General features: G+C 70.7%; 77 protein-coding genes and 1 pseudogene (1 of these 78 running past the window's edge). 43 read left to right on the top strand and 35 right to left on the bottom strand.

Annotated elements, in window-relative coordinates; all coding sequences use genetic code 11:
• Positions 1-288 precede the first annotated feature (288 nt).
• Both EIZ45_RS33540 and bla read right to left on the bottom strand, forming a co-directional pair.
• Positions 289-810, bottom strand: coding sequence for a D-alanyl-D-alanine carboxypeptidase family protein (locus EIZ45_RS33540; protein ID WP_037819499.1), 522 nt, complete (start codon positions 808-810; stop codon positions 289-291).
• Positions 807-1703, bottom strand: a complete 897-nt coding sequence (gene bla / locus EIZ45_RS33535) for a class A beta-lactamase (RefSeq protein WP_134666528.1) — start codon at positions 1701-1703, stop codon at positions 807-809. The genes EIZ45_RS33540 and bla overlap by 4 nt, the downstream gene beginning before the upstream one ends.
• Before the next feature lie 111 nt (positions 1704-1814).
• Between bla and EIZ45_RS33530 the strand changes: the two genes are divergently transcribed.
• Both EIZ45_RS33530 and EIZ45_RS33525 read left to right on the top strand, forming a co-directional pair.
• Positions 1815-2747, top strand: coding sequence for a LysR family transcriptional regulator (locus EIZ45_RS33530; RefSeq protein WP_240690775.1), 933 nt, complete (start codon positions 1815-1817; stop codon positions 2745-2747).
• Entirely contained in the window at positions 2737-3642 is a 906-nt protein-coding gene (locus tag EIZ45_RS33525; protein ID WP_037819503.1) for a serine hydrolase, read from the top strand. Before EIZ45_RS33530 ends, EIZ45_RS33525 begins: the two co-directional genes overlap by 11 nt.
• A 278-nt stretch (positions 3643-3920) precedes the next feature.
• On the opposite strand, the gene EIZ45_RS33520 is transcribed toward EIZ45_RS33525, so the two are convergent.
• Positions 3921-4874 (bottom strand): SEFIR domain-containing protein, encoded by a 954-nt coding sequence (locus EIZ45_RS33520; RefSeq protein ID WP_167756625.1) that lies wholly within the window; start codon positions 4872-4874, stop codon positions 3921-3923.
• A 180-nt stretch (positions 4875-5054) separates the two neighbouring features.
• On the opposite strand from EIZ45_RS33520, the gene EIZ45_RS33515 reads away from it, so the two are divergent.
• Genes EIZ45_RS33515 through EIZ45_RS33500 form a run of 4 tightly spaced genes read left to right on the top strand, consistent with a single transcriptional unit; the run spans position 5055 to position 11125 of the window.
• Entirely contained in the window at positions 5055-5630 is a 576-nt protein-coding gene (locus EIZ45_RS33515) for a TIR domain-containing protein (RefSeq protein ID WP_134666534.1), read from the top strand.
• A 3-nt stretch (positions 5631-5633) separates the two neighbouring features.
• Positions 5634-7238 (top strand): KGGVGR-motif variant AAA ATPase, encoded by a 1605-nt coding sequence (locus EIZ45_RS33510; RefSeq protein WP_134666536.1) that lies wholly within the window; start codon positions 5634-5636, stop codon positions 7236-7238.
• 60 nt (positions 7239-7298) lie between these two features.
• Positions 7299-7931 carry a hypothetical protein gene (locus EIZ45_RS33505; protein WP_205670119.1) on the top strand — a complete coding sequence of 211 codons (633 nt, stop codon included), beginning with the start codon at positions 7299-7301 and terminating at the stop codon, positions 7929-7931.
• Entirely contained in the window at positions 7928-11125 is a 3198-nt protein-coding gene (locus EIZ45_RS33500; RefSeq protein WP_134666538.1) for an ATP-binding protein, read from the top strand. The genes EIZ45_RS33505 and EIZ45_RS33500 overlap by 4 nt, the downstream gene beginning before the upstream one ends.
• A gap of 49 nt (positions 11126-11174) precedes the next feature.
• Here EIZ45_RS33500 and EIZ45_RS33495 read toward each other — a convergent pair whose 3' ends face one another.
• Positions 11175-11882, bottom strand: coding sequence for a trypsin-like serine protease (locus EIZ45_RS33495; RefSeq protein WP_037819510.1), 708 nt, complete (start codon positions 11880-11882; stop codon positions 11175-11177).
• 258 nt (positions 11883-12140) lie between these two features.
• Between EIZ45_RS33495 and EIZ45_RS33490 the strand changes: the two genes are divergently transcribed.
• Positions 12141-12557, top strand: coding sequence for an STAS domain-containing protein (locus EIZ45_RS33490; protein WP_009076775.1), 417 nt, complete (start codon positions 12141-12143; stop codon positions 12555-12557).
• 115 nt (positions 12558-12672) lie between these two features.
• Here EIZ45_RS33490 and shbA read toward each other — a convergent pair whose 3' ends face one another.
• Together shbA and EIZ45_RS33480 are read right to left on the bottom strand one after the other, a co-directional pair.
• Positions 12673-13323 carry an RNA polymerase sigma factor ShbA gene (shbA, locus tag EIZ45_RS33485; RefSeq protein ID WP_167756624.1) on the bottom strand — a complete coding sequence of 217 codons (651 nt, stop codon included), beginning with the start codon at positions 13321-13323 and terminating at the stop codon, positions 12673-12675.
• A gap of 282 nt (positions 13324-13605) precedes the next feature.
• On the bottom strand, positions 13606-14565 hold the full coding sequence (locus tag EIZ45_RS33480) for a hypothetical protein (RefSeq protein WP_134666540.1): 960 nt from the start codon (positions 14563-14565) through the stop codon (positions 13606-13608).
• Between the two features lie 420 nt (positions 14566-14985).
• Here EIZ45_RS33480 and EIZ45_RS46570 point away from each other — a divergent pair, with 420 nt between their 5' ends.
• The 3 genes from EIZ45_RS46570 (at position 14986) to EIZ45_RS33470 (ending at position 19785) form a co-directional block, all read left to right on the top strand.
• Positions 14986-15129, top strand: coding sequence for a hypothetical protein (locus EIZ45_RS46570; RefSeq protein WP_205670120.1), 144 nt, complete (start codon positions 14986-14988; stop codon positions 15127-15129).
• 62 nt (positions 15130-15191) lie between these two features.
• On the top strand, positions 15192-17354 hold the full coding sequence (locus EIZ45_RS33475; RefSeq protein WP_205670121.1) for a tetratricopeptide repeat protein: 2163 nt from the start codon (positions 15192-15194) through the stop codon (positions 17352-17354).
• A gap of 838 nt (positions 17355-18192) precedes the next feature.
• Entirely contained in the window at positions 18193-19785 is a 1593-nt protein-coding gene (locus EIZ45_RS33470) for an FUSC family protein (protein ID WP_134666544.1), read from the top strand.
• 146 nt (positions 19786-19931) lie between these two features.
• Here EIZ45_RS33470 and EIZ45_RS33465 read toward each other — a convergent pair whose 3' ends face one another.
• The 4 genes from EIZ45_RS33465 to EIZ45_RS33455 all read right to left on the bottom strand — a co-directional run bounded on the left by EIZ45_RS33465 (position 19932) and on the right by EIZ45_RS33455 (position 23365).
• A complete protein-coding gene (locus tag EIZ45_RS33465) occupies positions 19932-20336 on the bottom strand; it encodes a hypothetical protein (RefSeq protein ID WP_134666546.1) in 405 nt (134 codons plus the stop codon).
• Positions 20337-20340: 4 nt separating this feature from the next.
• Positions 20341-21780 (bottom strand): MDR family MFS transporter, encoded by a 1440-nt coding sequence (locus EIZ45_RS33460; RefSeq protein WP_134666548.1) that lies wholly within the window; start codon positions 21778-21780, stop codon positions 20341-20343.
• Complete coding sequence (locus EIZ45_RS46270; RefSeq protein WP_134666550.1) at positions 21777-22067, bottom strand: hypothetical protein; 291 nt, start codon at positions 22065-22067, stop codon at positions 21777-21779. Before EIZ45_RS46270 ends, EIZ45_RS33460 begins: the two co-directional genes overlap by 4 nt.
• A gap of 203 nt (positions 22068-22270) precedes the next feature.
• On the bottom strand, positions 22271-23365 hold the full coding sequence (locus EIZ45_RS33455) for a calcium:proton antiporter (protein ID WP_037819523.1): 1095 nt from the start codon (positions 23363-23365) through the stop codon (positions 22271-22273).
• Between the two features lie 199 nt (positions 23366-23564).
• Here EIZ45_RS33455 and EIZ45_RS33450 point away from each other — a divergent pair, with 199 nt between their 5' ends.
• The 4 genes from EIZ45_RS33450 (at position 23565) to ctaD (ending at position 26846) form a co-directional block, all read left to right on the top strand.
• Positions 23565-24329: an acetate uptake transporter family protein gene (locus EIZ45_RS33450; protein ID WP_205670122.1), complete on the top strand. Its 765-nt coding sequence runs from the start codon at positions 23565-23567 to the stop codon at positions 24327-24329.
• A gap of 24 nt (positions 24330-24353) precedes the next feature.
• Positions 24354-24779: an SPW repeat protein gene (locus EIZ45_RS33445; protein ID WP_051172342.1), complete on the top strand. Its 426-nt coding sequence runs from the start codon at positions 24354-24356 to the stop codon at positions 24777-24779.
• 5 nt (positions 24780-24784) lie between these two features.
• Entirely contained in the window at positions 24785-25036 is a 252-nt protein-coding gene (locus EIZ45_RS33440; protein ID WP_037819525.1) for a hypothetical protein, read from the top strand.
• A 103-nt stretch (positions 25037-25139) separates the two neighbouring features.
• Positions 25140-26846, top strand: coding sequence for a cytochrome c oxidase subunit I (ctaD, locus tag EIZ45_RS33435; protein ID WP_043833386.1), 1707 nt, complete (start codon positions 25140-25142; stop codon positions 26844-26846).
• A gap of 83 nt (positions 26847-26929) precedes the next feature.
• Here ctaD and EIZ45_RS33430 read toward each other — a convergent pair whose 3' ends face one another.
• The 3 genes from EIZ45_RS33430 to EIZ45_RS33420 all read right to left on the bottom strand — a co-directional run bounded on the left by EIZ45_RS33430 (position 26930) and on the right by EIZ45_RS33420 (position 29143).
• On the bottom strand, positions 26930-27295 hold the full coding sequence (locus EIZ45_RS33430; RefSeq protein ID WP_199818137.1) for an RNA-binding S4 domain-containing protein: 366 nt from the start codon (positions 27293-27295) through the stop codon (positions 26930-26932).
• A gap of 7 nt (positions 27296-27302) precedes the next feature.
• Positions 27303-28232 (bottom strand): hypothetical protein, encoded by a 930-nt coding sequence (locus EIZ45_RS33425; protein WP_037819528.1) that lies wholly within the window; start codon positions 28230-28232, stop codon positions 27303-27305.
• 83 nt (positions 28233-28315) lie between these two features.
• Positions 28316-29143 carry a MerR family transcriptional regulator gene (locus EIZ45_RS33420; protein WP_037819529.1) on the bottom strand — a complete coding sequence of 276 codons (828 nt, stop codon included), beginning with the start codon at positions 29141-29143 and terminating at the stop codon, positions 28316-28318.
• Positions 29144-29412: 269 nt separating this feature from the next.
• Here EIZ45_RS33420 and EIZ45_RS33415 point away from each other — a divergent pair, with 269 nt between their 5' ends.
• The 3 genes from EIZ45_RS33415 (at position 29413) to EIZ45_RS33405 (ending at position 31575) form a co-directional block, all read left to right on the top strand.
• Entirely contained in the window at positions 29413-30105 is a 693-nt protein-coding gene (locus tag EIZ45_RS33415; protein WP_134666552.1) for a YafY family protein, read from the top strand.
• A gap of 63 nt (positions 30106-30168) precedes the next feature.
• Positions 30169-30753, top strand: coding sequence for a nuclear transport factor 2 family protein (locus tag EIZ45_RS33410; RefSeq protein ID WP_134666554.1), 585 nt, complete (start codon positions 30169-30171; stop codon positions 30751-30753).
• A 66-nt stretch (positions 30754-30819) separates the two neighbouring features.
• The gene (locus EIZ45_RS33405; protein WP_240690776.1) at positions 30820-31575 is read left to right on the top strand and encodes an alpha/beta fold hydrolase; all 756 of its coding nucleotides are present in this window, start codon (positions 30820-30822) and stop codon (positions 31573-31575) included.
• An 8-nt stretch (positions 31576-31583) separates the two neighbouring features.
• On the opposite strand, the gene mftD is transcribed toward EIZ45_RS33405, so the two are convergent.
• From mftD to mftA, 7 genes are read right to left on the bottom strand one after another with little or no spacing between them, the layout of a single operon-like run.
• On the bottom strand, positions 31584-32756 hold the full coding sequence (mftD, locus tag EIZ45_RS33400) for a pre-mycofactocin synthase MftD (protein ID WP_134666558.1): 1173 nt from the start codon (positions 32754-32756) through the stop codon (positions 31584-31586).
• Positions 32753-34180 carry a mycofactocin biosynthesis glycosyltransferase MftF gene (mftF, locus tag EIZ45_RS33395; RefSeq protein WP_134666560.1) on the bottom strand — a complete coding sequence of 476 codons (1428 nt, stop codon included), beginning with the start codon at positions 34178-34180 and terminating at the stop codon, positions 32753-32755. The genes mftD and mftF overlap by 4 nt, the downstream gene beginning before the upstream one ends.
• Positions 34177-34965 carry a mycofactocin-coupled SDR family oxidoreductase gene (locus tag EIZ45_RS33390; protein ID WP_037819535.1) on the bottom strand — a complete coding sequence of 263 codons (789 nt, stop codon included), beginning with the start codon at positions 34963-34965 and terminating at the stop codon, positions 34177-34179. The genes mftF and EIZ45_RS33390 overlap by 4 nt, the downstream gene beginning before the upstream one ends.
• Positions 34962-35651: a mycofactocin biosynthesis peptidyl-dipeptidase MftE gene (gene mftE / locus EIZ45_RS33385; RefSeq protein ID WP_037819536.1), complete on the bottom strand. Its 690-nt coding sequence runs from the start codon at positions 35649-35651 to the stop codon at positions 34962-34964. The genes EIZ45_RS33390 and mftE overlap by 4 nt, the downstream gene beginning before the upstream one ends.
• A gap of 1 nt (position 35652) precedes the next feature.
• Positions 35653-36846: a mycofactocin radical SAM maturase gene (gene mftC, locus EIZ45_RS33380; RefSeq protein WP_037819538.1), complete on the bottom strand. Its 1194-nt coding sequence runs from the start codon at positions 36844-36846 to the stop codon at positions 35653-35655.
• Positions 36846-37139, bottom strand: a complete 294-nt coding sequence (gene mftB / locus EIZ45_RS33375) for a mycofactocin biosynthesis chaperone MftB (protein WP_043833371.1) — start codon at positions 37137-37139, stop codon at positions 36846-36848. The genes mftC and mftB overlap by 1 nt, the downstream gene beginning before the upstream one ends.
• On the bottom strand, positions 37129-37233 hold the full coding sequence (mftA, locus tag EIZ45_RS33370; RefSeq protein WP_037819541.1) for a mycofactocin precursor MftA: 105 nt from the start codon (positions 37231-37233) through the stop codon (positions 37129-37131). The genes mftB and mftA overlap by 11 nt, the downstream gene beginning before the upstream one ends.
• A gap of 191 nt (positions 37234-37424) precedes the next feature.
• Here mftA and EIZ45_RS47055 point away from each other — a divergent pair, with 191 nt between their 5' ends.
• On the top strand, positions 37425-39143 hold the full coding sequence (locus EIZ45_RS47055; RefSeq protein ID WP_240690777.1) for a PepSY domain-containing protein: 1719 nt from the start codon (positions 37425-37427) through the stop codon (positions 39141-39143).
• Complete coding sequence (locus EIZ45_RS33360; protein WP_134666562.1) at positions 39140-39748, top strand: DUF5134 domain-containing protein; 609 nt, start codon at positions 39140-39142, stop codon at positions 39746-39748. The genes EIZ45_RS47055 and EIZ45_RS33360 overlap by 4 nt, the downstream gene beginning before the upstream one ends.
• 509 nt (positions 39749-40257) lie before the next feature.
• On the opposite strand, the gene EIZ45_RS33355 is transcribed toward EIZ45_RS33360, so the two are convergent.
• Complete coding sequence (locus tag EIZ45_RS33355) at positions 40258-40998, bottom strand: zf-HC2 domain-containing protein (protein ID WP_134666564.1); 741 nt, start codon at positions 40996-40998, stop codon at positions 40258-40260.
• A gap of 100 nt (positions 40999-41098) precedes the next feature.
• On the opposite strand from EIZ45_RS33355, the gene EIZ45_RS33350 reads away from it, so the two are divergent.
• Complete coding sequence (locus EIZ45_RS33350) at positions 41099-41668, top strand: sigma-70 family RNA polymerase sigma factor (RefSeq protein ID WP_134666566.1); 570 nt, start codon at positions 41099-41101, stop codon at positions 41666-41668.
• Between the two features lie 366 nt (positions 41669-42034).
• Entirely contained in the window at positions 42035-43972 is a 1938-nt protein-coding gene (locus EIZ45_RS33345; protein ID WP_134666568.1) for a cytochrome c oxidase assembly protein, read from the top strand.
• A gap of 158 nt (positions 43973-44130) precedes the next feature.
• On the opposite strand, the gene EIZ45_RS33340 is transcribed toward EIZ45_RS33345, so the two are convergent.
• The gene (locus EIZ45_RS33340) at positions 44131-44364 is read right to left on the bottom strand and encodes a hypothetical protein (RefSeq protein WP_134666569.1); all 234 of its coding nucleotides are present in this window, start codon (positions 44362-44364) and stop codon (positions 44131-44133) included.
• A gap of 189 nt (positions 44365-44553) precedes the next feature.
• On the opposite strand from EIZ45_RS33340, the gene EIZ45_RS33335 reads away from it, so the two are divergent.
• From EIZ45_RS33335 to EIZ45_RS33265, 15 genes and pseudogenes are all read left to right on the top strand, one after another.
• Positions 44554-46788 carry a cation-translocating P-type ATPase gene (locus tag EIZ45_RS33335; RefSeq protein ID WP_134666570.1) on the top strand — a complete coding sequence of 745 codons (2235 nt, stop codon included), beginning with the start codon at positions 44554-44556 and terminating at the stop codon, positions 46786-46788.
• A gap of 77 nt (positions 46789-46865) precedes the next feature.
• Positions 46866-47024: pseudogene (locus EIZ45_RS47725) on the top strand (SDR family NAD(P)-dependent oxidoreductase); the annotation flags it as partial.
• 246 nt (positions 47025-47270) lie between these two features.
• Positions 47271-48029: a 2,3-dihydro-2,3-dihydroxybenzoate dehydrogenase gene (locus EIZ45_RS33325; RefSeq protein WP_370318214.1), complete on the top strand. Its 759-nt coding sequence runs from the start codon at positions 47271-47273 to the stop codon at positions 48027-48029.
• A gap of 330 nt (positions 48030-48359) precedes the next feature.
• Positions 48360-49658 (top strand): isochorismate synthase, encoded by a 1299-nt coding sequence (locus EIZ45_RS33320; RefSeq protein ID WP_370318213.1) that lies wholly within the window; start codon positions 48360-48362, stop codon positions 49656-49658.
• Positions 49659-49865: 207 nt separating this feature from the next.
• Positions 49866-51467, top strand: a complete 1602-nt coding sequence (locus tag EIZ45_RS33315) for a (2,3-dihydroxybenzoyl)adenylate synthase (RefSeq protein WP_134666571.1) — start codon at positions 49866-49868, stop codon at positions 51465-51467.
• Between the two features lie 3 nt (positions 51468-51470).
• Entirely contained in the window at positions 51471-52133 is a 663-nt protein-coding gene (locus EIZ45_RS33310) for an isochorismatase family protein (RefSeq protein ID WP_134666572.1), read from the top strand.
• On the top strand, positions 52130-52372 hold the full coding sequence (locus EIZ45_RS33305; protein ID WP_134666574.1) for a phosphopantetheine-binding protein: 243 nt from the start codon (positions 52130-52132) through the stop codon (positions 52370-52372). The genes EIZ45_RS33310 and EIZ45_RS33305 overlap by 4 nt, the downstream gene beginning before the upstream one ends.
• Positions 52369-53223, top strand: coding sequence for a siderophore-interacting protein (locus EIZ45_RS33300; RefSeq protein ID WP_134666576.1), 855 nt, complete (start codon positions 52369-52371; stop codon positions 53221-53223). Before EIZ45_RS33305 ends, EIZ45_RS33300 begins: the two co-directional genes overlap by 4 nt.
• Before the next feature lie 27 nt (positions 53224-53250).
• Positions 53251-54252 carry an ABC transporter substrate-binding protein gene (locus tag EIZ45_RS33295; RefSeq protein WP_037819826.1) on the top strand — a complete coding sequence of 334 codons (1002 nt, stop codon included), beginning with the start codon at positions 53251-53253 and terminating at the stop codon, positions 54250-54252.
• The gene (locus tag EIZ45_RS33290; protein ID WP_134666578.1) at positions 54249-55232 is read left to right on the top strand and encodes an iron ABC transporter permease; all 984 of its coding nucleotides are present in this window, start codon (positions 54249-54251) and stop codon (positions 55230-55232) included. Before EIZ45_RS33295 ends, EIZ45_RS33290 begins: the two co-directional genes overlap by 4 nt.
• Positions 55229-56251, top strand: coding sequence for an iron chelate uptake ABC transporter family permease subunit (locus tag EIZ45_RS33285; RefSeq protein WP_051729771.1), 1023 nt, complete (start codon positions 55229-55231; stop codon positions 56249-56251). The genes EIZ45_RS33290 and EIZ45_RS33285 overlap by 4 nt, the downstream gene beginning before the upstream one ends.
• Positions 56248-57024 (top strand): ABC transporter ATP-binding protein, encoded by a 777-nt coding sequence (locus EIZ45_RS33280; protein WP_134666580.1) that lies wholly within the window; start codon positions 56248-56250, stop codon positions 57022-57024. Before EIZ45_RS33285 ends, EIZ45_RS33280 begins: the two co-directional genes overlap by 4 nt.
• A gap of 16 nt (positions 57025-57040) precedes the next feature.
• Positions 57041-66874 (top strand): non-ribosomal peptide synthetase, encoded by a 9834-nt coding sequence (locus tag EIZ45_RS33275; protein ID WP_134666582.1) that lies wholly within the window; start codon positions 57041-57043, stop codon positions 66872-66874.
• Positions 66875-66915: 41 nt separating this feature from the next.
• Positions 66916-68226 (top strand): DHA2 family efflux MFS transporter permease subunit, encoded by a 1311-nt coding sequence (locus tag EIZ45_RS33270; RefSeq protein WP_134666687.1) that lies wholly within the window; start codon positions 66916-66918, stop codon positions 68224-68226.
• Positions 68227-69228, top strand: a complete 1002-nt coding sequence (locus tag EIZ45_RS33265) for a 3-deoxy-7-phosphoheptulonate synthase (protein ID WP_134666584.1) — start codon at positions 68227-68229, stop codon at positions 69226-69228. It abuts the gene before it with no gap.
• 299 nt (positions 69229-69527) lie between these two features.
• On the opposite strand, the gene EIZ45_RS33260 is transcribed toward EIZ45_RS33265, so the two are convergent.
• The 3 genes from EIZ45_RS33260 to EIZ45_RS33250 form a co-directional block, all read right to left on the bottom strand.
• Positions 69528-70316, bottom strand: a complete 789-nt coding sequence (locus tag EIZ45_RS33260) for a phosphotransferase (protein ID WP_167756621.1) — start codon at positions 70314-70316, stop codon at positions 69528-69530.
• A gap of 85 nt (positions 70317-70401) precedes the next feature.
• Positions 70402-70872 (bottom strand): hypothetical protein, encoded by a 471-nt coding sequence (locus EIZ45_RS33255; protein WP_134666588.1) that lies wholly within the window; start codon positions 70870-70872, stop codon positions 70402-70404.
• A gap of 162 nt (positions 70873-71034) precedes the next feature.
• Positions 71035-71286, bottom strand: coding sequence for a hypothetical protein (locus EIZ45_RS33250; protein ID WP_240690780.1), 252 nt, complete (start codon positions 71284-71286; stop codon positions 71035-71037).
• 90 nt (positions 71287-71376) lie between these two features.
• On the opposite strand from EIZ45_RS33250, the gene EIZ45_RS33245 reads away from it, so the two are divergent.
• Positions 71377-72498, top strand: a complete 1122-nt coding sequence (locus tag EIZ45_RS33245) for a helix-turn-helix domain-containing protein (RefSeq protein ID WP_134666590.1) — start codon at positions 71377-71379, stop codon at positions 72496-72498.
• Positions 72499-72613: 115 nt separating this feature from the next.
• On the opposite strand, the gene EIZ45_RS33240 is transcribed toward EIZ45_RS33245, so the two are convergent.
• Positions 72614-73444 (bottom strand): LuxR C-terminal-related transcriptional regulator, encoded by an 831-nt coding sequence (locus EIZ45_RS33240; RefSeq protein WP_037819805.1) that lies wholly within the window; start codon positions 73442-73444, stop codon positions 72614-72616.
• A 214-nt stretch (positions 73445-73658) separates the two neighbouring features.
• On the opposite strand from EIZ45_RS33240, the gene EIZ45_RS33235 reads away from it, so the two are divergent.
• Positions 73659-75287 (top strand): AMP-binding protein, encoded by a 1629-nt coding sequence (locus EIZ45_RS33235; protein WP_134666592.1) that lies wholly within the window; start codon positions 73659-73661, stop codon positions 75285-75287.
• 31 nt (positions 75288-75318) lie between these two features.
• The gene (locus EIZ45_RS33230; protein WP_134666594.1) at positions 75319-76200 is read left to right on the top strand and encodes an SDR family oxidoreductase; all 882 of its coding nucleotides are present in this window, start codon (positions 75319-75321) and stop codon (positions 76198-76200) included.
• A 29-nt stretch (positions 76201-76229) separates the two neighbouring features.
• Here the strand turns inward: EIZ45_RS33230 and EIZ45_RS33225 are convergent, their stop codons facing one another.
• The 7 genes from EIZ45_RS33225 to EIZ45_RS33195 form a co-directional block, all read right to left on the bottom strand.
• On the bottom strand, positions 76230-77195 hold the full coding sequence (locus EIZ45_RS33225; RefSeq protein WP_134666596.1) for a nitronate monooxygenase family protein: 966 nt from the start codon (positions 77193-77195) through the stop codon (positions 76230-76232).
• Positions 77192-78763 (bottom strand): AMP-binding protein, encoded by a 1572-nt coding sequence (locus EIZ45_RS33220; protein ID WP_134666598.1) that lies wholly within the window; start codon positions 78761-78763, stop codon positions 77192-77194. The genes EIZ45_RS33225 and EIZ45_RS33220 overlap by 4 nt, the downstream gene beginning before the upstream one ends.
• Positions 78760-79500, bottom strand: coding sequence for an enoyl-CoA hydratase/isomerase family protein (locus EIZ45_RS33215; protein WP_134666600.1), 741 nt, complete (start codon positions 79498-79500; stop codon positions 78760-78762). The genes EIZ45_RS33220 and EIZ45_RS33215 overlap by 4 nt, the downstream gene beginning before the upstream one ends.
• A complete protein-coding gene (locus tag EIZ45_RS33210; protein ID WP_134736093.1) occupies positions 79500-80690 on the bottom strand; it encodes a CaiB/BaiF CoA-transferase family protein in 1191 nt (396 codons plus the stop codon). Before EIZ45_RS33210 ends, EIZ45_RS33215 begins: the two co-directional genes overlap by 1 nt.
• Entirely contained in the window at positions 80687-81403 is a 717-nt protein-coding gene (locus tag EIZ45_RS33205; protein WP_235146769.1) for an enoyl-CoA hydratase/isomerase family protein, read from the bottom strand. Before EIZ45_RS33205 ends, EIZ45_RS33210 begins: the two co-directional genes overlap by 4 nt.
• Before the next feature lie 20 nt (positions 81404-81423).
• A complete protein-coding gene (locus EIZ45_RS33200; protein ID WP_043833336.1) occupies positions 81424-82344 on the bottom strand; it encodes a hydroxymethylglutaryl-CoA lyase in 921 nt (306 codons plus the stop codon).
• 61 nt (positions 82345-82405) lie between these two features.
• Complete coding sequence (locus EIZ45_RS33195; protein ID WP_037819777.1) at positions 82406-82891, bottom strand: MarR family winged helix-turn-helix transcriptional regulator; 486 nt, start codon at positions 82889-82891, stop codon at positions 82406-82408.
• Positions 82892-82988: 97 nt separating this feature from the next.
• Here EIZ45_RS33195 and EIZ45_RS33190 point away from each other — a divergent pair, with 97 nt between their 5' ends.
• From EIZ45_RS33190 to EIZ45_RS33175, 4 genes are all read left to right on the top strand, one after another.
• Complete coding sequence (locus tag EIZ45_RS33190; RefSeq protein WP_043833334.1) at positions 82989-84326, top strand: MFS transporter; 1338 nt, start codon at positions 82989-82991, stop codon at positions 84324-84326.
• Between the two features lie 233 nt (positions 84327-84559).
• Positions 84560-85993, top strand: coding sequence for an LCP family protein (locus tag EIZ45_RS33185; RefSeq protein ID WP_134666604.1), 1434 nt, complete (start codon positions 84560-84562; stop codon positions 85991-85993).
• 271 nt (positions 85994-86264) lie between these two features.
• Positions 86265-90149: a Pls/PosA family non-ribosomal peptide synthetase gene (locus EIZ45_RS33180; protein WP_205670123.1), complete on the top strand. Its 3885-nt coding sequence runs from the start codon at positions 86265-86267 to the stop codon at positions 90147-90149.
• Between the two features lie 24 nt (positions 90150-90173).
• Complete coding sequence (locus tag EIZ45_RS33175; protein ID WP_134666608.1) at positions 90174-90563, top strand: hypothetical protein; 390 nt, start codon at positions 90174-90176, stop codon at positions 90561-90563.
• 17 nt (positions 90564-90580) lie between these two features.
• Here EIZ45_RS33175 and EIZ45_RS33170 read toward each other — a convergent pair whose 3' ends face one another.
• Complete coding sequence (locus EIZ45_RS33170; protein ID WP_134666610.1) at positions 90581-91780, bottom strand: CaiB/BaiF CoA-transferase family protein; 1200 nt, start codon at positions 91778-91780, stop codon at positions 90581-90583.
• A protein-coding gene (locus EIZ45_RS33165; RefSeq protein WP_235146768.1) for an acyl-CoA dehydrogenase family protein crosses the window boundary here: on the bottom strand, positions 91780-92452 show its 3' portion. 509 nt of this gene lie beyond the right edge of the window; 673 of the gene's 1182 nt are visible here — the last part of the coding sequence; the start codon falls outside the window, past its right edge — the gene reads right to left on this strand; it ends in the stop codon at positions 91780-91782. The genes EIZ45_RS33170 and EIZ45_RS33165 overlap by 1 nt, the downstream gene beginning before the upstream one ends.

Below are 92452 nucleotides of genomic sequence, written 5' to 3'. Positions count from 1 at the left end.
GGCGGGCGAACTCGCGGCAGCGCCGGCGGCGGGCGGCGGGGCGGCGTTCCCGCCGGAGCCGGAGCCGGAGCAGGCGGTGCACGCGAGCGCGGCGGCGGCCGCTACGGCGCCCCAGCGCAGGAGGAGACGGTTCGAGACCGGGCGAATCATGCGGTTTCCGTTCGGGACAGGCCCAGGACGCCCCCGGGCACATCCGGTTATTCGCCCGGCTCAGGCTTTCGTTACCGCTTGTCCGGTTTCGTCACGTATCTGTGACTCACGGCCTGGTCCACAGTGGACGAACCAGGCTCAGCTGGCGGCGCGAGTGGCGGCGAAACCGGGATGCGGCAGCCGCTGCGGGCGGCCGTCCGGGTGGTACTCGAAATGCCACCATTCGTTGTCGTACACGCGATACAGGCCGAACCGTCCGCCGTGGGCTTCGAGCCACTGCGCGCCTTCGTAGGGCCGCACGTCGAGCGCGACGCCCCGCACGTGCTGCGATTGCGCGGGCGGGAGCGTGAGGTGCAGGGCGAGTTCGTGCGAACCGGCGCGCTGGACTTCGGCATGGAACAGGTCGGCCTGCGTCGCGGCGTCCCGGTGACCGGAAGTCAGGCCGAGCAGGATTCCGTGCCGCCACAACGCTTCGGTGCGCGCCGCGGTGAATGCGGCGTGCGTGCCGGGGGTGAGCCCGGCGAGGTTTTCGGCCGGATAGCGGGCCCCCAGCGCCCACTGGCACGCGACGTGCCGTGCCCGGCCCCGCGCGACCACCCACGCGACCGGCACGAAAAGCACCGCGAGCACGTGGGTGACCACCCGGTAGATTCCGGTCACTGCAACGCCTTCACGACCGCGGCGGCGGCCTGCGCGATCAGCTTGTCGTCGGTCTTCGCGTCCTTCTGCGGGCGATCGGACAGCACAGTGAGCACGATCGGCGCGCGGTGCGGCGGCCAGAGCACGGCGATGTCGTTGCGCGTGCCGTAATCGGCGGACCCGGTCTTGTCCGCGACCTGCCAGTCCGCGGGCACGCCGGCGCGGATCACGTGCGCGCCGGTGGTGTTGGCGCGCATGATCTTGGTCAGCACGGCCTGTTTGTCCGCCGGGAGTCCCGAGTCGAGCGCGACGGCGCGCAGGTCCTTGGCCCAGACTCGCGGGGTGGTCGTGTCCCGGACGTCACCAGGGCTCGTCTCGTTGAGAGCGGGCTCGATGCGGTCCACGTGGGTGACCGTATCCTCCAGCCGGCGCAGCTCCGCAGCCAGCCCGGCGGGACCCCCGATTTCGCGGAACATGAGGTTATCCGCCGTGTTGTCGCTGTAACGCAGCGCAGCGTCGAGGACGCTCTGTAACGACATTTGCTCCCCGATGTGCTTCTCCGTAATCGGGGAATTGGGCACGAGATCGCTTTGCCGAATCGTGACCGTGCGGGTCAGATCATCCCCGCGGTGCAGGATCGCTGCCGCGTTGAACACCTTGTGCGTGGAAGCGTAGGCAAACCGGTCGTCCGCGTGATAGGCGACCTCGCGGCCGTCGCCGGTGTCGATCGCGTAGACGCCGAGCCGGGCGCCGAAAGCCTTCTCCAGCGCGGCGAAATCCGGCTGCGCGACTGTCTTGGCCGCCGCCGGCGCGGCGGACTGCGCGGAACTCGCCGGGGCGACCGGTGTTGCTGGTGTGGCACATGAGGCTAGCGCGACCAATGCGAACGCGGCCAGGGTCAGCCTGCGGAACACGGGGTTCTCCCTCCGAAGTCGATCAACTCCCCAGCAGCGTGCCCGCGTCCGGTTCATGCGGTCCAAGACACTTCCGTGCGACATCATGCGAATCTGGCATAAGCTCTGTTCGTGGACTTGGTCGGCTGCTGCAAAGCGTTCGTGAGCGTGACCGAAGCGGGGAGCTTCACCGGCGGCGCGGTGGTCGCGCGGATCCCGCAGCCGGTGGCGAGCCGCCGGATCGCCGCGCTCGAGAAGCACCTGGGGGAGCGGCTGTTCGACCGGTCGACCCGGCGGGCGCGGCTCACGCCGTTCGGCCGGGACCTGCTGCCGTCCGCGCAACGCCTGGTCCGGCTCGCCGAGGCGATGGAATCGGACGCGCAGCGCGCGCGTCGGCGGCCGTTGCGGCTGGCGGTCCCGGACACGTCGACCACCCGCGACCTCGCCGAACTCGAAGCGCAGGCGCGGACGGTGGAGGTCTTTCTGGAGTTCCGCGTCGCCGGGCCTGCCGAGCGGGCCGAACTGGTGCGGACGCAGGAGGTGCGGGCCGCGCTGGTCGCGGTGCCGCCGGAGGACGGGGTGTGGACGGTGCCGCTCGGGCTCGCGAGCGAGGCCGAGCCGGACGAAGCCGTGGTGCACCTGGAAACCCTGCGCGCGGGCCGGTCGCCCGGAGCGCGCCGCCGGGTGTGGGTGCAGCCGGAGGACGACGTGCCGCATGTCCGCGACCGCGTGTTCCGCGCCCGCGACGCGGCCGGGCTGCTGCCCGCGCAGGTCGAGGTCGCCGGGACGCTGACGACGGCCGCGGCGAGCGTGATCGGGTCGGCGGATCTGCTGTTGTGCTCAGCGGATCAGGCGCGGGAACTGGGGCTGGCGTGGCGTCCGGTGGGCGGCGTCCGGCTCGCGCGGGGATACGACGTGGCGGCGGGGCTGGGCGACGACGTCGACCGGGTGCGGACGCCGTTGCGTGCCGCGATCGCGCGGTGCCTGGGGGCGGAGGTCGCGACGGGGGAGCGCGCGCGCCGTCCGGACCCGGGCGGTGCGGCAGACTGGCGCCGTGAACACTGAGGCGCTGCTGGCACGGCTGCGGGACGAACTCGACGAGGGCGGGCTGCGAGGCTCGTTCCTCGTCCGCGATCTCGGGTCCGGCCGCGAGATCGGGATCGAACCCGACCTGGAGTTCGCGACCGCGTCGCTGGTCAAGGTCCCGCTCGTCGCGGTGACGCAGGACCGGATCCGGCGCGGCGAACTGGACGGCGCGCGGCAGGTGGAGGTCGAACCCGGCCGCGCCGAGAGCGCGGGGCCGACCGGGCTGGCGCGGTTCCGGCATCCGGCGCGGGTTTCGGTCGAGGACCTGATGTACCTGGCCTCCGCGATCAGCGACAGCGCGGCGGCCGACGAACTGTTCGCGCTCACCTCGCCCGCGGAGGTCACCCGGACGGTGCGGGACTGGGGCATCACCGGCATCTCGGTGCGGCATTCGCTGAGCGAGCTGAGCGACACGCCGGTGGAACGGTTCGACGCGGCCGAGGTGCACCTCGCGCATTCGCTGGCGATCGGCGCGGTGACCGAGGGGCAGGGACATCCGGTGCGGCAGCTGGACGTTTCGCGCGCGAGTTCCGGTTCGGCGCGCGCGTTCACCGATTTGCTGACCGCGCTGTGGACGCCGTCGAAAATCGACCCGGACGTGTCCGCGCGGGTGCGGCAGCTGATGGGCGAAAACCTGCTGCGCCAACGGCTGGCCCCGGATTTCGCGTCCGATTCCGCGAAGTGGTCCTCGAAAACCGGGACGCTGGTGAACCTGCGGCACGAGATCGGGGTGGTGGAGCACTCGGACGGCCAGGCGTTCGCGGTCGCCGCGCTCACCGAATCCCGGGTGCCCGCGGCGATCCAGCCGGAAGCGGAGATCTTGATGGCGCGGGTCGCGCGGGCGTTGCGGGACCACCTGCGGGCCCGCGGATAGGCCGGATCCGCCCTCGCGGCGAATCCGGCCGTTCCGCGTCAGGCCAGGCCCAGCAGCGTGAGGATGAGAACGATTCCGTGCGTCTGCATTTTCCCGCACCTCCCTCCCGGATCCAGGCACGGAAAACCCCCGCCGTGAAATAGTGCTCTTTCGCGGCTGACCGGGTTTCCGTGATTCTCGGCGAACCGCCCGGAACGAGCGGCGTGCACCCAGAATGCGATCCGGGAACGGGTGCGGACAAGGCGTTTCCTGTTTCCTCGAAAGCAGGAAACGCGCGCCTAGCGCAGCGTCGGGTTTCCCCAGGCCAGCGCGGCCGGCCGGGTCGTGCGGGCAGCCGGGCCCGCCGCGGGACGGCGGATCTCGAGCCGCAGCCGCCGGACGCCGGTGACGTCGAGTTCGGTGTGCCGCGGGCTGCCGGAGGCGGAATGGTCGAGGTGCCGGATTTCGCCGTCGAGCCGGACGCAGAACTGCCCGATCTGGAAATCCGCGTCCTCGACGTCGTCGAGCACTCCGGCGACCGCGGTGAAATGCGCGTAGGAGCCGCCGAGGTCGATTTCCGCGAACGCCCACGCTCCGAAGGTCGGCCCGGCGGTGCGGAAAACGACGCTGTGCTCGTAGCTGATCCCGTCGATCCGCGCTGAGCCGGCGGTGATGTCCGCGCTCTTGTCGCGCCACGGCAGTTCGGTCGCCAGTACCGGCCCAGGCGCGGAATCCGTTGCCCCGCGCCAGATCCCGCGCACCGGCCGCTCGTTCTGGCTGCGCCCGGTGATCGCGGAGATCAGCCCGGCGACGCCGTCGTCGGTGAATTCGGGAATCCGGAAATGCGTGGTCGAATACGGGGTGAGAAACGCCGGGATGTCTTCGACCGAAGCGCCGGGCAGCACCACCGGCAGGATGCGGCTGGTCTCGCGCTCCAGGTCGCGGGTGAGCGCGTCGCGCATGATCCGCGCCTCGAACTGGGAGCCGCGGCCCTCGTCGAAGGGCGCCTCGCCGTCCGCGCGCCGCCGGTAGTTCGGCGAGGCGATCACCAGCACGAAATCGGCGGCGTGGATGTTCCGGATCGCCCAGGCCGACCAGTCGATCCGGGACGCGTCGTCCCATTGGTCCAGCCGGACGTCGAGGCCGATCTTGGCGCGGAGGAAGGTGGCGAAGGTCCCGACCTGCCGGTAGTGCTCGGCGGCGGTGTCGTGGGCGTAGCTGATGAAGATCCGGGGTGCGGCGGGGGCGGACATCGGGCTCCTCGAATTCCGGCGGCGGCGACCGGTCCAGTCTCGGGTCCGGCCGGCGGCAGCGGGTTTTCGGCCACAAAGTGTCCAGAATCTGTCCCTTGCCGGGGTCTTCGCCAAAGGTATCGTCGTGGTCCGAGGACGGGATCGCCAGGACGCGGAAATCGACGGGGGAGCGCTGCCCAGGTGTACCACTACGACGTTTTCATCAGTTACGAACGGTGCGCCGAGGCCATCTCCAAATGGGTCCGCAACCATTTCCACCCGCGGCTGTGCGAACTGCTCGACGGCAACCTCGACCGGGACGTCCAGGTGTTCTTCGACGGGTCGGTGCGGGTCGGCGGCAAGTGGCCGGACGAACTGCGCTCCGCGTTGCGGCACACCAGGATCCTGGTCCCGGTGTGCTCGCCGAAGTACTTCTACAACGAGTGGTGCCTCGCCGAATGGGCCTCGATGGAACGCCGCGAAGAACTCGCCGGACGGGACCGTCCGGCGACCCTGATCTACCCGGTCATCTACTGCGATTCGAAAAACTTCCCGCCGTACGCGCACCAGCGCCGGATGAAGAACCTGACCGAGTGGAATCATCCGTACGAGCAATTCCAGGTCTCGGCCAAATACATCGGTTTCCACGACGAGATGAACCGCATCGCGACCGAGGTCGAAGAACTGCTCAGCGCGGCCCCGGCGTGGCGGCCGGACTGGCCGGTGCTGACTCCGCGGCCGGACGTCCCGCCCGCTTCCCGGTTCCCGAGGCTCTGAGCGATGACGGGCGTCGTGATCACTTTCTATTCCTACAAGGGCGGCGTCGGCCGCAGCTTCACGCTGGCCAACATCGCGGTGCTGCTGGCCCGCTGGGGACACCGCGTGCTGTGCATCGACTGGGACCTCGAAGCACCGGGTCTGCACGAGTACTTCCGGCCGAAGCTGGACCACGATCCGCAAGGCGGCGTAGTCGATCTCGTCGCCGATTTCCGGGCGGGCACCGTCCGGCCGAACCGGCACGTCCTTCCGGTCCGCCTGGACAACGTGGCCGGCGCGCTGGACTTCCTCGCCGCGGGCGGCGACGGCCCCGAGTATCCGGCACAGGTGCAGGGAATCGACTGGGAAGGCCTGTACGACGAGGAATTCGGCGAGTATCTCGAACGCTGCCGGGAAGCCTGGACCTCGGAGTACGACTACGTCCTGCTCGACAGCCGCACGGGAATCTCCGACGTCGGCAGCATCTGCACCGCGCACCTGCCGGACCGGCTGGTCGTCCTCTACACCGCGAACATGCAGAGTGTGCGCGGCGCGGTCGACGTCGCGCGCCGGGCGAATGTCGCGCGGAACGCCCTGCCGTACGACCGTCCGCAGCTTCCCGTGCTGCCGGTGCTCTCGCGGTTCGACACGCGCGAGGAGTACGACCGGTCGGAAAGCTGGCGGGAGATCTGCCTCAAGGAGACGCGGAGCCTGTTCGACAGCTGGCTGGACCAGGACGTTCCGCCCGCGGTGATCGCGCGCCACCTCACCTTGCCTTACGTCTCGTACTGGACCTTCGGCGAGCAACTGCCGGTGCTGCTGGAGAAAAGCCCGGGTGCGGACCAGATCGGGTTCGCGCTCGAGACCGTCGCCGCGGTGATCGCGCATTCCTTCGACCGGACCGAGCTGCTGGCCGAAAACCGCGACGCGTACGTGGCGGCGGTGCGCACCCGGACGCAGAGTTTCGCCTACGACATCCAGGTCAGCATGCCGCGGTCGAACCTCGACGTCTCCCGGGAGCTGGTGGCGGAACTGGAGACTCTCGGCATCCGGGTGGGCCGTTCGCTGTCGGGCGACCGTTCTTGGCTCGGCCGCGCGGAAACCGACGCCCGGCACCTGTGCCTGGTGATCGACGGCAAGGCGAGCCGGTGGCAGCTGGCGGAGGTCGAGTTGTTCCTGCACCGCACGCTCGGCCAGGACCGCAGGCTGATCCCGGTGCTCACCGAGGGAACCGACTCGCGCGAGCTGTCCGGCTACCTCGGCAACCTGCGGCATCTGCGCCTCAGCGCGCTGAACGGCCCGGCGAAGGTCGCGCGGACCCTCGCCGACGAGATCGGCGCCGGACGGGCACTGGTCGACACCGGTCAAGCGGACCTGGTTTCCCTGCTGCGGCAAGCCGAACACGTCCGGCTGCGTCCGGAACTGTGGGACCTCGTGGGCGAGTTCGCCAGCGAACTGCCCGCTGTCGTCGGGGCCGGGGACAGCGTGCGCGCGCAGGAGCTCGGCGCGGACCTGGCCGTGGTGCTGCGCCCGCGTCACGACAACGGCGCGATACCGCCGCCGCTGCCGGTCCAGAAGGCCCTGGCGTGGGCCCAGCAAGTGCTCGACGTGCGGGTGAACGGCAACTAGCCGCACCTGCCAGACACCCGCCCGCGCCCGCGGCCGGGATGCCCCGAGGAAGGACGGCGGATGCACGAACGACTGAGCCACAAGCAGTCCGCGGCGATGATCGCGCTGATGGTGCACGGCAAGGAGATGACGAATCCGGAACTGCGCGAAGCCGCGGGCTTCGCGCTCGACGGGAAGGACCGGGTCAAGCTCAACCAGCGCTACGTCAGCAGCAGGAAATCCGGCCGCGCGTTCGCGCATCAGCTCACCGACGCCGGCTGGGACTGGTGCGCGGAGGAACTGGCCGCGCTGTCCCCGCCGCAACCGGTGCGGAGCACGCTGACCGTGGTGGCTTACCTGGCGCTGAACAAGTTCTTCGAGTACCTGCGGCTGCACAACGTTTCGCTCAAGGAGGTTTTCGGCGGCGCGGAGGGCAACGCGCCGCAGGCGGTCAACCTCAAGGAAATGATCGTCAAGGCCTATCGCGAACTCGCTCGCGAGCCCCGGGGGTGGGTGGGGCTGGCCGATCTGCGGTCGTCGCTCGGCCACGCCGAGACCGCCGAGGTCGACGCGGTGCTCAAGGAGCTGAGCCGTACCGGGCAAGCGAAACTGGTGCCGGAATCCAACCGCAAGGTGCTGACCGCGGCGGACCGGGCGGCGGCTGTGCGCATCGGCGGTGAAGAGAACCACATGCTGTCCATCGAGGCGTCATGATCGAACATCTGGCCGTGCTGGCGACTTTGCGGTTCGACTGGGCCGACACGCCCGACCACGTATGGCGCGATTCGCCGTACCACGTCGACGGGCTGCATGCGGACGTGATCGCCGCGATCGACGTCGGCATCCGCGACGCGGCGGCGAGCGAGGGGCCGAGCCCGATCGGCCTGGTCATGCAGGGGATGAAGGGCGTCGGCAAGACCCATCTCCTCGGAATGGTCCGGCGGGCGGCGCACCGCGCGGGCGGGTACTTCTTCCTCGACGACCTCACCGCGGGCGACGCTTTCTGGGAGAACACGGCCGACGCGCTGCGCCGCGGTCTGCTGCGCACCGACGACTCCGGCGAGACGCAGCTGCGCAGTTTCGTGCGCCGGGTCTGCGAACGCGGCGACGTGTCCTGGGAAGCGACTTCGGCGTTGCTGGGCACGGGCGCGCTGACTCGCGCGCACCTCGACGCGTTCGTGCTGGGGCTGCGCAAGCTCGACCGCCAGGTCGCCGTGGAATGCGCGGACACGGCCCGCGCGCTGGTGCTGTACGCCGCGGAAGACCTGACCCAGAACGAGATCGGCGACGAGTACCTCGGCAGTTCCGAGGAGTCGAAATCCGGCGTCCGCCGGAAGTGGGGCATCCGGGCGAAGGCGAAGTCCGCGCTGGGGCAGGTGCACGACATCACGCGGCTGCTCGCGCTCACCGGTCCGCTCGTGATCGGGGTCGACCAGCTCGACACGCTCATCGCCCGGTCTTCGTTGCAGGCTCGCGAAATCGGGCATCGCGGCGAGGAAGACTTCCTCGTCGCCCAGATCGCCGACGGCCTGATGGAACTGCGCGAGGTCACCCGGCGGACGTTGACCGTGCTCGCCTGCCTCCCGACGACGTGGATGCTGATCAAGGACAAGGCCTCGGACACCGTGCCGGACCGCTTCCGCGAAACGCTGACGCTCGGCCGGGTGCTCGACGCCGAGGTCGGACGGCGGCTGGTGGAGCGGCGGCTCGGAGTGGCTTACGCCGCGATGGACTTCACCCCGCCGCATTCGACCTGGCCGGTCGCGCCTTCCGCGTTCGACGGGCCGTGGGAGGAGTACACCCCGCGCGAACTGCTGAAGCGGATCGGCGCGCACATCGACGCCTGCGTCCGCGCGGAGCGGGTGCAGGAGCTGACCAGCTTCGACACCGACGCCCCACCGGTGCTTTCGGCCCGCGCGGAACCGAAGCCGGACCGCTTCGCCGAACTCGACGCCTGGTTCGAGCAGTTGCGCGCGGCCGCGGATCCGTCGGCGCTGCTCGACCACAAAGTGGAAGACGAGGTGATGCCCCGGCTGCTGTCGGCCGCGCTGCGCGGCTGGATCACCGAGGTCGGCGACGACGAAATGGAGTGGGACGCCCGCGGCAGCGAGGACGAACTGCACGCGTGGCTCACCCACACCCTCGACGAGGACTCCGATCTGGAGGAGCACTGGGCGTTCCGGGCGATCTCCGTGCGGCATCCGCTCGCGGTGCTCAACCGGTTCCGCAAGGCGCGCTCGGCCGCGGGACTGCGGCCCGGGGCGGACAACCGCCACCTCGTCCTGATCCGGAACTCCTCGTGGTCCAAAGGGGAAAAGACGCAGGCCGAGATCCGGGCGTTCGAAGCCGCCGGAGGGAAGCGGCTCAAGATGTCCGAAGCGGACGTCCGCACGTTCTGGGCGCTGGACGAGATGTTCGCCAAGGGCGGCCCGGACGTCCACGAATGGCTCATCGACCGCAGGCCCGCGCGGCGCTCCCAGCTGCTGTCCGGAGTCCTGCCTGACGCGGCGGTGCGCTCCGGCGGCCCCGCGAACCCAGCCCCGCTGCCAGTAGAGAAGCGACCCGTGCACCCGGCACCCGCCGCTCAGCCCTCCCTCTTCACCCAGACCGCGCGCTCAAGCCGCAACGGAACCGCCCAAGCCCCGCGTTCGGACGGGACCCACCCGCCGCCCGACGGCGCCCTCACCCTCGGCACCGAAACCGGTTCCGGCAAACCCATCCGCATCGAACTCTCCGCCCTGCGCAAGCACGCCGCCGTCTTCGCCGGTTCCGGGTCGGGGAAAACGGTGCTCCTGCGCCGGATCATCGAGGAATGCGCGCTGCTCGGCGTGTCGTCCATCGTGCTGGACCCGAACAACGACCTCGCCCGCCTCGGCGACGCGTGGCCGAGTCCGCCGAGCGGCTGGGGTCCGGAAGACGCCCAGCTCGCCGAGCGCTACTTCGAGGAAACCGACGTAGTCGTCTGGACGCCGGGCCGCGCCACCGGGCGGCCGCTCGGGTTCGAGCCGTTGCCGGACTTCGCCGGGGTGCTCGACGACGAGGACGAGTTCTCCGCGGCAGTCGAGGTGGCGGTCGCGGCACTCGCGCCGCAGGCTCGGCTCACCGGCAGCACCGCGAAGGCGGACATCGGACTGGCCGTGCTGCGGCAGACGATCGTGCACCACGCCCGCGCCGGGTCGCGGAGCCTGCCGGAGCTGATCGAGGTCCTCGAGGACCTCCCCGAAGGCGTCACGAATCTCAACGGCGGCCGGAAAATCGCCGCTGAGGTCGCGGAGCTGCTCAAGGCCGCGATGGTGAACGACCCGCTGTTCGCCGGAGCAGGCACCCCAGCCGACCCGGCGGTGCTGCTCACCCCGGCGGACGGCAAGCGGGCGCGGATCTCGGTGATCAGCTTCGCCGGGCTGCCCGCCGAGGCGCAGCGGCAGAGCTTCGTGAACCAGCTGCAGATGGAGCTGTTCGCGTGGATCAAGCGGAATCCGGCGGGGGACCGGCCGCTGGGCGCGCTGTTCGTGATGGACGAGGCGCAGACGCTCGCGGCGTCCGGGTCGCTCACCGCGAGCACGCGCAGCACGATCGTGCTCGCCGCGCAGGCCCGGAAGTACGGGCTGGGGCTGCTGTTCGCGACGCAAGCGCCGAAGGGCCTGCACAACCAGATCGCCGGCAACGCGATGACGCAGTTCTTCGGGCGGCTCAACAGCCCAGCGCAGATCGCCGCGGCGAACGAGATGGCGCGGGCGAAGGGGAGTCCGGTGGCGGACATCTCGCGGCTGGAGCGGGCCCAGTTCTACGTGTCCGGCGAGGCGTTCGGGTTCCGGCGGGTGTCGACGCCGCTGTGCCTGAGCCACCACCCGGCGAGCCCGCTGCGGCCGGAGGAGGTGCTCGCGCGGGCCAGGGACGGGGAGGGGTGAAACAAGCGGCCCGGACCCGGGGATCCGTCCGGGTCCGGGCCGCCCGCGATCACACGCCCGCGACCGACTGGATCCAGTCGCGGTACTGGGTGACGTTGATGTAGGCGGTGTAGGACTGGCGGTCGCTGGTGGAGGCGACGCCGACCTGCTTGCCGTTCGCGTACATCGGGCCGCCGGAGTCGCCGCCTGCGGTGATGCCGTCGCCGCGGTTGGCGCACACCGAGACGCCGGCCGCGCCGTCCGGGCAGTCGACCGAGGTGACCTGGACGTTCGCCACCTTCAGCACCTGCGACTGGCAGTTGATCTCCGGCTGGTCGGTGCAGGTCGCGCCCCAGCCGTAGACCTGCGCGGTGTCGCCGACGTTGACGTCGCTCGCGGTGCCGAGCGGCGCGTACTCGGTCTGGACCTTCTGGTCGATCTGGACCAGCGAGATGTCGGCGTCGGGGGAGTCGTGCACGGACGTCGCGGAGACCTCGGTGCCCTGGGTCTGGTCGAGGCTGCCGACGTGGAAGGTGATCTGCTTGCCGCCCGCGCCCTGCGTGCAGTGCCGGGCGGTGAGGATCCAGTCGGGAGCGATGATCGTGGCCGAGCAGAGCTCCTGGCCGCCGGCGAACATCCGGGCGGCGGCGTGCAGGGAGTCGGCCGTGCTGCCGTCGATGATGGCGGGCTGGGCGGGGGCGGCGGTGGCCGGGGCCGCCGCGGCGACGGCGGCGAAGGCCAGGCCGGACAGGACTGCGGCGGTACGCGCGATTCGCACTGGTGATCATCTCCGGTGGGTACGGGGAGTGTGGTCAGGTACTGACCCACCGTCGTGAATGTCGGTAAATGACGGAACCCGCCGAAGGTCGGGCCGGTTCAGTTCCCGACTTTCGTCGTGGGACAAGCGGAGCAGCGCGCGTTGACGAGCCGCCGACAAGGACTGTGAGCGCGGTCACCGTGCCCGGAGGTCCAGAATGGTGTCGGGTGGACGAGCGGGCGCGACGGGCCCCGCCTGGACAGGGAGTGCTGCACGCGGATGGAAGCCGGCTCACAGGGATCGGCACGGCTGAAGTCGTCGTACCGCTACGACGACCTCGACGTGCTCACGCTGCTGCTGGCGGGGGAACTCGACGCCGGCACCGCGCTGGTGGTGGTGCGGGCGGTGACGTTCGCGCTGGCCAAGCGCCCGATGGCGCTGGTGCTGGACCTGACCGGGCTGACCGAATTGAGCGACGCGGGCGTGCACGTCCTGCGGGCCGCGCAGGACCGCGCGGCCGCCGAGGGCGTGGTGCTGCGGCTGCTCGCGCATCCCTCGGGCGCGGCGGGCCGCAGGCTGGCCGAAACCGGGATGACCGGCGTGTTCGACATCTACCCGGACCGCACGGCGGTCCGCGTGGAGACCGACCGGATCGCGTTCCTGCGCCGGATGAAACGGCGGCTCGACGCGGGCTGAGCCGGTCCGGACCCGGGCGTTCCGGGCCCGCCCGCGCCGCCGAAGTGGCCCGAGCGGGTGAACTTCGGGGATTTTTTCTCCAGTGGTCCGGACCAGTTCCGGCGATGTTGCGAGTTCACGCCAGCAGCGCTTCGGCGAGTCCCTGCTCCTGGATCGAGTCCCGCAGTTTCGCCAGCGCGCGGCATTGCGTCACCCGGACGTTGCCCGGTGACATCCCCAGCGCCTTCGCCGTCTCGGCCGAGGTGAGGCCGACGACGACGCGCAGCGTCAGGATTTCCTGCTGCAGCTTCGGCATCCCGGCCATCAGCCTGCCCAGCGAAGCGCCGAGGTCGGCCGTCATCGTGTGCGATTCGGGACCGTCGCCCAGATCGGGGTTCTCCGGGACGTCGGACACCGGCCGCGAGCGGTCGCGCGACACCGCGCGGAACGCGTCGGCCACCTTGTTCGCCGCGATCGCGCGCACCAGGTGCAGGAACGATCCGCCGCGGTCCTCGTAGCCCGGGACGGCCTGCAGGACCGCGATGCACACCTCCTGCGCGACGTCGTCGGCCGACAGGTACGACAGGTCGCGTCCGCCGATGCGGGCGCGGCAGTAGCGCGCGATCACCGGTTTCAGCAGCGCCAGCAGTTCCGGAGCCGCGCCGGGGACCTTGTCGCGGGCCGCGCGGACCACGGTTTCGAGCCGCTGCGCCAGCTCGGACGGACGCGGCAGCGCGGACAGCGGGACGTAGCCTTCGACCGGTTCGGGCACGGTGGCGGTGGGCATAGGGGTCGTTCCTTTCGTACGGGCGGCCGCGGTGGTCTCGCCCGCTCGATCCGGGAATCGGCCGCCCGGGCGCCGGTGTTGCGCCCGCGCAGGTGTTGTCCAGCTTCTGTCCGTTGCGCGGCAACGGAATCCGCACGGACCTGGACAGATCTTGGACAGGTTCCGCCGGCGGGTAGCGCGGCGCGGCGCGGCGGCGATCCCGGTGCGGTCGGAGAAATCCCGATCGGGAAGGGGAATCGCGATGATCACGCACTGACCGGCGCCGGGCCCGGCCGGGGAGGTTCAGCCGGCCGGGCTCCACCGGATGCCGTAGGCGAACCCGGGCGCGAGCCGGTCGAACCGCAGGTGCACCTCGCCCGAGCCGTCCGGGCTCACCACGTCGCCGCGCGCGCCCAGATCGCGTGCGTCGTCCTGGAACACGCGGTCCAGCCGCACGATTTCGGTCGGCGGCGCGGCCGGGAAGCGCACGTGCAGGTCGAACCGGTCGACCGGATGCCGCGGCACGCACACGTAGTGCGGATGCCGGAACTCCGCGCGGAACCGCAGCGCGAGGTCGTGCGTTTTCCCGCGCGGCAACGGGTCGGCCAGCTGCAGCGCCAGCCCGACCCGGTCGTTCGACTCCATCGCGCGGCGGACCAGCGTGCCGCCGTGGAAGACGTCGACGTCCAGATCGCTTTCCCGCACCGGCCCGGACGCCGTGGACGTGGTGGTGAGGGTGAGCGCGAGGTCCAGCTCGGCGAGGTCGTCGGCGTCGGCGACGATCCGCCGGAACTCGAACACCTCGGGCCGCTCCTGGTCCAGGGCAAGGGACACGCGCAGCAGTTCGGTGTGCCAGCTGCCCTCGGGTGCGGGCCGCCCGCCGCCCTCGCGCGGGCCGGCGAGCGCGAGGTGCGCGACGTGCTCGATGCCCTCGTCGATGCGCCGCCGGATCGTGCGGTCGTCGCGGTCGAGCTCGCGCGCGGCCCAGTGCACCCGCTCCTGGTAGAACGGCTTGCGCGCCGGTTCGTGCATCGCGAACGCCGCGAGCACGGCGATCCGGAGGTCGTCCGGGAGCGTCTTGGCCAGCGGTTCCAGCACGTGCGCGAGCCGGTCGCGGATCTCGACGTTTTCCGCGTTGTCGGGAATCCCGCACACCTCGCGCAGGACCGGGCCGACCCGAATCCCGAGCGGAGTGGTGAAAACGCCGCGCCCCTTCCGGAGCACTTTCAATTCCGCGACCAAGTCCGCCGCGTTCGGTTCCACCCGTTCCTCCCTCGCGTCTCCCCGCCCGCAGCCACTGTTCCGCAATGCGGGCGCGGATGTCCAGCCTCGCCCGGGCCCGGCGCACGGACTGTGACCGGAATGATTTCCCATTCCCGCGTCCGGCTGGTGCGACCGGGTTTATCCGGGCGGAAATTCGCTCGGATGGCTCCTTCCCGAAACGGCGGGTGACTGTTCCAGTCAGGGACGGCTGCGCCGCTTTCGATCCCGCGACCGGGCTGGCGTGCGGGCTGGCGCCCTGCTCATCAGAGCGGAATGCCTTTCGCCGCGGCGTTGCCTCCGGTTCCCCGTTCACGCGATTAAGGTGGAAACGGGAAACTCCTTCCCCGATTGCCGCGCGCTCCCGCATTCTCGGGACAAGCCGCTGATCAGGCAGGCGGAAATCCTCGGAAGGAGCTTGTCGTGAAGGTCGTCTGTTCGTTTTCTCTGCTGGTGCGCGCCGCGTTGTGGCTCGCCGCGGCCGCGCTCGTGTCCGGAGTCGCGCTCGGCCATCCGGGCGGACCGGCTCCGGTCGCGCCGCCGGTGTCGGTGCGGACCGCGCCGTGACGAAACCCCGTCCCGGCGTCTGCCGGACAGTCATACTGGGAGCGAGAAGAAGGTGGGGGCGGATGACAGCGCGCGCGACGTTCGGGGCGGAACTGCGGCGGCTGCGCACCTCGGCCGGGCTGTCGCTCGCCGAACTGGCCGGACGGGTGCATTACAGCAAGGGGTACCTGAGCAAGGTCGAAACCGGCCTCGCTGCCCCGAATTCCACACTCGCGGCATTGTGCGAATCCGAATTCGGCACTCCAGGAGCCCTTACCGCACTGGTTCCCGCGGAAACCGGAAAACGCCGGACTCGTCCGGACGTCCGCCCGTCCGGCCTCCCTCCGGTAACCGCCGACTTCACCGGCCGCGATGCCGAATCCCAGACCGTGCGCGAGATCCTGGAGTCCGACGGCGGAGTCTGCGTCATTTCCGGCATGGGAGGAGCCGGCAAGACGGCACTGGCGGTGCGGTGCGCGTACCGGCTGGAGGCGTCCTTCGCCGACGGCAGCCTCTTTCTCGATCTCCGCGGCACCTCCGACGAACCGGTCACGCCCGCCGACGCGCACGACCGTCTGCTGCGGATCCTCGAGGTGCCCGCCGACCGGATCCCGGCCGATCCCGACGACCGCGCGGCGCTCTTCCGGACTTGCCTGCGCGGCCGGAGTTTCCTGCTGGTGCTGGACAACGCGGGCAGCACCGGGCAAGTGCGCCCACTGCTGCCCGCGGAACCGAAATGCCGGGTCGTGATCACCAGCCGCAGCCGCCTGCCCGCATTGGACGAAGCCGAGCACGTCTCGCTGGGCGTCCTCCCGTCCGCTTCCGCCGCCGCCCTGGTCGCCACTCTGACCGGGGCGCCCCCGGATGCTGCCCTGCGCATCGCAGACCGCTGCGGCCGCCTTCCGCTGGCGATCCGGATCGCCGCCGCCCGCCTGCGCGCCCACCCAGCATGGGATGTCGCGGAGTTGGAACGCCGCCTGGCCGACGAAACCCGCCGCCTGGGCGAGCTCGACGACGGCGAACGAAGCCTCGCCGCCGCCTTCCGGTTGTCAGTCCGCCAATTGGAGCAGCCGGAAGCGCGGCTGTTCGGGTTGCTGGCCCTGCACCCCGGCGTCGACTTCGACGTCACCGCGGCGCAAGCGCTCGGTTCCCTGGACGCGGTGGCGGCTGAGCGTCTGCTGGACCGCCTGCACCAGGCGTACCTGCTCACCCAGCCGGAACTGGGCCGGTACGGTTTCCACGACCTGGTAAGGGTTTTCGCCGCCTCCGACGTGCCCGGCGAGGATGCGCTCCGCCGCTTGGCCGATTTCTCGGTCGCGACCGCGGAACGCGCCGACCGAGCGCTGAGCGGCCCACGGTACCGCCCGGAGGTGACCTACCCGCCCGGGCTGCCCGAGGTGGAATTCCCGGATCAGGACAGCGCGATCGCGTGGTTCCGCGCCGAATGGCCGAACCTGGTCGCACTCTGCCGCCGGACCGGGGAGTCCGAGCGATGCTGGCAGCTGGCGTTCTTCCTGCGGGGCTTCTTCTACCTGACCAAACTGTGGGACCCGTGGATCGCGACGCACCGCTGGGCCCGCGCCGCCGCCGAAGCTGTCGGCAACCGTTGGGCCGCCGCGACGACCACCGCGAACCTGGGAATCGCGTACGTCGACCGCGGCGATCTGGACGAGGCGTCCCGGTGCTACCGCCAGGCCCTGCGGGAGTACCGGGAAATCGGCGACCGCCACGGCGAAGCGACCGCCCTGGCGCATGCCGCGTGGGCCGAGCACTATCGGGGCAACCACGAACAAGCCCTGCGGGACCTGCGCTCCGCAGCCGATTTCTACGCCCTGACCGGCAACCGACGCAGCGGCGCCATTACGACGCGAGGTGTCGCCCTGGTCCTGACCGCGCTGGGACGGCCTGCCGAAGCTGCCCGCCTGGTCGAGGAAACGCTGACGGTTTTTGAGGAACTGGGGCTGGAACTGGACATCGTGATGGGACTGAACTGCCTAGGCTGGGCACGATTCCGCGCCGGTGATCATCCGGGTGCTGAGTCGGCGTACCGGGAAGCGGCCACCCGCGCGGAGACCTGCGGCAGCACCCACGAGGCGGCGCGGGCTTGCCTGGGATTGGGAAATGTCGCTGCGGCGCAGGGAATTGCGGATGAGGCTGCGACGCAGTGGGAACGGGCCGAGGCGACCCACCCGGATCTCGACCAAGTGACGGTGGGGGAGGCGGCTGCGCGGGCAGAGTTCCGGTGAACGGCGGAGGCGGCTGGCTTCTCCGGGGCGGCTGGGCTGAGGTCGGTGCGGCGGGTTTGTCGAGTTCAGGCCGGGGCGGTTGAGTAAACGCCGGTCGCTGATCTTGCTCGGGAGGTTCGCGGACCTGGGTGTGCCGGTCGAAGCGGTGAGAAGCGATCGCTGTTCTGCGAGCGTTGGCCGTCGCCTGACCGGGCCTGACAATCCGTGTGCGATAGCGGAGTCTCTGCTGGCTCCGGATTCGCCTGGGATGAGGGCGGTGCGGCGGGTCTGTCGAGTTCAGGTCTGGCTCATGAGGGATGCGGGCCGGAGCATCGGTCGAAGAGAGCGAGAAGTGACCGCCGCTCGGCGGGCAGCGGACGAGTACGGCGGCTCGATCGTCGCGAAACGAGAGCGCGCTGCTGCGATGCACGAGGGCTGGCGTGGTGCACGAGCGACGGGCCGCATTCGGCGGGGTTGGCCGTGGTTTCTGTCCGCCGGAATTAGTTGGGGGGCGGCGGGCTGGCGTGACGGCTGTGTTCGCGGGGCTGGTGGTTGTCTTCTGCTCGCAGGGGTTAGCCAGCGGAGCTTGAGGGCTGGGTGTCGCGGTTGGTTGGCGTGACGGCTGTGTTCGCCGGGCTGGCGGTCGTCCTCTGCCCGCGGGGTTCGTGAGCAGAGCCCGAGGGCTGGGGGTGAGCGGCGAGGCGGGGGACAGCCGCGTTGGGTGGGCCGGGCAGTGTCTCTCCGTCCGCAGGCCAGGCGTTTCGGTTGCGGAGCAAACCCGGCATCGGGAGTGTGCCCGCGGTCTCTGCCAGCCGTGGCCGGGCTTTCCGGGTGGGTGGCGTCGTGTTGGGATGGGCGGATGGAGTCGCCCGAGCCGGTTGAGCAGTTGCCTCGCGTGGCGGGTTTTCGGGCGCTGATGTTCGCCTTGCCGCCGGTCGGGCGGAGGTGGTCGGCGGGGTTGCGGGCAGCGGCGGCGGTGGCCGTTCCGGGGATCGCGCTGGTGTTGGCGGGGGCCTCGGCCTCGGCGTTGTTTGTCACGCTGGGGACGTTCGCGGTCTTGTACGGCGAAGGACGGCCGTACCGGGTTCGGGCGGGTGTCGTGGCTACTGCTGGCGCCGGGTTGCTCGCGGCGGCTGCGCTGGGGGCTTCGGTGGGGACCGTGGTGCCGCCGGGGCCGGTGTCGGTGCTGGTGGTCTCTGTGGTGGCGGTGCTGGCGACCTACGTCGTCGACGCGTTGCGGCTCGGACCGCCGGGGCCGTTGTTCTTCGCGCTCGTGTGCGCGGGTGCGCAGGCGGCGGTCGAGGCTGGTGCCCGGCCGTGGGTGGTGCTGGGGTGCGCTGCGGCGGGGGTCGGATCGTCGGTTGTGGTGTCGATGGCCGGGGTGCTGGTTGACCGGACCAAGCCGGAGCGGACGGCTGTCGAGCGTGCGGTGCGGGCTGTCGACGCGTTCATCTCGGCCGAGCGGAAGACGGCGGAGGCTCGGCACGCGGCCGGTGCCGCGGTGTCTGCGGCGTGGACTTCCCTGCATGACGCGGGACATCCGCGCCGGGGCACGCAACCGGACCTGGTGGCGGCGTTGCTTGCTGCCCATCGGCGGTTCGCGGACGCTTCGCCGGGCGAGTCCGTCGAGCTGCCGCCGGGGAAGCTGCCGTTGCCGCGACCGAACCTCGGGTACCGGCTGCGGCGGGCGGTTCCGTTGCGGTCGCATGCCGCTTTGACGGCGTTGCGCGTCGGTGCCGGTTGCGTGGTCGCCGGGGAACTGGCGGTGGCGGTCGGGTTTGGACGGCCGCACTGGGCGGTGCTGAGTGCGTTGGTGGTGCTGCAGCAGGGGTTGGACCGGCGGCGGGCGAATGTCCGTGCGCTGCACCGGTTTGTCGGGACCGCGGCCGGGCTTGTGCTGTTCGGGCTGGTGATGATGGTCGCGCCGTCCGGGGTGGTGCTGATTTTGATTCTGGCGGTGTTGCAGTTCTGCGTGGAGCTGGTGGTGCCGCGGAATTACGCGGTGGCGACAGTCGTCATCACGCCGCTCGCCCTGCTGGCTGCCGGGGTGGCGAGCCAGCCGGGGCCGGTGTGGCCCGCGGTGGCGGACCGTTTCGCGCAGACGGCGATCGGGGTCGTGGTGGCGGTGGCTGTGCAGTATGCGGTGGCGCCGCGTGCGCACCGGAAGACGTTGGACTGGACCGGGTCTCGAGTGCGCGCCGCCGCGCGGGCGGTGCTGGCCGGTGCGCCGGTTCCGCGTGCGGCTGCGCGCCGGGACCTCCAGTTCGAGCTGGAAGGCGCGACCCGGGCCGGGGTGGATTCGGTGCACAACGAGCCCGGATGGGCTGCCGAGCGCTGGCCCGCCCACGCCGCCCTGGTCCACGACGGCTACGACCTGCTCCAAGCCTGCTGGTCCGCGCCGGACGGCAGGGTGCGGGACGTCGAACGGTGGGAGCGCGCTTTCCGCCGCTGAGACCGAAACGCCCGCCCCGGGACTGGGGCCAGGGCCAGGGCCGTGAGGGGAACCCTGAGGGAATCAGATTCCCTCAGGGTTCCCCTCACGGCACCTATGCCGTAAACCGGACAGGATCATGCATCAGCAGGTCGGCCCGCAGCCGGTCATCGAGGACGCAGGGCTGCCTCGACCTCCTCCTGCTCCGCCGCGCCGGGGACGATCGTCAGCGGGCCCGCGACGTCCAGCAGGCCTGGATGCCGGACGGTCCAGTTCAGCACCGGCAGCGAGTCCTTCGTGAGGTCGTGTGCGGACGTCACGGTGACCCCGGGCGTCGGGCCGCAGGTGACGACGTCTGCGGACGGGCCGCGGCCGTCGCTGTGGCAGAAGGCGGCTCGGCCGTCGGCGGATAGGGCCAGCAGCGCCGGGGTGCCGTCGGCGGTGGTGGCTGGCAGGACGTGGTCGTAGCCTGCCAACCGGCGCGTGATCAGGCGGTGGACGCGTCGGCCGCGGATGCTGGTCATCGGCGCGGTGTAGGTGCGGGCTACGGCGTCGAGCCGCTCTGAGTCCACGGGATCAGGCCTCCTCCGGTTGTTCCGGGCGGGGCGACCGGACGAACCAGGCTCCGATCACCGCGGCCACACCGATGCAGCCAGCGACGAGGAACGCCATGTGCAGGCCGTCGGCATCGGGGCTTACTGCCGCGTGTTCGGCGCTGCTCAGGGTCGCGACGCTGATGAACACGGCGGTGCCCAGGGCACCGGCGACCTGTTGGAGCGTCGAGAGGATCGCGCTGCCGTGCGAGTAGAGGTGGTCGGGCAGCGCTGCCAGCGATTCGGTCATCAGCGGCGTCATCATCAGGCCGAGACCGGCCATCAGGACGATGTGGATGCCGATCACCGCGATCAGCGGCGAACCCGGGCCCAGCAACGAGAACAGCCACAGCGAGACCGCCATCGCGAGCGCGCCGGGCAGGACCAGCGGGCGCGCGCCGACCCGGTCGAACAGGGCGCCGACCGGACGGCCGAGCAGGCCCAGCACCAGACCTCCGGGCAGGACGGCCAGGCCGCTGACGAAGGTGGACTTGTGCAGGACGGTCTGCAGGTACAGCGGCAGCAGGATCGCGCCCGCGCCGATCAGGCACATGAACAGCAACGCGCTGAGCCCCAGCGCGACGACGAAACTGCGGTGGGTGAACGGTCGCAGGTCGAGCAGGGCGCGGTCGCGTTGCTGCAGGCGAAGCTGCCGCCAGCCGAACACCGCCAGCGAAACCACGCCGACGACGATCGGCAGCCACGGCGGCACCAGCGCGGTCTCGGCGGATTCGCCCGCGGACGACAGGCCGTACAGGACTCCACCGAAACCGATCGCCGACAGGACGACCGAGAGCACGTCGAGCGGGACCGCGCGGGTTTCGCTGTCGATCCGCAGCTGCAGCATCCCCGTGACCAGCGCGGCCAGCGACAGCGGCAGCACGATGAAGAACATCCACCGCCAGCCGAGCGACGACAGCACCGCGCCGCCGATCGTGGGGCCGATCGCGGGCGCGACCGCGATGACGATGCTGATCGTGCCCATCGTCGCGCCGCGGCGCTGTGCGGGCACGAGCCGCATGACGGTGGTCATCAGCAGCGGGATCATCACCGCGGTGCCGCACGCCTGCACGACGCGGCCCGCCATCAGCAGGCCGAAACCGGGCGCGACGCCGCACAGCAGCGTGCCGAGGCTGAACGAGGCGAGCGAGAAGACGAACACCTGCCGCGGCGTGAACCGTTCGAGCAGGAACCCCGTCGTCGGGATCACCACCGCCATGGTGAGCAGGAAACCGCTGGTGAGCCACTGGATCGTGGTGGTCGGGACGGCCAGGTCGACGGTGAGGTCGCGCAGCGCGACGCTCAGGATGGTCTCGTTGAGGATCATCACGAACGCCGACAGCACGAGCACGCTGATCAGCAGGCCGGGCTTGGCGGCCGGGCGCTCCAGTGCTTCCGTGGCGGGGGAGGAGACGCCGCTCATCGGCGCACCTCGCTGACCGAGGCGAGGGCGCTCGCGAAGGCGGCGGGCACGAGGTCGGCGGCGCGAACGAAGCGGGCGCCGGCCGACGGAAGGCTGCCGGGGAAAGCTCTGCGCGCGGCTTCACCGGCCGCTGCGGACGGGGTTGGGGACTGCTGGATCTTCACCTGGCCAGGATACGGAGAAGCACCGACAAAACCGGCGGCCTTTTCCTCCCGCGGACCGCGGCGGCGGCCCGCGAAGAGCCTCGGGAAGCGGCGGAAAAAGCGGCTCGACCAGCGGTCGGTCACCAGCCGCGGCAACGATAAGCGAATCGGGAATCTCGTCTGCGGGCTCGGCGTGACAGGATCGCCGGGCGGCTCTTCTCCCGCCGAGGTCCGTGAGGGGCTCCTTCACGGACTTGGATTCCCGCAAGGCGTCCTTCACGGCCCTCGCCACCGCGCGCGAAGCGGTCAGCAGAAGCTCCATTGTGGAGCGTTCCGCCAGCACACCGTCACGGATTCATCGCCAGCACCAGGAATCCCGCCAGCAACACCAGATGCACCCCGCCCTGAAGCCGCGTAGCCCGCCCCGGCACCACCGTCAGCACACTGACCACCACTGTGAGCGCCAGCAGCACGATGTGCGTCGGCCCGAGACCGAGCAGCAACGGGCCCTTCAGCCACACCGATGCGAGCGCGATGACCGGAATCGTCAGGCCGATGCTGGCGATCGCGGAGCCGTACGCGAGGTTGAGGCTGATCTGCATCCGGTCGCGCCGTGCCGCGCGGACCGCCGCGAGCGTTTCCGGGGCCAGGATCAGCAGGGCGATCACCACGCCCACGAAGGACTGCGGCAGCCCGGCCGCGCGCACGCCGGCCTCGATCGCCGGGGACTCGACCTTCGCCAGACCGACCACGGTGACCAGCGCGATCAGCAGCAGAACGAGGCTCACCAAGGTCTTCTGGGCGCTCGGCGGTTCCGCGTGCTCCTCCTCGCGGGTCTCGCCGTCATGGTCGACGGGAAGGAAGAAATCGCGGTGGCGGACGGTCTGCGTCATCACGAAAGTGGCGTAGAGAACCAAGGACGCACCGGCCGCGAAAGCCAGCTGCGGCCCGGAAAAGGCCGGTCCGGGCGTGCTCGCGGTGAACGTCGGCAGGACGAGGCTCAGCGTCGCCAGCGTGCCGACCGTCGCCAGGGCCGCGCCGCTGCCTTCGGGGTGGAAGCGCGTTTCCCCGTACCGGCGCGCACCCACGAGAAGCGACAGCCCGACGATGCCGTTGGTGGTGATCATCACCGCGGCGAACACCGTGTCGCGCGCCAGGGTTTCGGCCTTGTCGCCGCCGGAAGCCATCATCGTGACGATCAGCGCGACTTCGATCACGGTCACCGCGACCGCGAGCACCAGCGAGCCGTACGGTTCGCCGACCCGGTGCGCCACGACCTCGGCGTGGTGGACCGCGGCGAGAACCGTGCCCGCCAGCGCGATCGCGACCAGCGCGACCGGCACCGGACCCAGCGTGCGTCCCCAAGTGAGCGCCAGCAGGACCAGGGCGAGCAGCGGCAGCAAAGTGGTCCAGGACAACAGATAACCGCGGACGCTCGCCATGCGCACACCCTGGCATATCGGACCCCTGGTCGCCGGGCATCCGGCCCGCGCGGGGGAGTGTCGCGTCCGAAATGGACACTGCCCGTTGCCCGGCCGGGCACGAAATTCACTCGTTCGGCCTAGCGAATGCAGGGTTCCGCAGGTCGGCGGCGGGGTACGCGCGGCGGACAGGGGTGGTCGGCGCGGAAAGGAGCCGAGGATGACCCGGGAAATGAAGATGGCCGACCGCGCGATGCCGGCAGGCGGCGACGGCGCGGAGTATTCCTTCTGGCGCGAGCACACGCACATCAATCTCAGTCCGGTGGCCGCACCGTCGATCCTGGGACTCGCCGGGTTCGCGGTGTCCACGTTCATGGTGGCGGCCAACATGGCCGGCTGGTTCGGCGACAGCACGACGACGCCCCTGCTGCTCGCCCCCTTCGCGTTCGCCTTCGGCGGCGTCGCGCAGTTCCTCGCCGGGATGTGGTCCTACCGGGCCCGGGACGCGCTCGCCACGGTGATCCACGGGGCGTGGGGCGCGTTCTGGATCGGCTTCGGCGTCTACCAGCTGTTCGTCGGCCTCGGCGGGCTGCCGTCGACGGCGGCGAGCCCGGTCGCGGCGGCCGCGATCGGCTTCTGGTTCATCGGGCTCGCGGCGATCACCTGGACCGGCGCGCTCGCCGCGCTGGCGGAAAGCCTCGTGCTCTGCGCGCTGCTCGCGGTCCTCGCCGCCGCGTCGACGCTGCTGGCGATCGGCCTGATCGGCGACGTCGGCGTCGTGCGCACCATCGCCGCCTACTTCCTGCTCGTGTCCGCGGTGCTGGCCTGGTACGCGTGCAGCGCGATGGTCCTCGAAGCGGCGCACCACCGGGTGGTCCTGCCGATGGGCCTGCGCGTCCCGCGCTCCGCCCGGACCACGACGGTGCCGTTGCACCAGGCGATCCAGTTCGATCACGGCGAACCGGGAATCAAGGCCGGGCAGTAGCCCCGGCGAGGAGGTGACCACCGGATGAAGATGAGCATGGCGCTCACCGCGTTCACGCCGCGGGACCGGAAGCTGCGGGAAAGCAGGCTGCCGCTGACCGCCGAGTTCCTGGCCGGGGCGTGGCTGGTGTTCGCGGCGTTCGCGTACAGCTACTCGTTCACGCTGTCCGCGACGGCCGGGTTCTGGAACAGCCTCGCGTGCGGGATCGCCGTGGCGGCGGTCGCGCTGGTCCGGTTCGGCCTGCCGGAACGCGCGCGCTGGCTGGGACTGGTCAACGTCGCGATCGGGTTCTGGCTCATCGCCGCGCCGTTCGCGTTCGGCTACCCGGTCGACGGGCACCGCGACGCGATCCGCACGAATTCGCTGATCGTCGGCGTGCTGCTGGCGATCTTCTCGGTGATCTCGGTGACTGTCGCCTATCGCAGGCACAGCGGCGAGTTCCGGGAGTGAGGAGGGTGTACTGGCCGGTGCTGGCGGTGCTCGCGATCGGCGTGCTCGCTTTGGGCAGCGCGGGATTGCGTGCGCGCAAGGCGACGCCGCCGGCCCGGAAAGAGGCGCTCGTCGGGGCCTGGCTGGTGGCCGCGTCGGGCGTGGTGTGGTGGGCGTCCGCGCCCGCCGCCGGAGCGGTGCTGCTGGTGGTCGGCGCGGCCGTCGTGTTCGGTGCGGCGCTGACGAACGGGCAGTTGCCGTATCACCGGGACAGCTGACACAAGCCGGGGTTTGCCGCGGGTCCCGGCCGGTTACCCGCCCCGGGTGAGGCCGGGCGGCCGCGGGCTGCCCGGCGATCGTCGGGTGCGCGGGAGGTCGGTCATGACACAGCTGAAGCCCCGGCCAGTGGTGATCGCCGCCGCGCCGCGCCGGGGCAAGAAGGGCTCGGTGCTGCTGGGCATCCTGCGCACCACCGACCACAAGCAGATCGGGCTGCTCTACCTCGGCACGTCGTTCGCGTTCTTCCTGGTCGGCGGCGCGATGGCGCTGCTGATGCGCGGCGAACTGGCCCAGCCGGGACTGCAATTCCTGTCGCAGGAGCAGTACAACCAGCTGTTCACCATGCACGGCACGATCATGCTGCTGCTGTACGCGACGCCGAATGTGTTCGGTTTCGCCAATTTCGTGCTGCCGCTGCAGATCGGCTCTCCGGATGTCGCGTTTCCGCGATTGAACGCGTTTTCCTACTGGTTGTACCTTTTCGGCGGATTGATCGTCCTGAGCGCGTTCCTCACGCCGGCCGGGGCTCCGGACTTCGGCTGGACCGCTTACACGCCGCTGTCCGACGCCGTCCACAGTCCCGGTGTCGGCGGCGACCTGTGGATCATGGGCCTGATCGTGTCCGGTCTGGGAACCATTCTCGGCGCGGTCAACATGACCACCACGATCCTGTGCCTGCGGGCTCCGGGAATGACGATGTTCCGGATGCCGCTTTTCACCTGGAACATTTTCTTCACCGCGATTCTCGTGCTGATCGCGTTCCCGATCCTCACCGCCGCGCTGTTCGCGCTGGAGGCGGACCGAAGGCTCGGCGCGCACGTTTTCGACCCGGCGAACGGCGGGGCGATCCTCTGGCAGCACCTGTTCTGGTTCTTCGGCCATCCCGAGGTGTACATCGTCGCGCTGCCGTATTTCGGGATCGTCACCGAGATCATCCCGGTGTTCAGCCGGAAACCGCTCTACGGCTACCGGCTGATGGTGTTCGCGACGGTCGGCATCACCGGGCTTTCCGCGACGGTGTGGGCGCACCACATGTTCGCCACCGGCGCGGTGCTGCTGCCGTTCTTCTCGATCATGACCTTCCTGATCGCGGTGCCGACCGGGCTGAAGTTCTTCAACTGGATCGGCACGATGTGGAAGGGGACGCTGTCGTTCGAATCGCCGATGCTGTGGTCGGTCGGATTCCTCGTCACGTTCCTGCTCGGCGGCCTGACCGGGGTGCTGCTGGCCGCGCCCGCGCTGGACTTCCACATCACCGACACCTATTTCGTCGTCGCGCACTTCCACTACGTGCTGTTCGGCACGATCGTGTTCGCCACGTTCGCCGGGATCTACTTCTGGTTCCCGAAGATGACCGGACGGATGCTCGACGAATCGCTCGCCAAATGGCACTTCTGGACCACGTTCATCGGCTTCCACACGACGTTCCTGGTGCAGCACTGGCTCGGCGCGGAAGGAATGCCGCGACGGTACGCGGACTACCTCCGCAGCGACGGGTTCACCGTGCTGAACACCATTTCGACGATCGGCGCGTTCATTTTGGGCGCTTCGGTGCTGCCGTTCATCTGGAACGTGGTGAAGAGCTACCGCTACGGCGAGAAGGTCAACGTGGACGACCCGTGGGGCTTCGGCAATTCCCTGGAATGGGCCACGTCGAGCCCGCCGCCGCGGCACAATTTCACCGAACTGCCGCGGATCCGCTCCGAACGGCCCGCTTTCGAACTGCACTATCCCGACATGGTCGAGCGGATGCGGGAGGAGCAGCACATCCATTGGGGCAAGCGCGCGAAGGCGGAATCGGACGCCTGATCAGGCCAGCCACATCAGCGGACGCCCGGATCTCGGACGCGCACAAGGTACGCACCTGAGCCCGGCCGAGAGCCCTTGCGCGATCAGCCCTGCTGACGGCGGAACTCGTCCAGCACCCGGCGCTCCCGCTTCGTCGGACGGCCCGCGCCGCGCTCGCGGCGGGCGACCGGGATCGCGGCTTCCGGCGGCGGCTTCGGGGTGCGGTCGATGAGACAGGTGGCCGCGACGGCCGCGCCGACCCGTTTCTGGATCACCTGCACGACCTCGACCACGCGGGTCGTCGTCCCGATCCGGGCACGGACCTCGTCGCCGGGCACGACCGTGGTCGCGGGTTTCGCCGGGCGGTCGTTCACGCGCACGTGCCCGCCGCGGCAGGCGGCCGCGGCGTCGGCGCGCGTCTTGGTCAGCCGGACCGCCCAGAGCCAGCGGTCGATCCGCGTCGATTCCATGGGTCCATCATGGCGGGTCCCACTGCCAGCGCAGGCCGAGGATCCCCGGAGTGACCTCGGCCGACACGACGTGCGCGGGAAGGCCTTCGGTGATCGGCAGTTCGGCGACGGTCGTCTCCGGCCCGGCGGGGGAGTCGAGGCGGTAGGCGTGGCAGGCCCGCGGTTCGAAGCCGGGCGCGAAGTGCAGTTCGAGCAGGTGTTCGTGCACGGCGTTGCGGAACCGGCGTTCGTAGGACCAGTCCGGGCGGTCGTCGGTGAACTCGAACTCGTACTCGGCGATCGCGGTTTCGCCCCGGTCCAGCCCGCGGCCGAGGACGAGTTCGCACACGGTGAACCCTTCTTCGGCGAGGGTTTCCGTGCGCCCTGGCGAGCAGTAGCGGGTGCGCACCAGCCGCGGCGGGCAGCCGGGGCCGACGCCGTGCGCGGTGACCAGCCGGATGTGCGTGTCGTCCTCGGTCGCGCGGACGACCTCGCGCACTTCCAGCCGGTGCAGCCGCCGGTCCGGGCCCACGTGCACGGCCTCGTGGAGGCTGACGACCACCAGCGACGTCCGGTACGCCGTTTCGAACGAGTTCAGCACGCGCAGCACGGCGTTCCGGCGTCCCCACAGCCGTTCCCAGCGCACGACCGGGACCGGCGGCGGTTCCGGATCGCGTTCGATCAGCCCGGTCAGCGAGCCAGGCGGCAGGTCGAGCACGCCCTCGAGAATCCGCACGGCGACGCGCGAACGGGCGCGGGCGGGCACGGTGCGGCCGGTCCGCCAATAGCTGAGAGTCGTGGTGCTGACCGCCGCTCCCGCCGCGGCGAGCCGGTCGCGCAGCCGGTCGAGACCGAGCCCGCTGCGGTCGATGGCCAGGGTCAGGGCACGGCTGAACGGCCCGTCCGCCAGCGCGTCGGCGAGCCGGTCCGGCTGGGTGCCGGGACCTGTCGAGAACACCTGCGTCCTCCTCGGGTCGTCCCCACCCATTCGCGTCCGGAACGAGCGGCGGCGCAACCCGTCGAAGGTCGGGTCTTGGCCGGTCAGCGCGGTTCCTCGACGAACGGCTCGCACAGTTCGACGACCCATTCGCTCTCGTCGCCGGAAGTGTGGAGGTAGACCTCGCAGGGGAAGCCGTGCGCGCGGAACCCGTGCTCGTCGGTCCACCGGGCGAGCCGCTGGTAGCCGGCGAGGAATCCGCTCGCCGGCCCTCGGTGGACCAGCGTCGCGGCGCGGGCGGCGGGCAGTTCGGCCGCCTCGAGGCCGTTCGGCCGGGCGACGGCCCCGGACACCGGGAGCGCCGCGTGCACGACGACGGGATCGTCTTCGCCCGCTGGCTTTTCGTAGTAGCAGGTCAACGGCCCGGCCGGGGCGGCGTCGGATCCTTCGAGGCGGCGGCCGAGTTCCGCGCACAGCGGGCGCAGGACCGGGCTGATCGCTTCGGGAGAGAAGCTTTCGACGGTCGCGGTGAGCCGCACGACGCGCGCGGCGGGGAGGTCCTTGACGATGATTTCGGTGTCCGGCATGGCGTGCTCGCTTTCCAGCGTGCGGAGTCTCGCCTCGACCTCGGCCAGCCGGAGCCGGTCGGCGGCGACGCGTTCGGCCAGCTCGGCCCGGCGCAGGGCCAGCATGCCGCGGACCTGGTCGAGCGGGATCTGCTCGTCCAGCAGCGCGGCGACCTCGCCGAGCCCGAAGCCGAGCTCCTTGAGCGCGACGATCCGGTTCAGCGCGGCCAGCTGCCCGGCGGTGTAGCGCCGGTAGCCGGTGCACGGGTCGACCTCGGCGGGCCGGAGCAGGCCGAGCGCGTCGTAGTGCCGCAGCATGCGAACCGAAACCCGGCCGTGGCGGGCGAATTCTCCGATGGTGAACATGACCTCCCCAGCACACGCTCTGACACGGTGTGAGAGTCAAGTGTCCCCGCCGGACCGGGAACGGGCCGGCCCCCTGCGCCGACCCGCCCCGGCGGCCCCCTCGTCCCCCGACGAACGAGGGGACCTCGCCGGTCCGCCGCCCTCCACAGGACGGACCGGCGCCGGTCGCGGCTCCCGCGAACGGAACAGCGCAGGTCCGCCTTCGTGACGGCAGTCGCCCGCAAAGCCACCCGATCGGGTGAGGATCCGCAGGTCCGTAGGCTGGCCGGGTGAATCGCACGGACCGGCTGTACGCACTTGTCGAGGAGCTCCGGGCGGTCGCGCCGCGCACCCGGACCGCGGCGTGGCTGGCGTCCCGGTTCGAGGTCAGCGTGCGCACGGTCGAGCGCGACCTCGGCGCGTTGCGCGAGGCAGGCGTCCCGATCTGGACCGAAACCGGCCGGACCGGCGGCTACGGGCTCGACCGCGAACGGACCCTGCCGCCGCTCACGCTCACGCCGGAGGAAGCCATCGCGATCACCGTCGCGCTGCGTTCGGCCGCCGGTTCGCCTTTCGCGGGCGCGGCGGAGTCGGCGGCGCGCAAGGTGCTCGCGCGGCTGCCGTCCGACGTCCGCGACGCCGAACAGCACCTCGCCGCGCGGCTGCACCGGGTCGGCGAGCCCGAACCGCCCGCCGTCCACAGCGGACTGATCCTGACCGCTCTCGCCGCGCGGCGCGTCCTCCGGCTGTCGTATGTGGACGCCCAAGGCCAGGAGACCGAACGCGACGTCGAGCCGCTGGGCCTGCTGTGGGGCCCGGCGGGCTGGTACGTGCTCGGCTGGTGCCGCCTGCGCGACGCGGTCCGCGGCTTCCTGCTGGACCGGATCCGCGCCCTCGCACTGACCGGCGACCGCGTCGAGCGCCGCGAGGTCGACCTCGACGCCGAACTCGCGCGGATCTCCGCCCGCCCGCTCGGCGAGTGACCTGCGCCACGCGGCGGGAAACACCGACAGGACGGTGTCGCCGGCGGACGCGATCGTTCTCGCATGGCAAACGACCTGAACCCCGAAGAAATCCCCGCCCTCTGGTGCCGCATGTGGAACGAGGACGCCTCGCTCGCGCACCGGCTGCTCACCGCCGACGGCCGCCAGTGGTCCGGCACCAAACCCGGCCTCGACCCGCTGGTCGGCCCGGCGGACGCCGAGGCGTTCATCGCGAAGTACCAGCGCGACGTCGGAAACGTGTTCGTCCCGCGCACTTTCGTCGTCGACGGCACCGAACGGCTCGCTTTCACCTGGGACGTCACCCGGCGCGACGGCGTGGTCATCACCGGAGCCGACCTGTGCGTGCTCACCGACGGAAAGGTCTCGCGGAACTGGACGATCCCCTCGCCGGACGGCCGGTCGGAGCTGCCGGACGGGCCTGGCGAAGGCGATCTGGACCGCGAGGAATTGCGGGTGCTCGCCAAGGACGCGCACCCGTGGCACGGCGAACTGGTGCTCGACCCGGAGCGGCAGACCATCGCCGGGACCTGGTCGGACGGCTCGCGCGGCGGGATCGCGGTGCTGGTCGCGGTCGACGGCCGGGTCGACCGGGAATGGGTGGTGCCGGGGACGCGCCCGCTGCCGTGAACGAGTCGCTGGTCCGCCGCGTCAGCAGCGCGTGCGGACCAGCGGGCTCGTGCCATAGTGGACGCCGTGATCGAACTGCCCGTCCATCGGTTCCGTGCGCGCGACGGGCTCGAACTGGCCTACCGTGAGCTCGGCGAAGGTACGCCGGTCGTGTTGCTGCACGGATTCACCTCGTCCGGCGAGGCGTGGCTGCGCAGCGGGCTGGCCGAGCAACTCGCCGAACGCGGGTTCCGCGTGCTGCTGCCGGATTTCCGCGGGCACGGCGCGAGCCCGCAGCCCGGCGATCCAGCCTGCTATCCGCCGGACGTGCTCGTCGACGACGGACTCGCGTTCGCCGAGCAGCTCGGCCTGACCGAATACGCCCTGGGCGGGTACTCGCTCGGCGCGCGCGTCGCGCTCCGCATGGTCGTGCGGGGAGCGCGGCCGTCCCGGATACTCCTTGGCGGACAAGGACTTGCCGCGATGCAGCGGGGCGGCGGAGGCGGTCCGCTGCACCGGGTGCTCACGGCGTTGGCCGAGGGCCGGACGGTGGAGCGGGCCGACGCCCAGACGGCGCACTGGATCCGCCGTCTCGGCGCCGACCCGCGGGCGCTGCTGCTCGTTCTCCATTCGGTCGTGCCGATGCGCGAACTCGCCGCGCTGAACATCCCGGCGCTGGTCGTGGTCGGCAGCGAGGACGAGGGGCACGCTGACGGCGAGCCGCTCGCCCGGCTGCTGACCGCGGAGTTCGCCGCGGTTCCCGGCAATCACTACGGGGCGTCGGCCGCGCCGGAGTTCACCGCCGCGGCGGTCCGGTTCTTCGCGGACGAAGGTCCACAGTAGACGGACGGTCAGGCTCCGATCCGGCGCTCGAATCCCTCCGGCACGATCAGGTCATCGCGGCTCAGGTCGTGCACGCTGCGGTGCCCCAGCGCGAGCAGCGTCGAATCGATGCCGTTGCGCAGGACGTCCAGCACGTTCTCCACCCCGGCCTGTCCGCCCGCGGCGAGGCCCCACAGGTACGCGCGCCCGATCAGCACCGCGCGCGCCCCGAGCGCGAGCGCCTTTACGACATCGCTGCCGCGCCGGATTCCGCCGTCCAGCAGCACTTCCACCTCGCTGCCGACTGCCTCCGCGACCGCGGGCAGCGCGCGGATCGTGGCGGGGGTGCCGTCGAGGTTGTTGCCGCCGTGGTTGGACACCGAGATCGCGCTGACCCCGGCGTCGACCGCGCGGCGGGCCTCGTCGACGCGGTACACGCCCTTGAGCAGGAACGGCCCGTCCCACTGCTTCCGCAGCCAGCTGACGTCTTCCCAGGTCGGCGGCGCGGTCTGCATCCACTGGCCGTACGCGCCGAAGAACGTGGGAATCGGCGTGCCGGGCTCGGCCATGTTCGGGACGCTGAGGTCGGGCAGCTTCTTGGTGCGGGCGTAGGCCAGCAGCCAGCGCGGATGCATCATGCCCTCGGGCGCGAAGCGGATCAGTTCGCGCAGAGTCATCTTTTCCGGGATGTGCGGGCTGCCCCAGTCGCGGCTGTGCGAGAACGACCAGTCGAGCGTGAGGATGATCCCGACCGCGCCCGCCGACCGGGCCCGGTCGAGCCGGCGCAGGATGTCGTCGCGGCTGCCGGTCCAGTAGACCTGGAAGTAGGTGTTCGGGTTGACGGCCACTACTTCCTCGACGGGCTTGCTCGCGAACGACGACAGCCCCATCGACGTCCCGCGCGCCGCGGCCGCGCGAGCCACCGCGACCTCTCCGTCGGGGTGCACGGCCTGGACGCCGGTCGGCGAGATCAGCACCGGCAGCGCGACGTCGCGGCCGAGGACGTTCGTGCTCAGATCGCGTTCGCCGGGCAGCCCGGCGGTGCGCGGGGCGAAGCGCAGTTCGTCGTACGCGGCGAGATTGTCTTGCAGCGTCAGCCCTTTTTCCGAACCGGCGATCAGTGCCGAGTAGACGGACGCGGGCAGGCGCTTCTTCGCCCGCCGCTGTGCTTCGGCGACGGATTCGAACCAGGTGGTGCTCATCGTTTTCCCTTCGGGTCGACGCGCAGAGGGCGCCAGGTGACACGCGGCCGCAGCGGGACCGCGGTGCGGTGGTTGAGGCAGCCCGCCCACACCCCGGCGCCGTACGCGAGGTCGTCGGCGATCGCGCCGGTGGTGTAGCGGAGAGGGTCGAGACTGGGGCGGTGCCGGAGCCAGGAGGTCAGCGGCGGTCCGGCGAGCAGGGACGCGACCGCGGCCCGGCGTCCCCAGCGTTTCCGCCCGCCCGGCAGCAGGAGCGCGGCGAGCAGGGGAGCGGCGAATTGCGTGCTGTAGCGGCCGAATCCGAGCCAGGTTTGGCCGACGGCGGTGGCCATCGTCTGGGCAACGCCGTGGGTGGGCACGTCGCTTTTGCGCAGTACGCGGGTCATGGTCAGTACCGCGCCCGCGAACGCGGCGGCGGCCGGAAGCGGACGGCGGGCGAGGAGAGCGGCGACGGTCAGCGTCGGCCAGGGGTGCAGGACGAGCGGGGCCATCGCGGCCGGGCGGCGGAGGGCGAGCGGTGCGGCGGAAGTCCCGTAGCTGGCGCGGCGGCTGAGCAACGTGCGCCAAGTTGCCGGTTCGTGGTGGTCGACGTGCGCGGACGGGTCGTAGCGGATCCGGAAACCGGCGTCGTGGAGTCGCCAGCCGAGGTCGACGTCCTCGCCGACGCGCATTGCCGGGTCGAAGACCGCGCCGTCGCGGGCGACGGATTCCAGTGCTGTGCGGCGGACTAGGAGTGCCGCAGTGGGCACATAGGACAGTCGGGTGCCGGGTGCGACGCGGGCGGCGGCGGTGCCGAGGTCGAGGCTGCTGGCGGCGCGGGTGTAGCGGCCGGCCCAGGTGTCGGGGGCGAGGGGACGGACGCGGGGTGCGACGGCGGCGACGAGCGGGTCGGCGAAATGCCCGGCCAGCCGGTCGATCCAGTCCGGCGACGGGACGCAATCGCTGTCCAGGAAGGCGATCAGGTCGGTGGAAACGTGTTCCAGTGCGGTGTTTCGAGCCGCGCCAGGGCCGCCGTTGACGTCTCGGCGGACGAGTTTCGCGCCGTGCGCGGAGGCTGCGGCGGCGATGGCGGCCGGATCGGCGGATCCGTCGTCGACGACCAGCGCGGGGTATCGGCCGTCGATCGCGGCGAGGCAGCGGCCGAGCAGTTCGGCACGGTCGCGGACCGGGATGACGACGGTCGCGTCGGCGGTTTTGGCTGGTGGCACCGGGTGTGCGAACCCGGCGTCGGTGAGCAGCCGGGCGAGGACGCCTTCTGCCGAGGTCTCGACCGGGTTGTCCGCCAGGCGTTCCCACGCCGTCCGCCCGGCTTTCGTGAGGCGCAGAACGCGGGCGGGGGAGCCGCCGAAGAGGAGGCCGTCGGTGAGTTGTTTGACGCTCGGGTCCACGGCGAGGCGGAATCCGGCGGGCAGCGGGGTGGTCACAGCGCCAGCCCTCCGTCCACCGGGATGACTGCGCCGGTCGTCGCGCTGCTCTCCGGGCTGGCGAGGAACGCCAGGACGGCGGCGACCTCGGCGGGATCGAGCAATCGCTGCACAGGTTGTTGCGCGGCAAAGCTTTGTGCCGAAGGAAGGTCGTACAGGCGGGCGCTCTCGGCGAGGATCGGCGTGTCGGTCGAGCCGGGGCTGACCGCGTTCGCGGTGACGCCGGAGTCGCCCAATTCCGTGCCCAGCGCGCGAATCAGCCCGGCGACTCCGGCTTTCGCGGCGCAGTACGCGGCGAGCATCGGCAACCCGCGCGTGGCGGCGGCGGACGCGACAGCCAGGAACCGTCCGGAGCGGGGTTTCGGACGGCGCAGCAACGCGGGAATCGCGACGTGCGCGAGGTTGAGGACACCGCGGAGGTTGACGTCGAGGACCGCTTCTTCCTGCTCCGGCGGCATTTCCCACAGCGGTACTCCGCCCGCGATCACCCCGGCGGCCGCGATGGCCGCGTCGAGGCCGCCCCAGCGTTGTTCCGCTTCCGCGACCGCTGCGGCCAGTTGGGCGCGGTCGCGGACGTCTGCGCGGAATTCCTCGGCGATGCCGCCGGTTTCGCGGATTGTCTCGACCACTGTGGACAGTTCTTCGCCGGTTCCCATGGGGTAGGGGAGAGCTGGGTCGTTTTCGGCGATGTCGACCGCGAGCACGGCCCAGCCTTGTTCGGCCAGCTTTGTCGCGGTGGCTGCGCCGATCCCGCGCGCGGCGCCGGTTACGAGGGCGGCTTTCATGGCGTGCCTACCGAAGTCCAGTCGCGCACGTGCGCTCGCAACTGCGCCGTCAGGTCGTCGAGGAGATCCCGTCCTTCGTCTGCTGTCGCGCCGGTGGGGTCGCCGAGGATTCCGGTGTCAGTCACCGCTTTGACACCGCCTTTGCGTAGTGCGGGGAGCAACTGGCTCAATGGACGGTCGTCTCCCGGCACGGCTTTGTCCATCTGCACCTTGTCCGGCCGAAGGTTCAGCTGCAGAGCGGTTTCCGGCCGTCCGGCGTGCGGATCTCCTTGCCAGCGCGGCTCGAACACCGAAACGTCCCGCGATTCGGCCCGCAAAGTCGCGACCGCACGGGTCACCGAAGCGGCATTTCCGCCATGGGCGGACACGAAAAGCAGCCGCCGGAAGGTTTCGGAGGCCGACCGGCCCAGTTCCACGAGCAGAAGTTCCGTGGCCGCCTGGCCGATCGACAGCGTCCCGGCGAAGCCCGCGTGTTCGCCGCTCGACCCGTACGGCACGGCCGGTGCGACCAGCACGTCCGGTCGCTCCGCGGCGAGCCGGTCGCACAACGCCGTCGCGATGTCGGTGTCCGTGCTCAACGGCAGGTGCGGGCCGTGCTGCTCGGTGGCCCCGAGCGGCACGGCGAGGATCGCGCCGGACGCCGCGTGTTCCGCGACGTCCGGCGACGACAGATCGGCCAGGCGCATTTCAGCGGCCCGGTGCCGGGGCGAAGCCGGCGAGCGGGTTTTCGTCGCAGGCCCGGTCCGGCGGACGGCGCATGCCGATGGTCACCGGCACCGGTTCGCGCTTGCGGGTGCGGTGCGAGTGGTCCAGCGACGGTTTCGGCACGCTGCCCGCGGCGACCCCGGCCAGCGCGCGTTCGCCGTGGCCGCGCACGCATTCCGGGTCCGGGCCGTCGAGCGGCAGCCCGGTGAAGAACTTCGCCGCCATGCACCCGCCGCGGCAGGCGTCGAAGGCCGAACACGACGTGCAGGCCCCGCCGCTCTGCGGGCTGCGCAGTTCGGCGAACAGCTCGGATTCCCGCCACACGCTGGTGAATCCGCCTTCGCCGCGGGTGTTTCCGGCGAGGAAGGTGTCGTGGATGGCGAACGGGCACGCGTAGACGTCGCCGACCGGGTCGATCAGGCACACCACCCGGCCCGCGCCGCACAGGTTCAGCCCGGGCAGGCCGCCGTCGCCGTAGCCCGCGAGGTGGAAGAACGAGTCGCCGGTGAGCACGTTTTCGCCGTGTTTCACCAGCCACTCGTACAGCTCCCGCTGCTGGGCGGCGGTGGGGTGCAGCTCGTCCCAGACGTCTGCGCCGCGGCCGGACGGGCGGAGCCGGGTGAGCCGCAGCTGGGCGCCGTAGCGGTCGGCAATGGCTTTGAAGTCGTCGAGCTGCCCCGCATTCTGCCGGGTGACCACGACAGAAATCTTGAAGTTCGCGAATCCGGCCGCGGCGAGGTTCTCCATCGCCCGGATCGCGGTGCGGTAGGAGCCGGGGCCGCGGACGTGGTCGTTGACCTCCTCGGTGGCGCCGTCGAGCGAGATCTGGACGTCGACGTAGTCGCTGCCGGCGAGCCGTTTCGCGACGTCCTCGGTGATCTTGATGCCGTTGGTGGAGAACTTGACCCCGACGTGGTGCTCGGTCGCGTAGTCGACCAGCTCCCAGAAATCGGGCCGGACGGTCGGTTCGCCGCCGCCGATGTTCACGTAGAACACCTGCATGCGCTCGAACTCGTCGATCAGCGCCTTGCACTCCTCAGTGCTCAGCTCGCGCGGATCGCGGCGGCCGGACGAGGAAAGGCAGTGCACGCAGGACAGGTTGCAGGCGTAGGTGAGCTCCCAGGTCAGGCAGATCGGCGCGTCGAGCCCGAACTGGAATTCGTCGACAAGCGGCATCACACGCTCCTCGGATGGATCATGTCCGACGCCGCGAGTGCGGCGAGGGCGGCGCGGTAGCGGGGCAGTTCCGCCTGCGCGACCCCGGCCTGCGCGCACGCGGCGCGGGCGGAGGGGTGGTCGGTCAGCGCCTGCACCGCGGCGAGCATGGTGCGGCTCTTGAGAAAGGACAGCCGGCGGGTGCCGAAGTGATACAGCAGCGCGCCGAACCGCTCCGGCCGGATGGAGACCCGGCTGTCCAGTTCCCAAGCACCGTCCAGATCGAACGCCGCGGCGCTGCGATCAGTAGACACCGCACATTCCGTCGATGGAGACCTCCTCGACGAGCAATTCGTCGGCTACGACCTCTTCGGCCTTCGTCTCGGCGGCGGTTGTCGTCTCGCTCATCGTGACTCCCTTGTCTCGTGGCGGCGATATTTGACACTTCGTGTCGAATGTGAGGACGACAATACTGTCACCGAGTGCCAGAAGCAATGCCTCGCCGGTCCGCGGCACCCGAATGGGCGTTCGCCGCGGCCGGGAACCGACTGCCCCGCCGGTCCGACTCCTCAGGAGGCGGACCACGCGAAGGGAGCAGGATGGCCATCGGCATCGACGAGGAACCGGCACGGGTTGCGGGGTGGGCGGCGATCCGGCCGTTAGTGCTGCGGTTGCACTTCTACGCCGGAGTGTTCGTCGGCCCGTTCCTCCTGGTCGCTGCGTTGACCGGGATCGCATACGTGTGGACGCCGCAGTTGGAGCAGGCTGTCTACGCGCACGAATTGCACGTCCCGGCCGCCGCTGGGGTCGTCCCGCTGGACCAGCAGGTCCTTGTCGCGCGCGGTCAGGTCCCGGACGGGAAGGTCATCGGCGTCCGCCCGGCACCGTCCGCGACCGACACCACCCAAGTGATCTTCGACCGTCCGGGTCTGGAGCCGAGCTATCGGTACACAGTGTTCGTCAACCCGCACGACGGCGAGATCCGCGGCGCACTGGAGACCTACGGTTCCGGACAGGCGCTGCCAGTCCGAGGCTGGATCGATACCCTCCACCGCAACCTCCATCTAGGCGACTTCGGCCGCCTGTACAGCGAACTCGCGGCCAGCTGGCTGTGGGTGATCACCCTTCTCGGAGCGGCCTTGTGGCTCGGCCGCCGCCGGCGCTTGCGCGCGGTGCTGCTGCCGTCCGCAGGCAAACCCGGCCGGGGACGGCTGCGTTCCTGGCACGGCTCGACCGGCCTGTGGATCGCGGCCGGTTTGCTGTTCCTTTCCGCGACCGGCCTGACGTGGTCGCTGCACGCCGGTGCGAACATCACCGACCTCCGGTCCACTTTGGACTGGACGACGCCGTCGGTCTCGTCGGCCGCCCCGTCGCCCGGCGACGTCGGCTGGCAGGCGGTCCGGGACGCGACCGCACGCGCCGGATTGTCCGACCCAGTGGAAATCCGGCCGCCTTCGGACGGCGGTTACGTAGTGCAGCAGGTCGGCCGGAGCTGGCCGTCCAAACAGGACTCGATGTCGGTTGATCCCGGAACGGGGAAGATCACCGGGACGTTGAGGTTCGCTGACTACCCGCTCGCCGCGAAGCTGAGCCGGTGGGGGATCGACGCGCATATGGGGCTGTTGTTCGGGGTGGCGAACCAGGTGGCGCTGACGCTGCTCGGAGCGGCGTTGGTTTGTGTTGTCTTGTGGGGGTACCGGATGTGGTGGCTGCGGGGCCGTTCCGGGCGGTCGCAGCCGGGTGGGTGGCTGCGCGGCCGGGGAGCTTCTCGACGCGTGGTGTCGGGTGGCGGTCAGTTGCCGGAGGTGCTTGCCGGTCGGGGTGCCGGGCCGCGTGACGTTGCTCCGGGTGGGTCGTTGGTGGGCGTCGAGCCGGTGGGTGGCGAGGTTTCGGTGGGCAGTGAGGCTGATTCAGGTCGACCGGATCGTGCGCGGGTGCGTAACGCTGCTCCGAGTGAGTCCTTGGTGAGCATCGAATCGGTATGCGGCGATGCGCCGATGGAGGGTGCGGCTGGCTCCGGTCGGCTGTCCTCGGATGGCACAGGGTTGCGCGTCGACGCTTCCCCGGCACAGCCCTTAGCGGAGTCGGCGTGCCAGGCGCCTACGCGCGGGCTTCGATCCCCTCGGTCGCGAGGCAGGAGCCGTTTTGGCCGCTTGCCAGTGCGTGGCGCATGGCGGCGGATCCCCGGTCGAGTGCTGGCTCCGGTCCTGGTCGGACTGGCGGTGGTGGGCTGGTTCCTGCCGGTGTTCGGGGTGTCGTTGCTGGGATTCCTTGCGGTGGACTGCCTGCTCGGCCTGCGCCGGGAGGCCGTCCGATGATCGCCGAACCGGGTCTGCGATGGATCCTGACGCTGCTGTTCGCGGCGGGCGGGGCGTTCTGCCTGTACCGATGCGCGCGGCGCCCCGGCTTCAGCGGACGAGTGGCCGACGCACTCCACGCGGCGATGTGCGCCGGGATGGTCACGATGGCCTGGCCCGCGACGATGACATTCGCCCGGATGCCGCAGGTCGTGCTGTTCGCGGTGGCAGCCATGTGGTTCGCGGTGAGCACGGCGCTGGGATTCGGGCACGGACGCCTGCCCGGAGCACACCACGCGCTGATGATGGCCGGGATGGCGTGGATGGCGTTCGTGATGCCGTCGGCGATGGCGGGCATGACGATGTCCGCGACCGCGATGGGCGGCGAGCACGCCGGGATGGACATGGGCGACGCTGGCATGACCATGACCGGGCACGCGCCTGCGCATGTCGTGGTGGTCGCGGTTGTGCTCGCGGTGGTCTTCCTGGCGGCGGGGATCGCGTGGCTGGCCCGGGCGATCGATCACGCCCGGACGGTCGCCCGCCCCGGACGGCGGGAGGTCGGGCTGGCGATGGAAGGCGTGATGAGCTTGGGGATGGCGGTGATGGCGGTAGCGATGATCTGAGCCCGGCGGGGTGGTTCGGATGCGCCGCCTTCTGGGATTGAGGTGGGTTTCGGGCCGCGTCTCGCAGCCGGGAGGCCTTCGTTATAGCTGCACAGCCAGAGTTCGCTGAGCATGTCGTCGGGCGAGCTGTGTCTCGCGAGGCGGGCTTCGCGGATTTGGCTCGAGCGGCTGGTTCTGGGCGGGTGGGACAGATTCCGCGGTGTCCGTTATTGGGCTGGGCGGATGAGTCCTCGCGGGATTGGCGTTAGCCACGAGGGCGGTTGCCCCGCAGTCAGGTCCGCGAGCGGAGAACGTCGCGGGTTCGATTTGGGCTTCGTGAATGGTCTCGCCAAAGACAGCCTGCGGGCAGTTCAAGGCTGGGCTTCGCGCTGCGCCAGGCTCCAGGCTGCGCCTGACTCTCCGGGTTGCGGGTCGCTTCGATCGTTGCCCCATCGGTTGGGCGGCGGATTCCGTGCTGGCACCGCGGGTTCCGGCTGGGTGAGCTGTCCAGCCGGAACCCCGAGCGGGCGTCAGGCGGCGCGGTGCCGTCCGGTCGGGCGTTGGGAGTCGCGGCCTCGTTTCGGATGCGGGCGGACCAGGGCGAGCGCACCGTGGGTCGGCACGGTGGTGTGGTCCGGGTCGTCGGCGGTGTCGGCGAGGTCGGGGCCGGGCTGGTGCCGGAGGCGGTGCTGTCGGTGGACGGCGTAGAGCAGTGCCAGTCCGACGACGAGGAAGACGTGCGACAGCACCCGCGCGACGGTCACCCGGTCGCCGATCAGGTCGCTGGTCGTGAGCACTGCGAGGACGAGCACGAACCCGGTGATCATCGGCAGCTGCCCGGCCGCCGCGCGGGTGCGCAGGGCGGCCCACAGCAGTCCGACGCCGACCGCGAGGTTCCAGGCCGCGCTTTCGTTGATGAGGTGGCCTTCCATGAAACCGCCGCCGCCGTGGACGTTGTCCATGCCGAGCAGTTGCGCGAACGCCAGCCCGCACTGGACCAGGCCGACCAGTCCCAGCGCGACCCGCAGCCCCCATTTTTCCCGCGGCGGGGCCGGGGTTTCGGCGAGGATCCGGCCGGTGAGGTCGGGCACCTCGGGCGCGCTGCGGACCAGCAGGGCACGGCGCAGCGTCGCGCTCCGCTCGTACCAGCTCCGGCACGCCGCGCAGGTCTCGAGATGCTGGTCGACCTGCGGTTCGGGCAGCGGGCCCGCTTCGCCGTCGAGTCGCGCGGACAGCGCTTCGCGGAAGATTTCACAGCTCACGTCTGTCATAGTCGCTCGGATCCGCGTCCCGGTTCCCGGCGGGTCCGGCGATTTTTCTCCGGCCTGGTCAGGCGACTGTCCCGGACGGGCATGGACTACCGTGATGTCCGTGTCCACCGGCCGCGACAACGACGACGAGCGGATCACCGCGCTGGCCCTCGCCGCCGGCCGCGGCGACCGGGCCGCATTGGAAGCCTGGGTCCGCGCGACGCAAGCCGACACGTGGCGGTTCCTGGCCCACCGCGCCAGCCCGGCCGAAGCGGACGACCTCACCCAGGAAACGTACCTGCGCGCGTTCGGCTCGCTGCCGAGGTTCGCGGGCCGGTCGTCGTCGAGGACGTGGCTGCTGTCCATCGCCCGCCGGGTCGTCGTGGACCGCATCCGCGCGCGCTCGGTCCGCCCCCGCGAATCCACGACCGCCGACTGGCAACGCGCGGCCGAAGAACAGTCCGCCCGGACGCGCACCGCGGGCTTCGAAGACCTGATCGAACTGGGCCTGCTCCTGGATACCCTCGACGAAGACCGTCGCGAAGCCCTGGTGCTGACCCAGTTCCTGGGCCTGTCGTACGCGGAGGCGGCCGAGGTGTGCGGCTGCCCGGTCGGCACGGTGCGTTCCCGGGTGTCCCGCGCCCGCGACGATCTGCTGCGCGCCCAGGAGGAGAACGACACCGCGATGTGACGCGGGGTCCGTTTCTTCGTCAGATTGCGCGGTTGTCGGCAGGGGCGGGGTCGTTCGGCGGCGAGGCGGTCCGCTTGGTGGGCAGGGTGCTGTTCGTCAGGTGACCGGCAGGTTGGTTGGACGGTTGGCTTCGTCGGGTGGCGGCTGCTCGCTCGACGGCGATCGTCCGGGGTGAGTGGTGATGGGTTGCGGGGCTGGTGATTCACTCCCTGCCAGAGCCAGAGCCAGAGCCAGAGCCAGAGCCAGAGCCAGAGCCAGAGCCGTCGTCGGTCCGGCGGGCCGTTGTGCCGTCGTGCCGCGCGACGTGGATCATGACGTGATCCACGTCGCGGGAACTCGCCCCCACCTCCTTCCGACCACTCTGGTGTGCGCACTATTCCGACCCCGCACCGGCGGGGTTTGCTTGCCGCGGCAGGGGTTGCCGCGGTGGCCGTCGTGGTGGTGGTCGCCGCGGCGGGCGATGTCTATGCCGCTCTCGGCAACCCGGCTCCTGGTCCGGTCACGTCCTTGGGTACCTCCTTGCTTCGGTTGGTTGCCGACGCGGCCGGGGTGGTCTGCGTCGGCGGGTTGGTGTTCGCGGCGTTTCTGAGCCCGCCGGGCGAAGCGGGCCGGCTCTCCCCGGACGGTTACGCGGCGACCCGCACCGCGGCGGCTGCTGCGGGCGTTTGGGCGCTAGCAGCCGCGATGCTGGTGCCGTTCGACGCCGCCGACGCATCAGGGCGGCCGGTTTCCGAGGCGTTGCATCTGGCGAAACTGGCCGTCCTCGTTGACGCCATGGAGGAACCCAAGGCGTGGCTCTGCGTCCTCGCGGTCGCCGCCGTGGTGGCGATCGGCGTTTGGCGCACGTTGACCTGGCGAACCACGGTGCTGTGGCTCGGCCTTGCCCTCGTCGGGTTGCTGCCGAGGGCGATCGCCGGACACGTCTCCATCGGCGCATGGCACGACCTGGCCACGAATGCCTTGGTGTGGCACGTGATCGCGGCGGCGTTGTGGACCGGTGCGCTGGTTGCGCTGCTGGTCCACCGTGGCTCAGGCGCGGCACGAGAAATCGCGCTCCGCCGGTATCGACGGCTCGCGACGTGTTGTCTCGTCGTGCTCGCCGCATCCGGAATCGTCGACGGTCTGGCGCTTGCCCGTCCGGCTGGATTATTTACTGGGTATGGCTTTCTCCTCGGGGTGAAGGTCGTGGTCACGGTGGTGTTGGCGGTGCTGATCGCCGTCACGCGCCGCCGTTGGCGTGGCGGGACAGCGGCTCTCGTGGCGGAGGTCGTGGTGCTGGCCGGGGCGATGGGCGCTTCGGCCGGGTTGGCGCATCTGGTGCCGCCGGCGTTCGTGGACGATCCGGCGACCGTCGGCGAGACCGTGCTCGGGTACGACCTGCCTGATCCTCCTTCGTTCGCTCGGCTCTTTCTTGATTGGCGTCCGGACTTGCTCCTCGGTGTCGTTGCTGTGCTTGCGGTCGCGGGCTACGCAGTCGGGGCACGGCGTCTCCGCAATCGCGGCGACGACTGGCCTCGCGGCCGGTTCTGGGCGTGGACGTGCGGCTGGGCGACGGTGCTGATCGCGACGTCGTCCGGTCTGGGCACGTACTCGTCCGGAACCTTCAGCCTGCACATGGTCATCCACATGACGCTGGCCATGCTCGCCCCGGTGCTGCTCGTGCTCGGCGGACCGGTGACCCTCGCGCTGCGTGCCTTGCCGGTGGCGGGCAAAGGACCGGACGGTCCGCGCGAGTGGCTCGTGGCGCTGCTGCACTCGCGGTTCACGCGCCTGGTCGCGCACCCGCTGGTGGCGTCGGTGGTGTTCGTCGGCTCGTACTACGCGCTGTACTTCTCGGGTCTGTTCGGCGAGGCGATGCGCTACCACTGGGCGCACCAGCTGATGAACCTCCATTTCCTTGTGTCCGGCTACGTTTTCTTCTGGCTGGTGATCGGCATCGACCGTCCGCCGCGTTCGATGCCGCATCTCGCGCGGCTCGGCATGATGTTCGCGGTGATGCCGTTCCACGCGTTCTTCGGCGTGATCTTGATGAACAAGCAGACCGTGATCGCCGAGACGTTCTACCGCTACCTCTCCCTGCCGTGGATGCTTGACCTCCTTTCGGATCAACGTCTCGGCGGCGGAATCGCCTGGGCCACTGGGGAAATCCCGATGATCGTGGTCGTCGTGGCGCTGCTGGTGCAGTGGGGCCGCCACGACGACCGCGAAGCCGCCCGGCTGGACCGCCGCTTCGGCCAAGGCGACGACGACGATTTCGCCGCCTACAACGCGATGCTCGCTAACCTGGCGGCCAGAAGGCAGTAACCGCGGCTCGATGCCCGCCGGTGCGGAACTCGGGGTCGGCCGCCCCTGAGGTCCGCACCGGCATCGGTCCGTCGGCCGCTGAATCCGGCCGCCCGCAGGTCCCGCGCCCGCGTTGTCGCTCGCGGCGGCGATCCCGTTGCACCGAGCCGATTCCGCCGCTAGACCACCGCAGTCACCACCTTGTCCAAGGCTCCGCCTTTGACATCGTCGACGAGAACTTTCAGCTGTGCCAAGCTCATCTGCACTCGCTGTCCGAAGTCGTCGGTCAGCACGACGCGGCGTTCCGGCGGGGCGGCATCGTCGAGGAACAGCTCCGGGCAGCCGCAGTCGCAGTTGCCGCAGAACGTGCTCACGTGCTGAAGGTTTCCTGATGAGGCAAGGGTTTCGGACATTTTCGCTCCTGTCTGATCGGGTTGGGTCGGGCACTGCCACCATCCGGATAGTCGTCAGGGGGAGCCGAAAGGTTCCCAAGTCACCCGAAGGAGTGGCGGCGGAAAAACAGGCGTACGATGGAAATCGGTCCGCCTTCCCCGGCCCGGCACTGCCACCGACTTCGTGCCCGTCCTGGAATCCGGAGAACCATGTCTACGCAGACCGCCGCCCCCGCGGCGACCCCGACCCGTCAACTCGATCTCGCCGTCGGCGGGATGACCTGTGCCGCCTGTGCGGCGCGCGTCGAGCGATCCCTTGGCAAACTCGACGGCGTCCGCGCCACGGTGAACTACGCGACCGAACGCGCGACTGTCCATTATCCGCCTGACCTCGACCCCGCTTCGCTGGTCGCGACGATCGAACGCGCGGGCTATACCGCGACTGTCCGCGGCGAAGCGACCCCGGAAAACCGTGACGCGCGGGTCCACGACCTGCGCCGCCGGTTGATCGTGGCGGCGGTGCTGGCCGTCCCGCTCGGCAATCTGTCGATCACGCTCGCGCTCGTGCCGTCGCTGCGATTCCCGTTGTGGGAGCTGGTGTGCCTGCTGCTCGCGACCCCGGTCGTGTTCTGGTCGGCGGTGCCGTTCCACCGGGCCGCGCTGCGCAATCTGCGGCACCGGTCGTCCAGTATGGACACGCTCGTTTCCTTGGGCATGCTGGCGTCCTACCTGTGGTCGGCGGCTTCGGTGCTGATCGGATCGGGCAGCGAGGCGGGTTACTGGATCGGGTTCGGCGCGACCGCGCCGGGCGCGGATTCGGTGTATCTCGACGTCGCGGCCGGAGTGACGACGTTCTTGCTCGCCGGCCGGTACTTCGAGGCGCGGTCCCGGCGTGGTGCGGCGGATCTGCTCGGCGCGCTGGACGCACTGGCGGCGAAGGACGTGCGGATTCTGCGCGCGGACGGCGAAGAGCTGGTCGGAATCAGCGAACTGGCCGTAGGCGACCGGTTCGTGGTGCGACCGGGGGAGAAGATTGCCGCGGATGGAACCGTCGACAGCGGTCTGTCCACAGTGGATGTCAGCGCTATCACGGGCGAACCCGTTCCGGCGGAGGTTGGACCGGGAAACCGGGTGATCGGCGGAAGCATCAACCTGAACGGCCGGCTGGTGGTGCGTGCTGAGGCCGTCGGAGCGCGATCGCAGCTGGCGCAGATGAGTGCGCTCGCCGAGCGCGCACAGGAGCGGAAGGCGGCGGTGCAACGGCTGGCCGACCGGGTGTGCGCGGTCTTCGTCCCGGTGGTGTCGGCGTTGGCGGTGCTCACCCTCGCGGGGTGGTTGTTCACCGGGAACCCGGTGAGGGACGCGTTCGGCGCGGCGGTGTCGGTGCTGATCATCGCGTGCCCGTGCGCGTTGGGGCTCGCGACGCCGACCGCGCTGATGGTCGGCGTCGGGCGGGGTGCCCAGCTCGGGATCCTCGTGAAGGGGCCGGATGCGCTCGAGGCGAGTCGGACGGTCGACACCGTCGTGCTGGACAAGACCGGCACCGTGACGCAGGGGCGAATGACTCTCGCCGAGACCCGGGCGTTCGGATCGTTCTCGCCGACGGAGGTGCTTCGTCTCGCGGCTGCGGTTGAAGAGTCGTCTGAACACCCGATTGCCGCGGCGATTGTCGCTGCTGGGCCGGCGGTGCTTCCGGCTGCTGAATTCGAGGCATTGCCCGGGCTGGGCGCGCGCGGCGTGGTTGAGGGAACGGCGGTGGTCGTCGGGCGGCCGAGGTTGCTGGCGGACGAAGGGATTTCGGTTGGCCCTGAGGTCGAAGCCGCGGTGGCGTCGGCGGAGGCTGGCGGTGCGACTGTGGTGCTCGTGTCGGCGGCTGGCGAGGTCGCGGGCATGCTCGCCGTGCGAGACGAGGTGAAGCCTTCGGCGCGGGCGGCGGTCGCGCAATTGCATCGGCTGGGGTTGAAAACGGTGCTGCTGACCGGCGACAACGAGGTGACGGCCCAGGCGGTCGCCGCAGAGGTCGGGATTCCCGAGGTGCTCGCCGGAGTCTTGCCGAGCGAGAAGGCGGCGGCGGTGTCTGCGTTGCAGCACAAGGGGCATCGGGTGGCGATGGTCGGCGACGGGGTGAACGACGCTCCGGCGCTGGCGAGCGCTGATCTCGGGCTGGCAGTCGCCGAGGGGACCGATCTCGCCTTGCGGTCAGCCGACATCATCCTCGTCCGCGATGACCTGTCAGTGCTGCCGGCCGCGATCCGTCTCGCACAACGGATGCTGCGCACCATTCGGGGGAATCTCGTCTGGGCGTTCGGGTACAACGTGGCCGCGCTGCCGCTCGCCGCGTGCGGACTGCTGAACCCGCTGATCGCGGGGGCGGCGATGTCGCTGTCGTCGGTGCTGGTGGTGGCCAACAGCCTGCGGTTGCGGAACTTCGCGCCGGGCCGCTGAGCCCGGGGTGGGCGGGATCACCCTGGCCGACGCTCACTCGATTAGGTTAGGTTTGCCTAATCAGTCGGCGACGGAGGGTGAGGTGCGCGGTGACGCGGGACGCGGGAGCCGGGATCGAAGGGCGGATCGCGCTGGTGACCGGCGGTGCGCGCGGGATCGGGGCGGCCGTCGTGGAGGCGCTCGCCCGGGCCGGTGCCGTGGTGGCCGCGGTGGACATCGACGAGGAGGGGTTGCGGGAGGTCGCGGCGCGGGACTACGGCGCGGGGCTGGGCCGGGTGGACGTCCGAGGTGCTTCGGACGCCGGTGCCAGTGAAGATGCTGCGCGGGGTTCTGTTGCGGTGGAAGCGTCCGGGGTGCGTGCTGGCGAGCGACTTTCTGGGGGTGTTCCGGCGGGGACTCTCGCGGATGACGACGTCGCCGGGGGCTCGGCACCGGTGGGTGCTGACGACGCACGGCCTTCCGGGGTTGCGACTGAAGAGGATTTGTCGAGCGGTGCAGTGCCGACTCCTGCTGATGGGGCAGCGGAGGCGGTCGGTGCGCTGGTAGCCGACGGCGTCGATGCGGCGCGGGCTCACGCGGCTGGCGAGGCCGGGCAGTCGGTTGACGTCCAGCCGTCCGTCTGCGGGCGGGTGGTGCCGTTCGTGGCGGACGTCGGGGATCCGGCGGCGGTCGCGCGGGTCGTGGCGAACGTCGAGCGGGAGTTGGGGCCGATCGGGATCGGGGTGTCGGTCGCGGGGGTGCTGCGGCCCGGGTCGGTGGGGGAGACCAGCGACGAGGACTGGGCGGCGACCTTCGCGGTCAACTCGACCGGGGTTTTCACTGTGCTGCGCGAGATCTCCCGGCGGATGCAGCCGCGGGGGAGCGGGGTGCTGGTCACCGTCGGGTCGAACGCGGCCGGTGTCCCGCGGACCGGGATGGCTGCGTACGCGGCTTCGAAGGCCGCGGCGACCATGCTCACCCGCTGTCTGGGGCTGGAGCTCGCCGGGTCGGGGATCCGGTGCAACATCGTCTCGCCGGGGTCGACTGACACCGACATGCAACGTCTACTGTGGACGGACGACTCCGGCGAACACCGGGTTATCGCAGGGAATCCGGAGCAGTTCCGCGTCGGGATTCCGCTCGGGCGGATCGCCGATCCCGCCGACATCGCGGACGCGGTGCTGTTCCTCGCGTCCGACCGGGCCCGGCACATCACCATGCAGAACCTTTACGTCGACGGCGGGGCCACGCTTCGCGCGTGACCCGAGTCGACCCGCCGGGCGGCTTTTCCTTTTCGTCCGGATACGTTACTGTCCATTAGGTTAGGCTAACCAAACAGTCAAGGTCCGGACCTTGTGCGAGGAACGGACGGGGCGGCTCGGCCGCCTGCGCGTGTGCGAAAGGGAATTCACCTCGTGTCCTCACCTGCTCCGGCCCGTCCGCGGCCGGTCCACCGGGCGGCGGATCTCCTGGCCGCGTACCTGCCGGGGTCGTTCTACTACTCGTCGGCCCGCGGGGTGCTGCTCGCCGACGGGGTGCACTCGCACGTCCGCGGCACGACGGGCAACCGGGCCGCGGCGGCTGCCGAGGCGTTGGAAGCCGCGGTGCTGGCAGGGGTCGCGAATCCGGTCGTGGTGGGGGCGATCGGGTTCCGGCCGGACTCCGGGAGCAGCTTGATCGTGCCCGCGGTGGTGCGGCGGGCCGAGCTGCCCGGCGACGGCGGCCTGCGAATGGGGGAAAGTTCGCAGGTCGTGGGCGATCCGGCGGAGTCCGGCGGGAACGCGGGTGAGTGTTCGCGGGCGGCCGAGTTCGGCGGGGATGCGAGTGGGCGTTCGCGTGCAGCGGGGAACGTGGCGGAGTTTGGCGGGGATGCGGGCGGCCGTTCGCGTGCGGCGGGCAACGTGGTGGGGTCAGGCGGGAACGCAGGCGGGCATTCGCAGGTGGCGAGCCGTGCGGTGGAGCCTGGCGGGAACCAGAGTGCGGCCGTCGCCGGGTCCCGTAGCGGTTCAAGCGTCGACGGCATCGATGCCACCACCTCCTGGACCGTAATCCCGCAGCCAGCGCCCGAGGTTTATGCCGAAAGCGTCCGTCGGGCGGTCAATCTCATCGGTGACGGGGAACTTCGTAAGGTCGTCCTCGCCCGGGCACTGGATCTCGTGGGCGAGCAAGGGGTTTCCGTGCGGAAACTCCTCCGCAACCTCGTCGTGGCGGATCCTGCGGCGCATGCCTTTGCTGTCGACGTCAGTGCGCCTGGGGATCCGGCGCCGCGGACGCTCGTCGGGGCCAGTCCGGAGTTGCTGGTGTCTCGCAAGGGGAACGTCGTGACCGCGAATCCGCTTGCCGGGTCGCGGCGGCGGACGGGGGATCCGGCGCAGGACGCGCAGGCGATTTCGGAGCTGCGAGTGTCCGAAAAGGACCTCAATGAGCATGCCCTCGTCGCCGCGCAGGTAGCGGAGGTGTTGGGGCGCTACTGCACCGAGCTGGACGTTCCGGAAGAGCCGGAAGTGATTGGCACGCCTACGATGTGGCACCTTTCGACCCGGATCACCGGGCGCGTGGGGGCGGATGGGCCGTCGTCGTTGGAGTTGGCTGAGGCGTTGCATCCGACGCCCGCGGTGTGCGGGGTGCCGGTCGGTCTGGCGCGCGACACGATCGCGCGGCTCGAGCCGGAGGATCGCGGGTATTACGCGGGGCTCGTCGGGTGGACCGATCTCGCGGGGGACGGCGAATGGGTCGTCACGATCCGGTGTGCCGAGGTGTCCGACAAGACCGCGCGGTTGTTCGCGGGGGCGGGGGTCGTCGCCGGGTCTGATCCGGCGGCGGAATTGGCGGAGACCAGTGCGAAGTTCGGGACGCTGCTGCGTGCGCTCGGTGCGGAGGGGGTCGCGTGAGTTTGTGGCGGGAAGCCGCGGCGAGCGGATGTCGGCGAGGCAGGACGTTGCTGAGCGCGGAGGAGACGGCGGCGCGGTATCGGGCGAGTAGGTGTCTGCGAGGGCTGACGCTGCTGGGTGCGGAGGAAGTCGCGTGAGTTTGTGGCTGGAAGCTGCGGCAAGCGGGTGTCGACGAGACCGGACGTTGCTGAGCGCGGAGGGCGACGCATGAGCTTGTGGCCAGAGGAAACCGCAGCGCAGTACCGGGCCAGTGGGTACTGGCGGGGACAAACATTCGGAGCCTTGCTCACCTCGCTCAAGGAGGCGTACGCGGACCGCACGGCGGTGGTCGGCGAAGGGCAGCGCTGGACGTTCGCCGAGGTGGACGAGCGGGCGCATCGGCTGGCCGCCGGGTTTGTCGCGAGCGGGATCGGGCAGGGCGATCGGGTCGTCGTGCAGTTGCCGAATATTCCGGAGTTCGTGTCGGTCGTCTTCGGGTTGTGGCGGGCCGGGGCGGTGCCGGTGTTCGCGTTGCCTGCGCATCGGGACAGCGAGTTGCGGCACTTCGCCGAGCAGAGCGACGCGAAAGCGATCCTTACCGTCGGCGAGCATGCTGGGCATGATCACGCGAAGATGGCACGGGAAGTCGCGCAGCAGCAGCGGAAAGTCTTCGTCGTCGGAGAACCGGAATTCGCGGCGTTGGCGGCGACCGCGCCGCGGGAGTTGCCGGAGCCGGATTCGGAGGGGATGGCGTTTCTGCAGCTGTCCGGTGGAAGCACTGGGTTGCCCAAGCTGATTCCGCGGACGCACGACGATTATCTGTACAGCGTGCGGGAGAGTGCGCGGATTTGTGGGCTCAAGAAGGAAAGCGTGTATCTCGCGGCGTTGCCTGTCGCGCATAATTTTCCGCTCAGTTCGCCTGGGTTGCTCGGTGCGTTGCATGCGGGGGCGGCCACGGTGATGGCGCCGCGGCCGGACGCTGATACCGCCTTTCGGCTGATCGAGGCTGAGGGGGTCACGATCAGCGGGGTCGTTCCGCCGTTGGCGGCGGCTTGGGTGCAGGCGGCGGCGCGGACCGAGCGGGATCTGTCCTCTTTGGACGTTCTGCTGGTCGGCGGGGCCAAGTGCGGCCGGGAGCTCGCGGAACGCATCGGTCCGGCGCTGGGGTGCCGGCTGCAGCAGGTGTTCGGCATGGCGGAGGGGCTCGTCTGTTACACCCGGCTGGACGATCCGGCTGACCTCGTGCTCAGCACCCAGGGGCGGCCGATTTCGCCGGACGACGAGGTGCGGGTCGTGAATCCGGACGATCCGCTGGCGAAGTCGGACGATCTTGTCGAGCCGGGTGAAATCGGTGCGTTGCTTACGCGCGGGCCGTACACGATTCGCGGGTACTACAACGCCGCTGAGCACAACAAGACCGCGTTTACCGAGGACGGGTTTTACCGCACCGGCGATTTGGTGCGGCAAAAGGAATCCGGGCACCTCGAGGTCGTGGGGCGGGCGAAGGAACAGATCAACCGCGGCGGCGAAAAAGTCGCGGCGGAAGAGGTCGAGAACCATCTGATGGCGCATCCGGGCGTGCTCGACGCCGCCGTCGTCGCGGTGCCGGACGAGTATCTCGGCGAGCGGACCTGTGCGTACGTCGTTCCGGCGGACGGGGAGCAGCCCAGCGCGGCGGAACTGCGCCGGTTCGTGCGCGGGCGCGGGGTGGCCGCGTTCAAGGTGCCGGATCTGGTGGAGGTGGTCGGGGAGTTCCCGGTCACCGGCGTGGGCAAGACCAGCAAACGCGAACTGCGGGCGGCGCTGGCCGCCCTGGCGAAGGAGAGGTGAAGCGTGTCCCTGCCGAGAATCCGGGCGTACCCGCTGCCGGCGGCGGCGGACCTGCCCGCGGGCCGGGTCGGGTGGCGGCCCGACCCGGCGCGGGCGGCTTTGCTCGTGCACGACGTCCAGCGGTATTTCCTTGCCCCGTACGAGGGTTCGCCGATTCCGGAGATGGTGGCGAACATCGCGGAGCTCGCCGAGAAGGCGCGGAGCTACGGCATGCCGGTGTTCTACACCGCGCAGCCGGGCAAGCAGCCCGCCGCCGATCGCGGGCTGCTCACCGAATTCTGGGGCGACGGCATCGGCGCGGTGATCGACGACGACCCGCGCGCGGCGGACATCGTCGACGAGCTGGCTCCGCGGCCGGGCGACACCGTGCTGGACAAATGGCGCTACAGCGCGTTCCAGCGCAGCTCTTTCCGCGAGCAGCTCGGCGACCGCGACCAGTTGCTGATCACCGGCGTGTACGCGCACATCGGCTGCCAGACGACGGCGGTCGAGGCGTTCATGCGCGACGTCCGGCCGTTCCTGATCAGCGACGCGGTCGCGGACTTCGACCGCTCCCGGCACGACCAGGCGTGCGAGTACGTCGCGCAACGCTGCGGCGTCGTCACCACCACCGCCGACGCGCTCGCCGCGCTGTCGGCGCCGATTCCCGCAGGAGCACCTCGATGAGCACCCCCGGACTGACTGCCGAGCAGGTCAACGCCGACGTCGCCGACCTGCTCGGCTGCGGCCTCGACGAGCTGACCCCGGACACCGATCTCGCCGACCTCGGCCTCGATTCGATGCGGATCATGAGCCTGGTCGAGAAGTGGCGCGGCGCGGGCGCGCCCCAGCTGGAGTTCGCCGACCTCGCCGAGGACCCGCGGCTCGGGCACTGGACGAAGCTGCTCACCGGCGGCTCGCAGTGAGCCGGGATACCCACCGGCACCGCCACACCGCCCGGATCGCGGAGGTCCGCGCGGGGCGGCAGGCCGAGAAAGTGCCGTACCCCATCCGGATCCGGCGCGCCGAGGTCGTGCGAACCAGCGCGGTCGGCGCGGGATTGCTGCGCGTCACCCTCGGCGGGCCGGGCACGGCCGGGTTCGAGGCGCATTCGCCGGACGAGCACGTGAAGATCCTCTTCCCGGACGCCGACGGCGAGCTTCGGCTGCCCGAGGCGAACGGCGACATGCTCCGCTGGCCGAAGCCGTCGCCGGTCTCGCGCGAGTACACCGTCCGCCGCTACGACCCGGCGTCCGGCGAGCTGGACCTCGACGTCGCCCTGCACGACGGCGGTCTCGGCTCGGACTGGGCGCGCGCGGTGCGGCCGGGCGAGACCGTGCACGTCGCCGGTCCGCCGGGCGGGCTGATCGTGCCGCACAACTACGACCGCTACCTGCTCGCCGGCGACATCACGGCGCTGCCCGCCCTCGCGCGCTGGCTGGAGGAACTGCCGCGGACCGCTGCGGGCTGGGCGTTCGCCGAGGTCGCCGACGCGAGCGAGGAGATCGACCTCGACGCGCCGGACGGCGTCGAAGTCCATTGGCTGCACCGCGGAACCGCCGCACCGGGCAGCGTCGAGCTGCTCGCCGACGCCGTGCGCGAAGTCAAAGTGCCGGAAGGCGAACGGCTTTACGCGTGGATCGCCGGGGAAGCGGGCGCGATCAAGCCGCTGCGCCGCTGGCTGCGCGACGACCTCGGGCTCGCCCGCGAGGACTACGACGTGACCGGCTACTGGAAACGCGGCGTCGCGGACTTCGACGACGAGCACGACCACTGATTCATCAGCAACAGCAAGGACCCTCGCATGACCGTCACCAGAAAGACCCGTCTCGCTGCCGCCGCGCTCGCGGTCGCCCTCACCGTCGTCGCGGGCTGCGGCTCCGGCGACGCGCAGAGCAGCAGCGGGAGCGACGCCCCGACCCGCGTGTTCGCCGCTGACAACGGCGAGATCAAGATCCCGGTCAAGCCGAAGCGCGTGATCGCGACCGGTTACGCGGTTCCGGCGCTGCTCGAGGCGAAGGCGCCGCTCGTCGGGATCTCGACGTGGAAGCGCGGCCTTCCGATGATGACGACCGAGGACCGCAAGAAGTACGACGAGCTGCCGAAGGTCGCGGGCGAGCAGGCCGCCGAGACGAACTACGAGGCGATCGCGCAAGCCGATCCGGACCTGATCGTGATCGGCGTGCCGAAGCCGGTGCTCGCGGACATCGACGTCAAGCGGCTGCAGGAGATCGCGCCGGTCGTGGCGATCGGCCCGTCGGTGCCGTCGGCGTGGCGGGAGCTTTCGCGCAAGCAGTCCGACGCGGCCGGCGCGCTGGCCGGGTTCGACGCCGCGCGCCAGGAGTACGAGGCGAAGGCGAAGCAGCTCGCGGACAAGTACAAAGCCGTGCTGCCGCAGCTGAAACTAGGGCACGTCGGCGCGTACGGCGAAGTCGCGAAGGGCAATTTCCAGCGCGAGTTCAAGGATTCCTGGGGCACCAACGTCGCGCAGGACATCGGCGCGAACTACTTCGGCCAGGTGAAGGTCAAGGGCGGCGGGTCGAAGGACGTCAGCGAGTACCCGTCGATCGAGGAGCTGCCGACCGCGTTCGCGCAGGCGGACGCGATCACCTACTCGGTGAAGCCGGACGGCTCGGTGCCGCCCGCGGTGAAGTACGTGCTCGATTCGCCGCTGTGGAAGGAACTTCCCGCGGTGAAGGCGGGCAAGACGTTCGCCTTCCGCTACACCGAAGCGGCCACCTACCGGGCGGCGATGAAGACGCTGGACGCGGTGGACCAGGCGTTCGCGCCGCTGCTGAAGAAGTGACCGGGCGCAGCCGGACCGCGCTGCTGGCCGCCGCCGTCGTCCTGCTGGCGGCGGTGGCCGTGGTCAGCGTGGGCGTCGGCGCGCACGGCATCGCGCCGGCGGAGGTGCTCCAGGCCATCTTCGGGCACGGCGATCCGGCGGATCAGGCGGTGGTGCGCGACGTCCGCGCGCCGCGTGCGCTGCTGGCGGTCGGGGTCGGCGCTGCGCTGGCGGTGGCCGGGGTGCTCGTCCAGGTGCTGTCGCGCAATCCGCTCGCCGAACCTGGCGTGCTGGGCGTGACCGCCGGGGCCGGGTTCGCCATCACGATCGGTTCCGCCCTCGGCATCGCCGTTTCCGCGTCGGGGGAGCTGCTGTTCGCGGTGCTCGGCGCGGTGCTGGCGACCCTGCTGGTCTACGCGGTCGGCCGGCGGTCGCCGTTGCGGATGGTGCTGACCGGCACCGCGCTGACGTTCGTGCTCAGCGGCGTTTCGCTCGGGCTGCGGTTGCTGCTGCCGGACACTTTCGACCGGTACCGGTTCTGGGCGGTCGGCTCGCTGGCCGGACGGGAACAGGCTCCGCTGACGGTTCCGTTGATCGTCATCGCGGTGAGCGTGGTCGCCGCGTGTCTGTTGAGCCGTCAGCTGAACGCGCTCGCGCTGGGCGACACCGTCGCGCACACTCTCGGCGCGCGCGTGGCCCGGATACGTGCGGTGACGCTGTTGTTGATCACCCTGCTGGCGGGGGCGGCGACAGCGGTGGCCGGGCCGATTCTGTTCGTCGGCCTGATCGTGCCGCATCTCGCGCGCCGAGCGGCGGGTGCGTCGGTGCCGTGGCTGACCGCGTTCGCGGTGGTGCTGGGCCCGATTCTGCTGCTGGTCTCGGACATCGGCTCGCGCGTGCTGCTGCCGACCGGCGAGGTGCCGGTCGCGATCGTGACGGCGTTCGTCGGCGGCCCGGTGCTGATCTGGGCGGTCCGCAAGTACGGGACGGCCGAGTTATGACCGCGTTCGTGTTCCGCCGAGGGCGGATTTCGTTGCGGGTCGAGCGTCGGACGGTCGTTCTCGTCGCCGTGCTCGGCGTCGTTCTCGCCGGGCTCGCGTTGCTGGGGCTTTGCTACGGCGCGGCCTGGGCGAGTCCGGCGCGGGTGTTCGCGGCGCTCGGCGGATCGGGCGGCGGACCTGGCGTGGTGATCCGCGAATGGCGGTTGCCGCGCGTGGCGGCCGGGCTGGTGTTCGGGGCCGCGCTCGGGCTGGCCGGGGCGATTTTCCAGAACGTCACCCGGAATCCGCTCGGCAGCCCGGACGTGATCGGTCTCGACTCCGGTGCTTACACCGGCGCGCTGATCGCGATGACGGTGCTGTCCGGGTCGTCGACGCAGCTGACGTTCGCATCGGTGGTCGGCGGGCTGATCACCGCGGCTGCGGTCTATCTGCTGTCGATGGGCGGCAGCCGGTCCGGGTTGCGGCTGATCGTCATCGGGATCGCGATCAACGCGATGCTGACCGCGTTGAACTCGTGGATCGTGCTGCGCGCCGACCTCGAAGTGGCGATTGCCGCAGTCGGCTGGAGCGCCGGTTCGCTCAACGGCATCGGCTGGAGCGACGTCGCGGTGCCGTTCGGGGTGCTGGCCGTGCTGTTCGCGGTGCTGCTGACCCGCGCGCCCGCGCTGCATCAGGCGGCGCTCGGCACGGAACTCGCGGTGACGACCGGCGTCCGGCACGAATCCCTGCGGCTGCAGCTGGTCGTGATCGGTGTTGCCTGCACGGCGACGGTCACCGCGGTGGCCGGGCCGATCGCGTTCGTCGCGCTCGCCGCGCCGCAAATCGGCCGCAGGCTCGCCCGCGCGCCCGGCATCCCGCTGCTGCCCGCGGCACTGACCGGCGCGCTGCTGCTCGCCGGCGCCGACCTCGTCGCGCAGATGCTGCTCGCCCCGGTCTCGCTCCCGGTCGGCGTGGTCAGCACGGCGATCGGCGGCTGCTACCTGATCTGGCTGCTCACCAAGGAGGTGCGGCGGAAGTGACCGCCCGCTTGACCGCGCGGGACCTCACCCTGCGCTACGGCGACCGTGTCGTGTCGACGCAGTTGCAGCTCGACGTGCCCGACCGCGCGTTCACCGCCGTGGTCGGCCCGAACGCGTGCGGCAAATCGACATTGCTGCGCGCGTTCGTCCGGCTGCTCCGCCCGTCCGACGGCGGCGTGACCTTCGACGGCCGCGAGGTCGGGGCATATCCGGCGAAGGCGCTGGCGCGGGAACTCGGCTTCCTGCCGCAGGATCCGTCCGCTCCGGAGGACGTCCGCGTCCGGCAGGTGGTCGCGCGCGGCCGGTTCCCGCACCAGTCGCTGCTGTCGTCGTGGTCCGAGGAGGACGAGACCGCGGTGGTCGGCGCGATGACCGCGGCCGGCGTCGCCGGGCTGGCCGACCGTCCGGTGCAGGAGCTGTCCGGCGGGCAGCGGCAGCGCGTGTGGATCGCGGTCGTGCTCGCGCAGCGCACGCCGTACCTGCTGCTCGACGAACCGACGTCGTTCCTCGACATCGCGCACCAGTACCAGGTGCTGGAGCTGCTGAAGCGGCTGCGCGACGAGGGCCGCACGGTGATCGCGGTGCTGCACGACATCAACCAGGCCTGCCGGTACGCCGACCACGTCGTCGCCATGCGCGACGGCCGGGTCGTGGCCGAGGGCGAGCCCGGCGACGTCGTGGACGCCGCGCTGATCAAGGAAGTCTTCGACCTGCCGAGCGTCGTGGTGCCCGATCCGGTCACCGGCACGCCGATGGTCGTGCCGTCGCTCTGACCCCGGGAGTCACCAGTTGAGCACCGCACTCGCCGCTCTCGAACTGACCAGCGCCCAGCTGGGCATCTGGAACGCGCAGCGGCTGGAACCGGATTCGCCGTACTACGTCGTGGGCGACGTCGTGGAAATCTCCGGCACGCCGGTCGACCTCGCGGCGCTGGCCGAGGCGATCCGAGCGACCGCCGAGGAGGCCGAAAGCCTGCGGCTGCGGGTGCACGACACCCCGGACGGGCCGCGGCAAACCGTGTCCGCTGAGCCGGTGCCGTTGCCGGAAGTCGTTGATCTGCAAGGGGAACCGGATCCGCTCGCCGCGGCGCACGCGCGGGTCGCGGCGGAGCGGCAGCGGGTGGCCGAGGCGTGCCGCGGGATGCTGGACCGGGCGTTGTTCTCGCACGTGATCCTCCGGCTTTCCGACACGGAAGTGTGGTTCACCCAGCTCGGCCACCACCTGGTGTTCGACGGCTACACCGCCGCGATGCTCGCTCGCCGCACGGCTGCCCGGTACACCGCGGCGGTGCGGGGCGAAGAGGCGTCGCCGTCCACGTTCGGCCGGTTCGCGGATCTCGTCGAAGCCGACCGCGAGTACCGGATGAGCGAACGGTTCGCCAAGGACCGCGCGTACTGGTGCGATCGGTTCACGCCGATGCCGGAGCTGGCCGACGACGCGAGCGCGGCCGGGCTGCCGGAAGCGACGTTCACCGCGCGCGCCGAACTCACCGCGGACGAGGTCGCCGGGCTGGGCGAACTGGGGAAGCGCGCGGGGACGACCTGGGGCGACGCGCTGATCGCGTGTTACGCGGCGTTCCTGCACCGGGTGCTCGGGACGGCGGACGTCGTGTTCGCGGTGCCGTTGATGTGCCGGGTCGGCGCGGCGTTGCGGACCCCGGCGATGGCGGTCAACGTGCTGCCGTTGCGGGTGCAGGTGCAGCCGGGCGATCGTCCGGAGGAGCTGACCGCGCGGGTCGCGCAGGCGTTGCGGGAGATGCGCGCGCACCAGCGGTACCGGGGCGAAAATCTGCCGCAGGATCTGGCGGTGCCCGGCGCGGGTGCGCTGCTGCACGGCCGCGGGATCAACCTCAAGGCGTTCGATTTGGAGCTGGCGTTCGGCGAGGCGCGCGGGACGATGCGGAACGTCGCGGGCGGGCCGCCGGAGGACATGGGGCTCAGCGTGCTCCCGACCGCTGGCGGCGGGCTGCTGCTGGGCTTCGAGGTCGACGCGCGTTCGCAGGACCAGGCTGGCGTCGACGCGCAGCTCACCGCGTTGAAGTCGTTGATCTCCGCGTTCACGAGTGCGGACGCGCCGGTGGTCGGCGGGGTGGACCTGGTGCCGGACGTCGACGCGTTGCTTGCCGAATGGTCGACTCCCGCGGTTTCCCCGACCGGAGAAGGGTTCCTGGACGGGCTCGACGGGCAGACCGCGCTGGTCTGCGGGGACGAGCGGCTCACCGGCGACGAGGTGCGGGACCGGGTGCACCGGCTGGCGCGGGCGTTGCGGGCGCGGGGCGTCGGAGCGGACGACGTGGTGGCGCTGGCGTTGCCGCGGTCGGTCGATCTGGTGGTGGCGCTGCTGGCGGTGCTCGACGCGGGGGCTGCGTTCCTGCCGCTGGACCTGGCGCATCCGGCGGAACGGCTGCGCTCGCTGGTCGCCGAGGTGACCCCGAAACTCGTCGTGACGGATTCGGACCTGCTGCCGGACGTGCCGCAGCTGCGGCTGGACGATCCGGCGGTACGGGAGGAAATCGCCGGGTACTCGGCAGTGGGGGAGCAGGTAGACCGGCATCCGGAAAGCCTCGCGTACGTCATCTTCACCTCGGGCTCCACTGGGCAGCCGAAGGGAGTGCTGGTCCGGTCCGGCGGGCTGGAGACGTTGCTGCGGAACCATCGCGCGACCACGGTGGCCGAGACCGCGCAGGGGCGGCGGCTCCGCGTCGCGCACACGTACTCCTTCGCCTTCGACTCGGCGATCGAGCAGCTGCTGTGGATGCTCTGCGGGCACGAATTACACGTCTATGACACGGAAACCGCGCGCGACGTCGATGCGCTGCACGCCGCGTTCGTACGCGACCAGATCGACGTCATCGACACGACTCCGTCGATGGCAGCTCCGTTGCTGGACGCGGGGTCGCTCGACCCGGCGTTGCTGGTGCTCGGCGGCGAGGCGACGTCACCGGCGTTGTGGCAGCGGGTCGCTTCGTCCGGAATCCGCGCGCGGAACATCTACGGCCCGACTGAGGCCACTGTGGACGGTGCCAGCGCGCCGATCACCGGGGACGAGCCGGTGATCGGGTTCGCGGTGCCCGGGACGCGGGCGTACGTGCTCGATGCCGCGCTGCGGCCGGTGCTGCCGGGCAGCCGCGGGGAGTTGTACCTCGCCGGACCGCATCTGGCGCGTGGTTATCTCGGTCGTCCGGGCGGGACGGCGGAGCGGTTCGTCGCCGATCCGTTCGGGCCGCCGGGGGAACGGATGTACCGCACCGGCGACGTCGTGCGCTGGGTGCCGGGCCGGGGGCTGGAGTATCTGGGGCGGCGCGACGGTCAGGTCAAGATTCGCGGCCACCGCGTGGAGTTGGGCGAGGTCGAGGGCGCGCTTGGCGCGGTACCCGGCGTGCGGGCTGCCGCGGCTGCGGTGCGCGGACCCCGGCTGGTCGGGTATGTCGTCGGCTCCGGGCTGGTTGCGGAGGACGTTCGGGCCACGCTCGCGGAGCGGTTGCCGGAGGCGATGGTTCCGGCCGCGGTCGTGGTGCTGGACGAACTTCCGGTGACCAGCAACGGAAAACTCGACCGGGCCGCGCTGCCCGCGCCTGCGGCGGCCGAGGGCGGACGGGAACCGCGGACCGAACGGGAACGGTTGCTGTGCGCGGCGATCGCCGAGGTGATCGGCGTGGAGCGGGTCGCGGTCGACGACGATTTCTTCGCCCTCGGCGGCGACAGCATCACCGCGATCAGCGTGAGCAGCCGGCTGCGGGCGCACGGGCTGGACCTCCGGCCGCGGGATTTGCTGGCGCGGCGCAGTTTCGCGGCGTTGGCGGCGGCGAGCCGGGATCTGTCCGAACCGGACAGTGAACCGGACGAGCCGATCGGCGAGGTTCCGGCGCCGCCGATCGTGCGGACGTTGTTCGACCTGAATCCGGATCTGGACGCGATTGTCGGCTATGCACAGTGGACAGTGCTCCGCGTGGACGGCCCGGTGCCGGGGCTGCGCGAAGGCGTGCAGGCGATTCTTGACCACCACGACGTGTTGCGGCTTCGCGTCGAACCTGATGGATCGTTGGTGATCCGGCCGCGGGGCGCAGTCTCGGCGTCGGTCAGCGAGGCGACAGGGAGTCCGGCTGAAGTAGCCGAACGGCTGGCGTCCGAATTGGACCCGCGCGCCGGGGAGATGCTGCGCGTCGCGCTGGTCGGGGACCAGTTGGTGATCGTCGTGCACCACCTGGCGATCGACGGGGTTTCGTGGCGCATCTTGCTACCTGATCTGCAGACGGCGTGCGAGGGTGGAGTGCTCGAGCCCGTGCGCAATTCCTGGCGACGACACGTGTTGGCGCTCGCTGAACAAGGGACGAGTGGCGCGCGGCGCGGTGAACTCGACTACTGGCGGTCGACGCGGAAGAGCAAGCTCGACCCGACGCGCGACACCGTTGCCACCGCGCATCGTTCGGTCACCGTCGCCACCGAAGAGGAAAGCGCGGCGATTCTCACGACGCTGCCCGCCGCCTACCGTGCGGGTGTCGACGAGGTGCTGCTCGCCGCGCTCGTGCTGACCCTGCGCGGCGACGAAGACGTGCTCACCGTCACGATGGAGGGCCACGGCCGCGAAGGGCTGGACCTCGCCCGGACCGTCGGCTGGTTCACCGCCGAATACCCGGTCCACATTGAACTGTCCGGTGTGGACACGCTCGACCGGTTGCTGCGCGCGGTCAAGGAAGCGCGGCGCGCGGTGCCGGACGGCGGGATCGGGTTCGGCATCCTGCGGTACCTGGACCCGGGGGCCGGGTCCGCGCCGGAGATGCCGGACGTCCTGCTCAACTACCTCGGCCGGTTCAGTCCGCTGTCCGGCGGCTGGCAGCTGCCGGACGAGGATCCGTTCGCCGTGATCGAGCCGCCCGCCAAGGCGTTGGAGCAGGTCCTGGCGCTGAACTGCTTCGTCCGCGAGGAAGGCGTGCCGCGGATCGCCGTCGAATGGACCGCCGCGAGCCGGGTTTTGCAGCCGGAAGAGGTCGAACGCCTCCAGGAAGCCTGGTCGACCGCGCTGGCCGCGTTGGCGGCGCACGCGCGGGAGAACACCGGCGGGCTCACTCCGTCGGACCTTCCGCTCGTCACGCTCACCCAGCACGATATCGACGCGCTTGAACAGCAGGGCCCGGTCGCCGACGTCCTGCCCGCGACGCCCCTGCAGGCCGGGCTGTCGTTCCACACGCTGACGCGGGGCGGGCCCGACGTCTACACCGTGCAAGCGGTGACCCACCTCGAAGGACGGCTTGCTCCGGAACGGATGCGAGCCGCCGCCGCGGAGCTGCTGCGACGGCATCCGGCGCTGCGCGTCCACCTGCACACGACAGCGGCGGGCGAGGTCGTGCAGGTCGTGCCTGCCGACGTGCACCTGGACTGGCGGCACGTCGAGCACCCGGAGAGCGCCGAGGACGAATGCGCGGCCGAGCTGGCCCGGCCGTTCGACCCGGCGGTACCGCCGCTGATCCGGTTCCTGCTCATCACCCTCGGCGCGGCCGAGCATCGGCTGGTGCTGACGATCCATCACGCGCTCCTCGACGGCTGGTCGATGCCGCTCGTCGGCCGCGCCCTGCTGGCCACTTACGCCGAACTCGACGGCGGTCCGGCCGCTCCGGTCGCGCCGCCGCTCGCCGAGTACCACCGGGTGCTGGCCGCCCGCGATCACGACGCGGCGGTCGAGGCCTGGCAGACCGCGTTGGCCGGGTTGGAAGAAGGAACGCGGCTGGCCCCGGCGACCGCGGGGTCCGCTTCGGACCGTCCACAACGGATCTGGGTCGGGCTCGGCGCCGAGTTCAGCGAACGGCTGCGCGGCTTCGCGCGGGAACGCGGCGTGACGCCGACGGCGGTGTTCCAGACGGCGTGGGGCGTGCTGCTGGCGCGGCTCACCGGACGCCAGGACGTGGTGTTCGGCTGCCCGGTGTCCGGTCGTCCGTCCGACGTTCCGGGCGTGGAAGCGATGATCGGCCAGCTCGGCACGACCATCCCGGTGCGCGTGGCGTTCGCCCCGTCCGATCCGGCGTCGGCGGTGCTGACGCGCGTGCAGGACGAGAACGCGCGGCTCACCGACCACCATCACCTCGGGCTGCCGGACATCCAGCGCGCGGCGGGCGTCGGCGATCTGTTCGACACGATGCTGGTCATGGAGAACTTCCCGCTCTCCAGCCGGGAACGCGAACCGCTCGCGCCCGGGCTCGACCTCGTCGGCGTCGACATCACCGACGCGACGCACTATCCGCTGACCGTGATCGTGCTGCCCGGCGACGAGATCTCGATCGGCCTCGGCTACCAGCCGCAGGCCTTCGACGAGCCGACTGTGCAGGCCTACGGTCGCTGGCTGACGACTCTGCTGCACGAGCTCGTGGCCGACCCGCAGCAGCCGGTCGCGCGGCTGCGCTCCCTTGGCACGGAAGAGGAAGCGGCTCTCATTCGGCAAGGAACCGGACCTGAGCCGCGGCGGGAAGCCGGTACCTGTCTGGAGGAATTCGCCCGCTGGGCCCGGGAAACTCCAGACGCCGAAGCCGTCGTGTGCCGAGACCGCCGCCTGACTTACGCGGAACTGGACCGGAAGGCGAACCAGCTCGCGCACGCGTTGCGCGCCGCCGGGGTCCGTGAACAGGACCCGGTCGCGGTGCTGCTGGAACGCGACATAGACCTGGTGGTTGCGCTGTTCGGCGTGCTCAAGGCGGGTGCGGTGCACGTGCCGATGGACCCGACGTACCCTGCGGAACGCCTGGCGCATCTGGTGAAAGACAGCGCGCCCGCAGCGGTCGTGTCCACTTCGGATCCCGGCTTCGGCATCCCGATGATCGATCCGGGGGTCCTCAATGGACCGTCTACTTGGGACGACGTCGTTCCGTCGCCGGACTCGCTGGCGTACGTGATCTACACGTCCGGCACCACCGGAAAGCCGAAGGGCGTCGCGGTCACCCATCGCGGCATTCCGAGCCTCGTCGCGCTGCAGGAGGACATCGTCGGCATCCGGCACGGCGAGCGGTACCTGCACTTCGCGTCCACGAGTTTCGACGTCTCCTACTGGCAGTTCTTCCTGCCGTTGCTGTCCGGCGGCACCTCGGTGATCGCGCCGGAGGAGGTCCGCGGGTCCGGCGACGATCTGCTCGCCTACGCGGCCGAGCACCGCGTGACCGGGCTGAACCTGCTGCCGTCGTTCCTGTCCGCGATGCCGGACGACGCGACGGTGGACCCGGAGGTGTTCTTCGTGGTCGGCGCCGAACGGCTCGACCCGGAGCTGGCGCACCGCTGGGGCGACCGGCGCGCGCTGTTCAACGCCTACGGTCCGACCGAGGTCACCATCAACTCCGTGACCTGGGTGTACTCCGCCGACGATCCGGGTCCGCTGCCGATCGGACGGCCGGACCCGCAGGTGCGGGCGTATGTGCTGGACGCGGGGCTGCGGCCGGTCGGGGCCGGCGTCACCGGCGAGCTGTACCTCGCCGGGCCGAAGCTCGCCCGTGGCTACGTGAACCGGCCGGGGCAGACCGCGGAACGGTTCGTGGCCGACCCGTTCGGTGCGCCCGGCGACCGGATGTACCGCACCGGCGACCTCGTGCGCTGGCGGCCGGACGGGCAGCTGGTGTTCCTCGGCCGTGCCGACCACCAGGTCAAACTGCGCGGGTTCCGGATCGAGCCGGGCGAGATCGAATCGGCGCTGGCACGGCATCCGGACGTGCGGGCCGCGGTCGTGCTCGTCCGGGAGGACCGGCCGGGGGACCGGCGGCTGGTCGGCTACGTCGTGCCGGTCGACGGCGCGGACCCGGATCCTGCTGCGCTGCGCGAGTATCTGTCCGCCGAACTGCCCGCGCACATGGTGCCGTCGGCGGTGCTCGCGCTGGAACGGCTGCCTCTCGGGCCCAGCGGCAAGCTCGACCGGGCAGCGCTGCCCGCGCCCGGTCCGCGCAACATCGCCGCGGCGCGGCAACCGGCGACGGAAGCGGAAACCGTGTTGCTGCAGGTGGTTCGGGAGCTGCTCGGCCCGGACGTCACGATCGACGACGGGTTCCTCGACGCCGGCGGCGACAGTATCGCGTCGCTCCGGCTGGTCGCGCGTGCTCGCCGCGAGGGCCTGCACCTGACCGCACGGGACGTCTTCGAGGGCGGCACGATCGCCGGGATCGCGGCGCGGTGCAGCGCGGAAACCGTGGTGGTGTCGCCGGATCTCACGCCCGCGGTCGGGGACGCGCCGCTGACGCCCATCATGCGTCAGCTGCTGGAACGCACTGGCTCGGACGCCGACAGCTTCTGTCAGTGGGTCGAAGTGTGCGTGCCGTCCGGCGGTGACGTGCCGAAGTGGCGGGCGGCGCTCGACGCGGTCCTCGAACGACACGACGTGCTGCGGTCGCACTTGGCCGACGACGTATTGCGCGTTCCGGAACCAGGCACAGTGACCGGGGCGGACGTGCTGATGGTGGTCCCGGCGGGCGAGGACGCGGACCTTCGCGCGCTGCTGGACGAGCAGATCGCGGCTGTCCGTTCTGCGATGGACCCGCGAACCGGGCCGATGCTGCGGGCGGTCTGGGTGGATGCCGGTCCGTCGCGTCCGGGGCGGCTCGCGCTGGTCGCGCACCATCTCGTGGTGGACGCGGTCTCGTGGCGGATCCTCCTCGACGACCTCGAGCAGGCGTATCTCGGCCGCCAGCTGCCGGATCGCGGGCCGTCGTTCCTCGGCTGGGCACGCGCGCTGGTCGCGGCCAAGCCGGCGCGGCAGCTGGAAAGCCCGCACTGGCAACGGATCGCGGCGACGGCCCGTCCGGTCAGCGGGACTGCGCGGCACCACGAGATCGAGGTGTCGGAAGAGATCACGCAGGCGGTGCTGACGACGCTGCCGGGCGCGTACCGGACGGGTCCGGACGCCGTGCTGATCACCGCGTTCGCGCGGGCTTACCGTGCCTGGCGCGGTTCGGAGCTGCTGGTCGCACTGGAGAGCCACGGCCGTCCGGACCACACGCCGGACTTCGCCGGGGCCGTCGATCTGTCCCGGACGGTCGGCTGGTTCACCGCGATGTACCCGGCACGGATCGCGCCGCCTGCCGGCGAGACGGCGATCGCCGCGGTCCGCGACCAGCTCCGGGCCGCGGGCGACGGGCTCGGGTTCGGGATCCTCGGCGGAACCTCGACCGGAGCGGACGTCAGCTGGAACTACCTCGGCCGCTTCGAGGCAGCGCCACAGGCGGAGACGCCCTGGCAGCGGCCGCCGGACGCCGATCCGCTCGGCTCGGCGGGAGGACCGCTCGGGCACGCGCTGATGGTGAACGCGATGGTGCGCGACGAGCGGCTGGCGGCGCGGTTCACCTGGCCGTCCTCGGAGTTCAGCGCGGACGAGGTCGCCGCGCTGGGAGCGGCGTTCCAGGCGGAACTCGCTGCGCTGGCCGCCGAGGTACCGGCTGGCGAGCTGCTCCCGTTGACGCCGCTGCAGGAGCTGATCCTGCGCGAATCGCGGGCAGCCGACGAGGATCCGTACCCGGTGCAGGCGGCGTTTTCGCTGGCCGGAGCGCTGGATCTGGCTGCGTTGGCGGCCGCGGCGAACGCGCTGGTGCGGCGGCATCCGAACCTGGGCGCGGTCTTCCCGGGCGGGCACGAGGTGCAGGTGCTGCCGGCGGAACCGCAGGTCGGCTTCCGGGTGCGCGAGGTGTCCGGGAACGTCGAGCAGCTGCTCGCGGAAGACCTCGCCGAGCGGTTCGACCTCGCTGCGGGGCCGCTGCTGCGGGTCACCGTGCTCCGGCACGGTCCGGACCGGCACGAACTCGTGCTCACCAGCCATCACCTGCTGTCCGACGGCTGGTCGGCGCCGCGGATCCTGGCCGAATTGTTCGCCGGGTACTCCGGCGAGCCGCTGCCGGAGGCGGTGCCGGTGTCGCGGTACACACGGTGGCTCGCGGCGCGCGACCACGCGGTCAGCGGGCACGCGTGGCGGACGGAACTGGCTGATCTGCCGTCGCGGAAACTCCTGACTGGGCAGCCCGCGGCGGTCGAGCCCGAACTGTTCACTGTGGACGCTGCGCTCGTCGCTTCGCTGACGCAAGCCGGTGCCCGACACGGGGTCACGGCAGGAACGTTGCTACAGGGCGCTTGGGCTGCAGTGCTCGCGGCTCGGGCCGGGGTCACCGATGTTGCTTTCGGCGCGATGGTTTCCGGTCGGACGTCCGAAGTGGACGGTGTCGAGGAGATCCTCGGGCTGCTCGCCAACACGGTTCCGGTGCGGGTGCGGTTTGCCGGAACCGTGGGGGAGACCCTGGTGGAAACCCAGGCCCGGCAACAGGAACTGCTCGCGCACCAGCACGTCGGACTGGCCGAATTGGCTGCCTTGACCGGTCAGGACCGGTTGTTCGACAGCCTCGTCGTGTTCGAGAACTACCCGGTGGACCCGGCGAAACTGCGTGAACCGGCCCCCGGGCTGGCGATAACCGGGACCCGGTTCCGCGAGCGCACTCATTACCCGATGACGGTCACCGTCGTGCCCGAACTCGCGGGCGGCTGGTCCGGCATTTTCGGTTACCAGGACGGGATTCTCTCGGCCGCGGAAGCCAAGTCGCTGGTCGCGGACCTGCTGCGGTTCCTCGGCGAGCTTCCGGCGCGGCTGGACGAGGACGCGGCCGAGTGGCTGCGCTGAACCTGTGGCGGACCGCGTTCGTGCTCGTGCTGGGCACGTTCATGGCGACGCTCGACAGCACGATCGTCTCGGTCGGCGTGGAGACGCTGGCGGAGCGGTTCGACGCGTCCGTCACGGAGGTCCAGTGGGTCACCACGGCGTATCTGCTCGCGGTGGTGACCGCCGTGCCCGCGTCCGGCTGGCTGGCCGCGCGGTTCGGCGGGCGGCGGACCTGGCTGACCGCGGTGGTCGTGTTCGTGGCGGCGTCGCTGTTGTGCGGGATGGCGGGTTCGCTGCCGATGCTGGTCGCGTTCCGGGTGCTGCAAGGGCTGGCAGGCGGGTTGCTGCCGCCGACCGGACAGGCGCTGCTGGCGCGCGCGGCCGGGCCGGAGCGGATCGGGCGGCTGATCAGCGTCGTCGGCGTGGTGCCGTTGCTGTCGCCGGTGCTGGGCCCGCTGGCGAGCGGGGCGATTCTCGACGTCGCGGACTGGCCGTGGCTGTTCTACGTCAACCTGCCGGTCGGTGCCGTCGCTGTTCTGCTGGGGCTGCGGTATGTCGCGGCGGACCAGCCGACTGATCCGCGAGAGCCGTTCGATTTCCGTGGTGCCGCTTTGCTTTCCCCGGGGTTGGCCGCGGTGGTGTTCGGGCTGACCGGATTCTCCGACGGATATCCGCAATGGCTTTCCGCCACGGCGGTCGTGCTGGGTTTGCTGATGCTGGCCGCGTTCGTCCGGCATGGATTGCGAGCGCGGGCACCTTTGCTGGATCCGCGTTTGTTCACGCGACCACCATTCGGAGCTGCGGCGTTGGCGCTGGTCGTGCTGGGCGCTTCGGTGTTCGGGACGATGTTTCTGCTGCCGTTGTATCTGCGCCGCGGTGCCGGACTGGGTGCGTGGGACACCGGATTGCTGTTGGTACCACAGGGAATCGGTGCGGCAGCGGGGTCGATGCTGGTGCATCGGCTGGTGGATCGGCTGGCACCGCGGACGCTCGTGGTGTCCGGAATCGGCTTCGTGGCGCTCGGAACCGCAGCATTCACGCAGCTGGGTCCCGAGCTTCCGGATGTTGTGTTGGTCATTTCCTTGTTGCTGCGCGGATTCGGGGCGGCGATGATCAGTGCACCGGTGCTGGCGCTGGTGTATCGCAGCCTGGAGAACACCCAGCTGCCGAAAGCGGCTGGTGCGTTGAATTTGCTGAACACTCTGGGCGGTTCGGTCGGGACCGCTGTGCTCGCGCTGGTGTTGCAGAACCGGCTGGCCGCACGGGGCGCGGATGTCGCGGCGGCCTTCGCGGACACGTTCTGGTGGGTGCTCGGGCTGGTCGTGGTGGCGGTTGCCGGGGCGGCGAGGCTGCCCAAGGAAAGGAGCCGGTAGATGCAGGACACGTTGCCCAGCCCGGTGGAGGTGACGGCGGGAGCCGCGCCGGACGTCGCCCGGCACCGCGAAACGGTCTCGGCGGTGCTGGACCGGCGCGATCCGCGGCTGCTGGTGATCGTGGGTCCGTGCTCGGTGCACGATCCCTCGGCGGCGCTGGAATACGCGGAGCTGCTCGCTGGTATGTCAGCTCGGTACGCCGACGATCTTGTGGTGGTATTGCGGGCATATCTGGAGAAACCGCGGTCGGTGACCGGGTGGACCGGCTTCCTGCCGGACCCGACGCTGGACGGCAAAGGCGATCTCGCCACCGGGGTCCGGCTGGGGCGGCAGTTCTTGCTCGACGCGGCCTCGACCGGGTTGCCGCTGGCGTACGAGTTCGTGGATCCGGTGCTGGCGCCGTATGTCGCGGACACGGTGAGCTGGGGCGCGATCGGGGCGCGGACGGTCGCCAGCCAGCCGCACCGGCAGCTGGCGTCGTGGTTGCCGATGCCGATCGGGATGAAGAACTGCGTGTCCGGACGGCTGGGACCCGCGGTGGACGCGATCCGCGCGGCCGGGGCGGCGCACGCGTTCCCGGGACTCGGCGTCGACGGACGGATGAAAACCTTGCGCAGCACCGGAAATCCGGACGCGCACCTCGTCCTGCGCGGCGGCCCGGCACCGAACTACGACGCGGCGTCGGTCGCCGAGGCGATGAAGGTGCTCGGGGAGGCGGGATTGCCGCGAAGAGCGGTGGTCGACGCCTCGCACGGGAACAGCGGGAAGGACCACAACCGGCAGCCCGGCGTGGTGGCCGACGTGGCGGAGCAGGTCCGCGACGGCGCGGCGGTGGCCGGGGTGATGATCGAGTCGTATCTGCGGGACGGGGCACAGGATCCGGAACGGGTGCCCGCCGATCGGGCGGTGAGCCGGACGGACGCTTGTCTCGGGTGGGAGCGGACGGTGCCGCTGCTGGAGACGCTGGCTCTGGCCGCCCGCGATCGGGCAGTGCGGGTCTGATCGCCGCGGAGGGCGGTCCGTGAAGGGCTCCTTTGAGGCTGCAACGCCCTGACATGGGGGGAGCACGCTAGCTGGCCTCTCCTACACGGACGTCGATTGGCGGGCCGCGGGGCATCCTCGGCGATTTGTTGGTGACGGAGCCGGCGCGGCGTCGGCTGCGCATCGATGTTCTGCGCGCATCGGATGCACGGCCACTGGCGCGCACCCTTGTGCAGTGACAGTCTGTTTCGGACTCCCGTGCTCGTTCACGGCGGAAGCCCGCTGGTCGCCGCCGAGGGCACCTCTTTGCACTTCCGAGATCAAGAGCCCAGTCGGTGCCGGACGTACTGCCGGGCAACGTCGGTGAGCCCCGGGAACGCGCCACGGTAGGCCCACATTCCGAAGGTCAGCACCGCGTATGCGGTCACCGCGTCGGCGGGGGCGTCTCGGTACGCCGGGATGGCGTTCGCCCATTCTTCGGCCTGGTGCGGGGTGTGGCCCTCGGCGGTGAGTCGCAGCACTAACGCGGCAGGGTCAAGCCATGGCGCGCCGATGCTCGACCACGCCCAGTCGACGATCCGCGCGCGGTCGGAGACGAGGATGTTGAGCGGGTGCATGTCGCCGTGCACGAGGCTGTTGCCGTTGACGGCCTCGATCCCGCGTCGCTCCCAGTCCAGCAGTTCGGGCAGGTGGTCCTTGTCCCAGCTGTCAAGTTCGCGGTCCGATTTGGACAGTCGACGCCACGGGGCGGACCATGCCCACTGGTCCGTGGCCTGCTCCAGTTCGACGGGGGACGGCGTCAGCTCCCGTGTCATCGCGGCTACGGTCTCGGCGACCATCGGGAGGTCGGGCGAGCCCGGCGCGAGGCTGGGGTGATGCCCGGTGACGGCCTCGAATCCGAGCACGTGCCACCCGTCGGCGGTCACTTCCCAGAGGAGACGCGGCGCAGCAGAGTTCGGCCGGGCCCCGACCCGTGCTTCCGTCTGCTGCGCCCGCGCTCGCCGTGTGCCGGTCAGTACGCCCTTGACGAAGCAAGGGCCTTGCGCGGTCTGGAGCGTTGCCAGGAAATCGGAGTTCCGGCCGTTGTCCGGGGAAGCCGTCGCGGCCACGGCACCCGTCCGTTCTTCGATCGCTCGCCGGACAGCGGTGGGAAGGTTCGCCCATTCCTGGCTGGCCAATGTCTGCCTCTTCGGTCTAGCTCCGCGCGGGAGACGGGGGCGGGTCGTCGGTGCAGCCGTTCTTGCATTGGGAGCACTTGGCGCATTTCGCCGCGCCAGTGAACCACAGGGGATTGTCCACCACGAACCCCGCCGCCCGGATCGCGTCGGTGGTTCGGCGCATCATGTCGACGAGCGGAACGTCCCCGGTTTCGTCGCTGTCATTCGGGACGTGGTGGATGAAACTTCCGGAAATCCGCTCGCAGAATTCCGCGTATTCGTGCGTGTGCAGAATGAACGTGTGCCATCCGATGTCGACGGTTTCGCTCGGTGCGAGGGGGCGACTGGTCCGGGCGCACGCCGCAAGGAACGCAAGCGCCTGGTCCATGACTCGTCCCGCGTACTCCAGAGAAACGACGTTCTCGTTCGAGATGCGGGCCCGGAGCCTGCGGAACAAGTCCTCCGGGATGAGCCCCTGCCCGGTCATGTCCTCTACCGCAACAGTCATATGCGAACATCCTTCCGATCTAGTTGCATCCGTTGCTTTGCGTGCCAACGGAAACTCGGCGGTCGCCGCCGGGCCACTGCAGTCCGGCGGTCTTTTTCGTTGCCGCGCATGGAACCCGGCCGGTGCGGAGCGTGTCGGGGAACGTCCGCACCGGCCGGGCGATCAGGGGAGAGAGTGCGGCAGCGGCGTGGCCGCAAGGCACCTCATGCACGGCATCCCGGCGGGCCCGTCGCACCATTCCAGGTCGCCGCTCCAGAACTCCGCACCGCAGAGCGCGACTATGCCGCCGGGATAGTTGGCCGGTTCCGGGAACACGTGCATGACGCGCAACGTCTCGCGGACCGTGCCCGGGAGCGGTCTCCCCAGCATGATCCGCGCGGTCATCGTCTGCCCCTCGTGTCCGTACCAGCCCATGCCCTCTACCTTCGGGACCAGCCGGACCGATGAACAGACGCTTGCCGTCTACCGTCGTCTACAGTCAATGGCGAGCACAGGGGGTGGCGGATGGACGACCTCGCAGCACGGCTCCGGCGCGCACGCACCGATGCCGGGATGAGCCTCGCGGCTTTAGCCGCCCGTACCCACTTCAGCAAGCCGCTGCTCGGATTGCTCGAAACCGGGAAACGCACGATCAGCCCGGAACACGTAGTTGCCTACTCCCGTGCCCTGTGCGTGCCCGTGACGGCTCTGTACGGGGCGCCGGACGACCCGTTGCGCGTCGCGCACGAATGGCTGGTGTCCGAGACCCCCGCAGCCCGGCACACGGCCGCCGGGCGACGCGTCGGCTCCAGCCTCGCCACCGAACTAGAGGAACGCGTGGTCGAGTTGCGCCACCTCGACGACGTGATCGGCGGGGGCGACCTCATCCCGCTCGTGCGTCGCGAACTCGGCGACGCCGAACGCGTGGTGAACGAGGCCAGCTACGACGACGACACCGGCCGCCGCCTGCTCACCGCAGTCGGCGAACTCGCGCAGCTCGCCGGATGGGTCGCCAGCGACGCCGGACAGTACGCCGAAGCACAACACGTGTACCTGTCCGGCGTGTCCGCCGCCCGCGACGCCGGAAACCGGGCACTCGCCGGGCAACTCCTGTCCAGCCTCAGCTACCAGATGGCGAACGTCGGCGACCCGGCCGACGCCGCCCTGCTCGCCCGGTCAGCCGTCGCCGGGGCCGACGACGCCACCCCCGTAGTCCGCGCACTGCTGCTGGAGCGGGTCGCGTGGGCATCCGCCCGGTCCCGCGACACCGACGGCGCCCGCCGCACCCTCGACGCCGTAGACGACGCCTACGCCGCCCGCAGCACCGGCACGGAGGAACCGGAATGGGTGTACTGGCTCGACCGGAACGAAATCGACGTGATGGCCGGACGCTGCCTCATCGAACTGGGCGAACCGGCACGCGCGGAACCCCTCATCACCCACGCCGTGGACGCCTACGCACCCGAGCACACCCGCGAAGTGGGGCTCTACCGCACGTGGATCGCCGAGGCGTACGCCCGTTCCGGCGAACTCGACGCCGCCCGCTCCGCCTTGCGCGCCGCCCGCAAGGCAGGCGACGGAGTCAACTCGACCCGGCTGGCCACCCGCGTCGAACAGATCTCCCGACTCGTCGGCGCGGACACGTAACCGGCGTCCCCGGTGCGAATCCGGTACAGACGACAACGGCAAACATCCCTCAACGCCGACAGCCGTTGAGGGGTGCTTTAGCTGGTCAAACGGGGCGCAACTAGAGGCCACCAGGTCAGGGCAGCAGATTGGCTCGGCGGGCGGCGTTGACGGCCTGGAGGCGGGTCTTCGCGTCCAGCTTCCGCATCGCGTTGCGCAGGTAGCTTTTCACCGTCTCCGGGCCCAAGCCGAGCGCCGCCGCGATGTCCGCGTTCGTCTGCCCCGCCGCGGCCCCTTCGAGGACATCCAATTCGCGCGCCGACAAGGACGGCCCGCGGACCGGGTCGCCGGTCAGGGACTGGCACACCGCGTCGATGCGGGCGCGCAGTTCCGGGTCGGCGACCGCGGCGGCGATCCGGCGAAGCTCCGCGTGGCTTTCCCGGAGCGCTTCGAGCTCGGCCGGTTTCCCGGACGGCGCGGCTTCCGGTTCCGGGGCGAGCAGCTCCAGCCGCCGGCGCACTTCTGCGCGCACCGCCAGCTCCTGCTCCAGGTCACGGGCCACTTCGACCATCGCGGTGACCGACCGGTCGCCGAAGCGGACGTGCTCGCGGACCGCGCCGTAGAGCACCGCCCGGACCGTCCGGTGCACGATCACCGGCACCGCCATCACCGAGCGCACGCCCTCGGCCTTGACCGCCCGGTCGAAGTGGTGGCTGATCGCGTCGCTGGTGTAGTAGTCCGGCAGCACCACCGGTTTCCGCACGCCGATCGCGCGCCCGCCGAGGCCCTTGCCCTCCGCGACGACGAGGCCGAGCAGCGACGTGGTGGTGTTGCCGAGCAGTTCGGTCATCCGCAGCCGCTTGCCGTCCACGACCTCGCCGCCGAACGACAGCGGCACCCCCGCCGCGCTGCGCAGCCGGGCCAGGGCGCGGCGCACTTCGGCGGTGGTCTCGGCGGCACTCGTCACGGCAGGCACCCCACTTCGGCGGCACGGGAGGCTCCGGCAGGAGGTGCGATTCTACCCAGCGGCGCCGCCGTTGTCGCCGTGCACGGGTCGAAACGCCTGGTCAGAGCACCGGCCGCGCCGGCTGGCGCGACCACCCCTGTTCGGGGGTGGTCGGCTGGCTGACCTGCGGTGACGATGTGCCGACACCGGCCGACGATGACCGTGGAGCAGCCCCGTGAGCCCTGAACGCACCATGTTCGACCTGTTGCAGACCTATGCCGCGCCGGACGCGGACGCGACCCGCCTGCTGTGCGGGCGGCATCCGGCCGACGCCGTCGCGTTCACCCTGGTCGAGGCCGACCTCAGCAGCCGCGACCTCACGTACGGCCAGCTCGAGGCCGCTTCCGCGCGGTTCGCCGCCGCGCTGGCCGCGCACGGTGTGCGTCCCGGCGACCGGGTCGCGACGCTCATGGGCAAGTCCGCCGAACTGGTCACCGCGCTGCTCGCGATCTGGCGGCTCGGCGCGGTCCACGTGCCGCTGTTCACCGCGTTCGCGCCGCCCGCGATCGCGCAGCGGATCGTCGGCAACGGGACCCGCGTCGTCGTGGTCGACGCAGGTCAGCGCGCCAAACTCGAGCCCGGCGACGACCTGCCCGCCGACCAGTCGCGGATCATCGTGACGACCGGCGAAGCGTCCGGCGGCGATCTGTCGTTCGAGGCGCTGCTGGACGAACCGCACCCGCTGCCCGACCCGGTCGCGGTCGGCGGCGACGGCACGCTGGTGGAGATCTTCACCTCCGGCACGACCGGCACCCCGAAGGCGGTGCCGGTGCCGCTGCGCGGACTCGCCGGAATCCACTCCTACCAGGAGTTCGGCCTCGACCAGACCGACGAGGACGTCTTCTGGAACGCCGCCGACCCGGGCTGGGCGTACGGGCTGTACTTCGCGTTGCTCGGCCCGCTCGCGACCGGACGGCGCAGCATCCTGCTGCACGCCGGGTTCAGCCCCGAGCTGACCTGGCAGGTGCTCGAACGCTTCGGCGTCACCAACTTCACCGCCGGCCCCACGGTGTACCGCGCGCTGCGCAGCTCGGGCCTGCCGGTGCCGGCCGGCCTGCGGCTGCGGCACTGCTCGTCGGCCGGGGAGCCGCTGACGCCGGACGTCGTGACCTGGGCCGAGGAGGTCCTCGGCTGCCCGGTGCGCGACCACTACGGCCAGACCGAAACCGGCATGGTCGTCGGCAACGCCTGGCATCCGCACCTGATCGCACCGGTCAAGACCGGTTCGATGGGACGGCCGCTGCCCGGGTTCGCCGTCGAGGTGCTGAAGGCGGGCAGCGACGAGATCGCGGAGGTCGGCGAGACCGGCCGCGTCGCGATCGACGTGTCCGCCAGCCCGCTGATGCCGTTCTCCGGCTACCGCGACGCCCCCGAGCGGACCGCGGAACGCTTCAGCGCCGACGGCCGCTGGTACTACACCGGCGACATCGCCGCCCGAGACCGCGACGGCTACCTCACCTTCGGCTCCCGCGACGACGACGTGATTCTCATGGCGGGCTACCGGATCGGCCCGTTCGAGGTGGAAAGCGCGCTGACGCAACACGAAGCCGTCGCGGAAGCCGCGGTGATCGGCGCGCCGGACGAGCTGCGCGGGGAACTGGTGGTGGCCTACGTCGTGCTGAACCCCGGTGCCGAGGCGTCGGACGAGCTGGTCGACGAGCTGAAGCAGACGGTCAAAACCCGCCTGGCCGCGCATGTTTATCCGCGGCGCATCCACTTCGTGGCGGAACTCCCGAAGACGCCGAGCGGCAAGATCCAGCGCTTCGCCTTGCGGGGCCGGGAACTGAGCACCGCTTCGAGCTGAGTTTTCCGGCGGCCGGTGCCACACTGGTCCGATGCCGCCTGATCTGCACGGCCGGGTCGCCCTCGTCGCGGGGGCGACCCGCGGTGCCGGGCGGGGCATCGCCGCCGCGCTCGGCGAGGCCGGAGCGACCGTGATCTGCACCGGGCGCAGCAGCCGTCTCGAACTTAGGCGTTCGGATTACGCGCGGCCGGAGACGGTCGAGGAAACCGCTTCACTGGTATCCCAGCTCGGCGGGGTCGGCGTTCCGTTCGTCGCCGATCACCTGGACCACGACGACGTCCGCCGGCTGGCCGCTTTCGTCCGTGCTGAATACGGGCAGCTTCACGTGCTGGTCAACGACATCTGGGGCGCGGAGCGGCTCAAAGGCGGCCCGGCGGACTGGAACACGCCGGTGTGGGAACACGATCTCGACGCGGGTTTGCGGATTCTGCGGCTGGGCGTCGAGACGCATCTCGTGACGTCGCATTTCCTGCTGCCGCTGATGATCCGCGAGCCGGGCGGCTTGGTAGTTGAGGTGACCGACGGGACTTCGGCGCACAATGCTTCGCGCTACCGGATTTCGGTGTTTTACGACCTGGCCAAGGCTTCGGTGAACCGGCTGGCGTTCTCGCAGGGCCATGAACTCGCCGCTTACGGCGGGACGGCTGTCGCGGTGACGCCGGGGTGGCTGCGGTCGGAGATGATGCTCGACGCTTACGGGGTCACTGAGGAGAACTGGCGCTCGGCTTTGGCGACGGGGGCTCCTGCCGGGTTCGCGGAGTCGGAATCGCCGCGGTACGTAGGCCGCGGGGTGGCGGCGATGGCGGCGGATCCGGCGCGGGAACGGTGGAATCAGCGGTCGGTGAGTTCGGCGGAGCTGGCGCGGGAGTACGGGGTGACGGATGTGGACGGGCGGCAGCCGGACAGCTGGTGACATCCTCACGACACCAGATCCGGTGGCGGTCAGGCACCAGCGAGTCTCGGCAGGCCGCGCACTACGGCCGCATACTCCGCCGTGATCCGCGAGACAATCTCCGCTGCCGGAAGGATTTCCGTGACCAGCCCAGCCGACTGTCCGGCCTCCACCTTCCCCGTCGCGACATCGCCGTGCAGGGCAGCATCCTTCAAGGAAGAAGCCTGAAAAACCTTGCGCCGCAATGACTCCTCAGCACCGGAAGCTTCCAGTTCAGCCATCCGCGCGGTGAAATCGTTCGACAGTGCGCGAATCACCCCGAGCCCATGACCAACCGTCCGCGTGTCATCGACACCGGCGGCCACCACGGCCTCCTGATAAGCAGGGTGCACAGTAGCCTCGGAACTTGCCAGGAACCGGGTCCCGAACTGGCCCGCACCGGCGCCCAAGGCCAGCATCGCGGCCAGACCGGCACCATCGGCAACCCCGCCGGAGGCGATCACGGGGAGCGAAGGCACGGCCGAAACCACAGCGCGCACCAAAACCTGCGTCGTGACCATCCCCGGCGGCGGGTGTCCGCCTGCCTCGGCGCCGACTACCACCAAACCGTCGACACCGGCGGCAGCGGCCTTCAAGGCATGCGAGACACCGGCGACGACGTGCAGGCACCGGGTGCCGACGGCGTGGAACCGGTCCAAATACCGTCGTGGGCCGCCCTGGGAGGCGATCAGCACGGGAGGGCGGCGGGCGAGCAGGAGGTCGATCACCTCGTCGGCGCCAGCCCGGTAGAGCGGCAGGTTCACTGCCCACGGACGGTCGGTTCCGGCGGCCATTTCGTCCAGTACCCGCGCCAGATCGGGCAAGCGCATCGGACCGGCGGCGACGACACCCAGGCCGCCAGCATTGGACACAGCCAAGGGTAAAGCCGAGGACGACGAGGCCCACGACATCCCGGCCTGGATGATGGGCAGGTCCAAGTTCAGCAGATCGGTGACTGAAGTACGCAGCCGCGTCATGAGTTCTCCAGCAGGGCTCGGGCATAGCGAGCCAGTTGGTTCTTCTGCACCTTGGCGCTGGCGGTCATGCCGATCGCCTCGAAACCGTCCACAATGCGCAGATGCCGTGGGACTTTGAAGCCTGCTAAACGTTCTTTCGCCCACGCAAGCAGGTCTTCTTCCGAAATGCCCGGCGCAGTCAGGACGACGAAAGCGAAAGGCACTTCGATCAATCGCTCGTCGGGGACGCCGACGACGGCGGCCTGGCGGACGGCGGGATGCCGGTGCAGCACGTCCTCGACATCGGCGGGCGCGACGTTCTCCCCGCCCACCCGGATGATTTCCTTGGTGCGGCCGGTGAAATGGAACCGGCCCGAGTCGTCGAGCAAACCGACGTCTCCGGTGGACAGCCAACCTTCGGCGTCGATGGTTTCGGCGGTCCGCACGGGGTCGTCCAGGTAGCCTTGCATGACGTTCCAGCCCCGCACCAGCACCGAGCCGGGTTCGCCGGGGGCGCAGTCGCGGGTGTCGTCCAAGGCCCGGATGCGGATTTCCACTCCTGGTTCGGGGGCCATGGCTCCGGAGGCGCGGATTTTTTCCGGTTCCCACCACGCGGATTGGGCGACATTCGGAGACGCTTCGGAAAGTCCGTACCCGGCAACGCATTCGCGCGCGCCGAGTTCGTCGATGACGCGACGGACGACGGTGGGGGAGGCGGCGACCCACGCGCCGCGCAGGGAGAGGCGGCGGCGCGGGCGGTCGGGGTGGTTGAGCAGGAGCAGGGCGATGGTGTCGTTGCCGGAGAAGTGCGTGCAGCGCTCGGCTTCCAGCAAGCGCAACGCTTCCGCTGGCTCGAACTTCGGCATCGTCACCAAAGTGGTGGCGTGTTGCAGGGAAGCCAGCACCGACAGGGTGCTTCCGGCGACGTGGAAGAACGGGCGCGCGGAATGGAACCGGTCGCCGGGGCGCAAACCCATGCGGGCGCCGGAAAAGAAAGCGTCGGCGCACATGCTGCGGTGGGTCAGGAGAACGCCTTTGGGACGCGACGTCGTCCCGGAGGTGTATTGCACGAGAAGGAGATCGTCCGGCGTGGCAACGGGTTCAGCGGGAGAACCGGCGGCCAGGAAATCGGTCCAGCTGTCTTGGCCCAGGATGATGATCCGCTGCAGAGAAGGCAGAGTCGCGCAGCCGGGTTCAATACCGGCGTCGGAGAACAGCGCGGGGAAGTCGACGTTCAAGACGCGCTCGGCGGCGAACAGCGTGCTGACGCCGGAGTGCGCAAGCGTGTAGTGCACCTCGTCGGCGGTGAAGCGCGTGTTCACCGGGACGACTAGCGCGCCAAGAGAACCCAACGCCAGGAACAGCGTGACCCACTCGGGAGTATTGCCCAGGCAGAGCCCGACCCGGGAGCCCCGGCCGATCCCGGCGGCGGCCAGCGCGCCGCGCACCCGGGCGACCTCGGTGGCCAGTTCCCGGTAGGTGATCCGGGCCTCGGCGGTGACGACGGCCTCGACGTCGGGGGCCAGGAGCGCGGCCCGGGCGAGGGCGTCCTGGACGGTGAGCGGGCAGGCGGTGCGCAGGTCGGTCATCGGGTCTCTCCAGTGAACCGGGCGACGCCGTCGCGCCAGCTGCCGTCGGCGAGGTTCTGTTCGATGGCGGACATTTCGATCCGGATGCCGCGGTCCAGGTCGGTTTCCGAACCCAGGTCCACCGCCCGTTTGGTCAGGGCGATCGCGCCGGGCGGGGCGGCGGCAATGGCGGCGGCCACCTCGGTTGCGGCGGCAGCGAGGTCGGGGACGACACGGTTGACCAGGCCGAGCGCAGCGGCTTCGGCGGCGGGCAAAGGCGTGTTGGTGAACAACAGTTCCTTGGCCCGCCGTTTGCCGATGGCTCGCTGGAGCCGTTGGGTCGCGCCGACCGTGCCCCAATGCGGTTCAGGGAAACGAAAAACGGTGCCCGTGGCGGCGAGGGCGAAGTCGGCGGCGAGGGTGATTTCCCCGCCGGAGCCGACGACGGTTCCGTGCACCAACGCGACAACGGGACAGCGGCAGGCCTCGATCGCCGCGTAAGCCGCGAAGGACGCGACTCGGCGGCGGCGCACCCAAGCGGCGTCCTTGCCGGTCCGTTCCTTCAAGTCCGCCCCGGCGCAGAAGACCGGACCGGCACCGCTGAGCAGAACTACCCGGGCGTCTGAGATATCAACGGCGTCGAAGGCTTCCTTCAGCGCGTGGCACATCGCGAGGTCCACGGCATTGCGCGCCGAGGGCCGGGCCAGTTCTACGCGGGCGATTCCGTCGGTGACATCCAGCGTCACGCGTTCGTTCATCAGATCACTCCCGCGGCCCGCAGGCCCTCGATCTCATCGTCCGACAGTCCCGCCAGGTCGCGCAGCACGACGTCGGTGTCCGCGCCGAGCACCGGGGGCGTCCCCGGCGCCGGAGCGTCTCCGGAAGTCTCGCGCAACGGCGTCCGCAGCGCTGGGAACGAGCCTTCGACGGGATGCGTGAACTCCCCGACGACCCCCCGCGCGACGGCGTGCGGGTCGGCCAGCGCCTCGCGGACCGAACGCACCGCGCCAGCGGGGACCTCGGCCGCCTGCAGTTCTTTGACCAGCTGGTCCCGGTCGTGCTGGGCGATCGCGCCGCGCAGCGCCTTCATGACGCGCGCGCGGTGTTCGACGCGACCCGCGTTGTGCGCCAGCGAAGGGTCAGCGGCCAAAGTGGACAATCCGAGCACGGCGCACAGCGGCTGCCAATGCTGGTCGCTGCCGCTGATGTGCAGCCATTCGCCGTCCCCGGCCTGGAACGCCGCCGACGGCACCCGCCCCGGATGCTCGGTCCCGGTGCGGACCGGGTCCTCGCCGAGCGCGAACAGCCGCGCGGCGTTCAGGGCGTGCAGGCTGAGCTGGACGTCCATCATGGCGACGTCGAGGTGCCGGCCGCGACCGTCGGACGAACGCCCGGCGAGCCCGGTCAGCACGGCGATCACCACCCACAGCCCGGACGTCAGGTCCGCCACCGGCACCCCGGTTTTCGCGGGCGGACCAGCGGGATCGCCGGTCATCGCCATCACGCCGGACAGCGCCTGGAACACCGTGTCGTAGCCCTTGCGGTGCGCGTCCGGACCGGTCTGGCCGAAGCCGGTCGCGGACACCAGCACGAGGTCCGGGTTCGCCGCGGACAGCTCCGCGTAGCCGAGACCGAGCCGGTCGAGCGTGCCGGGCAGGAAGTTCTCCACGACGACGTCGGCGCGCGCGGCCAGCTTCCGCACGATGTCGCGGCCGCGCGGGTCCTTCAAGTCCACAGTGACCGATTGCTTGCCGCGGTTGAAGGCGAAGAAGTACGCGCTCTCGCCGTGCGGCAGCCGGGGTTCGAAGCCGCGGGTTTCGTCGCCGGTGCCAGGGCGTTCGACCTTGATCACGGTCGCGCCGAGTTCGGCGAGGATCTGGGTGGCCAGCGGCGCGGCGAGGACCCGCGAGAGGTCCAGGACCGTGACTCCGGCGAGCGGGCCGGTCATGAGCGGAACCCGCGCATCAGGGCGTTGACGTCCTGGCCGGCGCGCATCGCGGCGTCCGTCGGCAGGTCCGCGACCCGGTAGAAGAGGTCCTTCGCGGCGGCGAGCGCCCGAGGTTCGACCGAGGCCCAGCGCAGCGCGACGGCGAGCGCGGCGGGCACGATCTCGGCAGGTTCGACCACCTGGTTCACCAGCCCGTACGACAGGGCTTCCGCGGCGGTGAGCAGCCGGCCGGTGCTGACCAGCTCGAACGCCAGCTTCCGGCCCAGGTGCCGGACCAGCCCGGTCATCACCAGCGCGGGCACGATCGAATGCTTCAGCTCGGGGTAGCCGAACTTGAGGTCGGACCCGGCGACCACCAGGTCCGCCCCGATCGCCAGCCCGGCGCCGCCGCCGACCGCCGCCCCGCGCACCGCGCTGACGACCGGGACCGGCAGCTGCTGCATGCGCGTCTGCAGCCGGGCGGTGAGCGCGGCACGCTCGAGAACGGCCTCCGGCTGGTCCGGCGTGAGCGACGAGAACTCGTTCAGATCGGCCCCGGCGCAGAACCCGCGCCCGGCCCCGGTCACAACGACAGCGCGGACGCTCGGGTCTCGGCCAGCTTCGTCAAGCGCGGTGTCGAGAGCGCGGGTGAGCGCGGTGTCGAGCGCGTTGAGTTTGTCCGGCCGGTTCAACGTGAGGACGCGGACGGCGTCGTGATTTTCAGTCAGCAGCACAGGTTTCTCCCCAAAGAAAGTCAGGCGGACGCGAAGCCGGCGCGGGCGACCATGCTGTGCAGCGGGCGGCCGAGCGCTTCTTCGCAGGCCGCGGACGCCGCGGCGAGCTGGTCGAGATCGAGGCCGGTGTCGACGCCCATCGCGGCGAACAGGCTGGCGAGGTCCTCGGTGCACACGTTGCCGGTGAGCCCGGCCCCGTAGCCGATCTTCGCCGGATGCCCGCCGACGCCGCCCATCGCGGAGTCGAAATGGCGGCACCCGGCTTCCAACGCGGCGACGGCGTTCGCGATCCCGGTCCCGCGCGTGTTGTGCAGGTGCGCGACCAGCGGCAGGTCCGGGTGCTCGCGGGACAGCCGGGTGTAGAGCGCGCGCACCGAACCCGGGGTCGCGACGCCGGTCGTGTCGCCCAAGGTCACGAGGCTCGCGCCGAGGTCGGCGAACCGCGCGACGTCCTCGGCCACCCGGCCGGGGTCGACCTTGCCCTCGAACGGGCAGCCGAACGCCACCGAAACCACTCCGACCAGGCGAAACCGTCCGTCGGCGAGCTTGACCATCTCGGTCACTCGCTCCCATTGCCCGGCGCGCGTGGTGCGCAGATTCCGCTCGGTGTGCGCTTCGGTGGCGGACACCAGCAGGCTCAGCTCTTCGGCGCCATGCCCGGCCTCGAGATCCGCGAGCGCGCGTTCGACGGCGCGCGGGTTCGGGCAGGTCGCCTTGAACGCGACGCCTGGGTGCCGGTCGATCCCGGCAAGCACCTCGGACGCGTCGGAGAACCCGGGCACCCGCGCCGGATGGCTGTAGCTGGTCGCCTCGATCCGGCGGAAACCGGTGCGCGCGAACGCGTTCAGCAGCGCGATCTTCGTCGCGGTCGGCACGGGCTCCGGCTCGTGCTGCAGCCCGTCGCGGGCGAAGCACTCGCAGATCGTGACGGCGTCGGACATCCTGGGCCCACCTCCTCGTCGGTGGATCCAGAAGTACGCGAGGGTGTTGATAAAGTCAACACTACTCGGCGGCCGGGTGAGCCCGCTCACTCTCTTCGACGGCCAGCGCGTGCTCGGCCAGCTTGTCCAGCGCGCGGTCCAGCACGCGTGCCTCCTCGCCGGTCAGGGTGGCGAGGAAGTCCGCGTCGCGCTCGTTGGCGGCGGTGATCAGGCCGCGGTACACCCGGGTGCCCTCGGCGGTCAGCGCCAGCTGCGACGTGCGCCCGGACCCTGCGGTGCGGTTCACCAGCCCGCGGTCGGTCAGCCGGCTGACCACGCGGCTCATCTGCGCTTTGTCGAGTCCGGCGCGGCGGGCGAGCCGGTTGAGGGTGAGCGTCGGGTCGGCCGCGATGAGCGCGATCGCCCGCCATTCGCCGAGGCTCACGTCGAAGTCCCGCCGATAGCGCACCGCGGCGCTGCGCGACATCGCCGACGACGTGCGCGAGAGCCGGTAGGACAGCAGTCCGGAGATGGGGACCAGGTCGTGTCCGTCTGCGCGTTCGGCCATGGCCGTGCATCGTAGCCGTTACCCGCCGGGTGTTGACAAACTCAACACTCGATGCGGAGACTGCCACTCGCCCGATCCGGACGAAGGAGTCTCAGCCGTGGCCGAACCATCCGCTGTCACCGGCGCTCCGGCAACCGCCGCCGTCGACCGCAAAGCGACCTATCGCACGATCGCCCGGCGCGTCATGCCGCTGCTGGTGCTGTGTTATGTCGTCAGCTACATCGACCGCACCAACATCGGGATCGCCCAGCAGGGCCTGAAACGGGATCTCGGCTTCGGCCCGGCGGTGTACGGGCTCGGCGTCACGCTGTTCTTCGTCGGCTTCATCCTCTTCGAAGTCCCGAGCAACGCGCTGCTCGCCCGCATCGGCGCGCGCAAAACGCTCGCCCGCATCATGGCCACCTGGGGCGTGATGACCGTGGTGACCCTGTTCGTGCAGAACGAGATCATGTTCTACGCCGCGCGCTTCCTGCTCGGCGTCGCGGAAGCCGGGTTCTTCCCCGGCGCGCTGTACCTGCTGTCGCTGTGGTTCCCATCGTCGCGGCGGACGCGGATGACGGCCGTGTTCTTCATCGGCATCCCGGTGTCCGGCGCGCTCGGGTCGGTGATGTCGGGCTGGATCATGCACTCGCTCGGCGGCGTCGGCGGGCTCGCGGACTGGCAGTGGCTGTTCCTGATCGAAGGGATCCCGCCGATCCTGCTGGCCGGGCTCGTGCTGCTCTTCGTCACCGACGGCCCGGAGCAGGCGAAGTGGCTCACCGCGGACCAGAAGGCCGCCGTGCGCGCCGACCTCGACGCGGACCTGCGCGACAAAGGGGAGACGAAGCAGAAGCACAGCGGCCTGCTGCTCGCGCTGCGCGACCCGAAGGTCTGGATCCTCGGGCTCTGCGCGTGCGGCGCGTACACGCTGGCGAACGCCGTCTCGTACTGGACGCCGCGGATCATCGCCAATGCCGGCGTCGGCAACGTGCTGAACCTCGGCTTCTTCTCGGCGATCCCGCCGCTGCTCGGCATCGTGGTGATGCTGCTGGTCGGCAGGCATTCCGACCGCACCCTGGAGCGGCGCTGGCACGCGGCGACGAGCTGGATCGTGGCGGTGTTCGCGATGCTGGCGATCTCGGTGTCCGGCGGCAACGTCGTGGTGGTCGTCCTGCTGCTCGCGGTGATGGCGGCCGCGCACTACTCGGGGCTGACGGTGTTCTACTCGATCCCGTCGATCTATCTGACCGACCGGGCCGCGGCGACCGGGATCGCGGTCGTGACGTCGATGGGCTCGTTCGCCGCCGCCGCTTCGCCGTCCCTGCTCGGATTCATCGAATCCTCGACCGGGAGCTTGTCGCTGGGGCTGCAGATCAGCGCGGGCATCATCCTGCTCGCCGTCGTGGTGCTGCTGGTCGGCGTCCGCCCCGGCGATCTTCGCGAACGGCAGCGCTGACCCGCTCCCGCAGAAGTACGTGAGGGTTCCCCTCAGGGAATCAGATTCCGTGCGGGTTCCCCTCACGTACTTCCGGCGTCCTGTGCCGGAGCGGCGCTGACCCTCCAAAGTGTGACGCTCGCCGGCGGGCGCCCGTCCGACCTCGGCGGGCTGCCCGGCCGGTCCTCTCTCTCATCGCTCTCACAGGAACCCCGGAGTAGACCGGGTGCCGCCGGAGGGAGGAGCGGTGAGCGATGGAGCGCGCGAACGGGCACTGGGCCGAGCGGATCGGCGTGGTCGCGCTGGTCGCGGTCCTGCTGGGCGGGGCCGCCTACGGGTGGGCCGAGCTGCGCGCGCTGCTGTCCGGGGTCACCGCGTCGACCGCGCTCGACGGGCGAGCCCGGCCGGGCGGGGACACGAACATCCTCGTCATGGGACTCGATTCGCGGCTCGACGAACGGGGCGAACCGCTGCCCGCCGAGCTCTACGAACAGCTGCACGCGGGAGACCAGCACGTCGGCGGGTACAACACCGATGTGCTGATGCTGCTGCACGTTTCGGCGGACGGCGGGCATCCCACGGTCATCTCCATTCCGCGCGACGACTACACCGATCTCGCCGGCTGTCCGGACGGGATGTGCCAGGGCCGGATCAAGGAGGCTTACGGGTACGCGTTCGCCGCGGAAGCCAAACGTCTTGCCGCGCAAGGCGTCACCGAGAAGGCGGCTCGCGAACAGAGGTCGCGCGACGCCGGCCGCGCGGCAGAAGTCGCTACGGTGCGCCAGTTCCTCGGCGGAGTCGCGGTGGACCATTTCGTCGAAGTCGCCCTGGTCGCGTTCTATCAACTGGCGCAGGTCGTGCAGCCGATCACGGTGTGTTTGACCGAGGCCGCCCACGACAGTTACTCAGGTGCGGATTTCCCGAGCGGCCAGCAGCGGATTTCCGCGGCGCAGGCGCTCGCGTTCGTGCGGCAGCGGCGCGATTCGCAGCACGAGTTCACCGACCTGGACCGGGAACGGCGCCAGCAAGCGTTTCTCGTTTCGCTGGCGCATCAGCTGGAAGAAGGCGGGGTGTTCGGCGACCCGGGGAAACTCGGGCAGCTGGTTTCGGTCGCGCGGCAGAATGTCGCGATCGATTCCGGGCTCGACCTCAACGCCCTGGCGCGGCAGGCGGAATCGTTCGCAGGCGGGGATCTGACCTTGACGTCGCTTCCGGTCGAACGGTTCGAAAAAGACGCGCGCGGCGAAGACGTCAATATCGTCGATCCGGTGCGAATACGGGCCGCCGCGGCCCGGCTGCTCGGCCGGACCGTCCCGCCGCCGCCCGCCGCGACGGCCGGACCCGCGGTGGACGTGGTGAACGCGAGCGGCCGTGAAGGCGCGGCCGCCCGGGTGCTGAAGACGCTCCCGTCGCGGGGATACCGCGCCGGGCGCACGTCCAACGCGCGGCACACGCACCGCACCGTCGTCCGCTACGGGCGCGGGGATTCCGCGTCGGCGGCGAAACTCGTGGCCGCGCTCGGCGGCGGGTACGGCGTGGGCTACGACGGCGCGCTGGCGGCGGGGGAGCTGAAGCTGGTGCTGGGCACGGATTTCCGGGAAAAGGCCGGCGAGGCCGCTCCGGTGCCGGTCGCCCCGGTTTCGCCCGCCGACGAATTGTCCGGAGGCGGGGTGCCCTGCGTGCGGTGAACGGGAGAAGCACAAAGATCCTGTGAACCGGTTGAGAACGAATTCCGAAATTAACTCTGCCGAGTGACATCGGCGGCACTGCGTCCGCTAATGTCCGGACTCGCGTGACGAGCCGCACAGCAGCGGCTGGGGGATTGCCCGATATCTGTTCTTGTTCCGATTTCAGCGTCCGGGAACGGCGCTGCTGCTTCAGCCCGGCCGCACGCCGCCCATTGTTGAGTGGTTTCCGGCCGGTTTCGTGACTCGTGTTCTCCTGGAAGGATGTTTTCCTGTGACGCTGGACGCGGATCGGGCGCGCATCGTCGCGCCCGAGAGGCTCGCCGAAAAGGCGACGGCGATTTACCGGGCGGGCCCGGCGCCCGCCGTGCGCACTCTTTACGACATTTTCGCCGAAACGGTGCGCAACCACCCGGACGCGCTCGCACTCGACGACGGAACCGAGCGCGCGACGTACCGCGATTTCGCCGCACAGGTCGAAGAACTCGCCGGACGCCTCCGCGCCGCCGGGGTCATGCCGGACGACCGCGTCGGCATCCGGATGACCTCCGGCACCGCGGCGCTGTACCGCAGCATTCTCGCCGTTCTTTCCACTGGTGCGGCTTATGTCCCGGTCGACGCCGACGATCCGGCCGACCGCGCCGAGACCGTGTGGACGGAAGCTCAGGCAAACCTGGTCCTGACCGACGCCGGAGTACCGGCGTCGCGTGGACCGCAGTGGCCGCGAGTCCGTCCGCAGCCGCAGGACGACGCGTGGATCATCTTCACCTCCGGCTCCACCGGAAAACCCAAGGGCGTCGCGGTCACGCATCGCGCGGCTGCGGCCTTTGTGGACGCTGAAGCCCGGCTGTTCTGCTCCGCGCAGCCGCTCGGCCCGGGCGATCGCGTGCTGGCCGGGCTGAGTGTCGCGTTTGATGCGTCGTGCGAGGAAATGTGGCTGGCGTGGCGACACGGCGCGTGCCTGGTCCCGGCACCGCGTTCGCTCGTCCGCGCGGGTGCCGACCTCGGACCGTGGCTGGTCGAGCGGGGCGTCACGGTCGTGTCCACCGTGCCGACGCTCGCCGCGCTGTGGCCAGTGGACACTCTGGCCAGCGTCCGGCTGCTCATCCTCGGCGGCGAAGCGTGCCCGCCGGAGGTCGTGACCCGTTTCGACGACGGCAAACGGGAAATCTGGAACACTTACGGCCCAACGGAAACCACCGTAGTCGCGTGTGCACAACGGCTGCGTGCGGGCGAACCGGTGCGGATCGGGCTGCCGCTCGACGGCTGGGATCTCGCGGTCGTCGACCCCGAGGACCCGGCGGGCATCCCGGTGCCGTGGGGCCGCAGCGGGGAACTGGTGATCGGCGGCGCCGGCCTCGCCCGGTACCTCGACGCGGCGAAGGACGCGCAGAAATTCGTGCCGCTGCCGGGGCTCGGCTGGAGCCGCGCGTACCGCAGCGGCGATCTGGTGCGCGCGGTGCCGGAGGGGCTGGAGTTCGTCGGCCGCGCGGACGGCCAGGTCAAGATCGGCGGACGACGCGTCGAACTGGGCGAGATCGACGCCGCACTGCGCGCGTTGCCTGGTGTCGCTGCCGCCGCGACCGTCGTGCAGCGCACGGACAGCGGCGCGCAGGTGCTGGTCGGCTACGTGGTGCCGGAGGGCGAGAGCCTCGATCGCACCGCAGCGCGCAGCCTTCTGCTGGACCGGTTGCCCGCAGCGTTGGTGCCCCGGCTCGCGTTGGTCCCGGAGCTGCCGGTGCGCGCGTCGGGCAAGCTCGACCGCGACGCGTTGCCTTGGCCGCTGGAGGAACCGGCCGCCGCGCCGGTGGTGCCGTCCGATCCGAAGCTGGCTTGGCTGTCGCAGGTGTGGAGCGAACACCTCGGAACCACGGCCGGTCCGGACGACGACTTCTTCGACCTCGGCGGCTCGAGCGTGACCGCCGCACGGCTCGTTTCCGTGCTGCGCGAACGGTATCCGAGCGCGGCAGTGTCCGATGTGTACTCCTGTCCGACGCCACGGGAGCTGTACGAACGCCTCGCCGGAGCGCCGGTCGAAACCGTCGCGGCGGAAGAGCCGCAGGTGGCTCCGGTGCGCGGCAGCGGCTGGTGGCAGGCCGGGGTGCAGCTGGTTTTGCTGGCCCTGTCCGGAACGCGGTGGCTGCTTTCGGTGTCGCTGCTCGGCTCGCTGGTTTCGCTGGTGCTGCCGTTGCAGTGGCTGCCGCGGATGTCGTGGTGGATCCTCGTGCCCGCGTGGCTGGTGCTGCTGAGCCCGCCTGGCCGGATGCTGCTCGCCGCGGGCGGCGTGCGGGTGTTGCGCGGAAAGCTCGCGCCGGGGGAGTACCGGCGCGGCGGCATTGTCCACATGCGACTGTGGACGGCGGAACGGTTCGCCGCGGTGGCCGGCCCGCCCGGAGTCGCCGGAACGCCGCTCGCCGCACCGTACGCCCGGTTGCTCGGCAATCGGGTCGGCCGAGGTGTGGACCTGCATTCGCCGCCGCCGGTGAGCGGCCTCGCCGGCTTCGGCGACGGCTGTGCGATCGAGCCCGAGGCGGACCTGGCCGGGTGGTGGCTGGACGGCGCGGTGCTGCGGATCGGCCGGGTCTCGGTCGGAGCCGGTGCGCGCGTCGGTGGCCGCAGCACGCTGTTGCCCGGCACGGATCTCGGTGCCGGATCGGTGCTGCTGCCGGGCTCGACGCTCGACACCCGCGTACCCGACGGCGCGGTCTGGGGCGGCTCCCCGGCCGGCCCCTCGGGCGAACGCCCATCGCGGCCGACCGTGGCGGCACCGCGGGCGAAGCGGTACTCGCTGGCCTTCGCACTCGGCGGCACGGTGCGATCGATGTTCATGCTGGTGTCCGCGATCCCGCTGATCGTGGTCGCACTGTTGCTGATCCCGGCGGCGGACGATCCGCGCGAGGCCGCACTGGCGATCCTGCCGTGGACGCCGTTGCTCGTCCTCGCCGGAATCGTCGGGTACGCCTTGACGATCGTCCTGCTCGTGCGGCTGGCCAGCCTGGCCGTGCGACCGGGGGTTTATCCGGTGCTCAGCCGCGCGGGCTGGGCGGCCTGGTTCGTGCACGAACTGCTGGAAATCGCCCGGCGGCAGTTGTTCCCGCTCTACGCCGCGCTGGCGACGCCGGTCTGGATGCGCTTGCTGGGCGCCCGAATCGGCCGCGGCGTTGAACTGTCCACTGTGCTCAGTCTGCCGTCGCTGCTGCGAGTGCGGGACGGCGCGTTCCTGGCCGACGACGTCCTCGCCGCACCGTACGAACTGGACCGCGGCTGGGTCCGGCTGGGCGTCTCGGAAGTCGGGGAACGCGCGTTCGTCGGCAACTCCGCCGTCGTCGGCCCGGACCGGACGCTCGGTTCCGCGTCACTGGTCGGCGTCCTGTCCGACACCCCGGCGGACGTCCCCGCCGGCACGTCCTGGCTCGGCCGTCCCGCGTTGGAGCTGCGCCGGATCGCGGACACCGCCGATCCCGCCCGCACCTTCGCGCCGCCGCGCCGGTTGAAGCTGGCCCGCGCGTTGGTCGAATCCTGCCGGATCGCGCCGCTGCTGATCGCGGGTCTGCTCGGCCTCGCCGTGAGCGCGGTACTGACTGGAGTGGACATCGCGGACGGCTTCTGGATCGCCGCCGTCCTCGCACCGGCGGTGTTCGTCTCGGCCGGTCTCTTCGCCGCGCTGCTGACGACGCTGATGAAATGGACGCTGGTCGGCCGGTTCCGGCCGGGACGGCATCCACTGTGGAGCGCGTTCGTGTGGCGGAACGAGCTGTACGACACGTTCGTAGAGACGCTCGCGGTGCCGTGGTTCGCCGGATCGTTCCTCGGCACGCCGGTGCTGAACTGGTGGCTGCGAACCCTAGGCGCCCGCATCGGCCGCGGCGTCTGGTGCGAGAGCTACTGGCTGCCGGAAACGGACCTCGTCCACCTCGGCGACGGCGCCGTGGTGAACCGCGGCTGCGTACTGCAAACACACCTGTTCCACGACCGCGTCATGCGGCTGGACCCGGTCCGCCTCGGTGCTGGGGCGACCCTCGGGCCGCGCGCGTTCCAACTGCCGGGCAGCGGAATTTCCGACGGCGCGACGGTCGGTTCGGGTTCGCTGGTGATGGCGGGGGAGACGGTCCCGCCGCGCACCCGGTGGCGCGGGACGCCGGTCCGGCCCTGGCGGTGAGCCAACCACTAGCCTGGGCGGACCATGGACTACCGGAAACTGTTCGGCGAGATCCGCCGATACCCGGGGCTTTACGGGCTGGACGGCAGTTATCACGACTACTGCACGTTCCTCCTCGGCATCGACACCGGCAACGGCGGGCAGTTGCTCACCGGCTTCCGGGAGTCGCTCGTCCCGCGCGTCGGCGACGGCGACAACCTCACCTGGCCTGCGCTGGTCCTGCACCTCGCCTTCCCGGACCGCACCGAGGGCTGGCGCGACGAAGCCGCCGGTGCGGGCCGGGACACCGCGAACGACCTGCTCTTCACGCTGCTGGACGAGTTCTTCGAGAAGCAGGCTCAGCCCCGCGGGACAGCGGCCATCTTCGACGAGTACCTGACCTGGCTCAAAGCCCAGCCCTGGCATCGAGGGTGAAGCCGAACTGCCACCACTCAGCCAGACCCCTGCGGCCTGAGCTGCGTATGCGCCGCACCGATGGAGAGCGCGTCGTCGACTTCTTCTGCGGAAAGCCCCGCCGCGGAAAGCACCTCCCGCGTATCCGCCCCCGGCGGCCGCGGCGATTCCGCGGCACACCCCGGCGTACGGCCGAGTTTCACCGGCACCCCGACCCCGCGATACCCGTCCCGTTCCACGACCATTTCCCGGTGCCGCACCTGCGGCGCGTTCATCGCCTCCGCGATATCGTGCACCGGCGAAGCCGGAACTCCCTTCGCCAGCAATAATTCGGCCAAGGAGTCCCGTTTGTACTGTCCGATCAGGACACTCAGCTCGGCCCGCAACTCACCCACATTGGCGACCCGGTCGGCATTCGAAGCAAACCGCGGATCGGAAGCCAGCCCAGGAGCACCAAGCACGTCGACCAACGCCGCGAACTGTCGATCATTCCCCGCACCGACAAAGAAGAGCCCATCCGCCGTCGAGAAAGTCTCGTAAGGCGCGATCGACGGATGCGCCGACCCAGTCCGCTGCGGCACCGCGCCGTCAGCGAGCCACGCCGCGGAATGCGGATGCAGCAAGCTGATCACCGTGTCCAGCAACGAACAATCCACCAGCTGCCCGAGCCCGGACCGCGCCCGCTCGTGCAGCGCCAGCAGGATCCCGGAAAACCCGAGCACCCCGGTCACCACGTCGACCACCGGCACGCCGATCCGCAACGGCGGCCCGTCAGCCTCGCCGTTCACGCTCATCAGCCCGCCATAGGCCTGCAAGACCGCGTCGTAGCCGGGCAGCCCGCCGAGCGGTCCGTCCGTGCCGAACCCGGTGATGCGGCAGTGGATCAGCGCCGGATACTCCGCCCGGATCGTCTCGTCCGGCCAGCCCCAGCGCGCGAGCGTGCCCGCCTTGAAGTTCTCCACCACCACGTCGGCGCCCGCGAGCAGGGTGCCGAGCAGCGAACGACCGTCCGGACCGGACAGATCGAGCACGATGTTCTTCTTGCCCCGGTTGAGATTCGCGTAGTACGCGCTGGTCCCCTCGGACAGGAACGGCGGACCCCAGCCCCGCGTCTCGTCCCCGGCGGGCGATTCGACCTTGATCACCTCGGCCCCGTGGTCGGCCAGCATCTGCGTGCAGTACGGCCCGGCCAGCACCCGCGACAGGTCCAGCACCCGCAGCCCGTCGAGCGCGCCCATCAGTACGACCTCGGCAGCCCGAGCACGTGCTGGGACACGTAGTTCAGCACCATTTCCTGGCTGATCGGCGCGAGCCGCAGCAGCCGCGCCTCGCGGAAGTAGCGCTCGACGTGGTACTCCCGCGCGTAGCCCATCCCGCCGTGGGTCTGGATCGCCTGGTCGGCGGCCTGGAACCCGGCGTCCGCGCACAGCCATTTCGCCATGTTCGCCTCCTTGCCGGCCGGCAGACCGCGGTCGTAGCGCCAGGCGGCGTTGCGCGCCATCAGCTCCGCCGCGTCGAGCCTGGTCGCGGCCTCGGCCAGCGGGAACGCCAGCCCCTGGTTCTGCCCGATCGGACGGCCGAACACCTGCCGTTCCCCGGCGTAGCGAACCGCGCGGCGCAGGGCGGCGCGGCCGATGCCGAGCGCCTCGTGGGCGAGCAGGATGCGTTCCGGGTTGAGCCCGTCGAGCAGGTACCGGAACCCCTTGCCCTCCTCGCCGACGCGCGCCGATTCCGGCACCCGCAGCCCGTCGATCAGCACCTCGTAGGAGGACACCGCGTTGCGGCCGAGCTTGGGGATCGCGCGCAGCTGCACCGCGTCGGACTCGATGTCCACGACGAACAGGGACATGCCGTCGGTTGGCTTCTCCACCTCTTCGCGCGGCGTGGTGCGGGCGATCAGCACCATCTTC

The organism is Amycolatopsis sp. CFH S0740 (genome assembly GCF_004522315.1).
Taxonomy (GTDB): Bacteria; Actinomycetota; Actinomycetes; order Mycobacteriales; family Pseudonocardiaceae; genus Amycolatopsis; species Amycolatopsis nivea.
Note: the sequence above shows the minus strand (reverse complement) of the source record. Positions and strands in the feature narration are given on the sequence as shown.

What these genes read in the sequence shown, in the direction of transcription:
- EIZ45_RS33335 (WP_134666570.1), top strand. Translation starts at nt 44,554, where the DNA reads ATGTCTACGCAGACCGCCGCCCCCGCGGCGACCCCGACCCGTCAACTC.
- EIZ45_RS33455 (WP_037819523.1), bottom strand. Translation starts at nt 23,365, where the DNA reads ATGGCGAGCGTCCGCGGTTATCTGTTGTCCTGGACCACTTTGCTGCCG.
- mftC (WP_037819538.1), bottom strand. Translation starts at nt 36,846, where the DNA reads ATGCCGCTTGTCGACGAATTCCAGTTCGGGCTCGACGCGCCGATCTGC.
- ctaD (WP_043833386.1), top strand. Translation starts at nt 25,140, where the DNA reads ATGACACAGCTGAAGCCCCGGCCAGTGGTGATCGCCGCCGCGCCGCGC.
- EIZ45_RS33230 (WP_134666594.1), top strand. Translation starts at nt 75,319, where the DNA reads ATGCCGCCTGATCTGCACGGCCGGGTCGCCCTCGTCGCGGGGGCGACC.
- EIZ45_RS33220 (WP_134666598.1), bottom strand. Translation starts at nt 78,763, where the DNA reads ATGACCGACCTGCGCACCGCCTGCCCGCTCACCGTCCAGGACGCCCTC.
- EIZ45_RS33450 (WP_205670122.1), top strand. Translation starts at nt 23,565, where the DNA reads ATGACCCGGGAAATGAAGATGGCCGACCGCGCGATGCCGGCAGGCGGC.
- EIZ45_RS33490 (WP_009076775.1), top strand. Translation starts at nt 12,141, where the DNA reads ATGGAAGCCGGCTCACAGGGATCGGCACGGCTGAAGTCGTCGTACCGC.
- EIZ45_RS33305 (WP_134666574.1), top strand. Translation starts at nt 52,130, where the DNA reads ATGAGCACCCCCGGACTGACTGCCGAGCAGGTCAACGCCGACGTCGCC.
- EIZ45_RS33390 (WP_037819535.1), bottom strand. Translation starts at nt 34,965, where the DNA reads ATGAAAGCCGCCCTCGTAACCGGCGCCGCGCGCGGGATCGGCGCAGCC.
- EIZ45_RS33245 (WP_134666590.1), top strand. Translation starts at nt 71,377, where the DNA reads ATGGACGACCTCGCAGCACGGCTCCGGCGCGCACGCACCGATGCCGGG.
- EIZ45_RS33270 (WP_134666687.1), top strand. Translation starts at nt 66,916, where the DNA reads ATGGCGACGCTCGACAGCACGATCGTCTCGGTCGGCGTGGAGACGCTG.
- EIZ45_RS33520 (WP_167756625.1), bottom strand. Translation starts at nt 4,874, where the DNA reads ATGTCCGCCCCCGCCGCACCCCGGATCTTCATCAGCTACGCCCACGAC.
- EIZ45_RS33510 (WP_134666536.1), top strand. Translation starts at nt 5,634, where the DNA reads ATGACGGGCGTCGTGATCACTTTCTATTCCTACAAGGGCGGCGTCGGC.
- EIZ45_RS33285 (WP_051729771.1), top strand. Translation starts at nt 55,229, where the DNA reads ATGACCGCGTTCGTGTTCCGCCGAGGGCGGATTTCGTTGCGGGTCGAG.
- EIZ45_RS33210 (WP_134736093.1), bottom strand. Translation starts at nt 80,690, where the DNA reads ATGACCGGCCCGCTCGCCGGAGTCACGGTCCTGGACCTCTCGCGGGTC.
- EIZ45_RS33215 (WP_134666600.1), bottom strand. Translation starts at nt 79,500, where the DNA reads ATGAACGAACGCGTGACGCTGGATGTCACCGACGGAATCGCCCGCGTA.
- EIZ45_RS33340 (WP_134666569.1), bottom strand. Translation starts at nt 44,364, where the DNA reads ATGTCCGAAACCCTTGCCTCATCAGGAAACCTTCAGCACGTGAGCACG.
- EIZ45_RS33410 (WP_134666554.1), top strand. Translation starts at nt 30,169, where the DNA reads ATGGCAAACGACCTGAACCCCGAAGAAATCCCCGCCCTCTGGTGCCGC.
- EIZ45_RS33255 (WP_134666588.1), bottom strand. Translation starts at nt 70,872, where the DNA reads ATGACTGTTGCGGTAGAGGACATGACCGGGCAGGGGCTCATCCCGGAG.
- EIZ45_RS33250 (WP_240690780.1), bottom strand. Translation starts at nt 71,286, where the DNA reads ATGGGCTGGTACGGACACGAGGGGCAGACGATGACCGCGCGGATCATG.
- mftE (WP_037819536.1), bottom strand. Translation starts at nt 35,651, where the DNA reads ATGCGCCTGGCCGATCTGTCGTCGCCGGACGTCGCGGAACACGCGGCG.
- EIZ45_RS33175 (WP_134666608.1), top strand. Translation starts at nt 90,174, where the DNA reads ATGGACTACCGGAAACTGTTCGGCGAGATCCGCCGATACCCGGGGCTT.
- EIZ45_RS33360 (WP_134666562.1), top strand. Translation starts at nt 39,140, where the DNA reads ATGATCGCCGAACCGGGTCTGCGATGGATCCTGACGCTGCTGTTCGCG.
- EIZ45_RS33200 (WP_043833336.1), bottom strand. Translation starts at nt 82,344, where the DNA reads ATGTCCGACGCCGTCACGATCTGCGAGTGCTTCGCCCGCGACGGGCTG.
- EIZ45_RS33225 (WP_134666596.1), bottom strand. Translation starts at nt 77,195, where the DNA reads ATGACGCGGCTGCGTACTTCAGTCACCGATCTGCTGAACTTGGACCTG.
- mftA (WP_037819541.1), bottom strand. Translation starts at nt 37,233, where the DNA reads ATGAGCGAGACGACAACCGCCGCCGAGACGAAGGCCGAAGAGGTCGTA.
- EIZ45_RS33315 (WP_134666571.1), top strand. Translation starts at nt 49,866, where the DNA reads ATGAGCTTGTGGCCAGAGGAAACCGCAGCGCAGTACCGGGCCAGTGGG.
- EIZ45_RS33355 (WP_134666564.1), bottom strand. Translation starts at nt 40,998, where the DNA reads ATGACAGACGTGAGCTGTGAAATCTTCCGCGAAGCGCTGTCCGCGCGA.
- EIZ45_RS33460 (WP_134666548.1), bottom strand. Translation starts at nt 21,780, where the DNA reads ATGAGCGGCGTCTCCTCCCCCGCCACGGAAGCACTGGAGCGCCCGGCC.
- EIZ45_RS33170 (WP_134666610.1), bottom strand. Translation starts at nt 91,780, where the DNA reads ATGGGCGCGCTCGACGGGCTGCGGGTGCTGGACCTGTCGCGGGTGCTG.
- EIZ45_RS33185 (WP_134666604.1), top strand. Translation starts at nt 84,560, where the DNA reads ATGGAGCGCGCGAACGGGCACTGGGCCGAGCGGATCGGCGTGGTCGCG.
- EIZ45_RS33445 (WP_051172342.1), top strand. Translation starts at nt 24,354, where the DNA reads ATGAAGATGAGCATGGCGCTCACCGCGTTCACGCCGCGGGACCGGAAG.
- mftD (WP_134666558.1), bottom strand. Translation starts at nt 32,756, where the DNA reads ATGAGCACCACCTGGTTCGAATCCGTCGCCGAAGCACAGCGGCGGGCG.
- EIZ45_RS33505 (WP_205670119.1), top strand. Translation starts at nt 7,299, where the DNA reads ATGCACGAACGACTGAGCCACAAGCAGTCCGCGGCGATGATCGCGCTG.
- shbA (WP_167756624.1), bottom strand. Translation starts at nt 13,323, where the DNA reads ATGCCCACCGCCACCGTGCCCGAACCGGTCGAAGGCTACGTCCCGCTG.
- EIZ45_RS33295 (WP_037819826.1), top strand. Translation starts at nt 53,251, where the DNA reads ATGACCGTCACCAGAAAGACCCGTCTCGCTGCCGCCGCGCTCGCGGTC.
- EIZ45_RS33430 (WP_199818137.1), bottom strand. Translation starts at nt 27,295, where the DNA reads ATGGAATCGACGCGGATCGACCGCTGGCTCTGGGCGGTCCGGCTGACC.
- EIZ45_RS33265 (WP_134666584.1), top strand. Translation starts at nt 68,227, where the DNA reads ATGCAGGACACGTTGCCCAGCCCGGTGGAGGTGACGGCGGGAGCCGCG.
- EIZ45_RS33195 (WP_037819777.1), bottom strand. Translation starts at nt 82,891, where the DNA reads ATGGCCGAACGCGCAGACGGACACGACCTGGTCCCCATCTCCGGACTG.
- EIZ45_RS33420 (WP_037819529.1), bottom strand. Translation starts at nt 29,143, where the DNA reads ATGTTCACCATCGGAGAATTCGCCCGCCACGGCCGGGTTTCGGTTCGC.
- EIZ45_RS33470 (WP_134666544.1), top strand. Translation starts at nt 18,193, where the DNA reads ATGGAGTCGCCCGAGCCGGTTGAGCAGTTGCCTCGCGTGGCGGGTTTT.
- EIZ45_RS33500 (WP_134666538.1), top strand. Translation starts at nt 7,928, where the DNA reads ATGATCGAACATCTGGCCGTGCTGGCGACTTTGCGGTTCGACTGGGCC.
- EIZ45_RS33475 (WP_205670121.1), top strand. Translation starts at nt 15,192, where the DNA reads ATGACAGCGCGCGCGACGTTCGGGGCGGAACTGCGGCGGCTGCGCACC.
- EIZ45_RS47055 (WP_240690777.1), top strand. Translation starts at nt 37,425, where the DNA reads ATGGCCATCGGCATCGACGAGGAACCGGCACGGGTTGCGGGGTGGGCG.